Raw genomic sequence first — 101,534 nt, 5'->3', positions numbered from 1 at the left:
ATATCAGCAAGGGCATGAGCGGCTGTTCAATTACGGCGAAGAGATCCATGCACCTCTATTGGAATTACTCAATAGCTTTGGCCCGCAGCGGCGCGACCATTACCCCACCATGCCGTTTTGGCGTTTACGCGGCGACGGGTTCTGGGAATTGCAGAATACAGAGCTTTGTAGCCCGCAGAAAGGCAGCAAAGAACCGCCGAAGCGGGAGATTATTGAACATGGCGTCAGCGGTGGCTTCGACGAAGAAAGCTATCAGTTGCTACGAAGCCAACCCGCTCTGATAGACAAGCTTGCACAGCAAATTCTGTGTGAGCATTTCCCCGACAGCGTTCAAGAGTTGATAGCCAATCGCCTGGATTTTCAGCTTGATGGAATACGTAAAGCACGTGACCCAGCATTCCGGCAAACGATCTTACGCGCCTATAACTATCAATGCGCAGTATGTGGCTACAACCTGCGGCACGACAGTACGTCCGTTGGTTTAGAAGCAGCCCATATCAAATGGAAGATGCACGGCGGCCCCTGCACCGTGACCAACGGATTAGCACTGTGCTCGTTGCACCACTCCGCATTTGATATGGGGGCGATCGGGCTTGATGACAGCATGAAACTGCTGGTTTCAGAAGGCGTAAACGGCAGCCGGATGGTCAAGCGGCTGTTCTGGGATTTTGCCGGCAAGGCGATTTGGCTTCCCAAGAGTGCCGAACATTATCCTTTGGATAGGTTTGTGGAGTGGCACCGGGGGCAGGTATTTAAGGGATGATGAAACTCTATTATTTCTATATATGTGTTGAGAATAGTTTTAATTTTTTTTATCGTTTATGATTACTTTCCTTGTAGTTATAATTTTTCGATACATTCCAAAATAGTTGATTTTTTTAACAGTTCTGATTTAAGGATTTTCATGAACAACAATGAGCAGCTTTTTTGAACGAGCTGGATGACAAATTTTGAAAGGCGGCTGACAAGCTACGCGTCAACATGGATGTCGGCCCTTTCTCCCCAAGCTTCTCTCGGGAAAAATAACCTTGCCGGAAGCAGAACAGACAGTAAGAGAGTTGGAAAATGTATAAAATTGATCGACCTACAAACAGCTTGCACTCACTCCTGGAAGTCTCGTTTAGCAGCCTTGGTTTTACCGAACGCTATCACCTACAAGAATGGCTTGCTAAAAATCCTCAAGCGTTGACCAAAAAAGAGGATTTTGACGATGAACTGCTGATTATCCAAAAAGAGTTTGCCGGATTTGACGATACCAAAGAACGCCTAGATCTTCTAGCTATCGACAAAAAAGGTAATCTAGTTATTATCGAGAACAAACTCGATGACTCTGGCCGAGATGTGGTTTGGCAGGCTCTGAAATATGCTGGTTACTGTGCCAATCTACGTCAGGAAAGCGTAGTTGAAATTTTCCAGCTTTATCTTGAACAATATGAACCCGATGAAAAGCGCAGTGCGGCAGAAGTGATTGCTGAATTTATGGGGTGGGAAAACCTTAAGGACGGTGTGCTGAACCGTAAGGGCACACAACGAGTCATCATGGTTGCGGCCAATTTTCGTAAAGAGGTTACCAATACCGCGCTTTGGTTAATGCAATTTGGTATTCGTGCTCAGTGCTTTAAGGTCACACCGTACCGCTTTAATGACGACGTATTTGTTGATATTCGCCAAGTTATTCCTACCCCCGAAGCCGAATCTTACATGATCGGTATGGCACAAAAGGAAGCAGAGGAACAATCCACCTCAAGTAGCAACGAATTGCAACAACGCCACTATCTGCGCCGTGAATTCTGGACGCAGGCTCTGGAGAAATTACGCAGTAGCCGCTGTGATCTCTTTAATAATCGAGCTCCATCAACCGATCATTGGCTGGCTGCTGGCTCTGGCCTAAGCGGTGTACCTTTCGAGCTTATTTTTTCTCAAAAAGTCGTCCGAGTGCAACTGAATTTATCTCGTGGCGATGCGTTGGAAAATACTTGGCTATTTGATCGCATGTTCGAACAAAAAGAACAAATCGAGAGTGTTTTTGGTGCAGAGCTAGAATGGCGTCCACTGCCAGAGCGAAAAAGTTGCCAGATTGCCTTTTCCAAAGCTTTCGATGGGATGGACAAAGAACAATGGCCCACGATTATTGACTGGATGATCGAGCATATGTCCCGACTGGAAAATGCACTGAAACAACCTCTGGCAGAACTGGCTATTAAACTTAAGCAAAGTGGGCTGCTAACTGAGGGAGAGGAAGTGTAAATGCTGATTGAAGACGATTGGAAGCAACTCAGTCTGGGCTGGTTTTCCGGACAAAGTTGGGAGTTGCTAAAGGTGATCGTTTAGACGGCCACCGAATTCGATAATAAAGCGGCTCATTGCCAACAGCCAGTTCTAGATCGGCATACTTCATTTTTTCGACGGCGACTTGTTCGTCAGATAAACGGCCTTAGTGCTGAGTCGTCCGTCGGCTACTCTTTATGCTTCTTTATCACCTGCCGGATCATGGGCCACCTAATTATCTCACCTTCAGCATCTGATAATCTGCCCCCACTCCTAACCCAAATACCGATACCCCATCCCATGCACGGTGCGGATCAGCAACGGACTATTCGCATCAAGCTCAATGGTCTTGCGCAGCTTGGAGATATGCTGGTCCAACGTGCGGCTATTGGGCAGGAAATCATAACCCCAGGCAGCATCGAACAGCATCTCACGCGTGACGACCTTGTTCTTGTGCTGATAGAGGCACTCCAGGATTTTCACCTCGCGCAGTGAAAGCTCCAGCCGCGCCGCTTGTCGCAGAGCGCACAGCTCATTCGGGTAAACGGTTAAATCACCAAAGCAAAAACTGGCATCTGGCTGCGCGGTTTTGCTACGCAGGCAACGCCTGGCGATAGTTTTGATCCTGGCGCGGATCTCGTGAATGCCAAACGGCTTGCTGATGTAATCATCTGCCCCCAGTTCCAACCCGACCACCCGGTCGATCTCTTCATCCTTGGCAGATAAAAAGATAATCGGGAGCTGCTCATCCTGTTTGCGGATCTCTCGGCATACCGCGTAACCATCCAGCTCCGGCATCATGATATCGAGGATGATAAAATCCGGTTTTTCCTGCTGATACATCTCCAGCGCCACTTTGCCATTCTCTGCAGCGATCAGGCTGTAACCCTCGCGGGAGAGCGCTTCTACCAATCCCTGGCGAATGTTCGTATCGTCTTCAACGACCAGTATTTTCATCATGACTCCCTGTGGTTGATGCTATTAGCGGTGATGTTCGATTATCGCCTGCGGTGCTGTGTTTTCCCCTCACCCCAACCCTCTCCCACAGGGAGAGGGAGCGGGTACGGTGCCAGAATCAGGTGCAGTAGCCCATTTGATGTCGTCAGTTATTTGATGGTATTGCGCGCGCCAGCCGCAAGGTGAAGCGCACCCCAGGCGACTGCGGTGCAACCAGGATCTCCCCGCCCAGGCTGTGCGCCAGCTGCTGGGCAATCGTCAGGCCAATGCCGGTGCCCGAAACGCCCTCGGTAATGCCTGACTTCACCCGGTAAAAGGGCAGGAAGATCATCCTGAGCTCTTTCTCGGCGATACCGGCACCATAATCCCGCACGTGAATATCGACATGATCTGCACTGCACGCCACCAGCATATCGACCTGTTTACCGGCCGTGGCGTACTTCTCTGCGTTGCTCAGCAGGTTATTGATAATCTGCGTCAGGCGATCGATATCACTCTGCACCACCACGCTTTCGCCTAACGAGAGTGAGATCGCCATCCCCTTGGCCTGATATGACGGCATGAAGGTCTGCGCAATCTTCGTCAGCAGCGGGTTGAGATCGATAGGCTGAAAGTGCAGCTTCGGTTCACGGGTAAAACTCAAAATGTTCTGGATCAGGCGCGATAAGCGCTGGCTCTCACCGATAATCACGTCCAGATAGCGCAACCCTTCATCGTGCTGTTCGTCCAGCTCCTCTTTCAGCAACTCGGCATACAGCGTGATATTGGTCAGCGGCGTTTTCAGCTCGTGGGACACCTGGCTGACAAAACCCACCTGCTGGCGCGCCAGCCGTGCCGTCTGGGTGTATTCCCGGTAAAGGCGGAAAATGATCAAACCCATGATGGCCAACATTAGCAGGATAAACGCCCCGCCCCACAGGTAGACCGCCGTAGTGCTGACCGCTTTGCCGTAATAGCTCACCTGCCAGCCAGTAAGTGGATAAGGCAGGCTTTGCTCGGCTAGGGGTTGCAGGTTTCCTAGGGTGACGTATGGGTTGCTTTGGTACAGCAGGCGTCCGTTCTCTACCAGCACCAGCGTGTCGCTACCAAAATCGACGTTGACCGTATTAATCACGTCCGACAACAGCTTGATATAAGGAACCCGAAATCCGATGGTATCGCTGCCAATCGTACGCCAGTAGATTAGCAACGGCTCCTGCACCTCGCCGGTGATGTACCAGCCGGATTGTGGGACAGCCATTTCGCTTTTTACGCTGTGGCCGTAAAGCAAAGAAGGATCGTTCACCAGCGGCGTGATGGCCTGAACCCAGGCGAGTTCTTTTTGGCTCAGCGGGCCGTTTTCGTTGGGGTACAACAACCGATTTTTCTGCAGGACAAACACGCCATCAATGTCGTGATCTTTCTCGACCAGCTCCTTGAGCGCCTGTTCGTTGGGTTGAATGTAGTCGGTGATCGCGTCCAGCCGCGTCGCTTTCTGCCGCAGAATATCCATAACGCTGTCGCTGGCCTGAACGGCGCGCGTTTGTGCCATGGTCTGGGATTGGTAATGGCGTAGCAACACTTCGTGCTCGAGGGTGCGCACTCCCAGATAGGCGATCAGGCTGAAGACCGCCACGGTGATGATGATAAAAACCGTCAAACTTCTGGAAGTACGCTGGCTCATTTGGCTCCCTGCTACTGGTTCTTCTGGGTTTTGATGTTGTAGTTCTGTTCTTTCACTGCCTTACGGGTTGATTCCTTGCTGTCGCTTTCCATTTTACCCATCAGGTCTTTGTTCTTCTGCGCGCTGGCTTCGGCTTTTTGTCTGGCTGGGGCGGCACTGACGGGTAGGCTTTCCAAGGCTGCCGCATTAGCGCTAAATACCTGCTTGGCCTCTTCCATTTTGCCTGCATCCATCAGCTCTACCGCGCGCTCATTTTCAATCGCTGCCTTCTGAATGGCCGAATCCACCAACACCTCATCAACCTGCGCGGCGCTCACGTCCTTAGCGGACTGGCTATAACGTACCACCACCTTTTCATTGAAGGTATCGACCTGCTTGGTACTCAGGTTGGCGTAACGCACGTTAACATCGGCTAGCGGTTTGCTCTGGGCGTTGCTGCCCTTGGCCGGGATCACTTCCAGCAGAACATATTTTTCCTGATTGGAATACAGCTGGTTCAGTTTTACGGTGACCGTATTGCCGCTGATGCTGCCATCACGCCCCAGCAGGCGAACCGGCGTAACCTTATCGGCGGTTTTGATCACCACCACCACATCCTGTGCCACCACGGACATGGCGTCGTTAAACTCGTGGGCGAAGGTCTTTTCCAAATCGCTGGATTGCTCAACAAAGGCATGGTTGCCATCGCTATAGCCAGCAATGGTGGTCATCAGATCTTCGTTATAACCATCACCAATGCCGATGGTGGTAATGGCGATACCTTTCTTGGCCGCCAGTTTAGCCAGCTCGGCTAGCTCACTGTTGGAGGTTGGCCCAACGTTAGCCTGCCCGTCGGAAAGCAGAACAATGCGATTAACCTGCTCTTTATCCAGATGCTTGCTCACCTGATCGATACCCTTGCTCACCCCGGCAAACAGCGCCGTCATCCCACGCGGTTCAATACTTTTGTTAATTTTATTAATCAGTTCTTTGGTATCTTTGACCTTGGTCGCCGGGATCACCACCTCAACCCCGGAGTCATAGGCAACGACCGAAAGCGTGTCATTACCGTTAAGCATGTTAACAGCGGCGATCGCCGCCTTTCTGGCGTTTTCGATGCGATCGCCACTCATTGAGGTGGAGCGGTCGATGACCAACGCCAGATTGATCGGGCTACGTTTTTCCTGCGGCAGCGGATAGCCCACCAACGAGATTTTCAGGTAGTTTTTATCCTGGGTATTTTCCAACACCACGGGCGAGGCAACTTCAGACTTGACGACGACCTTGGGGGCCGCCGGGGCTGCGCTAGCACTCCAGGGCAGCACAGACAGGGTGAATAACGCAAAAATACATTTCAGATCCATGGTGAAGCTCCTTGTCAAAAGAATCGCATCCATTCTTGCCCGTCTCGGCCAGCGAGTTGTCTGTTATCTGTATAAAGATGTAAAAAATGGGTAAAAGTTGCCGGTGCTTGCAGATCCCTCCGTTTCGCATGCGCTAAGAAACATATCACTTTTAAGCCCGGAGTGCCGCCTAAAACACCTTTCCCAGCACCGGCTAAAAACCAGTTAATTCCTATAATAAGGTTACGTAAATCTATTAAAAAGCATTATCATTCCTCTGTACCGGCATGCTCTTAATGAAACTTCACTGATGTTACCGGATGAACTTATCTCTATATATTCATTCACAGGTGACATTATGTTTAATATTTACAGCGTTAACTATGCTTCAATGAGCAATGAGAAATCTGAAGATCTCTTTATGTTAAGAAAAAATACCTTTAAAGACAGACTGCAATGGGCAGTCGACTGTTCGGATGGCAAGGAGGTCGATCAGTTTGACAATGACAAGACCAACTATATTTTTGGCGTGGAGAACGGCATGATTATATGTGGAACCAGGATGATAGATATGAAATACAATAATATGTTGAACAGTACATTTTCCTCATTCTTTAACAATGTCAACATTCCAGAAGGCAACTACATTGAATCCACGCGTTTCTTCGTGGATAAAGAAAGAACCCACTCGCTGTTAGGCCGTAAGTTCCCTGTTACTATGGCTTTGTTTCTCTCACTGATTAACTATGCGCAACAACATCATTATGATGGCATTCTTGCCGTTGCCAGCCATGCGATGATGCATATCATCAGAACCTCGGGCTGGAATGTCACCGTGTTGGAAACCGGTGTTTCCGAGAAAGATGAGCCGGTCTATCTGTTGCTCGGCCATGTCGACTCTGAGAGCCAGAGGAAGCTAAAAGCCAAGATATTCAGCAAGCACAGCGCAGCGGACGAAACCAAGTTGAACGACTGGCCGTTGGCGGCTGAGCCTTCTTTGTAATCAACTAACCGGTTTAATCAGTTGAAGTTCCACACCTAGACGTATTGCATGCCGGGCATTTGCGACTCCCAGCTTTTTGACGATGTTGGACATATGAAACTTGACCGTACGCGTAGTGATCCCGAGGATCATCCCCGTCTCCTGATAGGTTTTGCCCACGCTGGCCCAGTAGAGGATTTCGTTTTCCCGTTCGGTAAATTGGGCGCTTTTTTCCGAGCGAGAGGCGTTTTTTTCCGACAACGAATTCAAGGTTAGGTAGATCTCATGCACTGACGCCAGTAAAACAGAAATATCACCTTTATTCTTGATCAGCGTTTGGGTTAATTCCGCTCTGGTTTCAGGAGCAAGAATAAAAGATAAGGTGACCAGGTTATTATTATAATCATGCAATACAAACGTATAGCCGTTATTCAGCCCAAATTTCCTGGCCCGCTCGAAGAGTTCGGAAAAATGAAAACCGCCTCCTGTCATCAGATTTTCATCCCAGGAAAATGGCGTTAACCGGTTTAGCGCGGTGATCACCACCGGATCGGTATACTGTAAACCATTGGCTTTATAATGCTCTACCCATTCCCCCGGATAGTTGGTTACCCCAAAGATACAGGACATATCTTTTTTCGATAACACCACATACGCCCAGATGAATTCCCCGAGATCGTTTAATGTCGCTTCGAGGTGCGTTTTGATAATGTTACTAATATGTTCTTCGTTTTCCATTAACGACCTGCCCCCGATTGCTTAAATAATTTCTACCTTGCCGAATATAGCAGATAAGGACGCCAGGCAGAAGGCTCCGAGTTTTCTGCCCCCTATCCCTTTCAGGGGTTGTGCTAGTCATAGCCAGGCAGCCCCACTCATAACAGCTGGCATGCTCAGCACGCCATCCAACACTGTGATAACACTGCAGATAACATCGGCTATACGATAGGCAGGAAGTCGAACGAAACGTAGGAGCAAAGCCTTAACGAGGTGTATGAATAGATCTACCCCTAAAAAAATCCACGCCGGAACGTGGATTCAATTGCCTAGCCAAGGACAAGCATCTTTTACTCGAAGTAGACCTCGGGGTTATCCGCCAGCAAAACGAAATAAACGTGCGCTATTGATTGACTAAGAAAGATCTATAGGAAAACCTTTCACCCGACTCGAAAAGATAAAAATCATTTTATTTCAATAAATTAAAATTATTTTATGGAGCTTTTCACTGTGTACTTCTGTTCACCCACAGGTGAAAACTTGAAGCACGGACACAAAAAACTGACCTGAGCCAGTTTTAAAACTGGCGCAGGCACCAAGGATTAGATGACAGTAGTGGTGACAGCAGAGCGCAACAAGGATCCACTGGCCATCAGATGATCGATTATCGTTCCAAATTTATTCTGCGAGAAGATCCCCGCGGTTCACCTCCAGTGCCATGCCAAAGAGAACGACGACGAGCAGTTCAAACACAAGACGGGTCATCGTTCCCCCAAACAAGTTTGGGTTCCCGGGAAGAATTCCCCCCGATCGCGTTTACCCAGCCTATGAAAGGGACGTTTATACCCGTTGTTCACGACTTAGATGGAGATACGGTACCAATAGCAGTGTGTTCCCATCCAGGAATTTGTTCGGTTCAACAGGATCCCGAGTCGTTGGAGGGAGGGCAGTTATCATGAGGCCAATAGCATTAATCCCCGTAGCCCCCGGTGATGGTCACTCCCATGTGGCCACGATAACCCCCGACCCGGAGTACGATCCAGCAGATGGTTGGATACTGTCGATGGTGCTTAGTAGATCGATTACTGCAGTCGGGTCAACGGATACGGTCACATTTGTCGTGCCCTCACGTTGTACATACAACCGTGAGTCGACTGTATCCTTCCCATTGTACAACGCTATACCTGAAGGTGTAGTCAAGGACACAGATGCCTTCCCGCTGCACCGAACGTTTGCAACACCATGAGCGCGCGACACGACACTCCCGGTGGTAGTCGTCGTATGTTCGATCATCCGAGGAGACTCTATGGAACACGTCACCGGAGGTGTGATCTCTCGACATCCACTGCCCTGATAAGAGGTCATGAATTGCCACCCAGCCCGTTGCCAAGTGCTGTCATATTGCAGGCTAAAGGTTCCTGAACAGCTAGCCCCACCCGTGACCCGGCGACTTTCATGATAAGGAACTTGTATGCGTTGTACACGGGAGATCAGATCAGGTTTCTTGGCTCCATAGAGCCCAGGATACGGGAGGCCGAAGCACGTATCCCACTGAGTATATCCTCCGGTACCGGCATATCCGGAGAGTACGTAACGGTGCTCGGGGTGGTCCAAATGCCGATCCCATAGGGACACGCTAATGAGGCAATTACCGTCACGCCAATTGAGTGACATCCACCCCCATGTATCGTTTTCAAGTGATACGGTCACATATGGCTGTGGAGAGACGGAGTACAGTCCTTCCACTTGCAAGGCCGATGTATTTGAGGTGTAACTAGAGATCGAGGTCGCAATAATTAGTAGCGTAGTTCTGTGTAGTTTCATTAAGCAGTCCCAGGTCGTTCAAAAGGCGAATCGGCGAATCATAGCCAATACCCATATATTCCACCGTGCCTCATACGCCCGCAGCCGCGCCTCGGAGTCTGCGATTGACAGCCCCCGCCGACGGGCCTGCTCGTAAAGCCGCAGGCGCTTTATTCGGTGATTTTCTAATGCGCGGGGCGCTATTGCGGTTCCCTCAGGGGTAAACCACACGCCCAGCCAGTCAAAGCCTTGTTCAATTCTTCCCAATTGGGTTTTATCCGGGTGCGTTTCAAAGCCCGCCAGATTGAAATAATGGTGCAGTTGCTTAACACAGCGCCGCGGCTGCCAGCCAGTCGGATGCCGCCTTACTCATATTCCAGTCTAAAGGTGGCAATAGCGCTAAACGGCCCGCGCACTATTCGCCGCTGGGCAATCGCCTCTGGCTCCCCCTGCACATAGGCCAGCACCGTCAGGGTGTTATTGCCAGCAATCAGCCGGTATCCCTCACCGGCCTTGTTCAACGGCAAAGGTTGGCCGCCCTGGGTTTCCATACCGATTGCGATGCCGGAGGCCTTGCTGCCGCCGTCAATCGCCAGCAGCCCCTTAAGGCTCGGGTTTTCCGTGCCGCTGAAGGTCACTTTGACCGTTTTCCCCAGGCTCAGATCGCACTCCCCCAGGCGAATATCGAACGCCTGCCCGTGGGTGCGTTCATTGGCGTAAAGGTATTTGTCGATCACCGTGCCAAAATCCAGGCGCACGTTCTCGTCCCCCGGCGCAATCACGCAGGGTTCGGCGACCAGTGCACCATGCAGGCGAACGTTGTCGGCCTGCACTTGCCCGCTAAACGCCAGAACCCCGGCGATCAGCACTGCATTAAGCTGTTGCCCACATCCGTTCATTGGTAAACCGCCTTCAGGGTAGCCGTGGCCTCGAACGCCCCTTCTTTTAACGTCGATCCTGGCCGCTTCACCGGCACCGCTTCCAGTTGTGGCGGGTTAGTTGGGTTGATGGCTATCGGCTTGTTCAGCTCGAAGGGAACGCCGTTTTGCCTGATCTGGATCGCCAGATCGGTGATATTGGTGATGACGCCCGCCTTGTCGTAAGTCGCCACTTTCCCGGCAATTTCCAGCGTCATCCGCCAGGCATTGGCATCGGGAACGCAGCTAATCTGGTAATTCATCGGCTGCAAATAGTTCACCCCATCCACCTTTTTAACCCCGACCCGGTTTCCGAAATCGACATCAACATTGCCACCGTTATTAATGGTACAAGCCGGGGGCTCAACCAGGGTGCCGTAGAACTTCATGTTCTCCGCCGCCAGCCCTGGGGTGCTCAGTGCTCCGCAGGCCAGCAGCAAGACCATGCCTGAATAACCTTTCATCGGTATTCCACCTTCATCGTCGCGCCAGCGGAAAACGCCCCGCCGCTCAGCCTGGCACCGCTGCGCTTCACCGGCACCGCCTCAAGCGTTGGCTGATCAGGATAAGTAAAATTCAACCAGCCGTTGATCGGCAGCTGCTTGCCGTTGTTCAGCAGCGCAATGCCAAAATCCGTCTTGTTGGTTTTCAATACCCCTGCGTCAAACGCCGCCCCCTGACCATCAATCCGCATCCGCACCGCATTTGACGCACCACCCTGGCATTTCAGCGTGTAGTTGATCGGCATTTTTTTGTACTCGCCGTCCACACGGGTGGTCATCACGTCGTTGCCGAAGTTCACTTCAATCAGCTTGTTGTCGTTGACGTCACATGGCGGTGCCGTCAACGTGATTTTGACGGTCACCGTGGCGGTAGCCGTTTTCGCCATGGCCGGGAAACCTCCGCCCCAGGCCATCAGCGCCAGGCACGCCGCAGACAACGCCAGCCCCAGCCTGCATAACATCGTTGTCTCCACATCACCCGCCTTAGTCATAATTGAGCCTGAAATCCACATGGGCCGAATAGGCCCCCGCCTGCAACGGCGTTCGGGTGCGCTCCAGCTTTACGACATAGTCCAGTTGATCCTGCCCTACAGCCAGCATCAACGGCGCACCTCGGCTCCCCAGGCGGATATCCCTGCCGAGTTGGTCCACCATGCGCAACGCCACGCCGGATGCCCCGCGCACCGCGATTAACTGCGGGTTATCCGCATCCGCCGGGGCAACAAAACTCAGCGACACCGCCGGTTGGTGAGCACTCCACAACAGATTGCCATTGCGCTCATCGCGGTTGTTCGCCGGGGTACGCAGGCAATCCTGCAAGCGCAACCGCACCGCCACCGGCGTGCCCTGTGCGCCAATCTGCGCCAACCGGGCGGTGCCGGTTTCCCCCAACCACACATCCTGATAAGCCGAGGTCATCTCCAGGCGGCAGGCGCTTTCGGTCAGCGCACCACGCACATGCAACACCCCGTTAGCACCGTCAACGTTCCAGTTATCCGCCGCGCCGGCCTCAGGCATCAGCGCCAACATGCTGCCAATCACCACTGGCACCATCAGTGCCGCAGCCACCCTGGCCAACAGATATTGCCGCTCAGGGCAAGACAGGAAGCCGTTCCGTTGTTTTTGCTGCTGCATGTTCAGTTCCCTCTCTACACCCGGTTATCAGCTTGGTTTGACGGGCTTGGCCTTGCATTCGGCGCCACCGCAGTTGAACTGCAATTGCGGACGGCCGCCGTAGTCATTGACATAAGTCAGTACCGGCGCATTGCCCAGCGCTGCCACGCCGACGTTCAACATCTCTTTGCCTTTTGGCGCCACCATCACCGGTTCAAAGCCCTTGGCGCTGGCGCTCCCCGGTTTACTGCTAGCATCCACAATGGTGATGTAATACGGCGTTGGGTTGTTCACCTGGTATTTGTCGCCCTGCCTGGTCAGCGTTAGCTGCTCCTGCCAAGGGGCCGCACCTTCGGTATTGCTCAGTGCTTTTGGCCGGTAAAACAGTTTGATCCGCGTTTGCAACGCCAGTTGTAGCGTGTTGGGCTTTTCACTCTTTGGCGGGATCTCACGCAGGTTGAAATAGAACAGCGTCTCGCGATCCTGCACCAACAGGTTGGCGGCCGGTAAGGCCTGCACCTTGATCTGGCTTTTTGCCCCCGGCTCCAGGCGCTGTAACGGCGGTAACACCGTCAAAGGCGTAGTGATTTTATTGCCCTGCGCATCTTCCACCCAGCCTTGCGCCAGGTATGGCAACTGCTTGTTTTCGTTGCTGATGGTCAGGCTGGTCGATTTTTCACCACCGTTAAACACCACCCGGGTACGATCCAGCGCTATCGCGGCCTGGGCCTGCTGAAGGCCCAACACCCCGGCCAGCAAGCTGCCCGCCAACGAATAAAGGGATTGACTCATTAGGTTCATCATTAATTACTCACTTTCTTTAAATTCAATAAAAAAGCCGGGGAGGGGGAGAAACAGCTCCGGCCTGCCACTATGGCTAAATACGTTTCCGTCGTTATTCCGCCGTCTCCGCCGGCAGCAGGCGGCACGGCAACAACAGGTTGGCCAAATCGTCTTGCGGAATGTGCTCCGGCAATGTCAGCGCACACTGCGCCCGCCCGTCCCATCGCACGGTCATCTCCTCATTCGGGTTAATGCCGCTCAGGTACAGGCTGCCACCATCGTTAACAATGCCCACATCCTGCTGTTTGCGGTTTTTCACCGTGGCGCCAAACGGCGGCGTCGAACCGTCCGCCAGGCGGATCACCGCCATCGCTTTCTCACCGGCGATCACTTCAAATCGGCGATAACCAATCGCCCCTTCGGTCAGGGTGGCCTGCACCACTGAACGCGTCGCTTCGGCATTCTCCGGCAGCTTGTTAACATCAATGCTGATCCGGTTGCGGTAATAACTGCTGACATCCGTCACCACCGCCTTGCCGAAGCGGTTGGTGCGCGTCACCGCGCCATAGCCGCCAATAGGAATATCCGCCACGCCGCCGGTGTCCACCATCATGCGGGTGCCACCCATCATCCCTGACCTGTGCAGCGCCGCACCTTTCACGGTGGCGGTCGCCCCCCCTTGCAGCGATATCCCGGCCGACGAATAACGCCCTTCCTGGTAGCTGGCATTGGCATTTACCTGCGCCATATCGCCCTGATGGGTGTAATAAGCGCTCGCCAATGCACCGTTGCGTGAGATGCCGCTGCCCAGCTGATAGCTATCGCCGTTTTCCAGCCGATCGTAGTACCCCACCTGATGGGTGTTGTCGTTACGGTCATAGCTGCCGCTGTAGCTGACCGAGCCGTTGCTCCCCCACGGCATCGACAGCGAGAGGTACATGCCGTCGTCATTGACGCCGTTATACTTATTGCGATACCCCGTCAGTGACAGGCTCAGGTTCCTGAACCGGCCGATATCAAAATTACGTGACAGCGTCAGGGTGTAACGATCGTTGGCTGCGCTGTCCCAGTAAGTCTGATGGTTGTAGTTCAGGTAGGCACTTAATCCGAGATCGCGTAAGTGCTGGCTGAAGCTGATGGTGTACATCTCCTTGCTGTTCTGGTTGCGCGTGCCATAGGTGCGCGCATCCAGGAATTCACTCATCGACATGTAGTTCCGCTCCGAGAAGCGGTAGCCGGCAAAGGTCACCTGGCTGTCGTACTCATCGAAGTTTTTCGAGTAGCTCAGCCGATAAGAACCACCTGTTAGGGTGGCGTCTTCCAACTGCGCCAAACGCGCCCGCGACTGGGTCACATCAAACGACAGTGCACCGAACATCATCAGATCCCGCCCGATACCGACCGCCAGGGCGTTGTAATCACCGCCCGCTACGCCGCCGCCGTACAGTGACCAGCCATTGCTGACGCCCCAGGAAAACTCGCCGGTCGCAAACAGCGGCCCGTTGGTATTGTGTTTCCAGTCCGAGGGGCGGCCGCTCGCCAGTTTGTAGCGCACCGTCCCCGGCCGGGTTAGATACGGGATGCTGGCGGTATCGAGGCGGAATTCCTGTACGCTGCCGTCTTGTTCTTCAACCCGCACATCCAACTGCCCAGAGACCGCATCATTGATGTCCTGAATGCGGAACGGGCCGGACGCAACCTGGGTTTCATACAGCACACGCCCCTGCTGGCTAACCACCACCTTGGCGTTGGTGCGTGCTACCCCGGTGATCTCCGGAGCGTAACCGCGCAGGTTCGGCGGCAACATACTGTCGTCGCTGATCAGGCTGGCACCGGTAAACCGGAAACTGTCAAAAATGTCGGAATACAGGAAGTTCTCCCCGACCGACAGCTTGGCCCCCAAACGCGGGACCGCGCGATAGGCGTAATAACGGCTCCAGTCCCAGCTCTGCTGCGTCGGCTGCCCGCGACCGGTTTGATGATCCAGCCGCGTTTGCCAGTCTGCCCGCAGCCGCCAGGCACCCAGATTGGCCCCCACCGTGCCGTTGCCGCTGAGGTTATATCCCTGCTGCCCCCGCTGCTGTTGCCGTTGGGCCTGCGCGTTGAGGTAATAATCCAACAGCAACCCTGGCACGCCCTCATCCCAACGCGACGGCGGATCCCAGTTGTCGGCGGCATATTCCAGATAGGCCTGAGGCAAGCTAACAGTGAGGCTGGCGCTGCCCAAATCGGCACGCGCCGACGTGCCCGGCAGGCTATCCACCGACAGACACTCACCTTGATGCCACCAGGTCAGTTTTTCTTTCACGTCCGGTTTTAAGCCGAACTGTTCTACCATTGCCGGGCTGATGCACGCGGCGCTATCGTCAGCGTCCTGCTCCGCCGGGTAAAAAGTAACGGTTTGCTCAGGCAGCTCCTGCTTATTAACGCGGACCAACATCATATAATCGCCCGGCATGATATATCCGCCACGCGAGAACTGGCCCAGATCAATATTTTCGCGATCTTTTACATCCAGAACGTCGGTATTGAACTGCACCTCTTCCGCACTGGCGTAATACCCAAAAAGACCCAACGCGCAGGCAATACAAATCCCTACTGCACGAGGGCGGAAGGGTAATAAATTCCAGCTCGGCATTATCATGCTCATCAATCCCTTTCTTCTTATTTTTACGCCAGCGCTATCAATGAAAAACTTTGTATTTCCACGAACAGGAAATAAGTGACAGGCACATCTGGTGATTTAAAACCTAACGTTTTTCCACGTTATTATCATCCAATCAGTAATAGTCCATTTTAAACCTAATGGTTGAGGTGTATTCTCCACTGCGTAATTGCTGTTGATTGCTGACCAGCCGCAGCGAATAATTTAGTGCTCTGTCACCTTCGGTAATATCAAGCAACGGCGTTGGATTGCCAGGTGATACGATATTTCCCTCGCTGTCGCTAAGCTGTAACGCAACGCCGCGAGCTTGCCCATCGACACCGAATAATCCATTATCCACCCGCCCATCGAATGTCACCTGAAAGCGTTGCCACTTCGCTAAATTTTCATCAATGCGTCCTAACACACAATTAACCAGGCGAATACTGAATGGGCGAATAGCGCCTTGCCCATCGCGTATAATTTGGCTCAATGGTGCTACTGACATATCAATAGTCTGATCGCGGCTATTGGTATCAATGGCGCAGGCCGTTTCAATTACGGCGCCTTGCATGTTAACCCGCCCCCAACCCGCCGCAGCCAGGCTGCTTTGCATTGGTAACAGCATTAACAGGCAAAACGCCGAATAAAGCATTTCTGGCTGTTTCATCTCATCATTCTCCCACGAGTCATTCTGGCAAGAATGTATGCGGGGCACGGCCCGCATACATGATTAATCCTGTCAACAAGCCAAATTATTTGTAGTTCAGAATGAAGTTGGCCACGCTCTGGAATTTACCCGGAACGATAGATTTATCATCGCCGCCGTCGCCTTTCAGATAAGCGCTGAAGGCCAAAGTCGCTTCAGAAGCACCGGCGCTGATCAGTTGACCCGCGCTTGGTTTACCCAGTGCAATCAGGTTATTGCTGCCATCGGTAATTGCAATGCTGGCGCCTTTGGCATCACCGGTCATACCCAACAGGCCATTTTTGCCAGCCGCACCATCAAAAGTAGTGGTCACTGTTTTAGCGGTGTCCAGGCTGCATTTTTCCAGGCGAATTTCAAACGGCTTCGGGTCAGAGTTACCACCATTCAGCAGGGAAACGTTCGACACTGCGCCCAGATCAACGGTCTGATCAACAGACTTGGGATCAATTGAGCAAGGTGCATCAATAATAGAGCCAGTGAAGGTAACTTTACCATGTCCTTCATCTGCAGCCTGTGCACCAGAAATAGTACCGAATGCCAAAACTGCGGCCATCATGATTTTATTCAATTTCATTTCAACTTTATCCTTTAAAGGGTCCATTCCCATTTGTGTGAAGTCGCCAATTATTCAGGTTCACACAACCGGCACATGGAAGAGAGGTTTACGCCTCTCTTCTGCATGCCATGTCATAGCTACCGGCAACTGGAAATATGATATATCCCAAAAAATTAAAAAGCTAAAAAATCTAATTAATAGCAAAAAATTGGATGAAAACTCTGAAATTAAATAAAATTAACCAATATATCAGCATATAAAACTAAGGAATGGCGACCCGTTAAAAACTAAAACTCCTTTAATTTCAACCCTGTTTCAGGCGGAAAATAATTTCCTCAAAAGGAGTTGACTGCCAGTACTGACCTACCCTAGATTCTACTAATCTTGTTTCAAGACTAATCTTAGTATTGAATATTTTGATGTTTGTACACCAGAATCAAATAGGTATCCGCATGAAATACATAATAAATCTAACACTGATTTTCGATCCGGAAAGTCGATTATTAATGCTGAGGAATAATACCCAACTAACGGTAGGGTTATCTAACCCGGCGACAAGATTGTTAAGCGAGTTGATAAAGAATAATAAAACTGAATTGACGCGTGAAATTCTGCTCAAGCATGTCTGGGAGGATTTTGGGTTTTCTCCGTCCGGCGCCACCTTGAGCAACCATATCAGCGAGTTGAGAAAAGCCTTTGAGGCACTTGGGATGAGTAAAGACATTCTGATCACGGTACCGCGCATAGGCTTTAAATTGGATGCGGAAATCCATCCAGAAACCAAGCCCCCCAAAGAATTGGCTTCTACTGAACACATTGAACTTCAGCCGTCGAGTCAACCGGCAGCAGTGGATAACGTCGTAGCGGCCGGTGTGAACACAAGCTCAAAAAAGCCATTACGCAGAATGAAAACTCTGGCATTGTCTCTTCTCTTTGTTCTGTGCGTCACCGCGGCGGCGGCGGCATGGGTGACCCTAAGCAAGAATGAACAGCCTGCGCTCATCGGGATCCTGGATAAATGCCATATCTATACCTTGAATGAAGGTAAGCATGACCCCGTGCAATCTGAACATGCGCGAAAAATGCTGGCCAATGAAGGGATCGATTGTGCGCAGACCGATCTTGACATCTATTATATGGAAGCACGTCCTACCAACGAATTCCTTAAGGTTCATTTTATGTCGGTTTGCACCAAGAATAACGATATAAACTATAAAAACTGCAACAACTTCAAACAGGTTGAGTAGGCTCACATGAACAGAATTATTATCGGTCTGACCAGCCTTGTCATCGTTATTGTCATCCTGAGTGGCGTTTATCACTATTTCAACCGCTCGCACTGGAAACCGTTTCGCTGTGATACTCATTTGAGTTCGCACATAGCGACAAAGGATGGCAAGAAACTTGAACTCAATCTTGATATTAGCATCATCACTGCCCATGAAGGCAGCAGTGAGGCGCTCACGGTGGGTTCCCTCAAAGGAGAAGGGAAAAATTATATATTTTCCAGGCGAGTTTTTGTCACCATGAAGCAATCCGAATTTAAAGGCTTTTCCAAAGCCATGATTATCCGGGAAGAGCGCCATCCTATAGATAATGTACCAGACGAAATCTGGCAAGAATACGTGTTGCCAGAAGCACCAGGCGTCGCATTCTATATGGAGACGAAGAATTTAAATAATAATGCATATCTTATTAAAGGGTTAACCAACCCCCACTTTGTTTGTGCTAGAACATTGGATTAACTTAACCAAAAGGCTTAATCATCTTTCACTCACTGATTAAGCCTTTATTAATACCATCCCGCTAAAGTTAATTGAGGATCACTCCAGTTAACACCGCCTAATACGCTAGTCTCCAGCTCAAGTTGCAGGATAAAAAACTGATAAATCACCACTAGGCAAATCATTTAACCAGATACAGCGATTAAAAGTCATTAACTTGAATGCAGAGCATCTTGTTGGTTAGCCTATTGCTGCCGCTACATAGCCGGCTTTTATCTGGTGATTAATATCGTAACCCGCACTGTAATACCGGAATCAGTCGATACGCGTGCAGATAAAAGCCAAGAGTCGTGACGTCAAAAAATTGATGACTTAAACCAAGAAGCGTAAACCAGGACGAAGAGAACATGAACAGCACGAACAATGCCATGATGATGGAAACATTGACCATCCGCATCATAGACGATGATAATTTTTTCATTGCAGGACTCGTTATGGCCCTATCCAACTATTTTAAAAATAAAAAGATCCGCTTTTATACCGGCCCTTCGAATGGAATAACTGCTGATATTATCTTTCAGGCCATTCGCTGCGGCACATTCATTGCCCCAGCCGCCTCCTCCGAGGACTGTAGCCCGACGCTTTATTTTGCTATAGCAGATAGAAAAGATGCTCATCTACAGCACTTATACCGTGGTGTGGCAACGTCCAATATCTTATACCGGCACCAATCGGTGAGCACCGTTTTACACCTCATTGAGAACATCCTGCTTTCACAACAACCGCCGCCCGAAGACAAGCAGCAAACAGCAAAAGTCTGTCTCCACGAGCCACTCACACGGCGTGAGCAAGAAGTGCTACATCATCTTAAGCAGGGTAAAGCGCATGCCAGCGTTGCACGTTGCATGGGTATCAAGGAGAAGACCATAAGCTCGCACAAACGCGCGGCAATGAAAAAATTGAATTTCAGACGCACTAGTGAGTTATTCCATTGGATGCTGCAGGGCGGTTTAACCCGTCACTAGCCAAGAAAAGTAAATTGAACATGAATTTTCCATCCCCTCTCCATATTACTGTCTCTTGTACCCATCTTAAATTGCGGTCAAATGGCCGTAATTTTAGAAACACAGCAGGCTGATTTTAAAGAGAATTTTTCGGGCGGCAAATTGACAAGTTTAAAGTCACTCCTATAAAAAACAGCAAGATGCCGAGTTGTGTATAAGGGACAGCTCCATATCGAGGAAATCTGCTAAGGTTTTTAGTGAGTATCAAAAGCGAACATTATTAATTATATTCAACTAATTAGATCTAACCCTAAAAAAATCCACGTCGAAACGTGGATTCAGTATCATGGCCAAAAGCAAGCATCTTTTACTCGAAGTAGACCTCGGGGTTATCCGCCAGCGAAACGAAATTCTTGGTATTTTTATCCAGCGTGCGGATCTCGCCACTTTCGATGTCGTACACCCAGCCGTGCAGGCGCAGGGCGTTGTCGCGCAGACCAACGGCAACGGACGGATGAGTCTTGATATTGTTGAGCTGGGCTATCACGTTCTCTTCAACCATAGCGTTAACTTTGTCGATTTCGCTATCCCAGGTTTTCTTCTCTACCACCGCTTTTGCCGCGTCCGCATAGTGCAGCCAGTGGGCAACAGCAGGCATCGGGTCAAGGCACTGGCAAGAAGCTATAGCCTTCATGGCACCACAGTTCGAGTGGCCGCAGATCACTATGTCAGTAACGCCTAGCGCCACAACCGCGTATTCGATGGTCGCCGACACCCCACCCGGCTCCGGGCCAAAGGAAGGGACGATGTTGCCAGCGTTACGGATAACGAAAAGCTGCCCCGGCTCTTGCTGGGTCACCAGCTCGGGTACCAGGCGGCTGTCAGAACACGAAATAAAAAGCGCTTTAGGGTTCTGGCTGGAGGCCAGGCTGCGGAAGAGTTCCTTACGCTGCGGGAAAATCTCTTTCTGGAAACTGAGAAAACCTTCAATAATATGTTGCATAGCACACTCTCTAGATCTGTAGTCTCGATAGTATGATAATCCTTGCTGGCTAAGCTGGAAAGCGGGCAAAACCTTAAGCTAGACGCCCCAGAGGTTCAGCGGAGTGCTTTTAGTATGAGTAGGCTATCTGCAAGGAACATAAGAGCCCAGGTAACACAGACGTTGCATAAATGGACGATGCAGATACGAGGCTAGTGAATACGTACAAATCCCCTTCCCTCCTTCGAAGCAGTTTCAAAAGTGCTAATATTCTGGCTCTTTAAACCATTTTTTAGTAAAAATATTAGCATCACACATCATCCCCCTGCTGCTTCATATCAAAATTATGCTAATATTATGGTGTAATCTGTACTAAAAAGATGAAATATTGATATTATGGCGAAAAAAACAGCACCATTACTTCCTACAACTAACCAGTTGCTGACTGATTTTGGCGAGCGGCTGAAGCTTGCGCGTCTTCGGCGCAAGCTGACGGCCAAACAGGTAGCAGAACGTGCGGGTATGTCGCCAATGACGCTACGTTCGCTTGAAGCCGGTGGAACAGGCGTGACGATAGGTGCATATCTATCTGTCATGCAGGTGTTAGGGCTTGAAAACGATCTGAATAAGTTGGCAGCCGAAGATCAACTAGGCCGCCAACTTCAGGATTCCCGGCTGATAAAGAAGGACATCGTTTTCACTTCCTAGGCAAAACCCAATAAAGCACCGGTAGACAAAAAGCCGCGCTCTGAGGCTGCCTACAGGTACGAAGGATCAGATAAGCAGGCAGCTACAACAACAAAAGCTGGCTCCGTAGCAAACAATACGGCCCACAAAGCGACAGGCACAACGTCGGCCGATCTGGCAGCCCTGGCTGAAACCATTGAAGAAGTCAATCAAAGGGAGTTAACGATGGCGATGATTGGGGTATATGCAGACTGGTGACCCGCTCCCCGTATGTGATCCATTCATAATCAGGAATAACCGGCTTCATTCTGGCTGCATATTCTGGCAACCGGCAAATTCAGAAGGTGTCATCCAGCCCAGTGCAGAATGGGGACGACTCTGGTTATAGTGTATGCGCCAGGCCTCGATTTTGCACCGTGCATCCTCCAGAGACATGAACCAGTTCTCGTTCAGGCATTCCTGCCGCAACCTGCCGTTGAAGGACTCGACCGTAGCATTGTCCGTCGGTGTTCCCGGGCGTGAGAAGTCGATCCTTATCCCTCTTTCATACACCCACCTGTCCAGCATTTTTACTGCAAATTCAGAACTATTATCGGTTTTCAGCAACTGCGGTAAAGGACGCCTGAGCGCTATGCTGTTCAGCATTTCTGCCACTTCTGTTGAACGCAGATTCTGCCCCACGCAGATCCCCAGGCATTCGCGGGTGTAAAGGTCGATAACCGTCAGCAGGCGCAGTCGCCTCCCGTCAAACAGCGCATCAGAGACAAAATCCATGCCCCAGACGTGATTCGGATACAGACCCGGAGGCTGCGGTTGTCGGCGCTGTGCGGATTTATTGCGCCGTGGACGTTTGAGACGCAGTGACAGCCCCTGTTCGCTGTAAAGCCGGTAGATCCGTTTGTGGTTATCACGCCAGACTTCCTGCCTGAGCATCACGAGTACCCGGCGATATCCGTAGTGAATTCGCGTTTCAGTGATCTCACGTATACGCAGGCGCAGGCGCAGTGCGCTGTCATCGGCAGCAACTGAACGATATCTGAACGAACTGCGGCTGAGCCGTAGCGCAAAACAGATTTGCCTTTCGCTGGCACCATATCGGGCCTGTAAATCCCTGACCCATTCCCGTAGACGAGCCAGCGTCAGCTCTTTTTTGCCAGCACGTCCTGCAGCATCGCCTTGTCGAGGCTCAGATCGGCAACCAGCCTCTTCAGCCGCAGATTTTCCTCTTCCAATTGCCGCATGTGTTTGAGTTCAGAAGGGGAAATTCCGCCGTATTTCTTACGCCAGGTGTAAAACGTGGCATCGGAGATACCCAGCTTGCGGCAGACATCCGGCACGGACGAACCCAGCTCAGCCTTCTTCAGGGCAAAGACAATCTGCTCTTCGGTGAATCGTGACTTTTTCATCGGCACCACCTCCGTTCAGGGGAGTGTTTATCATGCCGGAATTCTGTTTCTGAATGGAGCAGGATTTTGGGTCAGGGTCAGTCTATCATGTCCCCGGTCTTTACACCCAATAGGCTGAGGGTTGATGAACTAAATTGTTGTTATATAGCTTATTTTAATAATTTTATTTTAGTGCTGCAATGTACTTTTAAGGTTGGAGTAAATTCCATCAGGTCGAAATTTTCAAATAACCCCATAATGTCCGATGTGATATTTAATAACGCTGACGGGACTGATTTATGGACAAACATATTATATCAGCATAGTTCTTTTTCTGTTAATATTTTTATCTCGTTTTGTAATGTTCCATGAGCATTATAATTTTCCTGCATGCTATTGAATCAAGGAATTGATATGAGCTTACGTGAAATGAACCAAGCCGAAATCAAATGTGTATCCGGTGCTAATCGACTGGATTATACATCACCTGATGTACTCAAAATTGTTACTGAGGGTTTCGATAAGCTGAAAGACTTAGCAATTGCATTAGATACTAGCCGTGACTGGCGTTACGTTGTAGCAACAGCGCCTTCTTTGCAAGAATCCTTTTTCACTTGGATTGAGTATATTGGTGGTGGTGCTAAGGAAACGGCTGCGTCTTGGGCTAAATGGTACGCCTAACCACTGTTAGCGTTTTAAAAATATAATTTTAATGGCGAACTTGTTCGCCATTTCTGCATTGTACGGGTCGTGACGCAGACTTATTGATAGTGATGAATAGTCCGATACCAACCGATGACCTTATCGTACATTTCCTTTGGCTTCGAAAAGCAAATTGTTTTTCAGGTCAGTCTTTTGATATGTGTATGAAGATTATGTCGTTCTATCCGTTAGGTATGTTTTTTGTTCACCACGTGGCTTGTTGCGCTTAACGGTACCCTAAAACCGGCCAGGCATCTGTCATATAAAAGGTAATATTAAATTTGCTTAGCAGGGCCAGTGATCGTTGCAGGCTCGATGCATTTCTCGGACCGAAGACGTGGGTAAGAGCACGTTTGCGGATACGGTTATAATCGCAGAACAGCCATCGGGGATTGCCTATACACCGTACGTAAGACCACTATTCATCAGCTTCACAGCAAATAACGACTTCCGCTTTGGGGCGATATTCTCAGTTACTTGTTTTGGCGAATTTTTTAAGTGTCGCAGAATCGTATTGAGGCTGATGCCGAGAACCCGTGTGGTATGACGGCATCCGGAACCGTTCATCGCTATATTAACAATGGTTTGGTGTGTGTCCGGTTTAGCACCAGAGTAGCTAAAGTTGAGCTGAAAGGTCTTTGAGCAGTGCTTGCAGATGTAACGTTGGGCATCGGATACTGAATGTCTGTTACATCGTACACCATGGGTTTTATTGCACTGCGGGCAGACGACGTCAAATTTTGCCATGGGTTACATCCAAAGTGCAGAACATACACGATCAGCAAGTCTGCGTCACGACCCGTGATTGGTACTCGGTATAGCTTCTATGCACTATATAGCTCCGGTGAAGAAGCAATGAAGTGGGGCTATTGCCACCTTCTTCGGTTGGACATTGTACGGCCTCGTTTCTCCTCGTTTCAAAATAGCTGAAAAGCAGGTGAGAGATTTGATAACAAAGGGCCGGATGAGGTTTATCAACCGTCAAATGGGTACTTCGGTGCCAATTTACTAACTTTAATCCTAACCATTACTGGCGATCACCTTCTGATACCAGTAAAACGATCTCTTTGTAGCTCTGGCTAAAGTGCCATCCCCCTGATCATCATGATCCATATAGACAAAACCATAGCACTCCTTTATTTACCCTGCGCAGGCCCCCCTACGAAGTAATCCATCACAGGAATACCTTCTTCAAGAGCATACGCGAGCATTTTGATATCCTCTCGTAAATAAGTAATACGATATTCGCCGTAATTTTCATCTTACTGATTGATTTCATCCTTCGTAACAAGGCTATTCCCCACTAGTAACAGAGACTTCAGTTAATAGAATAACTAAGATACTTTCCACACAAAAACCCCCTACTTGTGCAGTTACACCATCAAATCAGCACAGCTATCCTGGTCTGAACAACGAGATTTACAGGCTGGTGAATCTAGGAATAGTCTCTTTCCATATTGATAAAATTACCAAGAATCATCTGATGCATTGATACCAATTGGTAAATAAGAATCATTATCGTCAGAAATATATAAATGAATCTTACACGACACAGACCAGTAAAGAACAAAAAACTTCATAACTCTTATTATTCAGAATATAATCCTATAATTATACAGATGTGGCTATATATTGATTTGAGATGTCGGGGCTGTATCATTCATCTCGTCAAGCAAGCACCTCTAGTTATCAGCGAGCCAAGCATGCAGACATTTCTGGTGTAATTAAAAACACCACTTATTTAAGCGTTAAACTAAAGGACTATGAAATGAAAACTATCCCATCCGCAGCATTGGCAATTTCTCTGGGCTTATTCTCTGCGTATTCCATGGCAATTGATGGTACTATCGAATTTATTGGGGATATTAACAGCAACACTTGCGCCGTTAGTGTTAATGATGGTAATGGCGGAACAACAGTGAATATGGGTTCCGTGCAGGTATCTAGCCTGAAAAAAGCCAATGACATCGCCGGTGGTGCTTCATTTGTTCTTAGTATTGCACAAGATGAAAACTGCGATTTAACAGGGAAAACAGGTAGCGTGCGTTTCACAACCATGAGCGGTACTGCAGGTGATAAACAGCAATATCTTGCATTGAAACCGGTTGACGGCGTGGCAAAAAATGTTGCGATTCGAATCATGGATGAAAATGATAACGTTATGGATATCGGTGCAGATACCACACAACAATATGATTTAACCAAGCCAATTCGGTTTACTGCCAACTATATTGCAACTGGCGAAGCAAGTGCAGGTAAAGCTGATGCTAAAGCAGGTTTTATTATCACTTATAAGTAAATAGTAGCCCATAGTATCTGAGGGGGGGAATACCCTCAGATACTCCCTCCATCAATTTATTAACTAAATTTATATCAATAAATTGAAAACCAGAAACTTATAGAGAGTGAAATATGTCTGTATTCAATAAGAAAAAGTTATTTATTATACTATATTTACTTACCTATATTGCTGGCATGAAGAATGTCAGCGCTGGTGTAATGATCAACAACACTCGTATAATTTACGAACAAAAATATAAAAGTGCTAATGTAACGCTAACTAACGTCACTACCGGGCACTATGCTGTGCAAGTGTGGATAAACGGTGAATCTGATCGCTCGGATGAGAAATCAGCCTTTGTTGCGACTCCTTCGATATTCCGTCTTGATCCGGGTCAGGAGCAAATTGTCAAAATACTCAGTTTACCGGCATCATTGCCCAAAGACCGTGAGGCCGTATACTATTTTAATGCCCAAGAGATACCTGCGACCAATAAGGCTGATAATAATAACAAGTTGGTGATGGCTATCCGCACACGTATCAAAGTTTTCTATCGTCCGAGTAACTTAGCGATTGCACCTCAAAAGGCAGCGACTACCTTACAATGGAAAACAGTAGATAAAGAAGGGAAAACCTGGTTGCAGGTGACCAACCCCTCACCCTATTATATTACCTTTGCAGAGATGGCATTTCGTAATGGTACGCAGAAAGTGGATGCACACGACCCTGAAATGTTGCCCCCACTCTCCACACAATCCTACCCGCTGAACCAGAAAACCTCTTCATCTGAAGGTAGTGTCGACTTTTCAATTATTAATGACTATGGCGGTATTACACACTATAGCAACACACCAATACAGAAATGACTGAACCTTAGAGATCATAAATATGTTTAAATACTCACTCAGGGTCGCGGTATCTGCATGCCTATTTTTTAATCTTAAAGGCTATACTGCCGATAAAGAGCTTTACTTTGATGCCGACTTTATGAACAGAGTTGAGGGGCAAAGTGCGGATGTAAAACCTGAAATAAATAATATCCTGCAAAAAAACACCCTGAGTGAAGGGCGATATCCTGTGCTTCTGTTTATCAATAACCGGGAATATGGACAAGTACAAATTGAATTTGAGCAAAAAGGTGATGTATTAGTTCCACTCATTCCAGTTTCTTTATTACATCTGGCTGGTGTTAAACCAGGGAACCTTATTAATCAAAAAATGGATAGCAGTGGTGTCATCAGTGATGATATCACCTCAAGCATCCCAGAGAGTCAGGCGTTTTTTAAGACTCGCACCCTGACATTAAATATATCAATACCTCAGATTTATATTGATAGTGTCGCCAAAGGATATGTACCCCCCACAGAATGGGATGAGGGCATTAATGCTGCTCGCCTAAACTATCAGATTTCTGCGGGGAAAAACCATTCAACCCACGGTAGCAATATGGATGCGGCTAGCGCCTATCTGCACAGTGGGCTCAATATTGCTGGCTGGAGAGCCCGCTCATCCATGACTTATCAGAAAAATAGGTCCAGCCAACTCTACAACTCATATATTGAGAGAGATATGCCGGGCACATTGGGGCGACTGATGATGGGGGAACTCTTTACCCAGGGGAACGTAATGGAAAGTATCCCGTTCCGCGGTGTTCAGGCGAGTTCCGATGCGGATATGCTGCCGGATGCAATGCAAGGGTATGCTCCAGTGATCCGTGGCATAGCAAATAGCCAGGCCCAAGTCGAAATTCGTCAACATGGCTATTCGCTTTACACCACTTTTGTTTCCCCAGGCCCCTTTGAAATTAAAGATTTGAATACGGCAGCCGGCAATGGCGATCTCGAGTTGATCATCACTGAGGCCAATGGCGAAGAACGTCGTTTTACTCAACCATATGCAACGTTGGGTAACTTACTACGTCAGGGTACGTGGCGCTATAACATAGCTGCCGGGAGTTATAACGCGCCGGACCAAAGCCAAAAACCAAATTTTGTGCAACTTTCTGGTGCGCTTGGTTTACCACGGGATTACACCGCTTCAGTTGGCGTAGTTACAGCCGAAACTTATCGTGCAGCTCAGGCTGGTGTAGGGAAAGGATTAGGCAAGTGGGGGGCTATTTCAGTTGATATTACCCATGCCGCGTCACAATTTGAAAACAGTGATCAGAGCGGACAAAGCTACGCTATTCGTTATGGCAAATCCTTCAACAGTGGCACTAACCTACGCTTTACGGGTTACCGCTACTCAACCAGTGGTTATCGCTCATTTACAGAATCCATCAATGAACGTAGCCAGCTCGCGATCAATGGCCGCGTTGAAAGTCGTCGTAGCCGGCTAGAAGCTAACATAACCCAAAATATCGGAGAAAGAAGCTCTATTTATGCCGTGATTAGCCAGCAGGATTACTGGGGCAGTAACTTCAGGGAAAGCCAGGCACAACTAGGCTTTAACACTATGGTGGGCAGGGTAAATATGGGTATGCATGCAAGTAAAAGTTTGAAAAGCATGAATTCGGGGAATCAGGGGGCTGAGGTATCACTCACACTCTCAATGCCACTGGGACAAAATAGCATAAACACTACATTGGCCCGAAACCATCGTGGTCAATATGCTAAGACACTGGGCATCAGCGGTATAACAGGCGACCATGGCCAGCTAAACTACAACGTAGATGCATCACGGTATCAAGCAGGCTCAACTCAGATTTCAGCATCAGGCGGGTATAGAATGCCCTGGGCACAACTTAGCGCTGGCGTGACCCAAAGCCGGGACATGCAAAGTGGCAACATTAGCGCGTCCGGATCATTGGTGGCCCATTCCGGCGGCATTGAAACTGGTCCATACCTCGGTGAAACGATCGGGCTAATACATGTTGACGGAACACCTAATGTAGAAGTACAAAATAACCCAGGTAATCCAACTAATCAGCGCGGGTATTCAGTTGTGTCTTATTTACGTCCATATCGCGCAAATAGGATTATTTTAGACACCCGTAATACAGATAACGATACCGTCATCGCGAGCGGGGTAACAGAACTGGTTCCACGCCGTGGGGCAATCGTTAAAGTACAATTTAATGCTGTAAAAGCAACGCAGCTTTTGGTCAGCCTCAGATTAACCGATGGACGCTATGTTCCTTTCGGCGCAGACGTGAAAGATGGTGATGGCAACGATTTGACCTTTGTTGGCCAGGCAGGTCAGGCATTTTTCTCTTCAGACCACATGCATTTAACAATGGATATAAAGTGGGGAGAAAAAACAAATCAACGATGTCGTACCACTATTGATACGTCAAGGGGAATATTGAGTGATGGTATCCAAATGATAGATGCCCAATGCAAACTAATTAGTGAAAAATAAGAGGGCACTTATATGAAACTGATAAAATATATATTTACTTTAGTAACATTACTTTTCCATGGCCAAGCTTATGCGGATGTTCCTATTCCTGGAAATTGCAACTGGGAAACAGAAAACGGTAATTTTTACGATAGAGCCTTTCAAGGCAAGATCGATTTAGGAACGCTATATATTCCGCGCGACGCACCTGTAGGATCTGTAATCGGCAAGGATTGGGTAAATATACCGATCGACACTTCGTCGATGAAGCAACTTGCATGTTATAGCCGAGCAGCGATTAGAACAACCGTTACATCAGGTTCGGTGATAAACAATGTGACTGTTGCAAATAACAGGGTGCCGGCTGGTAACTTATTCAGCACCAATATTCCAGGTGTTGGAGTCGCATTTAGAACCGGCAGCATGAATGGTAGCATTAATTTATCCACTGTTTCAGGCACCCCGCCTTACTTTCCTTATACCGTTAGAACCGGTTTTTTGTCACTATTCACGACCCCTAACATTCCGGTCAGTGTACTACTAGTTAAAACCTCTGATATATCAATGGGTTCTCAGAAACTTAATGCATCCTCTGAGATTATTGTCGACGGCTCTGGTGTTATTGAAAAATTTACAGTGAATGCCACTATTATTCGTTCGGAATGTGTACTACCGGCCACAAGCAAACAGATCTCAGTGTATATGGGTAATGTCTCTATTTCTAAACTTAAACCTGCGGGTACAGAAGGTTCTCTCTTACAAAGTTTTCAAATACCGCTGACGGATTGCATCAGTGGTAGTTACCCGAGTGTTTCAAATAATTACTTCACTTCGTCCTATGTCAATCTAAGTCTAAGTGGAAATTCAGGTTCAACTATCATAGATACAGATAAAGGAATTTTGGGGCTCAATAGTAAATCTACAGCAACAGGTGTAGCAGTACAGATCCTACAGACAGGAAGTAATAAACCGATGACGCTTGGCCGTAGTGTACAAATGAAAAGAGTCACAGATGGTAGTATGAGTATTGATTTTGACGCCAGGTACATAAGAACTAATGACTCACCAACGGCAGGAAGTGCCAACGCAAGTGCAACATTTACCATCACATATAAATAGTTGATAGTTTGGATGAAACAAATTATAACATTAAAGATACTGTTAAAAAAACGGGTCGAATGAGAGCGCTAGAATACTCTGAAAATAAGATAAAGTCTGGAGGAGCGTTAGCCCCTCCACTTAGCAGTATTCTGAACATATGAGACTAGCTTATCTCATTATAAACAAACTAGAAAATAACGTTAGATCAAAAAAACGGAAATAATATATCAATGTTACAAAAATGAAATACATTTATAATTAAAAATATATTATGCGTTTTCATTGGTAAAACCAAGAAAAATACCATCTATAATGTTAGTATTATTGTCATGGAATAAAAACACTATCTCAAGGAAAGTAGGAGAATCAGGATGCCAACTATTTACATCATAAATAACGCTGTAGAATTCAATGCTAAAGAAAGAACGTTAACCTCACTCGAAGATTCGAGCAATAAAGTACTTCTGTATGTTCCAGCGGCACGCTGTTTGATGCTACTACTCAAAAATAGAGACACAATATTGGATAAAAACGTCTTTTTTAACGAAGTATGGAACAAAAACGGTGTGTATGTCACCGCAAACACTTTTTACCAAAATATATCTATACTACGTAGGGGTTTTTTAAAATTAGGTTTGGGAAATGAAGTTGTTAATACAATCCCCAGAAAAGGATTACAACTGAGCAAGTTTCTAGACATTAAAGAAATAACGGAACGAGATGAGGAAGAGAACAAACTGAAACAAATACCTGAAATAAAATCTGAAAATCAGTTGTCAATACAGAGGATTAATAAAATAAACAGATTAACATTGATATTTATTTTAATTACAGCTATTTTTACGATATACTTCATAATTGCAGGCAATATGAAAAATCAAGGTGATTTCTTCATGAAGTATAAGTATGTAAAAAACATAGGTGAATGCAGGATTTATACTGATAGAGGGACGACTAACGTCGATGACTCAGCTAAATATATAAGAATCGATGGTAAATCCTGCGAAAAATATAAATTTAATTACTTAACAAAGCACCGATTTTCTAAAAGAGCATCAGTAATAAGATGCAATAAAGAAATTGGGGAGAAAGATACTAATTGCATATCTGAATATCACATTATTACAGTTCCAGAATAACAATGAAAAATAAATCGCATGCCTGCAAGCTTGGCATAAAGAGATATAAAATATAAGTTAAAATATTTTAATAACCACTCAAACATCAGAATTGAGAGTCGAGAATATTTTTAATTCACTCATCGTCCGAAGTGGTATAAATAAAATAACAACCTAGTTATAATCTGACTACCTTGGAGAAAAGCTGAGTCACATTATCTACGCCTAGCTTTCTCATGATTTTTATTTTATGAGCACTAACTGTTTTTACGCTCTTAGAACAATGTATAGCGATTTGAGAAATACTTCTACCACTCAACAGATAAAATAATGTCTCTCTTTCCTTTTCAGTAAGTAAGTTAAGATCATTGAGTTCGCTCTTGTTCTGAGAGTTTAGCATGGTTAGTATCTTCGGACTTAGCGTCTCGTATCCTCTTAACGCTTTATCTAACTGCAACTCAATAATACCTTGTTCCTCTTGGGAAGAGATAATTGAATAACTATAATCACGAATAATTGGTGAAATGTGATTTCGGTCAGTGCATGAAGTGAAAATTATTACATCGGAAATGAAATCATTAACTTCAGCTAAGAAATCTTTTGTTGTATAACCCACTGAATTATCAGCAATAGGAATATCACAAATAACCGAACTAACAGTATTTTCGTGAAGAAAATCTAAAAGCTCTGCGGTTGTACTAGTTGAAAAAATAACATTCGCACCCAACTCAGAAAGAACCGGCTTAATCCCTAAAACTGTTATTGGGCAATAATTCATTAAAGCAATACTAGTCATGCTTAGCTCCAAGATCCTATTTATATATTTATGTGTAAAATTAAAATCTGTTTAACACTCCACCAAGAGCAGATAACTCGCTATTATTATTAATATTTAGTCGCCTCATTATACTTGTCTTGTGAGTAGAGATGGTCTTTATGTTGCGTCCATTTTTCTTAGCTATATCTGTAACTCTTTTGCCTTCGAGTAAGTCGAAAACCAAGTTAGTTTCAGCCGGAGTCAATAACGCAGGGAGCTTCCAAGCCATTTTTTCCAAAACATAAGGACTAAATTTTCTTTCTTTATTGATAACTGTAAATAAAACATCAAGAAAGACGCTACTGCTCTCTTTATAAGACATAAGCCCATTGATACCCAGAGAGGCAATAAGGGAGTATAAATTAACATTTAAAAAATCAGAAAACAATAAAACAGGTATACCTGAGCTAGATATCTCCCATGCCTTCTTTATTGAGTCCAACGTGTTATCACACTCTTTCGAAATTGATAAAATGACCAATGCGATTGACCAAATATTTTCATTACTAATTTTACTCATGCTATTAATATTGACTACAGAATAATCATTCCCACAAACCGATTTGAGTGAATTGCGCACTCCAGATTCATTGATTGGTGTCAAGTCAGTTAAAATAATATTTTTTTTAGATAAATTAGAAATGTTCATGAAGCTACCTAGCAAATGAAAATACTGAAATGCGAATTTAATGCACACCTAAATGTATGACACCGTATAGACCATTGTACTATTGGCTATTCCTGGAGTGACATTATCTTGCGTCTGATAATATCTTGCGGAAAATGGAACACTTATTTCCGAGCCACTTACTGGAAATGAACCGATCTGCCACGAAGTACCAAATCTAACAGGCTTTTCTGTGCCACCAAACAGTATTTGTAATGCAACTCCCTGTGCATTATCAGCATTTGGAGATAATGATAACAACCCCGAATTTATCCCACCCTGAGGACTTGTACCATCCAATTGTAACATAATTTTAAAGGCACTCATTATTTCTGTGTCACAGAGTAAACTAATATTAAAATCCTTAGATTTACTATTCGAACCAACGCCGGAACCAAAACCATTCTTTTTATTTATGGTTGTTTTATCCAAAGTAACGGTGAAAGATGCAGGCCCCTTGATCTTACAGGTGTCAGTTGTATAAACTACATTGTTAGGATTTTGCATTGTAAATATAGCACTGTCTACAGGGTATGCCGAAGCTCCCCCCATAGTAAAAAGCTCTACACTATTCGCAATAGCAGCTGGTTGCGTACTGTTAGACGTTTTAATAATTTGCACATCAACACTGAACGTACTTTTTGGCCAGTATGATGACGTCGAACCCCCTCCAATAGCTGTGTAGTCTTGAATCAATTCACCTGATGAAATGGATTGAGCTGCATTACCATTATTGTTTTTAAAACTTATGTTTAAGGTAAGACCATAGCCCAAAGATTTAGTAAGGTCCTTGCGTTTAAAGTATATCAACGTCGCTTTATCCGTAGCCTTATTTAAACTACAAGAAGTAGTAAAATCATAAGTTTTACTAAATAGAACTGTTCCTATCGGAATGCCAGGAGTAACCTTTATTGCTGGAGTGTCAACACCAAGAGAAAGTAAAACACTTCTTCCATCTGCAGCCCTGCAAATTAACCCTGCATATACATTCGCATTAAATCCAAATAGAAAAATAAACATCAGTAAAACTCTGAAAGATGACCTATTACAATTTACATTTCTCATTACTATATTCTCGTTGTTTTTTATTGAAAACAACCACTAGGATTTATATTAAAAGTGGTTACTCAAAGGTATTTCTCACAAGCATTGCGTATAAATATTTAAAAAATTAGTGGTTTGTAGTTTATCAGTTTTAGTATTTTCCGGCACACTAACTTTAAATGAACAACGCTCTTGTTTTCCGTCCCCCCACAGAACGTTCAATTTAGAGGTTGCTACTGGTAATCGAGCATAAATCATGCCCCCCTGGGCAACTGTTCCAACAGTATTTCCTTTTTCATCCCTTACTGCCGCACCAAGAGGAAGCTCTTTCCCATTTGTGTCAACATTTATCAGCACAGGGCGACCAACCGACGTACGATATCTCAACCGGACAACCGCACCGGAACGAGGTATCACCTGTTGCCGTGTATTTTGTAATTCTACATCCATAGGTAAACCTTTTGGATCCAGAGATATTTCATTCAAACGATAAGAATTCAAATAAGGTACCACAGCATTACCGCTATTATTGATAATAACACCAGAATACCCTTCAACTTTGGCACCTTCGGCATTAGGTGCGCTAATAACGGCTAATGTGTCAGAGCTATATGGGCTTGCAGTAATACTATCGGAAAGTACAACGACAGACCCTGTCGCCCCGGTTGAGACTGAGCGATAATTTTTACCCTGACCATAGGAACCTTGCAAGGAACTGTACGGTGAACGGTAAACCCCTGAAACACTCCCGGAGCTATTCTTATTTTCATCTCTGCCTGCGGCCAGATTATAGTTAAACTGGTCATCACTCCCCAACATGCCATTAACACTTGCCTGGCTATTTAATCCGTTAGATGTACGGCCAAGATTCATATTGAGGTTTGGTGAGTTCCCTCCAGAACCTAATGGAGCAGTGAAAGTAACTAAATACTGAGTTTCTTGATCGCCACCAACATTTCTTAAGCGGTTTGCTGAGATTGAATAAGATAGTCTCCCCAAATTATTGCTGTAACCAATTTGGTACTGCTTATCATTACCACTTTGATTCCAATAGTTCTGACTAAACCCACTGATATACAGCTGCCCCAGACCTTCTGAGAAAGACTGACTTGCAGTTAGCGATAGTCTATTACGCGGGCGCTGAAGGGTTAAAGCCGTATCATCATTATTATAACGATAATGGTCGCTAAACAGCATCGCATTTTTTAGATCCAGATAGCCAGATGATGAGAAGCGATACGCAGCAATGGATACGCTACTGCCGGTTTCCGCAAACATCTTACTGAAAGTCGCTCTATAACTGCTACCCTGGTTTGTATTACCTCCTGCTGAAGCTCTGGCATGAGTAACATCTAGGGCTAACGCACCAAACTGGGTACCTATCGCTGCGCCGACTAAACCAGCACTATAATCTCCGGTTCCTAAAAAGCCCGTATAACCTGTTAGGCTATTTGTCAGCCCATGTTGGAGTGTCACTTGTGCAACTCTTGGAGTATAAGAGATATTTAAATCCCTGATAGTACCTATAGCAGCATTGTATTGTGTCATTCCTGGACGAAGTAGCTGCGGTACAGAAGCATAAGGAACATTGAACGTTGTTTGACGCCCATCGGCTTCTGTGACTTTAACCTTTAAATCGCCACCATAGCCCGTTGGGTATAAATCATTAATTACGAAAGCCCCAGGCGGCACGGTCGTTTCATAAAGGACTGCCCCACTTTGTTCGATAGTGACGCGTGCGTTGGTCTGTGCAATTCCACGCACCACGGGTGCGTAGCCTCGCTGAGAGTCAGGCAACATTTTATCGATGGTGTTAAGTGCAACACCGCGAAAACCAAATGTGTCGAACAACTCACCTGAAGTAAATGCATCGCCAACAGTTAATCTGGCTTTAAGCGGGGTTATATCATGCTCAACATAATTTCGTATGCTGTTGTAGTCCCTACGATCATTTTTCTGCCAGGTTAAGGACCCGGTGTGACGGAACATCCAACCAGCCAAGTTATAACCGACGTTAGTGCCACCATAAAATGATTGAGACTCTTTGCCATTGGCTACTGATTCATAATAGTTCGTATTGTAGCCTAATAATAGTGCATTGGCTCCGTCGTCCCACTTTGCAGGATCAACAGAGCCGCGAGCCGTTTGCTGCAAGTCGGCCTGAGGTATTTGTATATCAAGGCGCATTTCTGAACTGTCAAAATGAACTTTTGCCGCAGAAGTTAGCTTTCCCAGCTCATAATAGTCATCCGAAGGATTCAACTCATCAAAAGCCTTAGTGTTTAATGCACTCGATTTGATCCCAATTTTATTAAACAAACCTTTATTAATGAGAACCTTTGGTTTCCCTTCGATTAAAATGACGGGGACTGATTCCAGACCAATAAATTTCTCATTGAGATATGTCTCAGCTCGATATTCTCCAGGCTCTAACTGGTTGCCATACTCAAAACGCGCCACATCAATTTCATTACCCGCTGCCTGCATGAGGAAACCAGGGTCAAACACGGCCTTCTCAGAACGACTCCCATCCTGAACCTCTTGGGCGATAACATTATGGGATTGAAGAGAAATAGCCGAGGTGATAGCAACCTTCCAAAAGTTGCCATTTACTTTTTTCACTCTTAAACAATCAATTATTATTATAAATAGATTTCTCATAATTATCACCCGGTCAAAATCCCTATTTCCATGGTAAAGAAATTAAAAATAAAGTTATCAATTTAAATACTTAATGGCTACTGAACCCCATTAATATAAGAATCGGATACCGCCACCCCGCCAAAATCAGTTATCGCCTTATAGGTTAATTTACTACCAATTAAAACCCCGGTAAGTGGAGCACTTTTAAACACTTTACTTCCCCCAGGTGCTAACATTTCACCTTCAGTAGTATTGACTTTTTTCCCATTAACAAGAACTTCCACACCTGCAATATTGACATAATAGGCTGAAGAGTTTTTACCTTGCAATTGCCTATCTTTAGTCAATGACCATTTTACACTCTTCACGGCCTCGCTGGCTCCGTTAGCATCAAGAGAGCTAGGTCTGAAGAATATTTTTATACGTGAACGTATGGCCATCTGAAGCGTATTCTGGCCTGAATTTGCATTCTTAGGTGGTATGTCTAAAATATTCAGAAAATAAACCGATTCTTTATCCTCTGGTAAATTCCCTCCAATATAGCTGATGCGTAACGTTTGACCTTTATTGGGTTCAATTCTGAAAACAGGGGGTACCAAAACAAAAGGCACCTTGATTTTATTTATTGGTATATTAGTATTTCCGTCATCAATCCAGGCCTGTATTAAAGAAGGAAGTTCACCATCATTTTTCAACTGAACTGTTACTTCCCGGTCACCCTGAGGATAAATAACTCTGGTACCAAGCGCAACTACGTTTGCAAAGACAGGATTACATAGGAAAAAAACTGTTATAAGCAACAATATATTAATACGAGAGAATATTTTACTCATAGAATCCACCGGGAAAAATCGCTTTACTATTTTCACATTCAATTAAATAGAAACACAAGAAGTATAAGACTCCTTGTGTTTCTAAAGTATCAAAAAGTAATTACAGGTAGTTGATAGAATAGGTTACTGAAGTATCAACATCACCAGCTTCAACTTTATCGGTAGCAAAGTATTGGGCAGCATAAGTCAATGTGCCATTACCACCACTCAGAGCTACAGTTTTACCTGTAGTCTGGGATGTGTCACCCGCTTTCAATACCTTGCCATCAACATCCATCAGCTGAACCTGAACGTTGGTTGCAGTACCGTTGTTTTTCAGGTTACCGGTAACAGAATCCACGTTAGCACCAGCTTCGAAGAAGGCCAGAACAGAGTTGGCAGTACCGCTACAGTTTTTCAGAATCATATTGAAGTTAGTTGCACCAGCAACCTTGTCTTTCTCTGCAAGCAGGTTAGCAGAGACTTTTGGCAGGTTTACGGTTGCATCTTTATTTCCACCATTAATGCTCACATTACAGGTTGAACTATCAATCAAGCCTTTAAAGGTGATGGTGCCGTCAGCTGCGTTTGCGGTAGAAGCAAAGAAAGTCATAGCAGCGGTCAATGATGCAGCGATAATTGTTTTGTTCATAATTAATACCTTTTCCTTAAAGTTTTAATTTAAATTGGAATATAAATATTCCGGTTTTTAAACGCAGAAAGCGTTTATTACTTGAAGTTTTTTACAGCTACCGCAGTACCTAAAATACCTGCAAGCCCTGCTGTGGCAGCACCAAAGATGGCAGCTACAGCTACAATCCCAGCGACGACTGTCATCCCAATACCAATACCTTGCCCAATATGGGCACTACCGGATGGAGAGCCATCAGGAACAAACCAAGACCCAGGTTCGCTAGGCTTGCTTGTTGAATGTGTTATATTATGAAGAAACCCCATAATATTAGATGGTGACCACCAAGCTGCACCGCTAACCGATTCGACTTCACTTACTCTTAATTCGCGCATTACAATCAACCCCTAATAAAACTCATCACTCAAACTTATTTTCCAAGAAGTGATGACAATACCGTAATGACAGAATTAACTACTGGGAGCATAACACTACCGATGGCCCCAGAAATGGCTTTACCGATAACATCACCATTCAGTGGATTCTTGCCACTAAGGAGGAAGTCGTAGAATTTCTTGGCAGAATCCAAGAAATTAAATGCACCACCAGAAACGCTCATTAATTCTGAGTCTTTAAGCTCTCGCATATTTAACTCTCTAAATCTCCTTGATACACACTATCCATACCAAGGAGATTGAACATGGTGAATTAGACTTTAGGGAAGATACCGGTCTGGTCCATCCATTGCTCAGTTGCTTTATTAACTACATCGATTGTTTTATCCCAATCACTAGTGATACCGTAGAGAGCCCCCTGCACAGCGCCAAATACGCCACCCAGAACAACACCAACTAACGCACTAATAACACCAACACCAAGAATGCCACCAGTACTACCACCTGCAACACCTACTTTCATCATACCTGAAGTTGCCAGACCGAGAGCACCTACTGCAGAGGCAGCAATACGAGAGAAGAAACCTGCACCAGAAACCATTTCGACTTCCATGATGTTAAGTTCACGCATTTTTTAAATCTCCATATTTAATTTTTTAATTAACAATCTATTACTACACAAGTCGCTTTATGAAAAAGCTATCTTAGATTAAAACCTGAAGCAGTTGTAATCCATGACCGCTATTATATGTGAATTTATCATAAGGCATATCAGTAAAAATCCATACCATCGGTCATTTAGCTAGAGAATTATCCATAAATAACTCATGATTTTTATCATAAATCAACTCACTAACCTTCCCCCCATTTAATAGTAAAACGCGATCCGCACTACGAATGGTTTCTGGCCTATGCGCAATAATCACTCGCGTTATTGGCATTGCTTTAATTGCCTTATTTATAAGCTTTTCTCGTTCGACATCAAGATGGCTTGAAGCTTCATCAAGAACTAACAAATCGGGTTGTCTATAAAGAGCCCTGGCTAGCAATACCCGTTGATTTTGGCCACCAGATAAGGATGATCCCATATCACCGACAAGGCTCTGATATGCCATTGGCATAGCCATAATGTCCTCATGGATTTGAGCTAATTGTGCAACTTTTTCAATCAAGGCCTGATCTGGTTTAGTATCAAAGAAACAAATGTTGTCAGCAATAGAGCCAGCAAAGAGTATGTCATCTTGCATAACGCAACCAATACGCTCTCTATGCAGTTGCATACCTTGTTTGCGAATATCTATGCCGTCGACCTCGATACTACCAGCCTCTGGTTTTAATAAACCCAGCAGCAACTTGGCCAACGTGGTTTTCCCTTGTCCCGATGGCCCAATAATAGCGACCGATTCACCCGGATTTATCGTGAAGGAACACTCATCAATCACCAAAGGTTCAGTTTCCGCATAACGGAAGCTCAATGCTTTAATATCAAGCCCAGGCCCAGGTGATTCACCATCTCGCGCAGGTACCGCGATTGTCGCTTCCATATCTTCCTCTTTATCGGTTAGTACAATGTCAGCCAATCGCTCACCATGTAGACGAAGCATTCTAAAGTCGATGAGGGCATCGATTAACCCTGATGCGCGGCCGATGAATTGATCGGCAAAACTGACAAATGCGGTTAACATCCCAACAGAGAAATTGCCATCAAGAACTTCTCTGGCGGCTAGCCAGATTAAAACGACCCTCCCGATCCCACTGATAATCCCCTGAAGGGCACTAAAACCAATAGATAAACGTTGAATTACAATCCCTTTGTTCGTCGTTTCAACGACGGCGTTTGCATAGGATGTTAAACGGACCTCTTGCTTATTATTAAGTTTTACAGCTTGTACACCGCGAAGAGATTCAAGCAATATTGATTGTGCCCGTGCAGCTGTAATAATTTGATCTTCATTTGCCTGTCGGAACGGACGAAATGACACTAGGCGAATGATTGCATAAGCCACAAAAAGCCCTATAACAATCCACGTTAATGTCGTGTTATAAACAAACAACAGTGCTAGCGTGGCGAAAGCCATGATGCCATCAAGTATGGTACTGATAAATCGACTCGTTAAGGTGCTTTGAATCGTACCAATTGACCCAAACCTGGAAACGATGTCTCCCACATGGCGTGTTTCGAAATACGCCATCGGCAAACCTAATAAACGAGAGAAAACGTTGGCAGTCCATTGAACACTGAGTAAACTCGAAAACCATGTCGTTACCCAGGAGCGTATGACAGAGATTGCGGTCTGCATAACGACTACGCATATGAATCCGATTCCCAACAGAGTCAGTAAATCACGGTCTGCGGAAACCAGGACCTGATCCATGACCCATTGCATATAGAATGGCCCAAGGATTGCGAAGAGTTCCATCGCCACAGATAAAATAAAGATTTGGGCAAAAGCAGAGCGGATGCCAATTACGCTACCAATCAGCGTAAGCATGGATACCGTCTGTTTTTCTTCGATCTTCTTAAAGTTTGCTGTGGGCATTAACTCAAGCGCAACCCCAGTGAAGCATCGGGATACTTCATCCATTGGTACATCACGGACCCCGCGAGCAGGATCGTGAATAGTGATCTTATTTTTTGATACACTTTTTAATACAACAAAGTGGTTTAACTCCCAGTGTAAAATACAAGGTCGGCGTAATTTGACTAATTCGTCCATCTCAAGTCGTAATGCGCGTCCCGCCAGCCCTAGTTGATGTGCTACCAACATCACATCGGCCAACGTTGCGCCTTTTAATGACGTTGAAAAACGTCTACGCAGTGTGACCAAATCTATCGAATGTCCGAAGTAGTTGGAAATCATCCCTATGCAGGCCAGCCCGCACTCGGTGGCCTGGGTCTGTTGCATCATAGGCAAACGCCTACCCCAGCCAAAATTTAGCGCATTTAAAAAACTCATTCCTAGTGTTCCTTTAAAAACTGAAAGTATTACTTCTATCTTCAACTCTATGAAGCAGAGCGTCGCCCTAATGCGTAAAGTGGTTCCAGAACCCATTCAATTAGTCGACGATTATCAATCAGGAAGTCAGCCTCAAGTGCAATACCTGGTTTAAGATGCTCTGTTTTTCCGTAGACAAGAATATCTTGCTTATCCAAATCGACGACTACGCGATAATGTTGTTCACGAACATCATTATTCCCAGTCAACGTAGCCACTTCCTGAGGAGACAGGGCCGTACGGGATACCTCAGCCACACGACCATACTGCTGGCCGAACTTTTGATAAGGATATGCCTGGTAACGCAATACAACTCTCTGACCTGTTTGGATAAATCCGATTGATCGGCTACTGACCATCATTCTCGCCTGTAACTTGCCATTTTCTGGCAATAGGGAAACGACGGATTGCCCGGCATTGACAATTTGCCCCTGCTTGGTAAGAACTGCGCCAACAACACTATCTTGTGGGGCCTGTAAAACAACGGAGCGACGCGATTCGTTTTCCGCCAACTGCTGATCTATGTTCGATAACTTGCTTTGCATATCATGCTGCTGATTCAATGCATTAAGCGGTTGTTCGCGTAACTGCTGAGATGTCTGAGCAATCTGTTGCTGCAAATCCAACTGCTGCCGGGTAGTCTCCTGGAGACGAGTGTCCGTATCCAACAAATTGGTTTCCTGCTGCTCCACTTGCGTGTTAGAGGCGTAACCTTCCTTTTGCATCTGCTGTATTTTATCGAGCTGAACACGTGCAAGTTCTATCTGCCTTATACGCTGTTTTCGTTGCATCTCGGTTTGCTTAAGCTGAGATTGCAAAAGTGCTAAGCGCTCTTTAAGGCCTAGTATCGCTTCCTTATTGAGCGTATCCAATGCAGTAAGGTCGGCTTGCAATCGGCTTCGTTGCATTTCCAATTGGTCAGCAACCATGTGGCGCGTCCGTCCAAGGGAAGTGGCAACTTCGGAGGATATCTCCATTAAAGGCTGTCCTTTATGAACGCTCTCACCCTCAGTGACCGATAAGTTAACAACCGTTCCCGATACAGGTGGAGAGACAGTAAGTATTCCTCCTATCGGGAGTAACTCCCCCACGGCAGTTTCTCGTTTTGTATAACTTCCAAAAACGAAAAAAAGTGCTATTGAGACGGTAATCAAAGCCACAATGCTAATGACAAGCCAGCGATACGGCGGGCAGTAGAGCGCCACAGACCCAATCATTTTTGTCTTATTAGATTCCAGCGCTTCCTTTCTGAATAATGACTCACTCATTACAATCCATCCATTTTTTGTGTGTTGCCAGCATCATTAATATAATCTAAACAGTCAAAGTCAGACAGTTATTCATAATTGAGCCTCCCGGAAACATGGGATAGCTCCAATATAGATGTTAAGTATTTAAATCTAGCCTCTGATATAGCTCTAAGTGATTCATAATAATTTTGTTGAGCGGTTAGTTCATCTACAATAGTGCGCAGGCCTAATTCGTGGCCATACTGTGTCGAATTAACTTTATTCTTGGCAGAAATAGCGGCCTTCTGCTGTGCTCGCAACAATGCTAAGCCATTAGTGATCCCTAAATAAGCCGACCGTGCATCTTGCTTTACCTTTCGTTGGGTATCTTGCAGGTTATTTTTGGCTTGTTCTCGTCGATATAATGCTTCCCTAGATTGAGATAATTGCCCCCCCCCTTGGAAAATTGGCATTGACACATTAATCCCTATCATTGAGTTACGTGTCTTAGAGGTTGTACCAAAAACCTCATCCAACTCATTTTCCCCTTCACCACGGCTCCAGTTTCCTCCATATGATCCCTGTAAGGAGACAACAGGCAGATGAGCACTCCTTGCCGCGAGTACATCTGTATCAGCCTTTTTCAGCTGAAACTGAGCAGTCCGAACATCTAAGTTATTTTTTACTGCCTCATCCATTACAACTTTAAGATCGGTTGGAATGTTCGTTCTAACACATGAGGAATTAATCGGGCTTATTTCATCTGCACTGAGGCCAGTCAAACGCTGATAGAGACCATTTGCAACTTCAAGGTCGTTATGATTAGCAATTTCTTTAGCCGAGGCTGCATCATAATTAGCCTGTGCTTCATCGACGTCAGTACGTGTACTGTCACCTAGGCGCAGGGCTGCTTTAGCTTGACCTAACTGCTTTCCAAAAGCCTGTGAAGCAGCACGTGTCGCTTGGAGCACTTCTCGCTGATATAGAACCTGGAAAAAAGCATCTGAAACATCGACAATCAGTTTTTGTTGTGCTGCATAAAACTCAACGTCAGCCATATCAGCAATGACCATTCCTTGCTTTAATGCTGCAATTCTAGACATGTCAAACAAAGGTTGTGTAATGTTAAGCCCATAACTATGACGTTTGACTTCCGCACCATATGAAGCATGGGGTTGGTCTTGTTTAGTATAGCTTGATTCGACGCCAATACTGGGTAATAACCCAGCAACGCCTTGGTCAAATTTTTCATTACCTGCTTCTTTAGAGAAACGGGCTGCATTAATCCCTGCGTCGTAAGTGGATGCCGCATTTACAGCCTCTTGCAAGGTTGTAGCATAAGCATGTCCTATAGATGAAAGCAGTAACAACGCGATGATAGATTTATAAGAATTTTCAAACATCTTCATACTCACTAATAATTAATAAATATTAAATCAAACCGTTCTCATACGCGTATCGGATGAGATCAGTATTGGTAGATATACCTAACCGACGCATCGCGTTGTATTTTTGGGTTGAAATAGTGCTTATACTTCTATTCTGACGTTCGGCAATTGATGCGAGCGTATAACCAGAAGAGAATAGTCGAATAACCTCAAGCTCCCTGGGTGTTAGCACCGGTTTTTTTTTAAGAAAGCAATCTTTCGGTCGAAGCATCTCATAAGCACTCGATGATAAAAATTTCTCATTATATTTCATTACATGGTCGCATGCCCTGATAATTTCTTCGATGCTATCAGCTTTGCTGACAATGGCATCAACCCCATAGTCCAAAGCTTTGCTAAGGATTGCGGAGTTCCTTTGAGAGGTCAAAAGGATCAACTTCACCTTTGGTGCTGCTGCATGGATCATCTTTATTTTTGAGAATCCATCTAACATCGCTTCATTGTGTTCTGATGCAAAATCAGTGATCGCGATATCAGTCGGGGCTTGTGACAACCTGGTTAACAAGTCTTTTCCAGCACTTGATTTATACAGTAATTCATATGCATCCTGCTGTGAAAATATTGCCGACAAGGAGTTCAATACATGTGGGTGGTCGTCGGATACGGCAACTGTTTTCTTTCTCATATACATCAAACTCTCATCATAAAAAATGATTATTAACATACAAATGAGTAGTTAATTTCCCTAAGTTACATACTGTTAAATTCTTCTTGAGATAGTTGCAAAGAAAAGCAAATACCAGGAATTATCTTACGAATCAAAATCTACAGCACTCATACTAAGTTAAAAAAATGATTTCTCGCATTAAGGAATAGTTAAGATTGTTAAGATTGTTAAAATCAAGTTTTTTAGTTCAAATTATGAGCCATATCTGCGTTCCTGCACAGATTTTTGTACACTTATACTTATGCGTTCCTGCTCAACTCTCCGCGGTTAATCGCCCATACATACCTATTTCCGACAAGCACCAACCTAGCCTAACAAGCTGATTATAATAATCATTTAAAGGTTTTACTGTCGGGTGATGAGGTAATGACTTCAATGGGTATGCACATACGTTTCGATTAAGGCCCCGAGGTGCCCCCCAATCGTTTTGCGAGTAAATCGCATAATGCGAGTTCTTAACGCCTGTTTGTTACATTTAATACGCCAGGTGAAATTTTCCGGTTAAATATTTATCCTTTAATACATCCCAGCTATAGTTGCCTCAGTCGTCGCGGTTATCATCCCGGCAGTGAAAGGCCATCGCATCACCAATAACTCGCGATAAGTCTCATCCCGAAAGGGTAGACCAAGTACACCACCGGTTCTATTTTTTTCAGCATACCAGAGCCAGTGCTTGAGAGTCCTGTTGCCGACAAAGTTCCACTGTTCATAAAGTTCGCAGTAACCACCACATCTACATGCGCAACTAAGCATCCTGTTGAAGTGGAGATGCACATATTCTGAACACTATCAGCAAAATTTTGGCTATCTGCGTTCAGAGTGAAATTCTGAGTTGCCAACGATCAAAGCCAATACACAATTCAATATCCCAGGATAAAAAATTGGTTCTGATTGGCAGAAAAGGAGCGGCGTAAAGATTCATATCGAAATCGCAGGAAATGAAAATCATGTCCCCCACGGGGACTTTCTTGTACAGCAGGCAGTGTGGAAAATATCAACAAAAAGATAAAATAACATTTTATCAACCAGTTATGTAAAAAGCACCACGTAAACTTTGTTAAAGCATGATTTTTCCTATTCCTATAGAGCTTATAATGGCTTTTTTATGATTTTAAAACCATATTAACTTAACCATAATTGCCCCATGTCAACTGGTGATGACATTTACTTGTAATTCAAAAGTCATTACTTTGATGGAATCACTTAGTTTGGTTACTAAAGATAATCAAAATAGCTTTACCCAGTTGATAGAAATTTAAATACATTATGCAACCTATAAATGGAGTTTTATTATGCGTGAACTGAATATTATGGAAGTTGAAAGCGTTTCTGGTGCTGGTTTCTTTAGCCGTTTAAGTGCATCCGTTCTTGGTGGCATTACAGGACTCGTATATGGCGCGAGTACCTCAAACAGTAATTCTATTACTGGTGCTATCAAAATGGTTATTGGCGGAGTGACTGGTGCCCTAAATGGCGCTATCTCCGGTTTTGTTAATGGCTGGGACCAAACACTTGATAAAAGCTGTATTGACCTTGGCCCACAGGGCTGCATTGACCTTACCAATAACCGCTAAAGTTCAATGAAAATCCAGCTTAAACACGTTGAAAGTTATCTTTAATAATTTTCAACGTGTTGATAGCGATAAGTATCGTGGCCAATTTTATTGGCCACGATTTTAGCCATACTTCCGTACCATACCTCCGTAAAAGTACAGTAGCAGACTTTTCTCTCCTAGTTATCGTAAGTGTGCACTTGGCAGTTTTATCTAAATCATGTATAATGATAAGAATAATCTGATGGGATTTAAAGATGCATTACGAGATTGATGAAAGAGTTGGTTTTGACTCAGTGAGCGGATTACTCTGGCTCATTAGCACACCGGACAATCGTGTAACGTTGCCCAGGTTTGCATCTCAATTGTTGGAAATATTGATAATGAAGAATGATCAGTCACTTAGTAGAGAGCATCTGTTGGATATCATATGGCATAATAATGGTCTATCTGCATCGAGTAACAATCTCAATAATTACATCTCTATTATTCGTCGCTCTCTTTCATCTATCGGATTGGATAATATAATCATTACCATCCCTAAGTATGGATTTAGCTTTCATGCAAAAAATATTTCCAAAGTGGAAAATAAACTTACTCTTCTAGATGAAGAATTTTTAGACACAAAAATAAATCAAGAAGAATGCGAACCTCGTTATATTGAAGCGACATTAGAAAAAGATAAAAGCAAAAGTATCGTGGTTAAGCTGAAATGGGTTTCGATCTTCTCATGTTTGGCAATATTATTGTTAATTATATTGTACGCACGTTTTTCATATTATTCAAGCATGCCCAAGTCTGCAATGGACAAATATCAAGGTAAATATGAAAATTGTGATATCTATGTAATCTGGAACGGGCAACATGGTTTTTATTCAATGGATAAGATATCTATTGAAATAAAAGATCTCATTAACAAAAAAATAATAAACTGCAAACTGAAATCAACGGTTTATGTTTATAAAAGTGCTATATCTGACGGACTCACCTTTGCTTCACATAGGGTGATGGTTTCACAATGTCCAAATGATAAGCAAGCTATATGCAGAAATATTCATAAAGATATTATAAGTGACAACTGACATTACTGGTTCACTACCAAAGTTGAATTTAACATGTGACCATTAATATAAAAATCACTCATGGATTTCTCAGTGCGTTGATAAAAAATAATTTAACTAAATTATACAATGGCATCACAATCACAACCTAATTATTTACTCACCCGACCTTGGACGGTATGCAGTTCTTTACAACTTTATATTATTAACAGTTGATGTCGCACCTAAAACGGAACTTTGTAATTGGCAATGGAGATTTTTGTGTTATTAAGACGATTATCGCTTCGTATCAAAATAATTCACACTGTTTTTTTTCTTTTTATCCTATCAGTAATACTTGCATTAAATAACTTTAATGCAAGTGAAAAAATAAATTGCGATTCAAGCTTTATTGTTTATAAAGATGATGTATACATAAAACTATTCATTAAATACTACATGTTTAATGATGATGGCATTATTAATCTAAATGGCAGCATGTTCAAATCGGATAAATTTATAAATGATATAAATTTGAAAGTTAGCTTTGATTACACAAGAAAAGGAAATAACTTTTATTTACATTCTACAAACATACAGTCATCATTACCTAACGACCTTGACTCAGATACAATTAAAAATTACTTACCTCTATTTTACCTAAAGAGTAATATTAGCTGGTCAATTGTAATATTGAAACAAAAAGCTGATTATTTCGTATTTTTTTCTAATAGTACCCCATCATTTTTATGTTTTAATAGCAGTTAATTTCAAGCATAATTTCTTTCTATAAAATTATTATACTTTATTTCCAGATAATTAATGAACATCGCAACGTGACTGCACTTTATACCAACTTTCATCTAGATAAGTAGAGTTGCAGGCATAAATCATCTTTTGAAAACAGGGTTGAAAAAGTCCAATGGTGATACTTATGTTCCCCGGTAAGTGGGTGATCATCGGAGCGTTCACAGCTCGCTGTAACGTGGAAGAGTTAGGTGATTAAACCATTTCACAGATTTTTTAACTAGCCGCCATTTTTGTAAAATCTCATGAACACAATGTGTTGAATAGTCATGAATCAAACGTCTTTCTGCTTTAATATATAATAATATCAACAAGTTAGATTTATTTTGCGTAAATGACATTTATTAGGTAAAGACTATTCCAATTTTCTTTTTGCAATATATAATACCAGGAATAATCTTGCAAACCTCATAACTCAGGAAAAACCATGATTAAGATTGGTCTAAAAGTCGTCTATCTTTCAGCACCTGTCATTACACTTGTCATTGGCATTTTCGCTCTTTTTCTCTTTCAAAATAAATCAACATTTTCTTGTGATAGCGATGTGTCATATTTTGAAAATGAACAATTAAAACGTAATTTACAGCTATCATTATATTTATTTAATGATAAAACAGGATCATTAGATTTATATGGGTATGTTAATGATAAAGATAAAAAAACCACAACTAAAATAGCACGTAGATTAAACTTTAAATACATAAATCAAAATGGCACATTTTTCATGGAACATATCAGCACTGATAAATATAACAATGACAACACAGATCCAGGAAAATTACCTGAATTCATTAGTAGCTCAAAACAGATTATCCATATAGAAAGATTAAACTCAACCGATTATTTGATATATGATAAAGCATCACCAGCGTTTGTTTGTAGAAAGTCTCCCTCTAACTAATTCCAGGTGGCAACTTTATTATTTTTTTTACTGAGTCCTGGAAAAATCATATTAACTGGGTGGTTTAAACTCCTGTCTTCACACACTGCCGTGGCTTTGTTGAATAAATCGAACTTCTGACTGCAATCAGGATCAGATCACCATGTTCCTGAGTCTGTGGCGATATCTCGTGGCAAAAAAAAATTTGAAATCAAAAACTGGGCGGCCAACAATAAGGCTCTCGTCAATCGTGGTTCGCTGACATTTTGGCTTGATGAATAGGCCATCCAGGCTTGGTACGATGAGCCAAAAACCTCTTCGCGTGGTCGTCCGCAACGTTATTCTGAGCTGGCTATTTCCACCGTACTGATGCTCAAACGCGTCTTTCGCCTCACGCCAGGTGCAGCTCAGGGCTTCATTGATTCCATTTTTACGTTAATGAAGCTTTCACTTTGCTGCCCAGATTATTCCTGCGTCAGCAGGCGAGCCAAGTCCGTGAGCATACCTTTCAAAAACCCCACGCGCGGTGAGATTGCTCATCTGGTTACCGATTCAAGCGGCTTAAAAGTCTTCGGTGAAGGCGAGTGGAAGGTGAAAAAACATGGTCAGGAAAAGCTCCGCGTCTGGCGAAAACTGCACCTGGCTGTGAACGCCGATACTCACGAAGTTATTGTCTGGCGCAGACAGAACACCCTGTGTTTTATCAGGATGAAGTCGATATCAACCTGAATCATAGAATAGGTGCGGACCGCAGCAGAAGCATATCGCCACGCCGGGACAGAACCAAAAGCATTATCTGGCAGGTGCACTACATTCGGATAAGATTATCTGTCCAAGAGTCGGATGCGTTAGAAGCGCATGTCCAGTTCGATGAGCGGCGTGTGGAAACAGGATTTATGGTCGGTACAGTAAGGCACAGTCAATCGAAAGAGGCGGCAACAGATATGCCTGACCTAAAAAATTGCCGCACCACATCTCGACTCTACCGGTTATTTTCACTAGTATTTCCGACTGAAACGACTGCTGTATAAATCCATAGGGCTAAATACAAGCACCTAATAGTAGATTACTGGGGTAAACTCAATCAATTTTGAGCATAATGCTCAATCGCCAAACATCACAAACCCTCACCGCAGGACTGACTAATGCTGATCATACCTCCCCCGTAATTATTGAATCCTCCGCACAGATGCTTGCCTGATAACACATATCAACTTTGATTTCATATCCCATCTGGAATAATGCCTTAGTTGACATTATTTTTATCCACCGAAAGGCATTGAAGGCTAAAAATGACAAAAAAATATGCAACGGTGGAAACCAACAACGCCAGCATCCCTACTGACGCTGTTAGCCTTGTGAAACCGGTAACTACGTTGCTGGTAGTTTCGGCCTCCCATGGCACATTTCTAGGCTATCTAGGTAATCGACGTACCACTGCATCATCTCCCGCCAGCCGTAGAGGTACTAGGCGTGGTTATAAGCACCCCGAATACTATTTTTGTCCACATACGCCAACTGGAGCTCAATCCAAGAAGTGTTAAAGCTTTTTTCATGCGGGATGGTACTCATCACGCAGAGGAAACCATGGTCAATCACCGCCTAAGCTTGGCAAAATCAAACGGACTCACCCCCTTCTCCCTATTAGCATCCAAGAAATCCGCCCACCACTGGAGCATCAACTTGCGCTCATCCAGATGCTCAGCCTTATGGATATAGGCTGCTCGCACAGAGTTACGTTCCATATGACTCATCTGCCGCTCAACAGCATCCTTCGACCATAAACCCGACTCGATCAATGAACTACAGGCCATGGTTCTGAAGCCGTGGCCGCATACTTCAACCTTAGTGTCGTACCCCATTACCCGTAGTGATTTGTTCACCGTATTTTCACTCATTGGCTTACGCGAGTCATGATCGCCAATAAAGATCAGTTCATGACTGCCGCTGAACTCTTGTATTTGCTTCAAAATGCTCAACGCTTGTCGAGAAAGCGGCACCAGATGCTTAGAGCCACGGTGAGAGTGTTTTACCCCTTCGATCGGTTCACGCTCAGGGGGAATAGTCCACATGGCGGTCTCAAAATCGATCTCTGACCAACGGGCAAATCGCAGTTCGCTAGAGCGGATAAAAATCAATAGCGTCAACTCTACCGCTAGGCGCGTTAATGGTCTGCCGGTGTAGTTATCAATTCTTTGAAGCAGTTCTGGAGTTCGCTTCAATTCCAGCGCCGGACGATGTTGCCGGTTGCTGGATGCAACAGCACCTGCCATTTCCTGTGCCGGGTTATAATCAATCAGACCACTCTGTACGGCGTAGCGCATTATCGCAGTCGAGCGCTGTTGAAGGCGTGATGCCACTTCAAGGCGCCCAGATAGTTCTACGACTTTGATCGGGGCTAACAGGTCACGGGTTTTAAGCTCAGCAATATTGCGTTTGCCGATAGTGGGGAAGAGATTATCTTCCAAACTTTTCAACACGCGCTTGCTGTGCTCTTCCGACCACTTCTGATTGGTGGCATGCCACTCAATAGCAACCTCTTCAAAAGTACGAGCCTCATTCTGCTCGACCTTATCAGTTTTCTTTTTATCGCTAGGATCGACGCCGTTCACTATCTGCCTGCGGGCTTCATCACGACGGGCCCTAGCATCAGCAAGAGACACATCAGGATAAACCCCTAAAGCCAGCATCTTTTGTTTCCCGCCAAAGCGGTATTGTAGACGCCAGTATTTTGAACCATTTGGGTGGACGAGAAGATGCATACCATTGCCATCAGTCAGCTTATATTGCTTATCCGTTGGCTTTGCTGTTCTGACTTTGATATCTGTTAGAGCCATGCTTATCCCCTCCCTGTTGGTACAAGCATTATCGAACCGGAAATACCATCATCTATACCAACATGTGTTGGTGGATGTACGTTGACGTCGGTTGACCTTGAGAGAGTTAATATAGCGAGAAAGGTAGGTAAATGCTGGATTTTAGGCATAAAAAAAGACCTCAGTTGAGGTCTATTTACATACTAATGGTGCGAAGGCCGGACTCGCATATATCAATCAACCAACTGATTTCAATGTTATTTATTTATAGCACTAGATTTTTGTACCCGCAATTGTACCCACAAACAAAAATCCGTACAAAAATCAGACACTGCCAGCGGGTACAAAGCCATATCAGTACAACACCAATATGGCAGCCAAGACAAGGGCTAAGCAGGTAAGAATGTTTTCTTAAGAGGAACCAAAAGTTTGGTCTCAATATCAACTTGCTCGTAGTTCTCAATAAGCGTCCGGACAAGGTCGTCAAGCGTCCAGAGAGTCAGAGGTATTGTCGAACGATCGGCCTCATAACGAGAATCTTTGGTAAACCCACCTGTACTGACGTAAAGCCCACGATCGTCTTTATGGCGACCACCAATGAAGCTGCGAATCTGCTGACTCCCCATCTGTCCTTTACGATGTTTTACTTCAACGACAATACGTGGATTCTCAAACCCAAAACCATCAGGTGAAGCGATAATATCTTTCCCACGATCAGGCCCCACAGGAGAGACCTGCGTTTTATATCCCATACTGCGTAAAACGCCAGCAACAAGATGCTCCATTTCCTTCGGATCGAGTGCATTGACTCTATCCTTGATACCTTCACGCGCCTGCGTTTCTATATCACGGAGTGGATCAGAAATAGCTTCATCTTCATCCATTGTGGTTGGATTCTGAGTAACGACGTCAATGGCGGGTTTTTTATCCAGTAAAAGCTCTTCTAAAGCATACTCAGGAAGTTGGAAAACAGTTAACGTGGAGCCCAATGTATTTTTGGTAGCAGCAGACAATCTGTCACGGTCAATTTCTTCACCGTTCCATTTTACCTGACGAGCAATCCCCATACCTTCTTCAACCCATTCAGGATGGTACTGGAAGTCAGATATGACTTTACCTAATAGGTAAGTACGGTTCGCAGGGGAATAAGTAATTACCCAGTCATTCTTCTGGATCTCATTCACAAAACGCCAGACTTGAGATGCGCCCGAACGGGCAGTCCCCAGCTTGGATAACGGATCGGCTTCCTGATATAACGCGAGTAGCTGCGCTCGGGACAAACCAGGTTTAACCAAAGGAGCCAGCTGCGACCAACCAATACCTACAATTTGTCTATCGCGAAAGTCATCATAGAGCTTGCCGCCATCGCCGCGAATCATCCACATTCTGTTACCCATACTCGTCCCTTCAAGAAGAAAAGAAATTAAGCCGGATCATATGCTTGTTATCCAAAGGCGTCAAAACTCTCCGCAACTATTGCGCTAGCATTCCCGGATAGTGTTTAGCAATGATGTCGTTCATCCTCTCAACCAACTCCTGGCGTTTGAAGGTCAAGTGCGCCGTCCCCTTCTGAAAGTAACGGATACTAAAGAACTCATCTTCGTAAACTTCCTTCGCAGGGTTATCACGAATATGCTCCATCAACCGGATAGAGATATCGCCACGATTGTCAGGGATAGGTTTACCATCCAGCAGAAACACCATTCTCTCCAGGTCAGCCAGTTGGTCTCGCCGCCAGCCCCAGTTAAGACTGAATCCCCAGCGGTTATGCTTCACCAGGTTGTTAATGATGATCTTCTTACCGAACCTGCAGGGACTATTAGTTTTATAATCCCATGACAACCCTCTGAAAACATTGATGATCCCACGCTCAAATACATCTATTTTATTCAGATGCAACTGCTCAAAGGTACTGAGGATATTCGCCTCGCTGATTGCAGGAAGCTCCCCCTCCTCTAGGTTCTTATGCCACTGATCGCGAGCCTGAGCATCCATCAAGGCCATCATGCCAGACTTCAACATTAAATCGCGCCAGATACTGCGATCGATATTGCGGGTGATCGCAGGCATCGCTTTATCAGCCTTTTCTGTAAGCCAACTGTCGTAGCGGTGTCCAGCCTTCATCGCCCAGTCTTGCGCTGTACCACCGCCGATTTCTGAGGTTAACCGGGAAATAGCATCAAGCTGCTCGATGATTTGTGTAATCTGCATCAGTGCAGAATCGCGAGCAGTGACAATGCGTTCGATACTGGTCGCAAGGATGAGTTCATTGTGTTCCGTCAACACGTCGGGTTCTGTTTGCATCGCTAATCGTCCATAAAAGCAAACACGCCTGCCGGGAGTGGCAGGCGCATTATGCGATGAATAAAAAGAGTGGAAAGTGCAGAGATAAAAATCAGGAATGAGGCTCGAAAAATTTACGTATTCATCAGCCCGGTAGCACGTCTTGCTCTGAGAATATCGGTAGCAGTTAGGAATGGTGTCTGCTCCTGCCAGGTGAATCCCTTACGGTCAGTGCGAACCAGTTCATAGCGTTCCACCAGGAAATTCACCGCATCAGCAAGTGTAATGCCAGATTCAATATGTTCCTGAATAGCCGCGTCATCATGGAATGGCGTGTCGTTAAGCGTCAGGCCGTAATGGTGATCCAGCAGATACGTTAAAAGTTGCTGCCAGACCTGTACGGGCGACAGGCGTGACGCAACCGGCACAGTGGCCGGTACAGATGAAATGTGCATGAGTTGAGTCCTGATAATAGAAGAAGAGAGAAGGTGTTACTGGGTTGGATAAATAGAAATGTAAACGTAGCCGCAGCTACCACGGGTATCAGCTATGCAGGTTAAACTCGTAAGCTGAATGGTCACCTGATGTTGCTGGTGTGGATTTAGCTCACCGGAATGCAGCATTGCTTCCAGCAGATCTATAAACAGCGGGAAAACCTGATCCAGTTTCTGTAATTGCTCCGGGCTAAAACTCCCCGTCAACCCAGCCCTGTCAGCCAGGTAATGCAGCCGGTTACCTTCCTGAACCAATCTTGCGCCAAATTGTGGGGTGATATCGCTTTGTAACCCCCATTCATGAGGTGGTGTTAATGGCATGAAAACCTCCGTTTAAAGCAAACCCTGCTCAGCAAAAGAAACCACTTCATTCCCAACCACAAGATGATCCAGCACTCGCACTTCGACCAGTGCCAACGCTTTTACGATCCGCTGAGTAACATGTTTGTCCTGCTGGCTGATTTCTGTCGTACCTGACGGATGGTTGTGTGCCAGGATTACTGCAGCGGCGTTGTGGCGCAGAGCCGCTTTCACCAGCTCACGGGGATGTACTTCGGTATGGCTGATGGAGCCCGTAAACAACGCTTCGTGCCCCAGCAGGCAATGTTGGTTATCAAGGTACATCACGAGAAATACCTCCCGCTCTTGGCGAGCCAACTGTAATTGCACCCAGCTTTTAGCAACGCTGGTGGCAGTAAACTGTTCACCCGGCTGGCGCTGATATTTCTCCAGCAGGCGCAGGGCTCGCCGGAAAACGCGCTGCTCGTTTGCCGGGAATACCGGGGATAGATGAAGTGCAGACATATCAGCTCCTTAAAACACAAAGCCCCGCCGGTTTATCGACAGGGCTTGAAGGGAATGAGAGTAAAAGATTCATGAAACAAGCTGCAGCATATTCTCGGCCATAACCCAAAGGGCTCGGTTAAGCTTCACATCACCGTCGATACCTTTTACAGCACGGGTGTGGGCACGTTTGCCTTTGGTCGTTCTCCCCGACAGCCCGCCTTTAATCAGGTTTTCCTGAATACGCTGGTAAGTGGTCCACAGGTCATTGTTTTCGTCCTGCCAGCGGCGCGGGGAAAGGATCTGTGATTCCGTCACCGGCTGATGCTCTTCACCAAAGCGATAGGTTAATGCCGCTTTTGCCATTGCCAGTTGGGCCGGTGGCGGTAACAGCAGCGACTGCATGGCATCGCGTTTCTCTTCCACTCGGTCAAATATCCCCAGTACTTCGTAAGCCCCTTCAATGACTTTCTCCACCACATTGCCTTTATGCGGTACGCGCACCTCACCAAAACTCTCACCGCAAATCAGTCCATTTTGACAAACCGATCTAAATAGCCCCGGCAGCATCTGGTATGAGCTGGAGCCGTCATGGCTGTTAAGCAGAATAATTTCTGGCACTTGCTTGCCGGTGATTTGGCCTTCGCGGCGCAGGCGCAGCATGTGTTTGGTGTGTTCACGCTTGCTCTGGTCCCGCACACGGGTCTGACAGGCAAAGAACGGCTGGAAGCCTTCACGCTGCAGGTTATCGAGCAGGGTAATGGTCGGGATGTAGGTGTATCGGTTGCTGCGAGATTCATGCTTTTCTTCACTAAAGACACTCGGTACGTAATGCGCCAGTTCATCACGGGTTAGTGGGCGGTCGCGGCGAACAAGATTGACCGCACCAAAGCGGCTGGCTAATCGGGTCATGGTTAGTTCCTTATTCAGAGATTAAAAACGAAAAGGCCATGCTTCCCGAAGGAGGCATGGCCTGATTTTTAGCGAGAGGATTGTGTTAAGTTAAGGTTTGGCAGATGCAAATCTAAGCCAGTTATGATGCCTTATTCCCGGCAACCGATACTGACAGTGGCTGGTAATACTGTGGATCGAATATAGACAGCGGCAGGTCAACCTGATAACCGTTACGCTCTTCTGTTGCCTTCATGATTTCGACTGAACTGACGTTTTCCACGCATTCGTTTTCCAGTGATGCTTCCTGATCGCGCGTGGCATCGCTGTCACCAAACGCGGCTACCTCCATATTCCCCATCGCCAATGTGTTGCCACTTTTGTCTTTCAGACGCAAGGAAAGGGTCAGCGGGCCGAAGCCCTCGCCGCTGCCGCCGTTATCCAGACGGAACTGGTAGACGCAAACATTGCCTGGCACCCAGACCGTATCCGTGTTGCGGATACTGATATAGCGTTGTTCATTGGCCTGCGCCTGTGCCAGCAAACTCAGAGTCAGGATTGCAACTGAGGTCATGCCTTTCAGCTTCTTATTCATGGATTTTTCTCCTGGTTCTCCGGCAGATAGAGTTTTCCCATTTCCTTGCCATCATGCGAATACACCACCGATTTTTCGCCAGTGTAGCTGTCGGTCTCAATCCGGAAACTCAGGGTGATGTTATCTGCCAGGCACAGGGCAGCCATCAGCGGCTGCACCGTTTTCTGCTGCATATCAGCAATGTAGTAATAATTACCTGACTTACAGTCCTCCGGTGACTGATGGGTTTTCAACACTGTGTATTGCGGTGTGCCAAAGGCATCCTTTTTCACCCACTCCTGAGCAATATCGGATTGATGCGATACAACCTTGCTGAATGGTGGTGGGGTGAGGTCCTTAAATTTAGCTATCGCTTTCACGCCAGCATCTTCTTTACTGTCGCAGCCAGAGACACTCATGGCACCGATAACTGCCAGAATGGTAAGCATATGCGGGTACAATTTCTTCATAGCGCTTATTCCCTGTTTTTAGTTTTGCTTCCATTGCGTCAGCAATTGCCGGTGCGGCGACATAGTTCAGCCAGACTCTGTTGGGCTACCCATTGCTGCAGTTTTTGATCTGATGCAGAACGCTTCGCAGTCAAAGCAGCCTGCTGCTTTTTGTTGACGCAGTTTTCTGGAATTGCGGCAAGCACCTGGGTGTTGTGCGGTTCATTCGCCAGTTCCAGCTGATACTGAGTGTCGATGATGGTGAAATAGCACCCTTTCCCCTGATCCTCGCCCTGATAGACGGAGGTCAGATCCGAGTAGTAGCCGCTGGCAGGTTTTACATCCAGCTTGCGAACAGTATGCGTTTTCTTGTCGGCGAGAAAATAGGCACCGCCGCCACGGATACGTAGCAGAAACTGTTTCGTCCACGGGTAGTTATCAATCACACTGGCCTGATAGAGCATGTTGTGCAGCGTGTTGTCATCCATGCCATCGGCGGATTTCCAACCGTCAGCTTGCATGTATTGCCAGGCTTTGACTGTGCCGACAGTGTTTCCTGCGCCAGCCGGAAAAACAGCACCAAGGCAAAAGCTGGCGGCCAGCACTGTAGTGGTAAGCAATTTCATCGTGATTATTCCTTCTGAGGTATAAGCCCGCCGTCAGTTGCGACAAGCAATGAATGGAAAAAGCGAAAGTGGGGTAAAGCCTGAAGAAAATCCGGGTGAGAGAGGATGTCGCGCATCACTATATCCGGGGCGAAGCTGCCGTTGTGGAGCGTGACCGCCCGAATATCGGTCAGGGGAAAAACGGCAATCCGGGCCTGATGCTCACCCGTCAGATACCACTCGCCCTCACGCAGAACCAAGCGATAGGGAGCAAGGTCTGTGCAGCGACAACCGCTTCCCAGTAGCGTCACCTTCCGGTGTTCCGATACTGCGCTCACCAGTCGTGTGAACACGCCCAAGTCTGGGGATGACGCTTGGGCCACTCCCTGCCAGATAAGGCAGGGAGACTCACCAGGACCGCTCAACAGTGAAGCGACCAGATGGTTATCCATACCAGGAAACAGTGCTTCAACGCCCGACTGGCGGGCAAATGTCATCACAGCCAGCTCTCTCTGGCGGCCGCCGGACAGCAAGCGACACTGACCCTTGCGATACTCTAGATCCAGATACATCAGCCGTTCCCGAAAGTCCCGGCGCAGGGTACGAACCGACACGCCAAATTCAGTTGCCAACGTTCGCAAATCCAGCGTTTCACCCGCAACCAGACGACTGATAATTAACGACAGCCTGACGGCAAGCCGGTCATGACGGCGTTCAGCCTGAGTCATGAGACAGGTTCTCCAGTGAGATAATTAGCTGAAAATAAAACAGTTATTTTAACGAGGGGGTGGGACAGGGAATGGACACAAGAAGACGTATTTTTTACTGTTGCCGAACTCAACTGTGACGGGGCTCAGAGAGAAAACATACCAAATTCGATAGCTTATAAAACGTCATAACGGACAGGGTATGTCCCTAAGATAACGGCAGGTGCGCCAGCTCAGAAGAAAATCCAGTCCCAAACGGCACGGGCAACGGATACAACGGCCTCGCGGACGGTACGAATGATCGCTTTTAGTGGTGCGGGAATAAATGATGCCACTTCCGCAGAATCAAACACTTCTCCAACCGCATGACCAAAACCCTCACGCGCCTGCTTTTTTACCGGTTCACTGCATAACCTCCCGTGCAGTTGCGTCGCCAGAGGGCTGGTGGCACGGTCAGGCAGGCAACGCATCATGGTTTCGACCATTGACGGTAGATTCCATTCTGTCCTTGCTGAAACAGCGCACACTGGATGGCTCGGTGAAAACAGCTGGCGAATGGAGTCCAGCTTGGACTCGATATTAGCCAACTGGTGCGGTGATAGCGTATTGCTGGTGGCGTTCCATTCATGGCAAGGTTCGATTTTGTCGACCTGGTTAATGACAAACAGTATTCGCTGTTGGTAGCCCGTCATCACTCGCCTGTAGAAACGTTCATCGACGGAGAAAGCACGATCATCGGCTTTGATAACCCACAGGATTAAATCCAGCTCAGGGAGGATACGGCGATACAGAGATTCATATTCACTATCCCGTTGCTCACTCTCGCCTACACCGGGTAGGTCTACCAGTATCAGGCTATGCTCACCACTGCTCAGCCGCAATCGCAGTACGTCACGGGTGCAGGCTTGGACATCACTGACGGGCGTGACCTCACCCTGGAAAAGCGCATTGCAGAGCGACGATTTTCCTGCACCTGTTTTTCCCATGATACCTATGACAGGTTCGTAGTGAGTGAGCTTTTGAATATGGTCAAGAATATGCTTGCTGATGGCATGGGGGAGTGACGCCAGCGGCTTTTCGATAGCCTGCAAACTTTCTGATTTTTTCATGAAACGACCTCAGACAGAAAAACAAAACCCTCGAGCCTGAATGGTTTCGGGGGTGATTCACAGAGATAATATCTGTCTGAAATTTTTTTGAATATTATTATTTCTTTGCGATTTTATTTTTGTATGCAACCTTAATTGCATGTTCAACTACCTTGTCGTTCGATATGCATCCGTCCAAAGCCAAAGTCCTTAACATTCGATGAGTATCTTCAGAAATGTAGATATTAAGTGGCTTTAGTTTTTTAGTTACTTTGTTTTTCAATCTATTTTTTTTGTCGCCCATGCACTTTTGAACTTAATTTTAAATAAACTTACAGTATCAGGTGACTCTGAGTTTTTCTTTTTCCATTCGAAGTATAGGGCGTAGCACCATGCAAGAGTTTCGTCTCTAGTATTACCACAAACACGCATACCTGAAGATGGAACATGCTTCTCTAGATAACCTTTTAACCAACCATAAACATCATTTTCTTGAGAGTGAAAGTCACTAAAAATATTTTCATGCTCAATTAATTTAGCCCATTCTATTGCTTTAGATTTCATAAACTCCTTAGGTGTTATACTAAGTGGCCAGCTGTGAATTACCTTTCTGATATTCTGTATCCTGACAAGATGATCGGGCGGTAAAGAATCTGGAGACAAAATATCAAGAATCCCCGTTCCCAACGTCATTCCTTGCGTTTTAGAATATAATTCACATGCCAACCACAGGCTCGCACGAGCATCACTTTTAAACCATCCAAGGTCAACTTCCGTAGGGAAGGAAAATGATTGATAGCTTTCCACCTCAGCAAAGAAATTGTCTAAATCCTGCTCATTATGACCAAGAGACTGGCAGTGTTTTCTGACACGTTCGAGATAGGTACGATAATTCTTATCACCTGTATGTGATGGGCAATTAATATTGTATCGCTGTAGTGCATTTTCCAGGATTTTTATCATCTCACCATCATTACGAACTACCCGAACCATTTTCAATCTCCCCCACCAATAAAATCACTTAGTGATTTACAGTAATTTTAAGTTACATATCATTTTGTTTTACAGGCATTTCACATTTATTTCAAGTGAAAAAATTTGACGTGATCATGGTCTAATGTTACGCAATCACTGGATGCATTGGTATCTGAGTGATGATTCTATTACAAAAATTTAGCGACAGGAACGTCTATCAGGGCGTGGAACAGTTCAAGGATAAGACAGTCATATCCACAAATTCAGGGTGACTCAAAAGTTAGTAAGAACAAAACTGCGGTACTATTACTTTTTTGATGGCATATTCGGTCTATGATCTTGTTGCCAGTTCGTATCCTCCGTCGAGCGTGATTTTCCATCATCCTCGATTATCGCCTCAGAAAAGGGGGTTATGCTGTAAGCAGCCATGATAGGGAATTAAGGTTAATTAATATTATTAAAAGAAGCACATGTACCTATCACCTCCCGTATACGTAAAAGATGATAAGCATGTACTGGATAAACCTATCGACTTATCCAAGTAAAAATTACAGGACTACCTCTTCCTTTGAACCAATAACTGAGGAAGAAAAATGAAAATACCCTATAACGCCAACCCAAAGTATGAAATGGATAGTCTATTGCTAACTGATATCAATACGCATATGGGTGCGATGTTTCTGCGCTTTGCAAAATTACTACCTTTCAGGATCGACTTTGCGTACAAAAAGAGATCAGCAAGCTTTGGCCATGCCTGCAAACATTCAATATATAACGAAGTTCTAATGCTGATTAAAGGGTTCGAAAAATCCCTTCCGATTGTGGGCTATTACTGGGTGATAGAGTACACGAAGAGAAAAGGGCTGCACGTCCATTTTGTTTGCTATCTAAATGGACAGTTTCAAAACTGTCATTATCCTATATCTCGAGCAATGGGGAATATTTGGAAACAAGTCACAGATAATGATGGATACCATCATCTTTGCGTCCCTAAAGATATTTATGAAGTCAAAATTGGCAAGGTTATCCGACATTTTGATAAGGACGAGATCGATGACTTGCGTTATGTCATTAGCTATCTGGCTAAATGTGAGCAAAAGGAAAATGGCATTATCGCGGGTAAAAGCGTGATACCGGTAAAAAGCAACCGAGGTAGACCACGCATACGCTGAACAACATTCTCGGACTTTTTACAGATTCACCGGTTGGTATGTCGGAGCTGGCATGAGTAATCATCAACCACGACTCCGGCTAACCCAAATGCTACCGGAGAACTCAATCATGACCATCAAACCTTCCTTACTTGAAGACCAATTTGTCGATATGGCATTTATCACCAGTCTGACCGGCTTAACCGATAAGTGGTTCTACAAGCTCATTAAAGATGGAGTCTTTCCGAAACCCATTAAGCTTGGCCGCAGCTCACGTTGGCTACAAAGCGAAATAGAGTCCTGGTTGCAGGAGCGTATCAGTCAGTCCCGTCAGTAATCACCTTTCTGAAGACCATCAGCGTCATCTCCCCAAAACGCAGTATGACGCCATTCTGAACACAGCACATACGGATAATTCCCCTATGCAAGATACAATCGCTCGCTATGATTTTTTACTCAAAACCTACCAAAGCTGGCTTACTGACCTGACCAAACTGACTGTCAGGCATGGAATATGCCATCAGAATATTTATCCCAGCCATTACCTTACGCTGTCCACACTTTACTTCCCAGATATCGGCCCTGTACCAGGGATCGTGCCACAGTGCTTGTACCGAATGATCTATAACAAAACCAAACCAGAGCCGCTGAGTATTCAAAATGATTTACGTCTTAGCTTGGAGACTGACGGGCAGTTACTTTTTACTCACGTGGGGCTGGAGGGCGTATTGCTTAGCGAGTGCGTCAGACTCAAGCAACGCTCACTTGCCAATAAACTGATAAGCCTGCTTCAGCAGTTCAATAACGTGGAGTATCGCCATAAGCTTGTTTGGCTTTTCTGGTATGACCGTATGCTCGGAGCGTCTCTTGATGACTGGCTGGAGAACCTTAAGAAAATGAATGATGGAGAGTTCTGCTTTTGGCTGTTGCAGCGTCAGGAAGAAAACGCAGAGTTAACCCATTTGATGGATGAATATGTGAACTTTACGTACTACTGATTTGCTCCTGACTTGCCCCAAGTGTTCATTTTTCGGTGTGCTAAAGAGGTACAAGCTCACTTTGTCTGCCAAATTAGTGTGATATTCTTTCCAGAAATCCTGTTGTATCCACGATATAAGGCGATGATTGATGGAGCAGTCTCTCAATTTTGAAATGTTGCGTAGCCAGTGGCCAGAGCTAGCTGAACTCGGATGTATGGCTGAACGATATATTCATTCCGATCCTGAAAGCTGTCTTGTGAAGCTACGCAACTACACCGAATTGATGGTCCGCTGGTTGTATCGTCAGGAGCGGTTACCGGAAGGTTTCAAGGCAAATCTGTACGACCTGATGAACGCCGATGTGTTTGCCAGCATGATGCCGGAAGCGATCGTCATGAAGATGGATGCACTGCGTATCCATGGTAACCGTGCTGCGCATGGTGGGCGTATTAAAGCCAAAGATACTTACTGGTTGCTCAAAGAAGCATACCTATTAGGGGTTTGGCTGTATGTCCGTTATGCAAATGGCAACGTTGATCACAGTCCTAAATTTTCTCTTCCTCCGCTGACTCAATCTCCAAGTCGTGCAGATGAAAAACATCTGAAAGATGCAATCAAGGCACAGGATGAAAGCCGTGAGCGTGAGTTGGCGTTACAACGCGCCTTACAGCAGGAGCAGGAAAAGGCTGAGATCCTCACTCAGCGTTTGAATGAAGCCAGAACCCGCAACCAGCACGTTGCCGATATCCTCTCCATCGATGAAGCAGAAACCCGCCGTCGTCTGATCGACTCCAGACTACTTGCTGCTGACTGGGACGTTGGGGATGAACTTAAGAATACCGATCAGGTCACTCAGGAACATCTAGTTAAAGAGCAGCCAACTTCAACCGGTGATGGCTATGCTGACTATGTATTGTGGGATGAAGCACACAAACCACTGGCAGTTGTGGAAGCTAAAAAAGCCAGTGTGAGCGCCGAACAAGGTCGAATTCAAGCCCGGCTATATGCAGACTGGCTGGAGAAAGAATACGGACAGCGCCCCGTTATCTTCTACACCAATGGTTACGATATCTGGCTTTGGGATGACAATAAAACCCATGGATACCCACCGCGTCGGATATTTGGTTTCTATGGCAAGGAAAGCCTGCAATATCTTATCCAACAGCGTGAAACACGTTTACCATTAAACAGTATACCGCACGTTAAAGACAACGAAGGTAAGGCAGTTGCAGGCCGCCTGTACCAGCTTGAAACCATTGCCCGCGTCAGTGAACGTTTTACCAACAAATATCGTCAGTCATTGATTGTTCAGGCCACCGGTACTGGTAAAACCCGAGTGGCGATTGCACTTAGCAAGCTAATGATTGATGCCCGCTGGGTAAAACGAGTCCTGTTCCTTTGTGATCGTAGAGAGTTACGCAAACAGGCAGCAAATGCCTTCAATCAGTTTACCAACGAGCCGCTGTATGTAGTTGGCAAGTCGAAGAAAGAAGATAGGCAGAATGCAAGGATCTACATCGCTACGTATCCCGGCATGATGAAAATTATGGATCATTTCGATGTAGGCTATTTCGATCTGATCATTGCCGACGAATCCCATCGTTCTATCTATAACGTCTATGGCGATGTGTTTAAGTACTTTGATGCGCTCCAAATCGGCCTAACAGCAACGCCCATTGATATGGTGAGTAAAACCACCTTCGGCCTGTTTGGTTGTGAGGGACGCATCCCTACGGCGAACTACAGCCTTGAGGATGCCATTGCTGACAACAACCTAGTTCCCTATGAGGTAGTTACTCACACCACCGAATTTTTGCGCGAAGGCATTAAGCGAGAAAAATTGAGCGACCAGCAAATCCGCGAGCTGGAAGAGCAAGGAATTGATCCCAACACTCTGGAATTTGAAGGTAAGTCGTTGGATGAGGCGATCTACAACAAAGATACCAACCGCCATATTCTGCGTAATCTAATGGAAAATGGCCTGAAAGACGCAGATGGGCAGCTTCCCGGTAAGACGATTATTTTCGCCCGTAACCACAAACACGCGCTGCTGCTGAATAAGCTATTTGACGAAATGTATCCGCAGTTTGCCGGGCGCTTCTGTCAGGTTATCGATAACTACGATCCTCGTGCAGAACAGCTTATCGATGATTTTAAAGGGCTGGATGAAAGCACCAATAAAGAGCTGACCATTGCCATCTCCGTCGATATGCTTGATACAGGTATTGATGTCCCGGAAATTGTGAATCTGGTCTTTGCCAAACCGGTCAAATCGAAAGTGAAGTTCTGGCAGATGATTGGCCGTGGTACTCGCCTCTGCTCGGGGCTGTACGGCAACGATGAGAACGGCAAACCGCTGGACAAACAGAAATTTCGCATCTTCGATCATTGGGGCAATTTCGAGTATCACGAACTTCATACCGAAGAGGCCGAAGTTAAACCAACGAAATCGCTGGCGCAAAAACGCTTCGAGGCATGGGTAATTTTGGGAGCAGCAGCGCAGCGTAAGTTCGACAAACAAGCTGTAGATTTGGTAGCTCATCAACTTCGTGAACAGATCAATGCGTTGGATGAAAAGTCGATTGCTGTGCAGGAAAAATGGCAACAAAAAGCGCAGTACAGCGATGAAAAATTGCTGCGTCAGCTTTCACCAAAAACACAGCAGGATCTGCTTTCTATTCTGGCACCGTTAATGCAATGGCTGGATGTACGCGGACAAAGCGACGCCATGCGCTTTGATATGGACATCCTTGCGGCGCAAACCGCTCGATATACCAACCCGGAAGAGCTAGACGTACTTTGGCCGGAAATCGTGGAAAAAATAGAGCGCTTACCGCCACATTTGGCGCAGGTACAGCAGCAGGGTCAGCGGATTAATCAGCTCCATGATTTAAGCTGGTGGAAGCAGGCCAGTCTGGAAGAGCTGGAAGATATTCGCATTCACCTGCGCGGCATAATGCACCTGATGGAAAAAGATCCAACGCCACAATTCAGTTCTTTGCAGGTGGATATCACCGAAGATGCAGGCCAGATTCAGACGGAAACCCGCAAGACTAATGTTCGTTCCATTGATTTCAAACTTTATCGCCAGCAGGTTCAGGGCGCACTTGAACCATTGTTCCAGCAAAACCCGGTGCTGAAGAAAATTCGCAACGGCGAACCGGTAACGCAAAGTGAGCTGGATGAACTGGCAAAACTGGTGCTGATTCAGAATCCCAACGTTGATATCCGAGCTCTGAAAGAGTTCTACCCGCAGGCAACCGCCAGCCTGGATAAACTGTTACGCACCATCATCGGTATGGACAGCGATGCGGTAGAGGTACGTTTTGCGCAATTCGCCGCCGATAACAGCCTGACCAGCCCGCAACTGCGTTTCCTCTCGTTGCTGAAAAACCATATCCGTGATTATGGCACTATCGAGATGAAGCAGCTCTTTGAACAACCTTTCACACACATTCACCAAGGCGGCGTCGCGGGCGTATTCCCGGATGTGGCACAAATCACCCGCTTGCAAAAGATAGTCGAAGAGCTGGGTGTCGTGACCGACACGACAACGGTATAATGCGTTCATGACAAGCCCCGGCAGCGGGGCTTTTATATTTATAACAGGGTAGACGTTAACGATGATCACCGGTGACTTAAAAAGTAAAATCGACGGGCTGTGGGAAGATTTCTGGGTGGGCGGCATCACCAACCCGCTGACCGTTATCGAGCAGATCACCTACCTGATGTATTCCCGTATGCTGGATACCCAGGAACAACGGGACGAAAAGCGTAAGCAAATTGCGGGGGTCGATTTTAAACCGCGCTTTGCACCTGAGCAGCAGGAGTTTCGTTTCAGCCACTACAGTAATCTGGGTTCAGATGAAATGATGGATGTGGTGCGCGATGGCGTATTCCAGCACTTCCGTCAACTTGGACAGGCGGATAAAACGAAGGCCACGCTGCTGGGTAACTTTATGAAGGATGCCCGACTAGAGATTGTCAAGCCTTCGCTGTTGACCAAAGCGGTGGAAGTCATTAAAAACCTGCCGCTGGATCGCGGTGACACCAAAGGTGATCTCTACGAATACCTATTAAGCAAGTTGACTACCGCCGGGATCAACGGCCAGTTCCGCACCCCGCGCCATATCATCCGTACCATGGTCGAGATGATGGAGCCAAATCCGGCGCGTGGTGAGACGATTTGCGATCCGGCCTGTGGTACGGGTGGTTTTCTGGCGATTAGCTATGAGTATCTACTGGAAAAATACAGCTCGCTGGAATCCATTCATACCGAGATTGGCAGTAACGAACGCGGTGAGCTGGAAGAACAAAAAATCTTTACAGGCGATCTGCTGACGCCGTGGCGTGGCCATGTGGATAACAATATGTTCCACGGTTACGACTTCGATACAACTATGCTACGTATCGCCGCCATGAACCTGATTATGCACGGTGTGGAAGAGCCGGATATTCACTATCAGGACACCATGAGCCAGAGTTTTAGCACCAACTTCCCACAGGCCAGCAAAAACGCCTTTAACCTGATCCTGGCAAACCCGCCGTTTACAGGTTCACTGGATGAGGAAGATATTGATGCCTCTCTGTCGGGAATGGTGAAGACTAAAAAAACTGAGTTGCTGTTCCTGACGCGTATTCTGCAAATGCTGAAAGTGGGTGGTCGCAGCGCCACTATCGTGCCGCAGGGGGTACTGTTTGGTTCCAGTAAAGCACATCAGTCGTTACGTCAGACGCTGGTGGAAAATAACCAATTGGAAGCGGTAATCAACCTGCCCTCCGGTGTGTTCAAGCCTTATGCCGGTGTGGCGACGGCAATTCTACTCTTCACTAAAGGCGGCCAAACTGATGAGGTATGGTTCTACGACCTGCGTAACGACGGCTATAGTCTGGATGACAAGCGTAACCCGATAAAAGACAACGATCTGCCACACCTGCTGGCAAGTTGGAAGCAATATCGTGCTTTACGTGGTTTGCCGGTAGATAACTTTATGGGCGAAAAATTTGCCTCGTTGCTGAAACAGCAGTACCCGGAAGGGATTGATGCTGGCGTTGATTTTAAAGACCGCACACAGGCGGCGTTTGTGGTACCGAAAGAAGATATTGCCACGCAGAAATACGATCTCTCCATCAATCGTTATAAAGAAGTCGTGTATCAGGCGGAGCAGTATGAAGATCCTAAGATGATACTGAAGCGGTTAAAGGATCTGGAAAAAGAGATTCTGGCGGATTTGGATGAGCTGGAGGGAATGCTGTGAGTTGGCCGATGGTGAGTATCGGAAGTGTTGCAAAAGTGATCACAGGCAAAACGCCACCTAAAGCTGATCCTAATTGTTTTGGCGGAAATATCCCCTTCATTACACCGTCTGAGTTAACGAACTCGGACTATCTGCTCAAACCGGAAACAACATTAACAGAAAAGGGATTAGCAACTACAAAGCTGATTCCTAAAAATAGTATATTAGTTTGTTGTATCGGTTCTTTAGGTAAAATCGCAATAGCAAATCTTCCTGTTGCCACTAATCAACAAATTAATAGTGTTACTTTTGATGAAGATAAAATCTATTATAGATTCGGGTTTTACGCATTAAAGTTATTGAAAAATGAACTAAAAAACATTGCACCGTCAACTACTGTTGCAATAGTTAATAAAAGTAGATTTTCAGAATTAAAAATCCCGCATCCTCCATTGGAGGAGCAAAAGCGTATCGCAGATATTCTTGATAAAGCTGCAGGCATACGCCAGAAACGCGAGCAAGCTACCAAACTAGCTGATGATTTCTTGCGTGCAACATTTCTGGCGATGTTTGGCGATCCGGTAGTTAATGAGAAAAAATGGCCATTAAGGAAATTGAAAGATGTATGTGATAATGTGATTGATTGTCCACACTCTACTCCTAAATGGGTTGATAACGGCACGATTTGCATTCGTACATCAAACTTATCGAAAGGGGGGTGGGTTTGGTCTGATAAAAGATTCGTGAGTGAAGACACTTATTTAGAAAGAACAAAAAGGAGTGTTGTTGATGAAGGGGACATCATACTAAGCCGTGAAGGTACTGTTGGTATTGCAGCTATTGTTCCTGAAAACTTAAAATTATGTATGGGGCAACGCTTAGTCCAACTAAAGTTAGATAAAAATCAAGTAACTCCTGAATATCTCTTGGCTTTTTTACTTTATGAATTAGATCCTGTGAGAATATCAAGAGTAATGAGCGGTTCAACCTCAAAACATATTAATGTCAGTGAGTTAAAACAGTTGAATGTGATGCTTCCATCAATGAAAAAGCAAAAATTATTTTCGGAAATACGAAATAAAATAATCAATATATCCAATAAATCTAATGTGGATAGTTCATTGTTTGAAGTATTAAGTTCCCAGTTTGCATATTAGTTTTAAGATTAAATAAAAACAATCCCTCTCGTAAGAAAATTTTACGAGAGGATCGACATTAAAATTTATTGCTGTTTTTTATAAAATCATAGAGACATACTAATTTACAAAAATTACTTGATAACACTTGAATACTCATCGCTTCATCAATATGTTTTTTCAGTATCTTAAGTAGTTCATCCATATCACGCTTGATTAAACCCGGTTCCATATAGGGCATCATTCTTAAAAAGAAACCGAAATCATAAGCAAGATATAACTCATTGACTCCCACCCTGACTTCAGGAACGGTTTCAGAACGTCGTTTATCCCAACCTTGAGACTGAAAACTTACAGGAGTGATATTCAATCGTGATAAAACACCACTTGAGAGTCCTGTTTCATTAATTAAACCGCCATCGAAATTAATTAAATTAGCGTGATTTAAGAAGTGAAAAATAGGAATGCGCGCATTGCCTTTGCATATATTTGGTAGAACATCATTAACAACGCATTCCCAATCATAATGTCCATTTTCAAAAACAACTTCTCGAATGAGATCTACACGTTCCAGCCCAACCAATCCTTTTGCTGCCATCGATTCTGATTTTTTCACCATCGAAATAGCACCATATCCTACAACAAACTCTGTAGTACTAACCCCCTCTTCAATTTTCTCTGAGTCTCTCACATATAATTTTCCTTTAGGATCATCAGTTAAGACTAGTTCATAAAGCTCGTCTTTTATCATTCTGAATAAATGTGCAGGGATCCTTTTTTTAGTTTCACTCAGCACTTCAAATATTTCTTTATAAGATGGTGCCTGAACATATTTTACTGGGATTTTTTTATGAATAACAGAATCACTAATATCGGCTTCATCTAGTTCAGGTTTCCACTCAACAAACAATAATTTGTTTTGTAAAAAATCCAGACTGGCATCAGGAAAACAACTGACTATATCTTCTAGAATTTCAGCTATATGCTCATCTGTTAAAGAGTAACCTAAGAATATAACAGGTCTCTCAATAAACATAGTTAGTAATTTAGAGGAAAGGTAGGGGTTTTTCTTTCTATATTTATCATAGTCATTTGATGTCAAAATTAATGAGTTAGGTTCAGTGCAGCAGCCATGTATTTTATATATCTCGGCAATACCATGACTCCTGCCAGTAATTAATCCATCTTGGCCTATAAATGTTGTAAATTTCGGAAATAGGCTTTCTAGAAAGATATCCCAGTTTGTGGTAATGACTCCGTCAATATTTGCTTTCGCAAAAAGAGAAATCTCATGTTTTAATTCATCATCATCTATAATATTTTTATGTGCATTTTCAATGTATTTAGATATTGAGAGTTTCAAAGGAGATTGTTCATTAATAAAAATTTCTTCTTGCTCTTTTTCACTTAATGCTAATTTACCTTCTTCAGTATCCCACCATTTATCAGCATATGGCGATACCAATAATTGAGCATACTCGGGTAAGTCACCATTAGCTTTTGTTTTTAGTTTTATATGATTTTCCCCTATCGCTTCAGCAAAATGCTTCAGAAGATTTTGCCAGCAGGGCACACCAAGGTAACGTCGAGACACTCCAGAGCCAACAAACAACACTGGGGATGCCTCGAACTGTTTAAAATGATTTTCGAGTTTTTTCTTAAAATTCATACTGATACTCTCTTTAAAAGAAATAAAAAACCCTCATAGCGATAACATTAAGGTATTACTGCTTCCATCACCAGTACATTTGTCAACTTTATGCAATAAATTTTATCATTAAAATTCAATTAGTTATTAGAATAGATGACTGATAGGTAGCATAGAACTCCTGATGGTAGCCGAATCGCAATTCCCGCGTTACGATATGGGGAACCAATCAAGAGTCCTTTTCCCCTAGGGGGTAATCATGCCTTTAGATTTAAGTAACACTTTAGTTATTGGCATTAGCGCAACCGCGCTTTTCGACATGAGTGAATCCGATCGCATGTTTCGGGAAACCTATGCGACCGATCCTGATAGCGCCATTGAAAAGTATCGAGCCTACATGCTGGAACACGAAAACCAGCCTTTACAGCCCGGAACAGGCTATCCATTAGCCAAAGCGCTTCTGGGTCTGAACCAATATCGACAGCCGGATGATAAATCACCGCTGGTTGAGGTCGTCGTAATGTCGCGTAATAGTCCTGATACGGGTATTCGCGTTCTGAATACTATCCGCCATGACAGGCTCGATATCACTCGCTCTGCCTTTACCGCAGGCGAAACTGTTGCTGATTACCTTGATGCTTTTGATGTGGATCTGTTTTTAACGACCAACGTTGAAGATGCGCAAAAGGTTATTGATTCCCGATTTTGCGCCGCAGCTATATTGAAAGATCCGCCTTCAAGTTCTTCCGAAATCCCTGACGGGCAAGTTCGTATTGCTTTTGATGGCGATGCAGTACTTTTCTCAGATGAAAGTGAGTTGGTCTATAAAACTCAGGGTATGGAAGCTTTTCATGCGCAAGAAGATGCACAACAAGATATTCCCATGGCAGAAGGTCCCTACACTACTCTGCTAAAAAAATTAGCAAAACTTCAAGACCGCCTACCTACTCGAATGGAGTATTCTCCAGTACGTATTGCCTTAGTTACCGCCAGAAACAGCCCTTCAGAAATGCCGGTAATTAAAACGTTAAGGAGTTGGGGTGTATATGTTGATGAGGCTTTTTTCCTTGGAGGCGTGGAAAAAACCAAAGTACTTCAGGCATTTAAACCTCATATTTTCTTTGATGATCAAGATGTACATTTAAATGCTGCAGCGAAACTTATTCCATCAGGCAAAGTGCCTTATGCCAGCAATTCTGAACTATTTAAAGCGTCTTGATCGTTATAAATTCCCGGGAACAGCTCATGTCTCCCGGGATAAGGTACCTGTATGGTCGATGACTGAAGTGGCTTTACAACCTTCAGCTCGGTCTATGGACTGCTTTCCCGAAATCAAACGGACTAATCCCCTTCTTCCGATTCGCATCCAGATAATCCGCCCACCATTGCACCATTAACCTACGTTCCCCTAAATGTTCGGCCTTATGAATATAAGCCGCACGCACAGAGTTACGTTCCTGATGACTCATCTGACGCTCTACCGCATCCTTCGACCACAATCCCGACTCAATCAATGAACTACAGGCCATGGTTCTAAAGCCGTGACCACACACTTCTACTTTCGTATCGTAGCCCATCACTCGCAGGGCTTTGTTTACCGTGTTTTCACTCATAGGTTTGCGTGGGTCATGATCACCGATAAAGATCAGCTCACGATTTCCACTCATGCTTTTGATCTTTTCCAGAATGGTTAGAGCCTGGCGGGATAAGGGTACAAGATGTGGAGTCCGCATCTTCGAACCTCGATGTGAATGCTTCACACCTTCCAGTGGTTCACGCTCCCCAGGAATCGTCCACATCGCAGTTTCAAAATCTACTTCTGACCAGCGTGCGAAGCGCAGCTCACTAGAACGAATAAATACCAATAACGTTAGTTCTACAGCTAGCCTTGTTAGTGGTCTGCCGGTGTAGGTATCAACTCGATGAAGTAGTTCAGGAATGCAATTAAGTTCCAGCGCAGCGCGATGCTGTCGTTTAGCCGTAGCAACTGCACCTGCTATCTCTTGTGCGGGGTTGTAATCGATTAAACCGCTCTGCACGGCAAATCGCATAATTGCTGTTGTTCGTTGCTGTAGACGTGCTGCCACTTCAAGACGTCCAGACATCTCCACGGCCTTAATCGGTGTAAGCAGATCTCTGGTTTTTAACTCTGCGATATTTCGCTTACCAATCGCATCGAACAAATTATCTTCCAGACTTTTAAGAACACGGACACTGTGCGACTCAGACCACTTCTGATTGCTGGCGTGCCAGTCTCTGGCTACCATTGCAAAAGTTATCGCTTCTTTCCCCTCCTCGACCTTAACAGCTTTCTTGTTCTCACTAGGGTCAACACCATTAGCTAACTGCTTACGGGCTTCGTCGCGCCGTGCCCGAGCATCAGCCAATGAAACTTCAGGGTATTTCCCCAACGCCAGCATCTTCTCTTTACCGCCAAAGCGATAACGTAGCCGCCAGTATTTGGAGCCGTTAGGATGAACCAGCAACACCATTCCTTCGCCGTCAGTAAGCTTATAGGCTTTTTCCTCAGGCTTGGCAGTACGAACCTTCACATCACTCAGAGCCATGATGAGTATCCTTTCAAGGGTTCTGTGTGGGTACAAACATTATCGAACCGGGATATACCCGCATTTGTACCCGCATCAGTAAGTTGATGTAGATTGAATCAGGTTGACTTATGTTGACTGAAAAAGCGAGAGGAGCCTTGCGAGGACTGGATTTCAGGCATAAAAAAAGACCTCAGTTGAGGTCTATTTACATACTAATGGTGCCGAAGGCCGGACTCGAACCGGCACGTATCTCTACGGTTGATTTTGAATCAACTGCGTCTACCGATTTCGCCACTTCGGCACTGAAGTAGTATGCGGAAAACGTGGGCATTATACCTTCCCACTTGCCTCGCGCAACACTTATCAAGCATTCAACGAGTTGAATGTTGAAAAAAACGTCACCCGTCGATTTTCTCGGCTTACTCTGCTCATTTATCACTCTAAATTGAGTTCATCAGCGACCGCGATCGCCCCTCACCCCAACCCTGTCCCCGGTCTGTACACCCGCAGGGAGAGGGAGCCGTCCGAGCCGATTTGTGAGTGGCTGGATAATTCTCCAAGAAGCAGATTTTATGCAGTGGGCAGGTAGGCTGTCATCAGCCAATCTACTCTTCTGCTGCACCACCATCCTGCACTTTTTTGTTACACCTCACACTTTTCATCACAACCTTCTGTGACTCCCATTATCGCAAATAAAAATAGCAACCAATTGAATACAAATAATTTTTCACAAAAATACTCTACAGTTCCCCACCCACTCTTCTGTGACAACCCTCGTTTATTTGTTAAATCAAATGATTGAATATTAATAACATAACAAAAAATAACAGCCATCCAGCGGCACCATCGCTACCGACCCGGAGTTGAGCATGATCCCATCGGAACGCCGCGATTTTATCTATCGCTATGTACATGAGTATCAGTTGGTCACCATCGTGGCCCTGGCCGAGTTGATGAGCGTTTCACATATGACCGTCAGGCGTGACATTCATCAACTGGAAGAAGAAGGCAAGGTGATCAGCGTTAGCGGCGGCGTGCGCCTGAGTGACGCGCTACGTCAGGAACTGGCCTACAAAGAGAAGGCCCAACTGCATCACCGGCAAAAACGGGCCATCGGCAAATATGCCGCCGGGCTGGTCGAGGATGGCCAGGTGGTCTACCTGGACGCGGGCACCACCAGCTTCGAGATCGCCCGCCAGTTGGCCGAACGCTTCAACCTGACGGTAGTCACCAACGATTTTTCCATTATCCAGCACCTGATGAATCGCCCACAGCTCAACCTGTTTCACACCGGCGGGCGGGTCGATCAACGCAACTATTCCTGCGTCGGCAGCTGCGCCGCCATGCTATTGCGCACCTTGAATATCGACGTGGCCTTTATCAGCACCAGCTCCTGGGATTTAGAGCATGGCCTATCTACCCCGCACGAGGAGAAAGTGCTGGTGAAACAGGCGCTGCTGGACGTGGCCCGGCGCAAGGTGCTGGTTTCAGACAGCAGTAAATACGGCAAGTACGGCATGTTTCGCGTCTGCCCACTGACGGCGCTCGACGACATCATCTGCGATGCCGCCCTGCCGCCAGAAACGCAGCAACAACTCCAAGAGCGTGGCGTGCGGCTACACAGCATCAACCTCTGATAACAACCCCTACAGGAAAAGGAATAAAACCATGAAGGTCATCATTACCGGTGGAGCAGGTTTTTTGGGTCAACGCTTGGCAGCCGCGCTGCTGCAAGACAATACACTGCCTTTTGACGAACTGGTTCTGGCTGATATCCAGCAACCAAACGCCCCGCTAGCGGATCCACGAGTTCGCTGCCTGGCACTCGACCTCACTCAACCCGATGCCGCCGATCGGTTGATCGACAGTGAGTGCAGCGTGCTCTATCACCTGGCCGCCATCGTCAGCAGCCATGCAGAAAGCGACTTCGATCTCGGGATGCAGGTGAACTTCGACGCGACTCGCCAGCTACTGGAGGCCGCTCGCCGCAATGCCCCAGCGATGAAGTTTATCTTCACCAGTTCGTTGGCAGTGTTTGGTGGCCAGCTTCCGGACACCGTTACTGATGATTGCGCCGTGCAGCCGCAATCCTCCTATGGCGCACAAAAGGCGCTGTGTGAGCTGTTGATCAACGATTACGCCCGCAAAGGATTTGTCGATGCGCGTGTGCTGCGTCTGCCTACCATCAGCGTGCGCCCCGGCAAGCCGAATAAGGCGGCCTCCTCCTTTGCCAGCGGCATCATCCGTGAACCGCTGCACGGGGAGCCTTCCGTCTGCCCGGTCTCCCCGGAGTTGGCTTTGTGGCTGTCCAGCCCCGGCACCGTGGTACGCAACTTTATCCATGCCGCCACGCTGCCCGCCGCGCAGTTTGGCACCTCACGCATCGTCAACCTGCCTGGCATCAGTGTCACGGTGGAGCAGATGCTAGCCGCACTGGAGGAGGTAGCCGGTGAGCAGGCTCGTGCCAAGGTGAGCTTTGTGCCGGATGAAGCCATCAACCGCATTGTCGCCAGTTGGCCGGGCAACTTCGATGTGCAACGCGCATTGGCGTTAGGGTTCTTCGCCGATGAGAACTTCCAACAGGTCATCCGCGCCTTTATGCGCGATGAGATGCCACAGGCCGGGAGCTGATTATGGCACTTTATACTCCCATCATTGGTTTGGCGGTGGCCGTATTCGTACTGGTGTGGCTGGTATTGCGCACCCGGGTTCACGCACTGATCGCCATGCTGGCGGCGGCTTCTATCGCCGGGATCAGCGGCGGTCTGAGCGCCATGCAAACGGTAGATACCATCTCCAAAGGGTTTGGCAGCACGCTCGGCAGCATCGGAATTGTCATTGGTCTGGGGGTAATGATGGGCCGCGTGCTGGAAGCTTCTGGCGCGGCGGAGCAGATCGCCTTCAGCTTTATCAAGTGGCTGGGTAAAAAGCGCGAAGAGTGGGCGTTGGCGATCACCGGCTATATCGTCAGCATCCCGATCTTTGTCGATTCTGCCTTCGTCATCCTTTATCCGCTGGTCAAAGCGCTGGCCAAGAAGGGGCAACGCAACCTGTTGACGCTCGGTGTAGCCTTGGCTGGCGGCCTGATCATTACCCACCACGCGGTGCCGCCAACCCCTGGCCCATTAGGCGTCGCGGGGATCTTCGGCGTGGATATCGGCGCCATGATGCTGGCCGGGCTGGTGCTGGCCATTCCCTGCGTGATCGGCATCGTGATCTATGCGCGCTGGCTCGGTACCTATTACCCTGATTTTACGCCGGAAAACCAGGATGAGGAGCCGGAAGATCTGCGGACCGCCCACCAGCGCTATCTGGCCGAGAAAGAGGCCAAGGTGCTGCCGAGCTTAACGCTATCGCTGTTGCCAATCATCGCGCCCATCGTACTGATCTTTATCAACGCGGTGAACACTATGCTGGCCAAGGCTGAAGGAATGGCCTGGCTGGGGGAAGGCCTGTGGGGGCAAGCCTTTGCCTTCCTTGGTGCACCGGTGATTGCGTTGGCCATCAGCGTGCTGTTGGCGGTTTACACCCTGATGCCCAAGGTCGACAAGCACGAGACGCTGGAGCGACTGGAGGAAGGCTTGCAGGCCGCCGGGATTATCCTGCTGGTGACCGGTGCCGGTGGCGCGCTAGGGGCGGTATTGCGTGAAAGTGGCACTGGCACCTTGCTGGCTCAGCACGTCGCCAATCTGCCGCTGTCTCCGGTGTTGATCCCCTTCTTTATCGCTACGCTGGTGCGCTTGATACAGGGGTCAGGCACCGTTGCCATGATCACCGCTGCGTCCATCTCGGCCCCCATCGTCAGCCAGTTGCCCGGCGTCAATATGCTCGCCGCCGCGCAGGCCGCCACCATGGGCGCGCTGTTCTTCAGCTACTTTAACGACAGCATGTTTTGGGTAGTCAACAGGATGATGGGGATTAAGGACGTGAAGCAGCAGATGATGGTCTGGTCAGTGCCCACCACTATAGCCTGGGCGATCAGCCTGGTCGGTATTTTACTGCTGGACTGGATCTTGTAGCCCCTCACCCCAACCCTCTCCCACAGGGAGAGGGAGCCGCCCGAGCCACTTGTCAGCCTTAACGCTCCAGTTAGCCCCCCGATAAAGCTAGCAAAAACTTTCCTAATTCCTTGATAACTAAAATAGTTTGACCTACCTATCATTATTCAGGATTGGTCAGACCTTTAGGGGAAGCGGATTGACCTCGATCAAAAATGACATACCGGCTGGTCGGTATGATCGCCGCATGAATACCCACGTGCATCGCAAGAAAGACCCGGAACGGCTGCAAGAGCAGTTGCTGGAAGCCGCTAGTATCATCGCAGCCAAAGATGGGATTGCCGCGCTGTCGCTAAACGCCGTCGCCAAACAGGCTGGGGTCAGCAAGGGCGGGCTGCTGCACCACTTTCCCGGCAGGCAGGAGCTGATCCACGCACTGTTTATTCGCCTGTTGGCGGTGATGGATCGCGGCATTATGGCGCTGATGGCCGTGGACGATAACCCGCGCGGGCGCTTCTCCCGGGCCTATCTGATGTACCTGGCAGGCATCAGTGAAACCGACACCAGCCGTCAATTGACCCTGCTGTCGCTGGCCATGCCGCATGAACTGGTGTTGCGTAAATGCTGGCGGGACTGGGTGCTGCAACATCTGGCCAACGCCGATGAACTGGATCGCAGCTACGTAGGTAACTTGGTGCGCTATGGTGCAGACGGCCTATGGCTTTCTGAACTCACGGAAGGAGTCACTATGACGCCGGAAGAGCGGCTTGCATTGGTGACGAGGCTGGCGGCAATGACCTTCGAGGAGCTTTAACCTCCGCGGTTCGCGGGCAGCCAATCACCCAGGGGCGATAATGAAATATAAAATTAATGCCTTTCTTATTTATGACGCCACCGAAGGCTCGCTAAAGCTGGACGACGGCGGCAAGTCAGATAGCCAGCTCACCATCACTGCCAACGCCCTGCTGTTCTTCATGATCCAGCATCCTGGCGTGATCAGCCGCGATACGGTGATGCAGCGGGTTTGGGACGACAACGGGCTGATGTCCTCTAACAGCAATCTGAACCAGTATCTGAGCATCCTGCGCAAAGCCTTCCGCCGTTACGGCATTGAGAACGTGATCGTCACCGTGGCCCGGGGCCGGCTGGAAATCAACCCAGAGCTGACGATCGAAGTGATCGATGACTCCTTGTTGCATCCGGTAATACATGCCAGCGAACAGGGATCCCCTGCCGAGGTAGCTCCAGAGCCAGTACCGGTTGAAGCGGCCATCACCAGCAACGATCGCTACTGGGGTTATGCCGGGGCGATGATATCCCTATTGGCCATCGCGCTGATCGGCTGGTCGTGGAGTAACAACGGCAGCCTGACCCCACTCGTCTTCCCCCCCGTCGCGCAGGAACCCATTGAGGTGTTATCCACCGACGCCATGATAAATCCAAGAATGCGCGAGAATTACCTGAAAAACTTTATTGCCGTCAAAGAAAAAAAGAACATAAAGTATGATAAAGACGAACGTTTTCTGTTCTTTTATGGTGATAAGCTGCAATCCAACGGTTTAGGCCGGACATTTCTCGCACATTGCGCCAAACATCAAGATAATACATTCAGCTACTGCGATAACTATTTTTATTATTCATGGAAATAAATTATGAAAACACTGGGCTGGGGGAGAAGGCTGTTTGCCGTCTCTATCATATTGCTACTGGTCTCACTATTTATCACCGTTAAGCATAACGTTATCCGGCGCGATGATATTTTAAATTGCTCAACCAAAGCCATTATGCATTTTGAAGACACCGTCACTGAATCCGTCAACGTCAATATCCACTTTAACTTTAATGTCAAAGGTAAAGGTTCCATCGTGGTGGAAGGATATTCAGACTCAGAGGCAGGCTGGCTTTATTTACAACGCTACGTACAGTTTGATTATGCCAGCAAGCGCGTTTCCCCAAGTGCCCGCTATTATCAGATCAACCGCTGGGTCTCCAGCAAGTCCTCTATCGATCAATCACCCGACGTGATCTTTGATTACTTTATGCGGGAAATGTCAGACAGCCACGACGGCCTGCAATTGGCGATGGAAAAAATCAACGCCGATACCGTGCTGCTCAGTTCGATCAACTCCCCACTGTTTATCTGCGCGTTGAAGCCCGGCAGCCAGTTAGAGTAGCGCCCGTTTCCCAGCAAAGCTGTTCCCCCTTGTCATAAGCCTCTGGCCAGCCTCCCTTAGCCCTTACAATCCCCTAAAAATACCCCTGATAGTCATAATGCCTGTCGGTTATTCGGCGATCGCCATTTCCCCTCACCCCAACCCTATCTCCAAAAAGGAGAGGGAGCCAGTACGGAGCCGAAGTTAGGTACAGAGGCTAATCTGTGGCACGTTAAGTCCCCTCTCCCTGCGGGAGAGGGTTAGGGTGAGGGGAGATTGCCGACCTTAACAACTGCCCAAAAAAACCTGCGCTGCCCCACAGTCTGCAAGACCCTCCGCTACCTAAAAAACCCATTTGATAACCATAGATTTAACATTATTTTCCGCCCTTGAGTGAATGCCAAAACCCGCCATTTCTTGCCAGGGAGCAGAACTATTATCGGGCTGATTATCAGAGTAAACAGATAAAAACAGGATAAATTAACGCTTATTATTAGAACAAAAAACTAAATAGATATCGATTAATGAATTTATATTTTGAATAACTGCCGGAGGGGTATAGTGCCCTTAGCCGTCGGAAACCTTGATCCCCTCATGGCCGAACGGCACAGCAGATGACAACTCATAAACCGGCTTTGTGGAGGAAACAACAATGGGTGATGCATTAGGCTTAATCGAAACCAAAGGGTTGGTGGCCTGTATTGAAGCGGCGGATGCCATGTGCAAGGCGGCCAACGTCGAACTGATTGGCTATGAAAACGTCGGTTCCGGCCTGGTCACCGCCATGGTGAAAGGTGACGTCGGTGCGGTAAAAGCCGCCGTCGATTCCGGCGTGGAATCCGCACAACGCGTGGGTGAAGTAGTGACTTCACTGGTTATCGCCCGCCCACACAACGACATCAACAAAATCGTGATTAAGCATAAAGCGTAAACAACGCTTCTGAGGAGAACGGATCATGGGTGACGCATTAGGATTGATTGAAACCAAAGGGCTGGTGGCCTGTATTGAAGCCGCCGATGCGATGTGCAAAGCGGCCAACGTGGAACTGATCGGCTATGAGAACGTCGGTTCCGGTCTGGTCACTGCGATGGTGAAAGGCGACGTTGGCGCGGTCAAGGCGGCGGTGGATTCCGGTATCGAATCGGCCAAGCGCGTGGGTGAAGTGGTTACCTCACTGGTGATTGCCCGCCCGCATAACGATATCCAGAAAATCATCTCGCAGTACAAAATCACCGAATAACAAGGAATTCACTGATGAAAGATGCACTCGGATTGATCGAAACCAAAGGGTTGGTGCCAGCTATCGAAGCCGCCGATGCCATGTGTAAGGCTGCCAATATTGAACTGATTGGCTATGAAAACGTCGGCTCCGGCCTGGTCACCGTGATGGTGAAAGGCGACGTGGGTGCCGTTAATGCGGCGGTGGAATCCGGTATTGAAGCCGCCAGCCGGATTGGCGAAGTCATTTCATCACGGGTTATTGCACGCCCACATAATGATATTGAGAAAATCGCCTCACAGCATAAGGCGTAATTCAGCCTGATTACCGGCAGTGGCAGATAAGTACTCTACCCGATTACAGCAAGTAAAAAATTAAACTCCTATTCAGGGGAATAGACTAATGACCACATTAGATCCGGATTTACAATCCATTCAGCAGGCTCGCACGCTGATTAAAAATGCCAAACAGGCGCAATTTCTATTTGCCAAGTATTCACAGGAAAAGATCGACGGCATTATTAAACATATTGCCAGCGAAGCGGCCAGGCATGCCGAAGAATTGGCGAAGATGGCCCATGAAGAAACCGGCTTCGGCAATTGGCAAGACAAGGTGTTAAAAAACATTTTCGCCTCTGAAAAAGTTTTTGAGCATATTAAGGATTTAAAAACCGTCGGTATTATTCGTGACGATCAGCAGAATAAAGTCATGGACGTGGGCGTCCCGTTAGGGGTTATTACCGCCCTGGTGCCGTCCACCAACCCAACCTCAACCATTTTCTATAAGACGCTCATCGCGCTGAAGGCCGGGAACGCCATTATTTTCTCCCCGCACCCTAATGCACGCCAGTGCAGCCAGCGGGCGATTGAGATCGTCAAACAGGCCGCGCTCCAGGCCGGTGCCCCAGCGGGTATCGTTGATGGCCTGACCCAGCTGACGCTGGAAGCCACCAAAGCCCTGATGCACAGCAAAGACGTCGCACTGATCCTGGCTACCGGCGGCGAAGGCATGGTCCGTGCAGCTTACAGTTCCGGCACGCCAACCATCAGCGGCGGCCCAGGCAACGGCCCGGCGTTTATTGAACGCAGCGCCAATATCCAGCAGGCGGTGAAGGACATCATCACCAGCAAGACCTTCGATAACGGCGTGATCTGCGCCTCTGAACAGTCGATCATCGTGGAAAAGTGCATCTATCAGGACGTACACCGCGAGTTACTGGCCCAGGGCTGCTACTTCATGAACGACGATGAGTCTGCCCGCCTGGCCAACATCCTGTTACGCCCGAACGGCATGATTAATCCTGAAGTGGTGGGAAAGACCGCCATCTACCTCAGCGAACGCGCCGGATTCTGCGTACCTGCGACCACCAGGGTGCTGATTTCGTTACAAAACAGCGTCTCGCGTAAAAACCCTTACGCCCGTGAGAAACTCTGCCCGGTGCTGGGTCTGTACATCGAAGAAGACTGGATGAGCGCCTGCGACCGAGTGGTTGAACTACTCACCAACGAAGGTCTGGGGCATACGCTGGTCATCCACACCCAGAACCAGCAGGTGATCCGCGAGTTTGCGCTGCAAAAACCGGTGCATCGCATCCTGATCAATACGCCCGCCGCGCTGGGAGGCATTGGCGCAACCACGAATCTTATACCTGCGTTGACGCTCGGTTGCGGTGCCGTCGGTGGCGGCTCCAGCTCGGACAACGTCGGCCCGATGAACCTGCTGAACGTACGTAAGGTCGGCTATGGCGTTCGTAGCATCGAGGATCTGCGCCAACCACAACCCGCAGCTCAAACGTGCAGTGCGCCAACCAGCCATAGCACCAGCATCTTCGACGATAACCGCTTTGCGGCTCCAACGGCGGCGGTAGCTCCACAGGCCGCACCGGCACCGCTGTATGCCCAGGGCGACGATCGTTTCGGGGCGGTCACCCGCGCAGTGGTTAACGCCGCGGCGAATGACATCACCGAAGAGAACGTCGAGCGGATCATTACGGAAGTGCTTGGACGCCTGTCCCGGTAACACATCAACCAAGGGTGAAAACATGATCCTCGCAAAGGTAACCGGCCATGTGGTGGCCACGCAGAAAAGTGACGAACTACGCGGCAGCAATCTGCTGCTGGTCACAGCGCTGGGTGACGACCTGGAAGCCATCAAAGATCGCACTTACGTCGCCGTCGACAGCGTCGGTGCCGGTGAAAACGATCTGGTGTTGGTGGAAGAGTATTTCGCACTGAGTAAAGACCGCTACAAGGCCATGTCGATCGTTGCCATTGTCGAGAAGGTTCACCGGGAGCGTTAAGAGTAAGAGGAAGTAGGCATGAATGAGTTTCTGATTAAGCCAAAAATCCATTTCGGTGAGGATGCGCTGCTCGCTCTGAGCAGCTTGCCTGGACGCTCGGCGTTTTTGGTCACCGATCAGGCGATGGTGAAGTTTGGCTTGGCCGAGCGGGTAACCAGCCTGCTCAAACAGCAGCAGATCCGCTGTCGTCAGTATGACGAGGTGGCCTCCGACCCGGATATCTCCGCCATCGTCAGCGGCATGAAGCTGATGGATGACGACTATCCGGACCTGGTGATTGCCTTGGGTGGCGGCTCGGTGATTGATGCCGCCAAGGCGGTGATGTATGCGCTGTGGCATTGCCGTAAAGACAGCGGCCGTAGCAAGCCTTGCTTTGTCGCCATCCCCACCACCAGCGGCACCGGTTCCGAAGTCACCAGCTTCTCGGTGATCAAGTCCCGCAGCCAAAAGCTGGTGTTGGTGGACGAGTTCATGCTGCCCGACATCGCCATCCTCGATCCTCAGTTAGTGAAGTCGGTGCCGGCCAGCATTACCGCCGATACCGGGATGGATGTGCTGTGCCATGCCCTGGAGGCCTATGTCTCCCGCAAGGCCAGCGACTTCAGCGATGCAATGGCCGAAAAAGTGGTGCAGATGGTGTTCAGCCACCTGCTGACCTGCTACCAACAGGGCAGCAACCTGCCAGCGCGGGAAAAAATGCACAACGCTTCATGCATGGCCGGGATGGCGTTCACCAATGCCTCGTTGGGCATTACCCACAGTCTGGCGCACGCCCTCGGCGGCATGTTTGGCATCCCCCATGGCCGGGCCAATGCGCTGCTGATGACATCGGTGGTCGCCTTCAATGCCGACGTTGACGGCAACTGCGACACCCCGGCCGCACACAAGTATGCCGCCCTGGCTCGCCTGTTGGGGCTGCCAAGCACCTCAGTTCGTGATGGCGTTAACAGCCTGCTGGTGGCGATCGAAACGCTGAAACAGGAAATGCAGCTACCGGCCAATCTGCAAGCCGCAGGGATAGAGGAACACCGCTTTCAGGTTTGCCTTGGCGAACTGGCCACGCAGGCGCTGCACGACAGTTGCACGCCAACCAACCCGCGCGACGTTAACGCGGCAGATTTGGAGAAACTGTTCCGCCTCGCCTACAGCGGCGGCCCGGTACAGCTTCAATAACGCACTCATTACAGTCAACGGATTTTGCCAATTTGTGTGAAAGCCGCAGGACATCAGGAGAGATTTGAACATGGCCCATTATTCACTGACGCCACGCGTAAAACTGCTGGCAGAAAGACTCTTATCCCAAAACAGCACCATCAGCACCGAACGTGCCGCCATTCTGGAAACGCTGGGTGGCGATGTGGCCGGCATGCCGCAGTTGGTCAAGAATGCCAAGCTGTTCAATGAGCTGGTCAAGCAACTGCCCGGCTACATCGGCCCCGATGAGCTGATCATCGGCAGCCAATCCTCCACGCCGCGCGCCGCCGTGTTCCACAGCGAAAGCGAACTGCGCAGTCCTTCGGCCTTCACCGCGTTTGGCCAGACCTCACCAGACTATCTGGCGGTGATCACCAAAGGGTTGTTCGCCATCGAAGCCGAAATGGAAGACCGTGCCAGAAGCATCGGCAGCGCCGTCAGCCGTTCTGGACTAGACGAAGTCAACCAATGCCGCGCCATGATCTACGCCTGCAATGCAGCGATGCATCTGGCGCAGAAACTGGCCAGCAAGGCAGAAAACATGGCGGCGGTAGAAAACCATCCGTACCGCAAAGCGGAGCTGCAAGAAGCGGCTACCATGCTGAAAAAAGTCCCGGCTTACGGGGCCAGCAGCTTTAAAGAGGCTTGCCAGTCGTTCTACTTCTTCCAACTGGCGCTGCACCTGGAAAACGGCAGCTATGCGGTTTACCCAGGCGGCTTCGACAAGCTGCTGTACAGCTTCTATCAACAGGACATTACCCGTGGCGTGCTGACGCCGGAGCAGGCTTACGAAATCGTCGAGTGCCTGTGGCTGAAACTGTGTGAGCTTTCCGAAGTGCGCGCACCGCGTGAGCTGGACGGCTACCCGATGTTTGACGCCATGCTGCACGGCGTGCGCCTCGACGATCCGGCACTAGTGATCAACGATCTTTCCGCCATGTTGCTGGCAGCCCGTAGCAATCTGATGACGCTCAACAGCAACCTGCAGGTGAAACTGTTCGCTGGCCAGGCGGGTGCTCGCCCACAGTACAGTGCGCCATCGGCCCCGTTCGTGGCAGCCTCGGCGCAAGACGTGGCAACCCACAAACTGATGGAAGGGCTGACACCACGCCTGCAACGCCTGCGTGACAACTACCTCGATGCTCGCCCAAGTGTGTCTATCTATCGCGCCATCACCTTTACCGAGATGGCGAAAAACAACCCGGGTCTGCCAACCATTCTGCTGCGCGCCAAGTCTTTCCGCGCCGCCTGTGAAACCGCACCGATCCTGATCCAGCAAGATGAGCTGATCGTCGGCCATCCGTGCGGCAAACCGCGTGCCGGGGCGTTCTCACCGGATATCGCCTGGCGCTGGGTGCGTGACGAGCTGGATACCATGGGCACCCGCCCGCAGGATCCGTTTGTTATCTCCGAGGCCGACAAGAAGACGATCCGCGAAGAGATCGTACCGTTCTGGGAAGGCCGTTCGCTCGATGAGATCTGCGAGGCACAGTATCGCGAAGCGGGCGTGTGGGCCTTCAGCGGCGAAACCTTTGTCAGCGACCTCTCCTACCACCAGATTAACGGCGGCGGCGACACCTGCCCAGGCTACGACATCCTGCTGTTCACCAAAGGGATGAACGGTATCAAGGCCGATGCCCAACAGCACCTCGCGGCGCTGAGCATGGAAAACCCGGCGGATATCGACAAGATCTACTTCTACAAAGCGGCCATTGAAACCTGTGACGGCGTGGTGGCCTATGCCAAGCGCATCGCGGACAAGGCCCGTGAACTGGCCGCCATTGAGCAAGATCCGGCACGCCGTGCGGAACTGCTGACCATCGCAGAAACCAACGAAAACGTCCCAGCCAACCCACCGAAGACCCTGCAAGAAGCACTGCAAAGCATCTGGACGGTGGAGTCGCTGTTTGAAGTGGAAGAGAACCAGACCGGGCTGTCGCTGGGCCGTCTGGATCAGTATTGCTACCCGATGTACCAGGCCGATATCGCCTCTGGCCGCCTGACGCAGGAACAGGCGTTGGAACTGTTGCAGGCCTTCATCATCAAGTGTGCCGAACTGATGTGGATGTCCAGCGAACTGGGTGCCAAGTACTTCGCTGGCTACCAGCCGTTTATCAACCTGACCATCGGCGGGCAGAAACGCAGCGGCGGCGATGCCTGTAACGATCTGACCTATCTGATCATGGACGCCGTGCGCTTTGTCAAAGTGTACCAGCCGTCGCTGGCCTGCCGTATCCATAACCAGTCACCGCAGAAGTACATGGAGAAGATCGTCGACGTGGTGAAAGCGGGTATGGGCTTCCCGGCCTGCCACTTTGATGATTCCCACATCAAGATGATGCTGCGCAAGGGCTTCGACTTTGAAGACGCGCGCGACTACTGCCTGATGGGCTGCGTAGAGCCGCAAAAATCCGGCCGCATCTATCAGTGGACCTCTACCGGTTATACCCAGTGGCCGATTGCCATCGAGTTTGTGCTCAACCGTGGCCGCATGGTGCTGTTCGACAGCTATCAAGGGTTGGATACCGGTGAGCTGAGTACCCTGAAAACCTACGAAGAGTTCGACAATGCGGTGAAGGCGCAGATCGCGCACATCGTCAAACTGTCGGCTATTGGCACCGTGATCAGCCAGCGAGTCCACCGCGACGTGGCACCAAAACCATTGATGTCGCTGCTGGTGGAAGGCTGTATGGAACAGGGTAAAGACGTGGCCGCCGGTGGCGCAGTGATCAACCACGGCCCAGGGCTGATCTTCTCCGGCCTGGCGACCTATGTCGACTCCATGGCCGCGATCCGCAAGCTGGTGTATCAGGATGGCAAATACACCCTGGAGCAGATCCGTGACGCGCTGCTGGCCAACTTTGAAGGCTTTGAACAGCTGCGCCGCGACTGCCTGAACGCGCCGAAGTACGGCAACGACGATGACACGGTCGATCAGTACGCGCTGGACATCACCGAGTGGACCGAGCGTGAGTGCCGTAAATACAAGATGCTCTACTCCACGCTGAGCCACGGCACCCTGTCGATCTCCAACAATACGCCGATCGGTGAACTGACCGCCGCGACGCCAAACGGCCGCCTGGCCTGGATGCCGCTTTCCGACGGGATCAGCCCGACGCAGGGCGCGGACAAACAGGGCCCAACCGCCATCATCAAGTCCGTCAGCAAGATGAACGTGGAAACCATGAACATCGGCATGGTGCACAACTTCAAGTTCCTCAAAGGGCTGCTCGATACCCCGGAAGGCAAGAACGGGCTGATCACCCTGCTGCGTACCGCGTCCATTCTGGGCAACGGGCAGATGCAGTTCAGCTACGTGGATAACGAAGTGCTGAAGCAGGCACAGGTGGAGCCAGAGAAATATCGCGACCTGATCGTCCGCGTAGCGGGTTACAGCGCGTACTTCGTCGAGTTGTGCAAAGAAGTTCAGGACGAAATTATCAGCCGTACGGTCATTGAGAAGTTCTGACCTTAGCCTTGGATAAGACAGGGACGTCTTATCCCATCAGCCTTCGAAGAAAGGGGAAATAGTATGGATAACACGCTGGAGAAAAAGGGTCGGATATTCAATATCCAGAAATACTCGATCTACGACGGAGACGGTATTCGCACCCTGATTTTTTTCAAAGGTTGTAACATCCTCTGCGCCTGGTGCGCCAACCCCGAGGGGCTCACCAGCAATTTCCAGGTGATGTATTCACACGATAAGTGCGTTGACTGTGGGCAATGTGTTGATGTCTGCCCGGTGGGGATCCATTCCCAGCGCCAAAACGCACAAGGCGATCTCAAGCACCACCTCGATCGCAACATAGACTGCATCGGTTGCCGCAAGTGCGAAGAAGTCTGCATCTCCGGCGCGCTGGACATCATGGGCAAGGACGTCACGGTGCAGGAGCTGATGGATATCATCCTGCAGGACGTCGATTTCTATCATGCCTCTGGCGGTGGCGTCACCCTGGGCGGTGGCGAGCTGAGCCTGCAAACCGACTTTGCGGCCGCGCTGCTGACCGAATGCAAAAAACAGATGATCAACACCGCCATCGAAACCAATGGCACCACCTCGCTAGCCAATTATGAAAAGCTGGCAACCTGCACCGATATGTTCCTGTTCGATATCAAGCATATCGATAGCGCACGGCATAAAGCGTTGTTTGGCATGGGCAACGAAGGCGTAAAAAGAAACCTGGAGCGCCTGGTGGAGTTGGGCAGCCATATCGTGGTGCGCATGCCTTTGGTGCGTGGCTATAACGATTCTTACGACGCCATCACCGGTGCCATTGACTATGTCATGGCCCTGGCACGCAAAGGCAATATCAGCCGTATCGACGTGTTGCCTTATCACCAACTGGGTAAAAACAAATACCAGCGGCTCGACATGATCTATCCGATCAAAGACGACCCAAGTTACAGCAATGAAGAACTGGACCAACTGGCGGCTTTTTTCCAGCGCTTTGACTTTGATATCCGCCTGGTAAGGCACTAAGGAGATTGAGATGAACTTAAGCCTGGGAGTGATTGAAACCTATGGCCTGACCGCCGCGATCCACGCGGCCGATGCGGCCTGTAAATCCGCAGCGGTAACGGTCCTTGGGTACAAGAAGATTGGTTCTGGCCTGGTTAGCGTGTTCTTTGCCGGCGAAATCAGCGCGGTGAAAACCGCCATCGACAGCGGTGTGGCAGTGATCAAGCAACCGGCGTTTATCAAAGGCCAGTTGGTAATTGCCCGCCCGGAAAAACAGGTCGTCGCGCTGCTGACCGGGCTGAAAGGCAAGGAGCTTACGCCGCCAGCGGCCAAGGTACAGCAAGAACCGCCAGCGCCAGTAGCGGAAGTGGCCGCCCCGCAGGCAGAGGCCGCAGCGCCGGTAGTCGAAACCCCTGTTGCCGACAACAAACCCGCACGTACCAACGGCAAGAAAGAGTCTAAATAACCGTACAGCTTCTGAGATCGGGTAGGAATAACAGTATGTTTAATGAGTCGTTACTGGAAAGGATCCGCCATAACCTGGCAGAGAACTATTCTTCTCCCACCGGCCTTGCCATCCCGGTTGGGGTCTCTAACCGGCATGTCCATCTGTCGCAGCAGGATATTGAAACGCTGTTTGGTGCCGGTTATCGGCTGACGCCATGCAAAGAGCTACGCCAGCCGGGGCAGTTCGCCGCGAAAGAGTGCGTGATGATCGTCGGCCCGAAAGGCTCGCTCTCCAAGGTGCGGGTGTTGGGGCCAGCGCGCGAATGTACTCAGTTGGAAATCTCCAAGGCGGACTGCTTTACCTTGGGGCTGAAGGCTCCGGTACGCGAATCCGGCAATCTGAACGCCTCCGGTGACGCCATGCTGGCTGGCCCGGCGGGCTATGTTTCACTGCATTCACAGGTGATTTGTGCCCAGCGCCATATCCATATGAACCCGCAGGATGCCGCCAGGTTGGGCGTGCAGAACGGGCAGAAGGTGCGGGTGAAAGCGGCAGGCGTGCGTGGGTTGATCTTTGACGAAGTCATCGTGCGGATCAAAGCCAGTTTTGCTCTGGAACTGCACATTGATACCGATGAAGCCAACGCCGCCGGGCTGGCTTCCGGTGACAACGTGGTTATCGTTCCCTAAGGCGGCAAATATGATGCAGCGTGAAATCATCGATAAGTTGGTCAGTGAAGTGCTCTCACGGATGCGGCCACGGGCGTTGGTGTTGTTAACCGCAGCGGATGGTTACCACGAAATTATCCGCGCGCGCTTGCAGCACTGCCAGGCGTTCTCGCCGGTGATCCTGTTTAGCGATAATGCCCGGCAGTTTCACGCAGAAACAGATTGGAGCCAACTAGGGCCGATAACTTCGCTGGCGGAAATCAGTCAAACCGGCGCGTTGGATAATATTGAGCGGGTATTAATTCCTTTCCTCGATTTCGCGACGGCGGCAGAAGTGGCCAATGGTTTATTACAGTCTGACGCTGCCCGGTTTATTCATCTGGCCCGCATGAGCGGCAGGCCAATTATGGCGCTGGATTATAACTGCAACCCGACCAGCGAATTAAATCAGCTGAAAGGCCTGAGCCGCGCTCCACAGGCAGATTATCTGCCAAAACTGGCGGCCCAGGGCATTGAGCTCTGTACGTTGGATCGGATGCTATCGGCCCAGCCTGCCACCACGGAGCCGTTGGCAGCGCCGCCACAGGCTTACGTAACGCTAAGCGAACTCAAGCGGCTCAATGGTCGTTCACCACCGGGAGCCAAGCTGACCGATTTAGCTCTGGAATATAGCCGAGGAAAAAAATAATACAGAACTAGGTGAGGGCTTTTACCCCGAAGAGAGTCCCCTCACCCTACCCCTCTCCCACAGGGAGAGGGGACCGATCGAGTTTGCTGAGATTTCCTCTTTATTTTCAAGTGAGCTGGAGCGGCGTGATATTCAGGTACCAAAGTTGATCTGTAACAAGAGTGATTAAAAAAACCAGCACCGTAGCCAAGTTGTTGCACACTCGGCTCCCTCTCCCTGTGGGAGAGGGTTGGGGTGAGGGGTAATTAATATAAGTCTCAAATTTTAAATTTATATAAATCATTACTTATCAGGAGCGAACTCTATGTCTACCAAGGCAAAAGCATGGGTATGGATGTTATTGGTCATCTTCTCCGAGACCTCGGCCACCTCTACCTTAAAAATGTTTGATAACAGCGAAGGTACCACCAAGACGTTATTACTCGGCTTGATCGTAGTGTTGTATTGCGTTTGTTATTACTCGTTATCCAACGCGGTGAAATACATCCCTGTCGGCCTGGCTTACGCCACCTGGTCAGGCACCGGGATTTTACTGGTCTCAAGCCTGGGCATGGTGTTTTACGGCCAACACCCTGATATGCCAGCCATTATCGGCATGATCGTGATTGCCAGCGGCATCGTGATCATGAACCTCTTCTCCAAAATGGGCTCCTCCGAAGAATAAGGGTATCAACTATGTTTAACATTGGCTTCTTGTGGCTGGCACTGTCGATTGGTTCGGAAATCACCGGGACCTCGATGATCAAAAAAACCAACAACTTTAAAAAGCTGGGGCCTTCGGTGCTGGTGATTAGCGCTTACTGCCTGTGCTATTTCGCCCTGACCAAGGCGATGGGCTTTATCCCGGTGGGCGTCGCTTACTCGCTGTGGTGCGGCTTTGGCATCGTCGGGGTGACCTTCGTTTCGATGCTGCTCTACAAGCAGAAACCGGATCTCCCAGCCATATTCGCCATGGCGCTGATCATCGGTGGTGGCGTCATTATGAACATCTTCTCGCAGATGTAAGATCTCAGCCCCTTACAGCGCAGCGGCAAGGTAGCGCGGTAAGGGGCTGATTGACGCCATCAATAAGTAATGCTGGCTAATGATTCGACACTGCATAATCCAGATATGTAATAGTTGCAGTCACGTATTTTGCAAGACAATATCTAATTTCGGAACACTGTTTCATTATTAGGGATAAATCATGCAAAGAAATTTCAAGTCATTATCAGCTATGGCGATTTTTCTGCTGGCCCTGACGGGTTGTGATAACTCGGATGGTAGTATCGCCTCTCCTGTTGAGCCAGTTAAACCCGTTGTTCCCCCTGAAACTGAGAAACCTGTCGCTGACCGCAGTGGTGCCTGGCCAGCCTCAGCCATTAACGATCCAGAATTAACCGGGAAAGAACCGGTAATGCCTGAAGTCTGCCAAACACTCTCAGCCGAACTGAACCAGAATGCCAAAGGGCTACTGGATGAAGCCATTGATGCTGACGTGAATAATTCCCAACCCGATACCCAGCGTATTCAAGCCGCGATCGACGCCTGCAACACCGGTGCCGTTAAATTGGTCGCAGGCAGCAACGAAGAGAATGCGTTCTTGAGCGGTCCACTTACGCTGAAAAGCGGCGTAACGCTCTGGGTAGATCAAGGGATCACCCTGTTTGCCTCACGTAGCCCGGTGGATTACCAGATTGCCGGTAAGAATAACTGTGGCGAAACCGCCAGTGCCGATAATGGCTGTAACGCATTGATTACCGCCACCGATGCAATAAACAGCGGCGTGATTGGCGAAGGTATTATCGACGGGCGAGGAGGGGCAGTGCTCACCAGCGGAAAATATGCCGATATCCTTACCTGGTGGGATGTGGGCGCATTAACCAAAACCGTTTCCGGCGCCAATCAGAACAACCCGCGGCTAATTCAGGTCACCAACAAGAATTCCGCCAAGCCGACCAGCCAGAACTTCACGCTGTATAAGATCACCTTACAGAATGCGCCCAAATTCCACTTTGTCCCCAGTGGGGTCAATGGAGTGGTCGTCTGGGGCGTGAAGGTGTTAACGCCTTCACTGGCCTATACGGTTCCAGGCTATGATTGCCCGAAAGGGACAACCCCTGCGACATCGGGTTCCCCTAACTATACCCGAGCAAGCACCTGCTTTACCCCGGATACGACCAAGAACACCGATGCGATCGATCCTGGCCAATCGCAGAATGTCCTGATTGCCTATAACCACATCAGTACCGGTGATGACGGTATCGCCATCAAAGCCCACAGCAGCAATGCCTGTGTCCCACCGATTGCCGAAAAGTATGCCGGGCAGTTGCCTATTTACACCGTCAGCAACGTCAAAATTCTGCATAACCGCCTCTACTTCACCCATGGTATGTCAATCGGCAGTGAAACCGACTGCGCGGTCAAAGACGTGGAAATTCGGGATATGAGCATTGACGGCCATGATGCTGACTTTGCCGTCGGCGTGCGTATCAAAACCGACATGAGCGTTGGAGGAGAAGTGAGGAACATCAACTATGATGGCATTTGCATCCGCCGCGCTCAGGAAGCGCTGACCATAGATACCTACTACAGCAAAAAAACCGGCCAGGCCTACCCCGATATTCAAGATGTCACCATCAAGAATTACCACTATGTGGATACGCCAGACTCCATTTACAACGGAGATAACGTTCGGGTCACCTTACGGGGCTTCAGCTCTGATGGCCAGGATCTGCCATTAAGAAACATTGTGCTCGATAACACCGTGTTTGACAGCGCCCCACAGTTGGCTAGCAAAGCCTCGGCATCAATCCCTGCCGCGCCTTCTTATGCCCAGATCCTGATGGGACCTGGCCCGGTATCCTTGGCGGATCGGCTGTTGGAAGCCGCGGACAACGGTGCCGCAGAGTTTGACGTGCTGGATAACCGTAATGGATCCGAGGAGCCTTACGATTGCAGCGAAGCCTTTGCACTGTTCCCTTCTAGCGCCTCTGCACTCTAAGCGAAAAACGGGTAGGATCTCTCCCACCCGTCTTTCCTCTGCTGCGGTGACTTAACACATCGCGGCTTTGATTTGCATACAGGCCCAGTCTATTGGGCCTGACTATTTCCGCTTCAGCAGCAAAACAAGGCTGATCAACAGGAACAGCAAGCTAGGCAACAGGGCCCCCAGAATTGGCGGCATGCTGTACACCATGCTCAGCGGGCCGAAAATTTGATCCAGCACGTAGAACAGGAAGCCGAAGCTGATACCGATCACCACTCGCACACCCATTGGCACGCTACGCAGTGGGCCAAAGATAAACGACAGCGCCATCAGCATCATCACCGCCACCGACAGCGGCGAGAAGATCTTGCTCCACATATTCAGCTGATAACGGCTGGCCTCCTGGCCACTCTGCTTGAGGTACTTCACATAGTTGTGCAAGCCGCTGATGGAAAGCGAATCCGGATCCAACGCTACCACGCCCAGCTTGTCCGGCGTCAGGTTGGTTTTCCACACCCCGGTCAACGTCTGGGTACTGGTCACCTGTTTTGGATTGGTCAGATCGGAGGTATCCACCTGCGAAAGCTGCCACGCACCGTCTTCAAAATCTGCGGTACCGGCATAGCGGACCGTCTCTAAACGGCGCTGATCGTTGAAGTGGTAAATGTTGACGCCAGCCAACTCTTTTTCACCTGCCACCCGTTCGATGTAGATAAAGTCGTTGCCGTCCTTCGCCCACAGGCCGCTCTTGGTAGAGAGCAGCGAGCCACCGTACATCTGCTGCGCACGGTAGTTACGCGCCATCTGTTCGCCCTGCGGTGCCACCCATTCGCCGATTGCCATCGTCAGCAAGACCAGCGGAATGGCGGTTTTCATCACCGACCCAGCAATCTGCAGCCGGGTGAAGCCAGAAGCCTGCATCACCACCAGTTCGCTACGCGTAGCCAGGGTGCCCAAACCGAGCAATGCCCCTAGCAGCGCCGCCATCGGGAAGAAGATCTCAATATCCTTTGGTACGCTGAGCAGGGTATACACCCCCGCACCCAGCGCCGAATATTCACCCTGCCCGACTTTACGCAACTGATCGACAAACTTGATGATGCCGGAAAGCGAAACCAGCATGAACAGCGTCATCATGATGGTGTTGAAAATCGTTTTACCGATATAACGGTCCAGTACACCAAACATCAGGCCGCTCCTCTCAGGCGTGCACGCAGTTTGCGCATCGGCACGGTATCCCACAGGTTAAGTGCCAGAGCAATCGCGAAGTACGCCAGGTTCACCAGCCACATCCACACCAGCGGATCCAGCTTGTCCTTACCGGCATTGGAACGCAGCGAGGTCTGCAGCAGGAAGAAGATCAGATACAGCAGCATCGCTGGCAACATGCTCAGCACGCGGCCTTGGCGCGGGTTGACCACGCTGAGCGGCACCACCAGCAGAGCCATCAGAACCACGGAAACGACCAGCGTCAGACGCCAGTGGAATTCGGCGCGCGCATCCGGTTCATTTGATTCCCACAGCGTGCGCATCGACATCTGCTCAGACTGGGTATTATCGATAGTGACGGACTGATGGCCGATAACCGCTTTATAGTCATTGAAGTCGGTAATGCGGAAATCACGCAGCAGCGCGGTGCCTTCAAACCGGGTGCCTTTGTCCAGCGTGACGACCTGCGATCCATCGCGGCCCTGGTTGATCACCCCATGCTCGGCCACCACCACCGAAGGGCGTTGGTTGCCGCTCGGGCGTAGCTGCGCCAGGAACACGTCGTTGAAGGTGTTGCCCTTTACGCTGCCGACAAACAGTACGGCATTACCATCCTGTGAGGGCTGGAACTGCCCTTCAGCCAGCCCGGCAATGCTGGGGTTGGCTTTGGCTTCGGCAATCACTTCATCCTGATGGCTGGCCGCCCATGGCCCGACCCAGAAAACGTTTACCGCAGCCACCGCCGAGGTAAAGATCGCCAACACCATAGCGGCAATGATCAGGGTCCGTTTCCCCAGACCGCAGGCGTGCATGACGGTGATTTCGCTTTCGGTATACAACCGTCCAAACGTCATCAAGAGGCCAAGAAACAGGCTTAAGGGCAAGATTAGCTGCGCCATCTTCGGCACACCCAATGCAAGCAGGGATAAGACTAAATTTGTCGGGATATTGCCGTCGACCGCATCACCTAACACCCTGACCAGATTCTGACAAAAGAAGATCAGAAGCAGGATAAACAGGATGGCAATTTGGCTCTTCAGCGTTTCCCGTACCAGATATCTAATGATGATCACGCTTATTACGCCTGTGAAAACTTGTCTTTTTGCAGGAAAATCGATAGTTTCATCGCTAATCCGCCATTTTTTCTCATCATGTGGCAACCTTCACAGCTAAAATAGTATTAGAACATCAAGCTGTTTGGCCATCCTATAGGAACAGACCTATAGTAGCCAAAACAGAACGTTTACGCCGTTCAGGTTAACCTAGTTAGTTAACTCAATGACGGAAGATCTTGGCGGAGCAGGTCATTCTAGCCGTAGCTTTCGTCGTTGTCTTTAAGATTCAGGAGAGTGCATGGAGTTCAGTGTAAAAAGCGGTAGCCCGGAAAAACAGCGCAGCGCCTGTATTGTAGTAGGTGTTTTCGAACCACGCCGCCTGTCACCTATCGCAGAACAACTCGACAAAATCAGTGATGGTTATATCAGCGCACTACTGCGCCGGGGCGAACTGGAAGGCAAAGTCGGGCAGACATTACTGCTGCACCATGTGCCGAACATTCTCTCCGAACGCATCTTGCTGATTGGCTGTGGCAAAGAGCGCGAGCTCGATGAACGCCAGTACAAGCAGGTGATCCAGAAAACCATCAATACCCTTAACGACACCGGTTCCATGGAGGCCGTCTGCTTCCTGACCGAGCTGCACGTAAAAGGCCGCAATACTTACTGGAAGGTGCGCCAGGCGGTAGAAACGGCCAAAGAAACGCTCTACACCTTCGATCAGTTGAAGAGCAACAAGGTGGAGCCACGTCGCCCGCTGCGTAAAATGGTGTTCAACGTGCCAACCCGCCGTGAACTGACCAGCGGTGAACGCGCCATCCAACACGGCCTGGCCGTGGCTTCCGGCATCAAGGCCGCCAAAGATCTCGGCAATATGCCACCAAACATCTGTAACGCCGGTTATCTGGCCTCACAGGCTCGTCAGTTGGCCGACGCCTTCAGCACCCACATCACCACCCGCGTCATCGGTGAACAACAGATGAAAGAGCTGGGGATGAATGCCTACCTGGCGGTCGGTGCCGGTTCGCAAAATGAATCGCTGATGTCGGTGATGGAATATAAGGGAAATCCTAACCCGGACGCTAAGCCGATCGTGCTGGTAGGCAAAGGGCTGACCTTCGACTCCGGCGGCATCTCGATCAAACCTGCCGATGGCATGGACGAGATGAAATACGACATGTGCGGTGCGGCAACCGTGTACGGCGTCATGCGTGTGGTAGCAGAACTGAACCTGCCGCTGAACGTGATTGGCGTGCTGGCTGGCTGTGAAAACATGCCGGGCGGACGTGCCTATCGCCCAGGTGACGTGCTGACCACCATGTCTGGCCAGACGGTAGAAGTGCTGAACACCGACGCCGAAGGCCGCCTGGTACTGTGCGATACCCTTACCTACGTGGAACGTTTCGAGCCAGAGCTGGTAATTGATATCGCTACCCTGACCGGTGCCTGCGTGATCGCATTAGGCCACCACATCACTGGCCTGATGTCGAACCACAACCCGCTGGCTCACGAGCTGATTGGCGCTTCCGAGCAATCGGGTGACCGTGCGTGGCGCTTGCCGATGAGCGATGAGTATTACGAGCAGCTGGATTCCAACTTTGCGGATATGGCCAACATTGGCGGCCGCCCTGGTGGTGCTATCACCGCCGCGTGCTTCCTTTCACGCTTTACCCGCAAGTACAGCTGGGCGCACCTGGATATCGCCGGTACCGCTTGGCGCTCCGGCAAGGCCAAAGGGGCCACTGGCCGCCCGGTAGCCCTGCTGGCGCAGTTCCTGCTCAATCGTGCCGGCTTGAACGGCGACGATTAAATCCGCGCGGTAATTCAGGTATAATCACCGAGGGCACAGCACGCTGTGCCCTTACATTTTTTGGCCACGGTGAATTGAATCATGAAACAGGCAACGTTCTACCTTCTTGAACACGCAGAACCCGCTGGTGCGCTCAGTGCACACGAGGCTGTGGCCTGTGCCGTTGCCGCCGAAAGATGGCGCGCTGGCAAGCGGGTGCTGATCGCCTGTGAAAGCCAGGAGCAGGCCCAGCGGCTGGATGAAGCCCTGTGGCAACGTGAACCACACCAATTTGTGCCGCACAATCTCGCAGGCGAAGGGCCAAACTTTGGCGCGCCGGTCGAGCTGTGCTGGCCAGGCAAACGCGGCAATGCCCCGCGCGATCTGCTGATCGCCCTGCTGCCGCAGTTTGCAGATTTTGCTACTGCTTTCCATGAAGTGGTAGACTTCGTCCCTTACGAAGACACCTTGAAACAGTTGGCGCGCGAACGTTACAAAGCCTATCGCAGCGTCGGCTTCCATTTGACCACGGCCACGCCGCCAACTAACTGAACCTTGAAATAAAAATGGAAAAGACCAACACCGATCTCGATACCGCCTATGACCCAACCCAGATCGAACAGAAGCTGTACGATCACTGGGAAAGCCAGGGCTATTTCAAACCGAATGGCGATACCAGCCAGGAAAGTTTCTGCATCATGATCCCGCCGCCGAACGTCACCGGCAGCCTGCATATGGGCCACGCGTTCCAGCAGACCATCATGGACACCATGACCCGCTACCAGCGCATGCAGGGTAAAAATACCCTGTGGCAAGCCGGTACCGACCATGCCGGTATCGCGACCCAGATGGTGGTTGAGCGCAAGATCGCCGCAGAAGAAAATAAAACCCGCCATGATTATGGCCGCGATGCGTTCATCGATAAAATCTGGCAGTGGAAGGACGAGTCCGGCGGCACCATCACCCGCCAGATGCGCCGTCTGGGCAACTCCGTGGATTGGGAGCGCGAGCGCTTCACCATGGATGAAGGCCTGTCCAACGCGGTGAAAGAAGTGTTTGTCCGCCTGTACAAAGAAGATCTGATCTACCGTGGCAAACGCCTGGTGAACTGGGATCCAAAACTGCGCACCGCCATCTCCGATCTGGAAGTGGAAAACCGCGAGTCCAAAGGTTCCATGTGGCACCTGCGCTATCCGCTGGCCGATGGGGCAAAAACGGCGGAAGGCAAAGACTACCTTGTGGTTGCCACCACCCGTCCGGAAACCGTGCTGGGTGATACCGGCGTAGCGGTAAACCCGGAAGATCCACGCTACAAGGATCTGATTGGCAAAGAGATCATTCTGCCGTTGGTGGGCCGCCGCATCCGCATCGTGGGTGACGAGCACGCCGATATGGAGAAAGGCACCGGCTGCGTGAAAATCACCCCGGCGCACGACTTCAACGACTATGAGGTGGGTAAGCGTCACGGCCTGCCGATGATCAACATCCTGAGCTTCGACGGTGACATCCTCGAAGTGGCCGAGGTGTTCGACACCCTGGGCGAAGCCAGCACCGCCTACAGCGGCGAGCTGCCAGCGCAGTTCCGTGGCCTGGAGCGCTTTGCTGCGCGTAAAGCCGTGGTTGCCGCCTTTGACGAACTCGGCCTGCTGGAAGAGATCAAACCTCACGATCTGACCGTGCCTTACGGCGACCGTGGCGGCGTGGTTATCGAGCCAATGCTGACCGACCAATGGTACGTGCGTACCGCACCGCTGGCGAAAGTCGCGGTGGAAGCGGTTGAGCAAGGTGAGATCCAGTTCGTACCTAAGCAGTACGAAAACATGTACTTCAGCTGGATGCGCGATATCCAGGACTGGTGTATCTCCCGTCAGCTGTGGTGGGGCCACCGCATCCCGGCCTGGTACGACGCCGAAGGCAAAGTGTACGTTGGCCGCACCGAAGAAGAAGTACGTCGCGAAAACAACCTGGGTGCCGACGTGGCGCTGAACCAGGACGAAGACGTGCTGGATACCTGGTTCTCCTCCGGCCTGTGGACCTTCTCGACCCTGGGTTGGCCAGAGCAGACCCCGGATCTGAAGACCTTCCACCCGACCAGCGTGCTGGTCAGCGGCTTCGACATCATCTTCTTCTGGATTGCCCGCATGATCATGCTGACCATGCACTTCGTCAAAGATGAAAACGGCAAGCCGCAGGTTCCGTTCAAAACCGTGTACATGACCGGCCTGATCCGCGACGACGAAGGGCAGAAGATGTCCAAATCGAAGGGTAACGTCATCGATCCGCTGGATATGGTTGACGGTATCTCGCTTGAAGATCTGCTGGAGAAACGTACCGGCAACATGATGCAGCCGCAGCTGGCAGAGAAAATCCGCAAGCGCACCGAGAAGCAGTTCCCGAACGGCATTGAACCGCACGGCACCGACGCCCTGCGCTTTACCCTGGCAGCACTGGCCTCTACTGGCCGTGACATCAACTGGGATATGAAGCGCCTGGAAGGCTACCGCAACTTCTGTAACAAGCTGTGGAACGCCAGCCGCTTTGTGCTGATGAACACCGAAGCGCACGACTGCGGCTTCAACGGTGGCGAAATGCAGCTGTCGCTGGCCGACCGCTGGATCCTGGCCGAATTCAACCGCACGGTGAAAGCCTACCGTGAGGCGCTGGACACCTATCGCTTCGATATCGCGGCGGGCATCCTGTACGAATTCACCTGGAACCAGTTCTGCGACTGGTATCTGGAATTGACCAAACCGGTCGTGATCAACGGCAGCGAAGCGGAACAGCGCGGCACGCGCAATACGCTGATCACCGTGCTGGAAGCGTTGCTGCGCCTGGCGCACCCAATCATTCCATTTATCACCGAAACCATCTGGCAGCGCGTCAAGCCTCTGACCGGTGAAACCGCAGACACCATCATGCTGCAGCCGTTCCCGGCCTTCGACGCCGCGCTGGAAGACCAGCAGGCATTGAACGATCTGGAGTGGATCAAGCAGGCGATCATCGCGGTGCGTAACATCCGCGCCGAGATGAACATCGCGCCAAGCAAACAGCTGGAAGTGCTGCTGCGTAACGCCAATGGTGATGCCCAACGTCGTGTGCAGGAAAACCAGAGCTTTATCGAACGCCTGGCGCGCCTGAGCTCTATTACCCTGCTGCCTGCGGGCGAGAAAGGCCCGGTTTCAGTCACCAAGCTGGTGGACGGTGCCGAACTGCTGATCCCGATGGCGGGCTTTATCGACAAGGATGCGGAAATCGCGCGCCTGTCGAAAGAGATGGGCAAGCTGGATGGTGAGATTGCTTCTATCGAAGGCAAGCTGTCCAACGAAGGCTTTGTGGCTCGCGCACCGGAAGCGGTAGTGGCCAAAGAGCGTGAACGCCTGGCAGCCTGCAAAGAAGGCAAGCTGAAGCTACAGGAACAGCAGGCGACTATCGCTGCACTGTAATTCTGCAAACTACCGATCAAAAACAGCGGGTGATTTTTCCCCGCTGTTTTTTTATCGGCATTGCCAAAAGCCAGGCTTAAGTGTTATTACAAAGTACTATTGATGCGGTGCATTCCGTAATAACAACGAAATTCCGGGTCCCCTCAGGTTCCCTTTGATGGTGAGTGTAAACATGACAACAGCCACCCCAGTGCGTCTTCTGGTACGCCCAATCACGGCCGACGATAATGCCGCTATTGCTCACGTTATTCGCGAAGTCTCCGCCGAACATGGCCTGACGGCGGATAAAGGTTATACCGTTTCCGATCCCAATCTGGACGCCTTGTTCCAACTCTATAGCCAACCGCGCAGTGCTTACTGGGTGGTGGAGATAGACGGTCAGATTGCCGGTGGGGGTGGCGTTGCGCCGCTGCAAGGCGGTGAGATCGACGTCTGCGAATTACAGAAAATGTATTTCCTGCCGGTGCTGCGTGGCAAAGGCTTGGCAAAACGCCTGGCGCTACAGGCGATGGAGTTTGCACGCCAGCAAGGGTTCAACCGCTGCTATCTGGAAACGACCGCCACGTTGCAGCAGGCGATTGGCCTGTATGAGCATCTTGGTTTTGAGCATATCGATTGTGCCATGGGCAATACCGGCCACGGCGACTGCGAAGTCACCATGCTGAAGTCACTTTAACCGCCGCAA

The 101,534-nt window shown here is 48.2% G+C and carries 92 protein-coding genes, 1 tRNA gene and 7 pseudogenes; 50 read left to right on the top strand and 50 right to left on the bottom strand.

Annotation, left to right across the window (positions count from 1 at the left end; all coding sequences use genetic code 11):
- Positions 1-763, top strand: a 763-nt coding sequence (locus ACKWMY_RS20795) for a phosphorothioated DNA-binding restriction endonuclease (RefSeq protein ID WP_409486974.1), incomplete at its 5' end; no start/stop codon positions are given.
- 302 nt (positions 764-1,065) lie between these two features.
- Entirely contained in the window at positions 1,066-2,247 is a 1,182-nt protein-coding gene (locus ACKWMY_RS20790; protein ID WP_024530876.1) for a DUF4268 domain-containing protein, read from the top strand.
- 66 nt (positions 2,248-2,313) lie between these two features.
- Here ACKWMY_RS20790 and ACKWMY_RS20785 read toward each other — a convergent pair.
- From ACKWMY_RS20785 to ACKWMY_RS20770, 4 genes and pseudogenes are all read right to left on the bottom strand, one after another.
- Positions 2,314-2,492: pseudogene (locus ACKWMY_RS20785) on the bottom strand (IS256 family transposase); the annotation flags it as partial.
- Between the two features lie 49 nt (positions 2,493-2,541).
- Positions 2,542-3,225, bottom strand: coding sequence for a response regulator transcription factor (locus ACKWMY_RS20780; RefSeq protein WP_409486978.1), 684 nt, complete (start codon positions 3,223-3,225; stop codon positions 2,542-2,544).
- Positions 3,226-3,370: 145 nt separating this feature from the next.
- The gene (locus tag ACKWMY_RS20775) at positions 3,371-4,888 is read right to left on the bottom strand and encodes a sensor histidine kinase (protein WP_409486973.1); all 1,518 of its coding nucleotides are present in this window, start codon (positions 4,886-4,888) and stop codon (positions 3,371-3,373) included.
- Positions 4,889-4,899: 11 nt separating this feature from the next.
- Positions 4,900-6,231: a vWA domain-containing protein gene (locus ACKWMY_RS20770; protein WP_098928907.1), complete on the bottom strand. Its 1,332-nt coding sequence runs from the start codon at positions 6,229-6,231 to the stop codon at positions 4,900-4,902.
- A 337-nt stretch (positions 6,232-6,568) separates the two neighbouring features.
- Here ACKWMY_RS20770 and ACKWMY_RS20765 point away from each other — a divergent pair, with 337 nt between their 5' ends.
- Positions 6,569-7,213 carry an acyl-homoserine-lactone synthase gene (locus ACKWMY_RS20765; protein WP_409486972.1) on the top strand — a complete coding sequence of 215 codons (645 nt, stop codon included), beginning with the start codon at positions 6,569-6,571 and terminating at the stop codon, positions 7,211-7,213.
- Here the strand turns inward: ACKWMY_RS20765 and ACKWMY_RS20760 are convergent, their stop codons facing one another.
- From ACKWMY_RS20760 to ACKWMY_RS20720, 9 genes are all read right to left on the bottom strand, one after another.
- Complete coding sequence (locus ACKWMY_RS20760; RefSeq protein WP_021179139.1) at positions 7,214-7,930, bottom strand: helix-turn-helix transcriptional regulator; 717 nt, start codon at positions 7,928-7,930, stop codon at positions 7,214-7,216.
- A 2,147-nt stretch (positions 7,931-10,077) separates the two neighbouring features.
- Positions 10,078-10,611 carry a fimbrial protein gene (locus ACKWMY_RS20755; protein ID WP_199062461.1) on the bottom strand — a complete coding sequence of 178 codons (534 nt, stop codon included), beginning with the start codon at positions 10,609-10,611 and terminating at the stop codon, positions 10,078-10,080.
- On the bottom strand, positions 10,608-11,093 hold the full coding sequence (locus ACKWMY_RS20750) for a fimbrial protein (protein ID WP_074028403.1): 486 nt from the start codon (positions 11,091-11,093) through the stop codon (positions 10,608-10,610). Before ACKWMY_RS20750 ends, ACKWMY_RS20755 begins: the two co-directional genes overlap by 4 nt.
- A complete protein-coding gene (locus ACKWMY_RS20745; RefSeq protein WP_409486971.1) occupies positions 11,090-11,593 on the bottom strand; it encodes a fimbrial protein in 504 nt (167 codons plus the stop codon). Before ACKWMY_RS20745 ends, ACKWMY_RS20750 begins: the two co-directional genes overlap by 4 nt.
- 22 nt (positions 11,594-11,615) lie before the next feature.
- Positions 11,616-12,266 (bottom strand): fimbrial protein, encoded by a 651-nt coding sequence (locus ACKWMY_RS20740; protein ID WP_409486970.1) that lies wholly within the window; start codon positions 12,264-12,266, stop codon positions 11,616-11,618.
- A gap of 27 nt (positions 12,267-12,293) precedes the next feature.
- Entirely contained in the window at positions 12,294-13,037 is a 744-nt protein-coding gene (locus tag ACKWMY_RS20735; protein ID WP_275505122.1) for a fimbria/pilus periplasmic chaperone, read from the bottom strand.
- A gap of 103 nt (positions 13,038-13,140) precedes the next feature.
- Positions 13,141-15,672: an outer membrane usher protein gene (locus ACKWMY_RS20730; RefSeq protein WP_308872725.1), complete on the bottom strand. Its 2,532-nt coding sequence runs from the start codon at positions 15,670-15,672 to the stop codon at positions 13,141-13,143.
- Positions 15,673-15,808: 136 nt separating this feature from the next.
- The gene (locus ACKWMY_RS20725; protein ID WP_196062174.1) at positions 15,809-16,342 is read right to left on the bottom strand and encodes a fimbrial protein; all 534 of its coding nucleotides are present in this window, start codon (positions 16,340-16,342) and stop codon (positions 15,809-15,811) included.
- A gap of 85 nt (positions 16,343-16,427) precedes the next feature.
- On the bottom strand, positions 16,428-16,955 hold the full coding sequence (locus tag ACKWMY_RS20720; protein ID WP_074028399.1) for a fimbrial protein: 528 nt from the start codon (positions 16,953-16,955) through the stop codon (positions 16,428-16,430).
- A gap of 434 nt (positions 16,956-17,389) precedes the next feature.
- Here ACKWMY_RS20720 and ACKWMY_RS20715 point away from each other — a divergent pair, with 434 nt between their 5' ends.
- From ACKWMY_RS20715 to ACKWMY_RS20705, 3 genes are all read left to right on the top strand, one after another.
- Positions 17,390-18,184 (top strand): transcriptional regulator, encoded by a 795-nt coding sequence (locus tag ACKWMY_RS20715; RefSeq protein WP_065684354.1) that lies wholly within the window; start codon positions 17,390-17,392, stop codon positions 18,182-18,184.
- A gap of 6 nt (positions 18,185-18,190) precedes the next feature.
- Complete coding sequence (locus ACKWMY_RS20710) at positions 18,191-18,682, top strand: FidL-like protein (protein WP_409486969.1); 492 nt, start codon at positions 18,191-18,193, stop codon at positions 18,680-18,682.
- Positions 18,683-19,068: 386 nt separating this feature from the next.
- Positions 19,069-19,686 (top strand): response regulator transcription factor, encoded by a 618-nt coding sequence (locus tag ACKWMY_RS20705; protein WP_409486968.1) that lies wholly within the window; start codon positions 19,069-19,071, stop codon positions 19,684-19,686.
- A gap of 346 nt (positions 19,687-20,032) precedes the next feature.
- Here the strand turns inward: ACKWMY_RS20705 and ACKWMY_RS20700 are convergent, their stop codons facing one another.
- On the bottom strand, positions 20,033-20,668 hold the full coding sequence (locus tag ACKWMY_RS20700; protein WP_024530881.1) for a carbonic anhydrase: 636 nt from the start codon (positions 20,666-20,668) through the stop codon (positions 20,033-20,035).
- 375 nt (positions 20,669-21,043) lie between these two features.
- Here ACKWMY_RS20700 and ACKWMY_RS20695 point away from each other — a divergent pair.
- Positions 21,044-21,338: pseudogene (locus tag ACKWMY_RS20695) on the top strand (helix-turn-helix domain-containing protein); the annotation flags it as partial.
- A 299-nt stretch (positions 21,339-21,637) separates the two neighbouring features.
- On the opposite strand, the gene ACKWMY_RS20690 reads toward ACKWMY_RS20695, so the two are convergent.
- A protein-coding gene (locus ACKWMY_RS20690) for an IS3 family transposase (RefSeq protein WP_409486967.1) occupies positions 21,638-22,740 on the bottom strand; the annotation gives its coding sequence in 2 pieces (ribosomal slippage) (positions 21,638-22,479 and positions 22,479-22,740; 1,104 coding nt in all).
- A gap of 393 nt (positions 22,741-23,133) precedes the next feature.
- On the opposite strand from ACKWMY_RS20690, the gene ACKWMY_RS20685 reads away from it, so the two are divergent.
- Positions 23,134-23,400: a hypothetical protein gene (locus tag ACKWMY_RS20685; RefSeq protein WP_409486966.1), complete on the top strand. Its 267-nt coding sequence runs from the start codon at positions 23,134-23,136 to the stop codon at positions 23,398-23,400.
- Between the two features lie 80 nt (positions 23,401-23,480).
- On the opposite strand, the pseudogene ACKWMY_RS20680 reads toward ACKWMY_RS20685, so the two are convergent.
- Positions 23,481-24,168, bottom strand: a pseudogene (locus ACKWMY_RS20680) (IS1 family transposase).
- Positions 24,169-24,225: 57 nt separating this feature from the next.
- Here ACKWMY_RS20680 and ACKWMY_RS20675 point away from each other — a divergent pair.
- Positions 24,226-24,433: pseudogene (locus tag ACKWMY_RS20675) on the top strand (hypothetical protein); the annotation flags it as partial.
- A gap of 8 nt (positions 24,434-24,441) precedes the next feature.
- Here the strand turns inward: ACKWMY_RS20675 and ACKWMY_RS20670 are convergent.
- A complete protein-coding gene (locus tag ACKWMY_RS20670) occupies positions 24,442-24,561 on the bottom strand; it encodes a family 1 glycosylhydrolase (RefSeq protein WP_409486977.1) in 120 nt (39 codons plus the stop codon).
- Positions 24,562-25,189: 628 nt separating this feature from the next.
- Between ACKWMY_RS20670 and ACKWMY_RS20665 the strand changes: the two genes are divergently transcribed.
- The 5 genes from ACKWMY_RS20665 to ACKWMY_RS20645 all read left to right on the top strand — a co-directional run bounded on the left by ACKWMY_RS20665 (position 25,190) and on the right by ACKWMY_RS20645 (position 31,281).
- On the top strand, positions 25,190-25,720 hold the full coding sequence (locus ACKWMY_RS20665; RefSeq protein ID WP_409486965.1) for a fimbrial protein: 531 nt from the start codon (positions 25,190-25,192) through the stop codon (positions 25,718-25,720).
- A gap of 113 nt (positions 25,721-25,833) precedes the next feature.
- Positions 25,834-26,568 carry a molecular chaperone gene (locus ACKWMY_RS20660; RefSeq protein ID WP_409486964.1) on the top strand — a complete coding sequence of 245 codons (735 nt, stop codon included), beginning with the start codon at positions 25,834-25,836 and terminating at the stop codon, positions 26,566-26,568.
- A gap of 22 nt (positions 26,569-26,590) precedes the next feature.
- Entirely contained in the window at positions 26,591-29,062 is a 2,472-nt protein-coding gene (locus ACKWMY_RS20655; RefSeq protein WP_409486963.1) for a fimbria/pilus outer membrane usher protein, read from the top strand.
- A gap of 12 nt (positions 29,063-29,074) precedes the next feature.
- The gene (locus ACKWMY_RS20650; RefSeq protein ID WP_409486962.1) at positions 29,075-30,160 is read left to right on the top strand and encodes a fimbrial protein; all 1,086 of its coding nucleotides are present in this window, start codon (positions 29,075-29,077) and stop codon (positions 30,158-30,160) included.
- Between the two features lie 353 nt (positions 30,161-30,513).
- Positions 30,514-31,281 carry a transcriptional regulator gene (locus tag ACKWMY_RS20645; RefSeq protein ID WP_409486961.1) on the top strand — a complete coding sequence of 256 codons (768 nt, stop codon included), beginning with the start codon at positions 30,514-30,516 and terminating at the stop codon, positions 31,279-31,281.
- Positions 31,282-31,438: 157 nt separating this feature from the next.
- Here the strand turns inward: ACKWMY_RS20645 and ACKWMY_RS20640 are convergent, their stop codons facing one another.
- The 14 genes from ACKWMY_RS20640 to ACKWMY_RS20575 all read right to left on the bottom strand — a co-directional run bounded on the left by ACKWMY_RS20640 (position 31,439) and on the right by ACKWMY_RS20575 (position 45,362).
- A complete protein-coding gene (locus tag ACKWMY_RS20640) occupies positions 31,439-32,056 on the bottom strand; it encodes a helix-turn-helix transcriptional regulator (RefSeq protein WP_409486960.1) in 618 nt (205 codons plus the stop codon).
- A 40-nt stretch (positions 32,057-32,096) separates the two neighbouring features.
- Positions 32,097-32,726, bottom strand: a complete 630-nt coding sequence (locus ACKWMY_RS20635) for a LuxR C-terminal-related transcriptional regulator (protein WP_409486959.1) — start codon at positions 32,724-32,726, stop codon at positions 32,097-32,099.
- Between the two features lie 48 nt (positions 32,727-32,774).
- Positions 32,775-33,764, bottom strand: coding sequence for a fimbrial protein (locus ACKWMY_RS20630; protein WP_409486958.1), 990 nt, complete (start codon positions 33,762-33,764; stop codon positions 32,775-32,777).
- A 120-nt stretch (positions 33,765-33,884) separates the two neighbouring features.
- Positions 33,885-36,449, bottom strand: a complete 2,565-nt coding sequence (locus ACKWMY_RS20625) for a fimbria/pilus outer membrane usher protein (protein ID WP_409486957.1) — start codon at positions 36,447-36,449, stop codon at positions 33,885-33,887.
- 77 nt (positions 36,450-36,526) lie between these two features.
- Positions 36,527-37,264: a molecular chaperone gene (locus tag ACKWMY_RS20620; protein ID WP_409486956.1), complete on the bottom strand. Its 738-nt coding sequence runs from the start codon at positions 37,262-37,264 to the stop codon at positions 36,527-36,529.
- A 100-nt stretch (positions 37,265-37,364) separates the two neighbouring features.
- Positions 37,365-37,895: a fimbrial protein gene (locus tag ACKWMY_RS20615; protein WP_409486955.1), complete on the bottom strand. Its 531-nt coding sequence runs from the start codon at positions 37,893-37,895 to the stop codon at positions 37,365-37,367.
- 77 nt (positions 37,896-37,972) lie between these two features.
- Positions 37,973-38,269 (bottom strand): hypothetical protein, encoded by a 297-nt coding sequence (locus tag ACKWMY_RS20610; RefSeq protein WP_409486954.1) that lies wholly within the window; start codon positions 38,267-38,269, stop codon positions 37,973-37,975.
- Between the two features lie 35 nt (positions 38,270-38,304).
- Positions 38,305-38,520: a hypothetical protein gene (locus tag ACKWMY_RS20605; RefSeq protein WP_409486953.1), complete on the bottom strand. Its 216-nt coding sequence runs from the start codon at positions 38,518-38,520 to the stop codon at positions 38,305-38,307.
- A gap of 62 nt (positions 38,521-38,582) precedes the next feature.
- On the bottom strand, positions 38,583-38,900 hold the full coding sequence (locus tag ACKWMY_RS20600) for a hypothetical protein (protein ID WP_409486952.1): 318 nt from the start codon (positions 38,898-38,900) through the stop codon (positions 38,583-38,585).
- Positions 38,901-39,063: 163 nt separating this feature from the next.
- On the bottom strand, positions 39,064-41,226 hold the full coding sequence (locus ACKWMY_RS20595) for a peptidase domain-containing ABC transporter (protein ID WP_409486951.1): 2,163 nt from the start codon (positions 41,224-41,226) through the stop codon (positions 39,064-39,066).
- Between the two features lie 47 nt (positions 41,227-41,273).
- Positions 41,274-42,533, bottom strand: coding sequence for an HlyD family secretion protein (locus ACKWMY_RS20590; RefSeq protein ID WP_409486950.1), 1,260 nt, complete (start codon positions 42,531-42,533; stop codon positions 41,274-41,276).
- Between the two features lie 68 nt (positions 42,534-42,601).
- The gene (locus ACKWMY_RS20585) at positions 42,602-43,897 is read right to left on the bottom strand and encodes a TolC family outer membrane protein (RefSeq protein WP_409486949.1); all 1,296 of its coding nucleotides are present in this window, start codon (positions 43,895-43,897) and stop codon (positions 42,602-42,604) included.
- A 28-nt stretch (positions 43,898-43,925) separates the two neighbouring features.
- A complete protein-coding gene (locus tag ACKWMY_RS20580; protein ID WP_409486948.1) occupies positions 43,926-44,567 on the bottom strand; it encodes a response regulator in 642 nt (213 codons plus the stop codon).
- Positions 44,568-45,125: 558 nt separating this feature from the next.
- Positions 45,126-45,362, bottom strand: a complete 237-nt coding sequence (locus ACKWMY_RS20575; protein ID WP_409486976.1) for an IS1 family transposase — start codon at positions 45,360-45,362, stop codon at positions 45,126-45,128.
- A gap of 539 nt (positions 45,363-45,901) precedes the next feature.
- Between ACKWMY_RS20575 and ACKWMY_RS20570 the strand changes: the two genes are divergently transcribed.
- The 5 genes and pseudogenes from ACKWMY_RS20570 to ACKWMY_RS20550 all read left to right on the top strand — a co-directional run.
- Complete coding sequence (locus tag ACKWMY_RS20570) at positions 45,902-46,183, top strand: hypothetical protein (protein ID WP_409486947.1); 282 nt, start codon at positions 45,902-45,904, stop codon at positions 46,181-46,183.
- 236 nt (positions 46,184-46,419) lie between these two features.
- Entirely contained in the window at positions 46,420-47,244 is an 825-nt protein-coding gene (locus ACKWMY_RS20565; protein WP_409486946.1) for a transcriptional regulator, read from the top strand.
- Between the two features lie 1,192 nt (positions 47,245-48,436).
- Entirely contained in the window at positions 48,437-48,910 is a 474-nt protein-coding gene (locus ACKWMY_RS20560) for a hypothetical protein (protein WP_409486945.1), read from the top strand.
- 156 nt (positions 48,911-49,066) lie between these two features.
- Positions 49,067-49,561, top strand: a pseudogene (locus ACKWMY_RS20555) (IS5 family transposase); the annotation flags it as partial.
- A 14-nt stretch (positions 49,562-49,575) separates the two neighbouring features.
- Positions 49,576-49,706 (top strand): annotated as a pseudogene (locus ACKWMY_RS20550) (IS630 family transposase); the annotation flags it as partial.
- A 554-nt stretch (positions 49,707-50,260) separates the two neighbouring features.
- Here the strand turns inward: ACKWMY_RS20550 and ACKWMY_RS20545 are convergent.
- The 14 genes and pseudogenes from ACKWMY_RS20545 to ACKWMY_RS20480 form a co-directional block, all read right to left on the bottom strand.
- Positions 50,261-50,488: pseudogene (locus ACKWMY_RS20545) on the bottom strand (hypothetical protein); the annotation flags it as partial.
- The gene (locus tag ACKWMY_RS20540) at positions 50,485-51,726 is read right to left on the bottom strand and encodes a tyrosine-type recombinase/integrase (RefSeq protein WP_409486944.1); all 1,242 of its coding nucleotides are present in this window, start codon (positions 51,724-51,726) and stop codon (positions 50,485-50,487) included. The gene ACKWMY_RS20540 and the pseudogene ACKWMY_RS20545, both read right to left, overlap by 4 nt.
- A 368-nt stretch (positions 51,727-52,094) precedes the next feature.
- On the bottom strand, positions 52,095-53,102 hold the full coding sequence (locus ACKWMY_RS20535; RefSeq protein WP_409486943.1) for a restriction endonuclease: 1,008 nt from the start codon (positions 53,100-53,102) through the stop codon (positions 52,095-52,097).
- A 76-nt stretch (positions 53,103-53,178) separates the two neighbouring features.
- Positions 53,179-54,009: a DUF4942 domain-containing protein gene (locus ACKWMY_RS20530; protein ID WP_409486942.1), complete on the bottom strand. Its 831-nt coding sequence runs from the start codon at positions 54,007-54,009 to the stop codon at positions 53,179-53,181.
- A gap of 113 nt (positions 54,010-54,122) precedes the next feature.
- Positions 54,123-54,443, bottom strand: a complete 321-nt coding sequence (locus ACKWMY_RS20525) for a TA system toxin CbtA family protein (protein ID WP_409486941.1) — start codon at positions 54,441-54,443, stop codon at positions 54,123-54,125.
- Positions 54,444-54,479: 36 nt separating this feature from the next.
- Complete coding sequence (locus ACKWMY_RS20520) at positions 54,480-54,803, bottom strand: type IV toxin-antitoxin system YeeU family antitoxin (protein ID WP_409486940.1); 324 nt, start codon at positions 54,801-54,803, stop codon at positions 54,480-54,482.
- Between the two features lie 12 nt (positions 54,804-54,815).
- A complete protein-coding gene (gene radC / locus ACKWMY_RS20515; RefSeq protein ID WP_263074945.1) occupies positions 54,816-55,286 on the bottom strand; it encodes a RadC family protein in 471 nt (156 codons plus the stop codon).
- Positions 55,287-55,355: 69 nt separating this feature from the next.
- Positions 55,356-56,177: a DUF932 domain-containing protein gene (locus ACKWMY_RS20510; protein WP_047955151.1), complete on the bottom strand. Its 822-nt coding sequence runs from the start codon at positions 56,175-56,177 to the stop codon at positions 55,356-55,358.
- 121 nt (positions 56,178-56,298) lie between these two features.
- Entirely contained in the window at positions 56,299-56,751 is a 453-nt protein-coding gene (locus tag ACKWMY_RS20505; protein WP_047955150.1) for an IrmA family protein, read from the bottom strand.
- Positions 56,748-57,200: a YfjS/YafY family lipoprotein gene (locus ACKWMY_RS20500; protein ID WP_234054726.1), complete on the bottom strand. Its 453-nt coding sequence runs from the start codon at positions 57,198-57,200 to the stop codon at positions 56,748-56,750. The genes ACKWMY_RS20505 and ACKWMY_RS20500 overlap by 4 nt, the downstream gene beginning before the upstream one ends.
- A gap of 38 nt (positions 57,201-57,238) precedes the next feature.
- Positions 57,239-57,805 (bottom strand): hypothetical protein, encoded by a 567-nt coding sequence (locus ACKWMY_RS20495; RefSeq protein WP_409486939.1) that lies wholly within the window; start codon positions 57,803-57,805, stop codon positions 57,239-57,241.
- A gap of 5 nt (positions 57,806-57,810) precedes the next feature.
- Positions 57,811-58,512 (bottom strand): WYL domain-containing protein, encoded by a 702-nt coding sequence (locus ACKWMY_RS20490; RefSeq protein ID WP_024484792.1) that lies wholly within the window; start codon positions 58,510-58,512, stop codon positions 57,811-57,813.
- 212 nt (positions 58,513-58,724) lie between these two features.
- Positions 58,725-59,600: a GTPase family protein gene (locus ACKWMY_RS20485; protein ID WP_409486938.1), complete on the bottom strand. Its 876-nt coding sequence runs from the start codon at positions 59,598-59,600 to the stop codon at positions 58,725-58,727.
- A 258-nt stretch (positions 59,601-59,858) separates the two neighbouring features.
- A complete protein-coding gene (locus tag ACKWMY_RS20480; RefSeq protein WP_409486937.1) occupies positions 59,859-60,572 on the bottom strand; it encodes a hypothetical protein in 714 nt (237 codons plus the stop codon).
- Positions 60,573-61,147: 575 nt separating this feature from the next.
- Between ACKWMY_RS20480 and ACKWMY_RS20475 the strand changes: the two genes are divergently transcribed.
- The 6 genes from ACKWMY_RS20475 to ACKWMY_RS20450 all read left to right on the top strand — a co-directional run bounded on the left by ACKWMY_RS20475 (position 61,148) and on the right by ACKWMY_RS20450 (position 69,079).
- Positions 61,148-61,726: a hypothetical protein gene (locus ACKWMY_RS20475; RefSeq protein ID WP_409486936.1), complete on the top strand. Its 579-nt coding sequence runs from the start codon at positions 61,148-61,150 to the stop codon at positions 61,724-61,726.
- Between the two features lie 109 nt (positions 61,727-61,835).
- Positions 61,836-62,042 carry a helix-turn-helix transcriptional regulator gene (locus tag ACKWMY_RS20470; RefSeq protein WP_021807839.1) on the top strand — a complete coding sequence of 69 codons (207 nt, stop codon included), beginning with the start codon at positions 61,836-61,838 and terminating at the stop codon, positions 62,040-62,042.
- An 85-nt stretch (positions 62,043-62,127) separates the two neighbouring features.
- On the top strand, positions 62,128-62,703 hold the full coding sequence (locus ACKWMY_RS20465) for a hypothetical protein (RefSeq protein WP_409486935.1): 576 nt from the start codon (positions 62,128-62,130) through the stop codon (positions 62,701-62,703).
- Between the two features lie 130 nt (positions 62,704-62,833).
- Complete coding sequence (locus ACKWMY_RS20460; RefSeq protein ID WP_409486934.1) at positions 62,834-66,247, top strand: DEAD/DEAH box helicase family protein; 3,414 nt, start codon at positions 62,834-62,836, stop codon at positions 66,245-66,247.
- 61 nt (positions 66,248-66,308) lie between these two features.
- Positions 66,309-67,943, top strand: coding sequence for an N-6 DNA methylase (locus ACKWMY_RS20455; RefSeq protein WP_409486933.1), 1,635 nt, complete (start codon positions 66,309-66,311; stop codon positions 67,941-67,943).
- Positions 67,940-69,079 carry a restriction endonuclease subunit S gene (locus tag ACKWMY_RS20450; RefSeq protein ID WP_409486932.1) on the top strand — a complete coding sequence of 380 codons (1,140 nt, stop codon included), beginning with the start codon at positions 67,940-67,942 and terminating at the stop codon, positions 69,077-69,079. Before ACKWMY_RS20455 ends, ACKWMY_RS20450 begins: the two co-directional genes overlap by 4 nt.
- A 58-nt stretch (positions 69,080-69,137) precedes the next feature.
- Here the strand turns inward: ACKWMY_RS20450 and ACKWMY_RS20445 are convergent, their stop codons facing one another.
- Positions 69,138-70,727 carry an SIR2 family protein gene (locus ACKWMY_RS20445; RefSeq protein ID WP_409486931.1) on the bottom strand — a complete coding sequence of 530 codons (1,590 nt, stop codon included), beginning with the start codon at positions 70,725-70,727 and terminating at the stop codon, positions 69,138-69,140.
- 238 nt (positions 70,728-70,965) lie between these two features.
- Between ACKWMY_RS20445 and ACKWMY_RS20440 the strand changes: the two genes are divergently transcribed.
- On the top strand, positions 70,966-71,925 hold the full coding sequence (locus ACKWMY_RS20440) for a 5'-nucleotidase (RefSeq protein WP_409486930.1): 960 nt from the start codon (positions 70,966-70,968) through the stop codon (positions 71,923-71,925).
- A gap of 82 nt (positions 71,926-72,007) precedes the next feature.
- On the opposite strand, the gene ACKWMY_RS20435 is transcribed toward ACKWMY_RS20440, so the two are convergent.
- Together ACKWMY_RS20435 and ACKWMY_RS20430 are read right to left on the bottom strand one after the other, a co-directional pair.
- Positions 72,008-73,273 carry a tyrosine-type recombinase/integrase gene (locus ACKWMY_RS20435; protein WP_409486929.1) on the bottom strand — a complete coding sequence of 422 codons (1,266 nt, stop codon included), beginning with the start codon at positions 73,271-73,273 and terminating at the stop codon, positions 72,008-72,010.
- A gap of 198 nt (positions 73,274-73,471) precedes the next feature.
- A tRNA-Leu gene (locus ACKWMY_RS20430) sits at positions 73,472-73,556 on the bottom strand.
- A gap of 568 nt (positions 73,557-74,124) precedes the next feature.
- Here ACKWMY_RS20430 and ACKWMY_RS20425 point away from each other — a divergent pair.
- The 20 genes from ACKWMY_RS20425 to ACKWMY_RS20330 all read left to right on the top strand — a co-directional run bounded on the left by ACKWMY_RS20425 (position 74,125) and on the right by ACKWMY_RS20330 (position 93,368).
- Positions 74,125-74,892, top strand: a complete 768-nt coding sequence (locus tag ACKWMY_RS20425) for a DeoR/GlpR family DNA-binding transcription regulator (RefSeq protein WP_021179134.1) — start codon at positions 74,125-74,127, stop codon at positions 74,890-74,892.
- Positions 74,893-74,923: 31 nt separating this feature from the next.
- The gene (gene denD, locus ACKWMY_RS20420) at positions 74,924-75,886 is read left to right on the top strand and encodes a D-erythronate dehydrogenase (RefSeq protein WP_211134709.1); all 963 of its coding nucleotides are present in this window, start codon (positions 74,924-74,926) and stop codon (positions 75,884-75,886) included.
- Positions 75,886-77,274, top strand: coding sequence for a GntP family permease (locus ACKWMY_RS20415; protein WP_409486975.1), 1,389 nt, complete (start codon positions 75,886-75,888; stop codon positions 77,272-77,274). Before denD ends, ACKWMY_RS20415 begins: the two co-directional genes overlap by 1 nt.
- A gap of 226 nt (positions 77,275-77,500) precedes the next feature.
- Positions 77,501-78,067: a TetR/AcrR family transcriptional regulator gene (locus tag ACKWMY_RS20410; RefSeq protein WP_409486928.1), complete on the top strand. Its 567-nt coding sequence runs from the start codon at positions 77,501-77,503 to the stop codon at positions 78,065-78,067.
- 40 nt (positions 78,068-78,107) lie between these two features.
- On the top strand, positions 78,108-78,902 hold the full coding sequence (locus tag ACKWMY_RS20405; protein ID WP_409486927.1) for a winged helix-turn-helix domain-containing protein: 795 nt from the start codon (positions 78,108-78,110) through the stop codon (positions 78,900-78,902).
- 3 nt (positions 78,903-78,905) lie between these two features.
- Positions 78,906-79,427, top strand: coding sequence for a FidL-like protein (locus ACKWMY_RS20400; RefSeq protein WP_409486926.1), 522 nt, complete (start codon positions 78,906-78,908; stop codon positions 79,425-79,427).
- A gap of 631 nt (positions 79,428-80,058) precedes the next feature.
- The gene (locus ACKWMY_RS20395) at positions 80,059-80,337 is read left to right on the top strand and encodes a BMC domain-containing protein (protein WP_004249182.1); all 279 of its coding nucleotides are present in this window, start codon (positions 80,059-80,061) and stop codon (positions 80,335-80,337) included.
- A 25-nt stretch (positions 80,338-80,362) separates the two neighbouring features.
- The gene (locus ACKWMY_RS20390) at positions 80,363-80,647 is read left to right on the top strand and encodes a BMC domain-containing protein (protein WP_021807825.1); all 285 of its coding nucleotides are present in this window, start codon (positions 80,363-80,365) and stop codon (positions 80,645-80,647) included.
- A 14-nt stretch (positions 80,648-80,661) separates the two neighbouring features.
- Positions 80,662-80,940 carry a BMC domain-containing protein gene (locus tag ACKWMY_RS20385; RefSeq protein WP_021179127.1) on the top strand — a complete coding sequence of 93 codons (279 nt, stop codon included), beginning with the start codon at positions 80,662-80,664 and terminating at the stop codon, positions 80,938-80,940.
- Positions 80,941-81,028: 88 nt separating this feature from the next.
- Complete coding sequence (locus ACKWMY_RS20380) at positions 81,029-82,645, top strand: acetaldehyde dehydrogenase (acetylating) (RefSeq protein WP_409486925.1); 1,617 nt, start codon at positions 81,029-81,031, stop codon at positions 82,643-82,645.
- Positions 82,646-82,667: 22 nt separating this feature from the next.
- Positions 82,668-82,925: a EutN/CcmL family microcompartment protein gene (locus ACKWMY_RS20375; RefSeq protein WP_021179125.1), complete on the top strand. Its 258-nt coding sequence runs from the start codon at positions 82,668-82,670 to the stop codon at positions 82,923-82,925.
- Positions 82,926-82,943: 18 nt separating this feature from the next.
- Positions 82,944-84,098 (top strand): 1-propanol dehydrogenase PduQ, encoded by a 1,155-nt coding sequence (locus tag ACKWMY_RS20370; protein WP_409486924.1) that lies wholly within the window; start codon positions 82,944-82,946, stop codon positions 84,096-84,098.
- 70 nt (positions 84,099-84,168) lie between these two features.
- On the top strand, positions 84,169-87,588 hold the full coding sequence (gene cutC, locus ACKWMY_RS20365; protein ID WP_173409884.1) for a choline trimethylamine-lyase: 3,420 nt from the start codon (positions 84,169-84,171) through the stop codon (positions 87,586-87,588).
- 63 nt (positions 87,589-87,651) lie between these two features.
- Positions 87,652-88,602: a choline TMA-lyase-activating enzyme gene (gene cutD, locus ACKWMY_RS20360; protein WP_261161839.1), complete on the top strand. Its 951-nt coding sequence runs from the start codon at positions 87,652-87,654 to the stop codon at positions 88,600-88,602.
- 10 nt (positions 88,603-88,612) lie between these two features.
- Complete coding sequence (locus tag ACKWMY_RS20355; RefSeq protein WP_161712737.1) at positions 88,613-89,047, top strand: BMC domain-containing protein; 435 nt, start codon at positions 88,613-88,615, stop codon at positions 89,045-89,047.
- Positions 89,048-89,082: 35 nt separating this feature from the next.
- The gene (locus ACKWMY_RS20350) at positions 89,083-89,718 is read left to right on the top strand and encodes a phosphate propanoyltransferase (protein ID WP_098928935.1); all 636 of its coding nucleotides are present in this window, start codon (positions 89,083-89,085) and stop codon (positions 89,716-89,718) included.
- Between the two features lie 10 nt (positions 89,719-89,728).
- Positions 89,729-90,385, top strand: coding sequence for a hypothetical protein (locus ACKWMY_RS20345; protein WP_409486923.1), 657 nt, complete (start codon positions 89,729-89,731; stop codon positions 90,383-90,385).
- A gap of 304 nt (positions 90,386-90,689) precedes the next feature.
- Positions 90,690-91,049: a DMT family transporter gene (locus tag ACKWMY_RS20340; protein WP_024529409.1), complete on the top strand. Its 360-nt coding sequence runs from the start codon at positions 90,690-90,692 to the stop codon at positions 91,047-91,049.
- 11 nt (positions 91,050-91,060) lie between these two features.
- Positions 91,061-91,390, top strand: coding sequence for a DMT family transporter (locus tag ACKWMY_RS20335; protein WP_021179117.1), 330 nt, complete (start codon positions 91,061-91,063; stop codon positions 91,388-91,390).
- Positions 91,391-91,571: 181 nt separating this feature from the next.
- Positions 91,572-93,368 (top strand): glycoside hydrolase family 28 protein, encoded by a 1,797-nt coding sequence (locus ACKWMY_RS20330; protein ID WP_409486922.1) that lies wholly within the window; start codon positions 91,572-91,574, stop codon positions 93,366-93,368.
- Positions 93,369-93,470: 102 nt separating this feature from the next.
- Here ACKWMY_RS20330 and lptG read toward each other — a convergent pair whose 3' ends face one another.
- The gene (lptG, locus tag ACKWMY_RS20325; protein WP_024529411.1) at positions 93,471-94,541 is read right to left on the bottom strand and encodes an LPS export ABC transporter permease LptG; all 1,071 of its coding nucleotides are present in this window, start codon (positions 94,539-94,541) and stop codon (positions 93,471-93,473) included.
- A complete protein-coding gene (lptF, locus tag ACKWMY_RS20320) occupies positions 94,541-95,635 on the bottom strand; it encodes an LPS export ABC transporter permease LptF (RefSeq protein ID WP_024529412.1) in 1,095 nt (364 codons plus the stop codon). Before lptF ends, lptG begins: the two co-directional genes overlap by 1 nt.
- A gap of 280 nt (positions 95,636-95,915) precedes the next feature.
- Between lptF and pepA the strand changes: the two genes are divergently transcribed.
- The 4 genes from pepA (at position 95,916) to ACKWMY_RS20300 (ending at position 101,525) form a co-directional block, all read left to right on the top strand.
- Positions 95,916-97,427, top strand: a complete 1,512-nt coding sequence (pepA, locus tag ACKWMY_RS20315; RefSeq protein WP_024486368.1) for a leucyl aminopeptidase — start codon at positions 95,916-95,918, stop codon at positions 97,425-97,427.
- An 81-nt stretch (positions 97,428-97,508) separates the two neighbouring features.
- Positions 97,509-97,958, top strand: a complete 450-nt coding sequence (locus ACKWMY_RS20310; protein WP_021179113.1) for a DNA polymerase III subunit chi — start codon at positions 97,509-97,511, stop codon at positions 97,956-97,958.
- 14 nt (positions 97,959-97,972) lie between these two features.
- A complete protein-coding gene (locus ACKWMY_RS20305; protein WP_024529413.1) occupies positions 97,973-100,849 on the top strand; it encodes a valine--tRNA ligase in 2,877 nt (958 codons plus the stop codon).
- A 172-nt stretch (positions 100,850-101,021) separates the two neighbouring features.
- Complete coding sequence (locus ACKWMY_RS20300) at positions 101,022-101,525, top strand: GNAT family N-acetyltransferase (protein ID WP_024529414.1); 504 nt, start codon at positions 101,022-101,024, stop codon at positions 101,523-101,525.
- Positions 101,526-101,534: the final 9 nt, after the last annotated feature.

The organism is Serratia sp. J2 (assembly GCF_046269175.1).
Lineage (GTDB): Bacteria > Pseudomonadota > Gammaproteobacteria > Enterobacterales > Enterobacteriaceae > Chania > Chania fonticola_C.
The sequence above is the reverse complement of the archived record's forward strand: the minus strand, read 5'-3'. Positions and strand labels throughout refer to the sequence as shown.

Bases quoted from the DNA above. Each gene is read 5' to 3' on its own strand.
- ACKWMY_RS20790 (WP_024530876.1), top strand. From the start codon at position 1,066: ATGTATAAAATTGATCGACCTACAAACAGCTTGCACTCACTCCTGGAA.
- ACKWMY_RS20780 (WP_409486978.1), bottom strand. From the start codon at position 3,225: ATGAAAATACTGGTCGTTGAAGACGATACGAACATTCGCCAGGGATTG.
- ACKWMY_RS20775 (WP_409486973.1), bottom strand. From the start codon at position 4,888: ATGAGCCAGCGTACTTCCAGAAGTTTGACGGTTTTTATCATCATCACC.
- ACKWMY_RS20770 (WP_098928907.1), bottom strand. From the start codon at position 6,231: ATGGATCTGAAATGTATTTTTGCGTTATTCACCCTGTCTGTGCTGCCC.
- ACKWMY_RS20765 (WP_409486972.1), top strand. From the start codon at position 6,569: ATGTTTAATATTTACAGCGTTAACTATGCTTCAATGAGCAATGAGAAA.
- ACKWMY_RS20760 (WP_021179139.1), bottom strand. From the start codon at position 7,930: ATGGAAAACGAAGAACATATTAGTAACATTATCAAAACGCACCTCGAA.
- ACKWMY_RS20755 (WP_199062461.1), bottom strand. From the start codon at position 10,611: ATGAACGGATGTGGGCAACAGCTTAATGCAGTGCTGATCGCCGGGGTT.
- ACKWMY_RS20750 (WP_074028403.1), bottom strand. From the start codon at position 11,093: ATGAAAGGTTATTCAGGCATGGTCTTGCTGCTGGCCTGCGGAGCACTG.
- ACKWMY_RS20745 (WP_409486971.1), bottom strand. From the start codon at position 11,593: ATGTTATGCAGGCTGGGGCTGGCGTTGTCTGCGGCGTGCCTGGCGCTG.
- ACKWMY_RS20740 (WP_409486970.1), bottom strand. From the start codon at position 12,266: ATGCAGCAGCAAAAACAACGGAACGGCTTCCTGTCTTGCCCTGAGCGG.
- ACKWMY_RS20735 (WP_275505122.1), bottom strand. From the start codon at position 13,037: ATGAGTCAATCCCTTTATTCGTTGGCGGGCAGCTTGCTGGCCGGGGTG.
- ACKWMY_RS20730 (WP_308872725.1), bottom strand. From the start codon at position 15,672: ATGATAATGCCGAGCTGGAATTTATTACCCTTCCGCCCTCGTGCAGTA.
- ACKWMY_RS20725 (WP_196062174.1), bottom strand. From the start codon at position 16,342: ATGAAACAGCCAGAAATGCTTTATTCGGCGTTTTGCCTGTTAATGCTG.
- ACKWMY_RS20720 (WP_074028399.1), bottom strand. From the start codon at position 16,955: ATGAAATTGAATAAAATCATGATGGCCGCAGTTTTGGCATTCGGTACT.
- ACKWMY_RS20715 (WP_065684354.1), top strand. From the start codon at position 17,390: ATGAAATACATAATAAATCTAACACTGATTTTCGATCCGGAAAGTCGA.
- ACKWMY_RS20710 (WP_409486969.1), top strand. From the start codon at position 18,191: ATGAACAGAATTATTATCGGTCTGACCAGCCTTGTCATCGTTATTGTC.
- ACKWMY_RS20705 (WP_409486968.1), top strand. From the start codon at position 19,069: ATGAACAGCACGAACAATGCCATGATGATGGAAACATTGACCATCCGC.
- ACKWMY_RS20700 (WP_024530881.1), bottom strand. From the start codon at position 20,668: ATGCAACATATTATTGAAGGTTTTCTCAGTTTCCAGAAAGAGATTTTC.
- ACKWMY_RS20685 (WP_409486966.1), top strand. From the start codon at position 23,134: ATGAGCTTACGTGAAATGAACCAAGCCGAAATCAAATGTGTATCCGGT.
- ACKWMY_RS20665 (WP_409486965.1), top strand. From the start codon at position 25,190: ATGAAAACTATCCCATCCGCAGCATTGGCAATTTCTCTGGGCTTATTC.
- ACKWMY_RS20660 (WP_409486964.1), top strand. From the start codon at position 25,834: ATGTCTGTATTCAATAAGAAAAAGTTATTTATTATACTATATTTACTT.
- ACKWMY_RS20655 (WP_409486963.1), top strand. From the start codon at position 26,591: ATGTTTAAATACTCACTCAGGGTCGCGGTATCTGCATGCCTATTTTTT.
- ACKWMY_RS20650 (WP_409486962.1), top strand. From the start codon at position 29,075: ATGAAACTGATAAAATATATATTTACTTTAGTAACATTACTTTTCCAT.
- ACKWMY_RS20645 (WP_409486961.1), top strand. From the start codon at position 30,514: ATGCCAACTATTTACATCATAAATAACGCTGTAGAATTCAATGCTAAA.
- ACKWMY_RS20640 (WP_409486960.1), bottom strand. From the start codon at position 32,056: ATGACTAGTATTGCTTTAATGAATTATTGCCCAATAACAGTTTTAGGG.
- ACKWMY_RS20635 (WP_409486959.1), bottom strand. From the start codon at position 32,726: ATGAACATTTCTAATTTATCTAAAAAAAATATTATTTTAACTGACTTG.
- ACKWMY_RS20630 (WP_409486958.1), bottom strand. From the start codon at position 33,764: ATGTTTATTTTTCTATTTGGATTTAATGCGAATGTATATGCAGGGTTA.
- ACKWMY_RS20625 (WP_409486957.1), bottom strand. From the start codon at position 36,449: ATGAGAAATCTATTTATAATAATAATTGATTGTTTAAGAGTGAAAAAA.
- ACKWMY_RS20620 (WP_409486956.1), bottom strand. From the start codon at position 37,264: ATGAGTAAAATATTCTCTCGTATTAATATATTGTTGCTTATAACAGTT.
- ACKWMY_RS20615 (WP_409486955.1), bottom strand. From the start codon at position 37,895: ATGAACAAAACAATTATCGCTGCATCATTGACCGCTGCTATGACTTTC.
- ACKWMY_RS20610 (WP_409486954.1), bottom strand. From the start codon at position 38,269: ATGCGCGAATTAAGAGTAAGTGAAGTCGAATCGGTTAGCGGTGCAGCT.
- ACKWMY_RS20605 (WP_409486953.1), bottom strand. From the start codon at position 38,520: ATGCGAGAGCTTAAAGACTCAGAATTAATGAGCGTTTCTGGTGGTGCA.
- ACKWMY_RS20600 (WP_409486952.1), bottom strand. From the start codon at position 38,900: ATGCGTGAACTTAACATCATGGAAGTCGAAATGGTTTCTGGTGCAGGT.
- ACKWMY_RS20595 (WP_409486951.1), bottom strand. From the start codon at position 41,226: ATGAGTTTTTTAAATGCGCTAAATTTTGGCTGGGGTAGGCGTTTGCCT.
- ACKWMY_RS20590 (WP_409486950.1), bottom strand. From the start codon at position 42,533: ATGAGTGAGTCATTATTCAGAAAGGAAGCGCTGGAATCTAATAAGACA.
- ACKWMY_RS20585 (WP_409486949.1), bottom strand. From the start codon at position 43,897: ATGTTTGAAAATTCTTATAAATCTATCATCGCGTTGTTACTGCTTTCA.
- ACKWMY_RS20580 (WP_409486948.1), bottom strand. From the start codon at position 44,567: ATGAGAAAGAAAACAGTTGCCGTATCCGACGACCACCCACATGTATTG.
- ACKWMY_RS20575 (WP_409486976.1), bottom strand. From the start codon at position 45,362: ATGCTTAGTTGCGCATGTAGATGTGGTGGTTACTGCGAACTTTATGAA.
- ACKWMY_RS20570 (WP_409486947.1), top strand. From the start codon at position 45,902: ATGCGTGAACTGAATATTATGGAAGTTGAAAGCGTTTCTGGTGCTGGT.
- ACKWMY_RS20565 (WP_409486946.1), top strand. From the start codon at position 46,420: ATGCATTACGAGATTGATGAAAGAGTTGGTTTTGACTCAGTGAGCGGA.
- ACKWMY_RS20560 (WP_409486945.1), top strand. From the start codon at position 48,437: ATGATTAAGATTGGTCTAAAAGTCGTCTATCTTTCAGCACCTGTCATT.
- ACKWMY_RS20540 (WP_409486944.1), bottom strand. From the start codon at position 51,726: ATGGCTCTAACAGATATCAAAGTCAGAACAGCAAAGCCAACGGATAAG.
- ACKWMY_RS20535 (WP_409486943.1), bottom strand. From the start codon at position 53,102: ATGGGTAACAGAATGTGGATGATTCGCGGCGATGGCGGCAAGCTCTAT.
- ACKWMY_RS20530 (WP_409486942.1), bottom strand. From the start codon at position 54,009: ATGCAAACAGAACCCGACGTGTTGACGGAACACAATGAACTCATCCTT.
- ACKWMY_RS20525 (WP_409486941.1), bottom strand. From the start codon at position 54,443: ATGCACATTTCATCTGTACCGGCCACTGTGCCGGTTGCGTCACGCCTG.
- ACKWMY_RS20520 (WP_409486940.1), bottom strand. From the start codon at position 54,803: ATGCCATTAACACCACCTCATGAATGGGGGTTACAAAGCGATATCACC.
- radC (WP_263074945.1), bottom strand. From the start codon at position 55,286: ATGTCTGCACTTCATCTATCCCCGGTATTCCCGGCAAACGAGCAGCGC.
- ACKWMY_RS20510 (WP_047955151.1), bottom strand. From the start codon at position 56,177: ATGACCCGATTAGCCAGCCGCTTTGGTGCGGTCAATCTTGTTCGCCGC.
- ACKWMY_RS20505 (WP_047955150.1), bottom strand. From the start codon at position 56,751: ATGAATAAGAAGCTGAAAGGCATGACCTCAGTTGCAATCCTGACTCTG.
- ACKWMY_RS20500 (WP_234054726.1), bottom strand. From the start codon at position 57,200: ATGAAGAAATTGTACCCGCATATGCTTACCATTCTGGCAGTTATCGGT.
- ACKWMY_RS20495 (WP_409486939.1), bottom strand. From the start codon at position 57,805: ATGAAATTGCTTACCACTACAGTGCTGGCCGCCAGCTTTTGCCTTGGT.
- ACKWMY_RS20490 (WP_024484792.1), bottom strand. From the start codon at position 58,512: ATGACTCAGGCTGAACGCCGTCATGACCGGCTTGCCGTCAGGCTGTCG.
- ACKWMY_RS20485 (WP_409486938.1), bottom strand. From the start codon at position 59,600: ATGAAAAAATCAGAAAGTTTGCAGGCTATCGAAAAGCCGCTGGCGTCA.
- ACKWMY_RS20480 (WP_409486937.1), bottom strand. From the start codon at position 60,572: ATGGTTCGGGTAGTTCGTAATGATGGTGAGATGATAAAAATCCTGGAA.
- ACKWMY_RS20475 (WP_409486936.1), top strand. From the start codon at position 61,148: ATGAAAATACCCTATAACGCCAACCCAAAGTATGAAATGGATAGTCTA.
- ACKWMY_RS20470 (WP_021807839.1), top strand. From the start codon at position 61,836: ATGACCATCAAACCTTCCTTACTTGAAGACCAATTTGTCGATATGGCA.
- ACKWMY_RS20465 (WP_409486935.1), top strand. From the start codon at position 62,128: ATGCAAGATACAATCGCTCGCTATGATTTTTTACTCAAAACCTACCAA.
- ACKWMY_RS20460 (WP_409486934.1), top strand. From the start codon at position 62,834: ATGGAGCAGTCTCTCAATTTTGAAATGTTGCGTAGCCAGTGGCCAGAG.
- ACKWMY_RS20455 (WP_409486933.1), top strand. From the start codon at position 66,309: ATGATCACCGGTGACTTAAAAAGTAAAATCGACGGGCTGTGGGAAGAT.
- ACKWMY_RS20445 (WP_409486931.1), bottom strand. From the start codon at position 70,727: ATGAATTTTAAGAAAAAACTCGAAAATCATTTTAAACAGTTCGAGGCA.
- ACKWMY_RS20440 (WP_409486930.1), top strand. From the start codon at position 70,966: ATGCCTTTAGATTTAAGTAACACTTTAGTTATTGGCATTAGCGCAACC.
- ACKWMY_RS20435 (WP_409486929.1), bottom strand. From the start codon at position 73,273: ATGGCTCTGAGTGATGTGAAGGTTCGTACTGCCAAGCCTGAGGAAAAA.
- ACKWMY_RS20425 (WP_021179134.1), top strand. From the start codon at position 74,125: ATGATCCCATCGGAACGCCGCGATTTTATCTATCGCTATGTACATGAG.
- denD (WP_211134709.1), top strand. From the start codon at position 74,924: ATGAAGGTCATCATTACCGGTGGAGCAGGTTTTTTGGGTCAACGCTTG.
- ACKWMY_RS20410 (WP_409486928.1), top strand. From the start codon at position 77,501: ATGAATACCCACGTGCATCGCAAGAAAGACCCGGAACGGCTGCAAGAG.
- ACKWMY_RS20405 (WP_409486927.1), top strand. From the start codon at position 78,108: ATGAAATATAAAATTAATGCCTTTCTTATTTATGACGCCACCGAAGGC.
- ACKWMY_RS20400 (WP_409486926.1), top strand. From the start codon at position 78,906: ATGAAAACACTGGGCTGGGGGAGAAGGCTGTTTGCCGTCTCTATCATA.
- ACKWMY_RS20395 (WP_004249182.1), top strand. From the start codon at position 80,059: ATGGGTGATGCATTAGGCTTAATCGAAACCAAAGGGTTGGTGGCCTGT.
- ACKWMY_RS20390 (WP_021807825.1), top strand. From the start codon at position 80,363: ATGGGTGACGCATTAGGATTGATTGAAACCAAAGGGCTGGTGGCCTGT.
- ACKWMY_RS20385 (WP_021179127.1), top strand. From the start codon at position 80,662: ATGAAAGATGCACTCGGATTGATCGAAACCAAAGGGTTGGTGCCAGCT.
- ACKWMY_RS20380 (WP_409486925.1), top strand. From the start codon at position 81,029: ATGACCACATTAGATCCGGATTTACAATCCATTCAGCAGGCTCGCACG.
- ACKWMY_RS20375 (WP_021179125.1), top strand. From the start codon at position 82,668: ATGATCCTCGCAAAGGTAACCGGCCATGTGGTGGCCACGCAGAAAAGT.
- ACKWMY_RS20370 (WP_409486924.1), top strand. From the start codon at position 82,944: ATGAATGAGTTTCTGATTAAGCCAAAAATCCATTTCGGTGAGGATGCG.
- cutC (WP_173409884.1), top strand. From the start codon at position 84,169: ATGGCCCATTATTCACTGACGCCACGCGTAAAACTGCTGGCAGAAAGA.
- cutD (WP_261161839.1), top strand. From the start codon at position 87,652: ATGGATAACACGCTGGAGAAAAAGGGTCGGATATTCAATATCCAGAAA.
- ACKWMY_RS20355 (WP_161712737.1), top strand. From the start codon at position 88,613: ATGAACTTAAGCCTGGGAGTGATTGAAACCTATGGCCTGACCGCCGCG.
- ACKWMY_RS20350 (WP_098928935.1), top strand. From the start codon at position 89,083: ATGTTTAATGAGTCGTTACTGGAAAGGATCCGCCATAACCTGGCAGAG.
- ACKWMY_RS20345 (WP_409486923.1), top strand. From the start codon at position 89,729: ATGATGCAGCGTGAAATCATCGATAAGTTGGTCAGTGAAGTGCTCTCA.
- ACKWMY_RS20340 (WP_024529409.1), top strand. From the start codon at position 90,690: ATGTCTACCAAGGCAAAAGCATGGGTATGGATGTTATTGGTCATCTTC.
- ACKWMY_RS20335 (WP_021179117.1), top strand. From the start codon at position 91,061: ATGTTTAACATTGGCTTCTTGTGGCTGGCACTGTCGATTGGTTCGGAA.
- ACKWMY_RS20330 (WP_409486922.1), top strand. From the start codon at position 91,572: ATGCAAAGAAATTTCAAGTCATTATCAGCTATGGCGATTTTTCTGCTG.
- lptG (WP_024529411.1), bottom strand. From the start codon at position 94,541: ATGTTTGGTGTACTGGACCGTTATATCGGTAAAACGATTTTCAACACC.
- pepA (WP_024486368.1), top strand. From the start codon at position 95,916: ATGGAGTTCAGTGTAAAAAGCGGTAGCCCGGAAAAACAGCGCAGCGCC.
- ACKWMY_RS20310 (WP_021179113.1), top strand. From the start codon at position 97,509: ATGAAACAGGCAACGTTCTACCTTCTTGAACACGCAGAACCCGCTGGT.
- ACKWMY_RS20305 (WP_024529413.1), top strand. From the start codon at position 97,973: ATGGAAAAGACCAACACCGATCTCGATACCGCCTATGACCCAACCCAG.
- ACKWMY_RS20300 (WP_024529414.1), top strand. From the start codon at position 101,022: ATGACAACAGCCACCCCAGTGCGTCTTCTGGTACGCCCAATCACGGCC.